The organism is Methanomassiliicoccus luminyensis B10, assembly GCF_000308215.1.
GTDB classification, from domain to species: Archaea; Thermoplasmatota; Thermoplasmata; order Methanomassiliicoccales; family Methanomassiliicoccaceae; genus Methanomassiliicoccus; species Methanomassiliicoccus luminyensis.
In genome coordinates this window covers 1-115,343 of the sequence record NZ_CAJE01000004.1, presented here as the reverse complement: position 1 = coordinate 115,343, position 115,343 = coordinate 1, and the positions used below count along the sequence as shown (strand labels likewise).

Here is a 115,343-nt window from a genome sequence, read left to right as displayed (position 1 = left end):
GATTCCCCCATGGCCGCGGAGTGCCTGGTGGCCAGGACGCTGGAGCTCCCGACCCACTACCTCTTCGTCGGCGAGGTCAAGAACGCCTACGCCGACGAAAAGTACGTGGAGAACGGGAAAGCGGACCTCCTGGGGATGAGACCGCTGGTGCTGACGATGCCGGACAACCACTACCGCATGCTGGGGGAGACGGTCGCCCAGGCCTGGGACGTGGGGCGGCGGCTGAAGATAGCGGAAAAGCGCTGAGGCTACTTTTTCCGGTAGTTCCTCCCGACCTTGAACGCGTCGGCCTTCTTCTCCCCCAGGGAATGGTAGGCGCTGCCGGAGGCATATAGCAGCGGGTCGAGCATGGCATAGTCGATCTTTCCGCCCGGGACCACTGAGGCGTCGACGTGCACCTGCACGACCTCGCCCACCATCAGGTCGGTGGTCTCGAACTCCACCACATTGCTGAGCCGGCATTCCATCGACACGGGGCTCTCCTCTATCAAGGGGGCGCTGCCGAGCTCGCCGTAGAACACCTTGAAGACATCGGACTTGTCGACATCGCGGCCTGACACCAGTCCGCAGTGGTCGGTGGCCGCGGCCATGGCCGTGCTCGGCAGGTTCACCGAGAAGGTCCGGTTCTCCATGATCCCATCCTTGGTCCTCCGCTCCTTGGCCATCACCAGCCCGATCATGGGCGGCTCGTCGTCGATCATGGTGAACCAGGCGATGGTGCAGAAGTTGGGCTTTCCTCCCACGTTCGCACCGACCAAGCAGATGGGCATCGCCAGCGGCGGCATCTTCTTGCCGAGGGTGATCTTGCGCATGTTATCGCTCACATGGATGCCTGCCCGGAGTATTCATTCTTGCCGCGGCGGACGGAGGGGGCGCATCGCTCCATTTTTGCGTAAATATAAGTAGGTTCCAGCTTTTCGGAACCGGGACCATGAGCGCCGCCAAGGAAACGCTGCTTCCCCGACCCGTCATAATCGAGGACGAATGCAAGGGCTGCGGCAGATGCATCGCCGCCTGCCCCAAGAAGGTGCTGAGGCCCGCTCCCCGGCCCAACCGGAGGGGCTTCGTGCCCGCCGAGTACGTGGGGGAGGGCTGCACCGGCTGCGCCATCTGCTTTTACAATTGCCCGGAGATCTACGCCATCGAGGTCCACACCGCGGACAGGGAGGGAAGGCGATGAGGAAGTTCGTCAAGGGGAACGAGGCCGCGGTCATCGGCGCTCTGTACGCCGGGTGCGACGTGTATTTCGGATATCCCATCACCCCGGCCAGCGAGATCGCCCACGGGGCCGCGGAGTACTTCCCCCAGCTGGGGAAGGTGTTCCTGCAGGCCGAGTGCGAGACGGGGTCGGTCAACATGATTTACGGTGCGGCCAGCGCCGGCATGCTCGCCATGACCGCCTCGTCCGGGCCGGGCATCAGCCTGATGCAGGAAGGCATCTCCTACCTGGCGGGAGCGCAGCTCCCGGCGGTGATCATCAACGTCCAGAGGACCGGCCCCGGTCTGGGCAACATCGGCCCGGAGCAGGGAGACTACAACCAGGCGGTGAAGGGCGGGGGCCACGGCAACTACCGCAGCATCGTGCTCGCTCCGGGCTCCGTCCAGGAGATGTGCGACCTTACCATAAAGGCGTTCGAGCTGGCGATCAAGTACCGCAACCCCGCCATAGTGCTCGCCGACGCCGTCCTGGGGCAGATGATGGAGCCGCTCAGGCTGCCAGAGAAAGAAGCGCCCCGGCCCGACATGTCGTCCTGGGCGGTGAAAGGGGATGCGGCCACCCGCCGGAACCTCATCACCTCTATCTACCTCGACCCGGACCGCCATGAGCAGCACAACCTTGCGCTGCAAGATAAGTACGAATCGATGAAGAAGGACAGCATGGCCGAGAGCTATCTGACGGACGACGCGGAGATAGTGCTCACCGGGTATGGTTCGGCGGCACGGATCGCCCGCTCCGCGGTGGACCGGCTGCGCTCGCAGGGGGTCAAGGCCGGGCTGTTCCGCCCCATCACCCTGTCCCCGTTCCCGGAGAAGGAGCTGAACGCCGCCTGCGGCGGGAAGAGGGTGCTGGTGGTGGAGATGAGCAACGGGCAGTACCGCGAGGACGTGAGGCTGTACCTCGACCGCCGGCCGTCCGGGATCGGTCTGGTCAACCGCATGGGCGGGAACCTGGTGAAGGTGGAGGCCGTGATCGACGGCGCCGCCAGGATGATGGAGGGGCGCGCATGATCAAGAAGGCCGCCGGGTTCTACGATACCTTCGACCGAAAGGACGGAAGCAAGACCACCACGTTCTGCGCTGGGTGCGGCCACGGGATCGCGCACAAGCTGATCGGCGAGGCCCTCGCGGACCTCGGCCTTCAGGACCGCGCGGTGTTCGTGTCCCCGGTGGGATGCGCCGCCTTCTGCTACTACTACTTCGACTGCGGGAACGTGGCGGCGCCTCATGGGAGGGCTTCCGCCGTCGCCACCGGGCTGTCCCGGGTCCTTCCCGACAAGGTCATCGTGGCCTACCAGGGGGACGGCGACCTCGGGGCGATAGGCTTCAACAACGCCTTCCAGGCGGCCAACCGCGGCGAGAAGTTCGCCTGCTTCTTCGTCAACAATTCCATCTACGCCATGACCGGGGGGCAGATGGCCCCCACCACGCTCCCGGGCCAGAAAACCACCACCACGCCGTTCGGCCGCGATGTGGTCAGGAACGGGTACCCCCTGAAGGTATGCGAGGTGTTCTCCCAGCTGGAGGCGCCGGTGTACGTGGAGCGCGTGTCGGTAGCCGACACCAAGCGCATCATGCAGGCCAAGAAGGCGATCCGCAGGGCCCTGGAGATCCAGCGCGACGGCAAGGGCTTCGCGTTCGTGGAGATCTTATCGCCGTGCCCGACCAACTGGAGGATGGACCCCCTCAAGTCGGCGGCCTTCGTCACCGACCATATGGAGAAGGTGTTCCCCCTGGGCTGCTACCGCGACCGCTCCGGGGAGCCTACCCCCCAGGCCGGGGAGATCCCCCGGAAGGGCATCTCCGAGCTGCTGGGGGCCTCCGAGGGGGGCCTTGAGCCCCGGAGGGACGATTCCTTCCGGGAGAGGCGCATGAAGTTCTCCGGGTTCGGGGGACAGGGCGTCCTGAGCCTCGGCCTGGTGATCGCGGAGGCCGCCGGCAAGGCCGGCCGCTACGTCTCCTGGTTCCCCAGCTACGGGCCGGAGCAGCGGGGCGGGGCCGCCTCCTGCGCGGTGGTCGTGGGCGGCCGCGAGATCGGCTCTCCCACCGTGGACGAGCCAGACCTCCTGGTGGCGATGAACCAGCCCTCCCTGGAGAAGTTCCTGCCCGCCGTGGTCGGGGGCGGGACGGTGCTCTACGACGCGTCCATCCCGGTAGAGGTGGCGGCGCCGGAGGGAGTGAGAATGCTGGCGTTCCCCGCCGGGAAGATCGCCGCGGAGAACGGCACCCCCAAGGCCGCCAACACTGCGCTGCTGGGGGCCCTGAGCGCCCTGGGGCTGCTGGACGTTCCCGAAGAGGAACTGCTGGCCGCGCTGGACCAGAGCTTCTCTGCCAAGCCCGCCCTGATCGAGCGGAACCGCAAGGTCTACCAGGCCGCCAAGGCCTGGGCCGGGGAGAGCCTGAAATGATCGAGCGTGGCAGCCTCTCTGCATCCGCGGACAAGCTATATTATCGATCTTGCGGATTCGTCCGGGAAGAGAGGCCGCGGAAGGGCTGGATGGCCTTTTTTGATAGACGGAAGTCACGGTGAGAATCATGTCGTCGTCTCAGCTGCTAGGAACCAGGATACGCACGTACCGCGAGAGGCTCGGCCTGTCGGTCGAGGACCTCGCCAAGAACGCCGGCCTTGACGCCGCCCTCGTGAGCAACGTGGAGGACGGCGCGGTCTATCCGTCCATCAGCGTCCTGGTGAAGCTCTCCAGGGCGCTGGGCCAGAGAGTGGGGACGTTCATGGACGACCAGTTCGTGGACGGCCCGGTCATCGTCCGCGCCGGCGAGAGGAAGGATGACGGCACCCCGCATCGCGGCGCGGGGCCAGCGAACTATCGCTACTACCCTCTGGGGCAGGGGAAGACCGATCGCCACATGGAGCCGTTCTATATTGACATAGAGCCGAACGGGGAGGAGTCCCTGTCGTCCCATGAGGGCGAGGAGTTCATCATCGTGGTATCCGGTGAAGTGGAGGTGCAGGTCGGGAAGGAGGCCAGCCGCCTCAAGGCCGGGGACTCCATCTACTACAATTCCATAGTGCCGCACCTGGTGAAGGCCGCGGGCGCCGAGAGGGCGGCCATCTACGCCGTGGTGTACACGCCGTTCTGAGGTCATCCCATGTTCCGCCAAGAGATCACCAGGGAAGCGACCCTCGGACAGCTTCTCGACGAAACGGTGGCCAAGTGCCCCGACACCGACGCGGTGGTGTACGCCGACCGCAACTACCGGCAGACCTGGAGGGAGTTCTCCGCCACCATCGACCGGGTGGCCAAGGGCCTCATGGCCCTGGGGGTGAAGAAGGGTGAGAAGGTAGCGGTGTGGGCGACCAATGTTCCGCACTGGGTCACCCTGCAGTTCGCCACTGCCCGCATCGGGGCGATCCTGCTCACCATCAACATCAACTACAAGCGCGCCGAGATCGACTACGTCCTCAAGCAGTCGGAGACGGAGAACATCTTCATTATCGACGGGTACCGCGACACCGACTACCTGGCCATGATGTACGACCTGGTGCCCGAGCTGAAGGAGCGGCCCCGGGGCCAGCTCCGTTCGGCGAACTATCCGCACCTGAAGAGGGTGCTGTTCCTGGGGCCGGAGAAGCATCGCGGGCTGTACGCCATGGACGAGGTCATGGACGTTGCCTCGCAGACCTCCGACGCCGAGTACAGGGAGCGGCAGTCGCAGCTCTCTTGCTACGACGTCGTGAACATGCAGTACACCTCCGGGACCACCGGGTTCCCGAAGGGAGTGATGCTCACCCACCACAACATAGGCAACAACGGCTACTGGATCGGCTCGTACATGAACTTCGGCCCCCAGGACCGCATCTGCATCCCGGTGCCGCTGTTCCACTGTTTCGGGTGCGTGCTGGGGGTCATGTCCAGCCTGAACACCGGGGCGACGATGGTCATACTGGAGAAGTACGACCCCGTCAACGTCATGATGTCAGTGGAGAAAGAGAGATGCACCGCGCTGTACGGCGTGCCGACCATGTTCATAACCGTGCTCGATCATCCCCTGTTCAGCAAGTTCGACTTCTCCACCCTGCGGACCGGGATCATGGCGGGGTCCCCCTGCCCGGTGAAGAGCATGCACGAGGTGGTGGAGAAGATGAACATGAGCGAGTGCACCATCGTGTTCGGCCTCACCGAGTCGTCGCCCGGCATGACGCAGACCCGCTGGGACGAGCCGGACATCAACAAGAAGTGCTCCACGGTGGGGCAGCCGCTCCCGGGGGTGGAGGTGAAGCTGTTCGATCCCGACACCGGGAAGGAGTGCGGCGCGGGCGAGCACGGCGAGGTGTGCTGCCGGGGCTACAATGTCATGAAAGGCTACTACAAAATGCCCGTGGAGACCGAGAAGGCCATCGACAAGAACGGCTGGCTCCACTCCGGCGACATCGGGATGATGGACAAGGACGGTTACCTTTCGATCACCGGCCGGCTCAAGGACATGATCATCCGGGGAGGGGAGAACATCTACCCAAAAGAGGTGGAGGACTTCATCCACCACATGCCCGGCGTGCAGGACGTGCAGGTCGTGGGCGTGCCCTCGAAGAAATACGGGGAGCAGCCGGGTGCCTATGTCATCTTGTACCCCCACGTTCAGATGACCCCGGAGGACGTGCAGGACTTCTGCCGCGGCCAGATCGCCTTCTACAAGATCCCGAAATATGTGGCCTTCGTGGATTCCTTCCCCCTGACCGCCTCGGGCAAGATCATGAAGTACAAGCTGAGGGAGGACGCGGCGAAGCGCTGGCCGGACGCGTAACGAGTTCGGCAACCCGTAAATAGTTCCTCGGAGTTCGTGGCCCCGATGCCCAAGGTCAAGGTAAGAAGCGCCGACATACATTATCACGTCCACGGCGAGGGGGAGCCGCTGCTGCTCATCACCGGCTTCAGCGGCGACCTGTACAACTGGAAGAAGGCCATTCCGTTGCTGGAGAAGCGGTACCAGGTCATCGCTTTCGACAACCGCGGGAGCGGCCTGACCGAGGACGACGGCACACCGTTCACCATGGATGACCTGGCCGACGACGCCGCCGGCCTGCTGGATACATTGGGCATCGAGAAGTCGCATGTCGTAGGCTGGTCCATGGGGGGCAATGTGGCCCAGCTGGTGGCAATGCGGCATCCCCGCCGGGTCGGCGGACTGGTTCTCATGTCCACCTACACCAAGGAGCCCGATCGCTCCCGCTTCGCCATCGATGCGATGGTGCATTCCGTTCGGGAGGGGGCGAGCATGGAGACCTTCCTGCAAATGATGAACGCCTGGTGCTCCACCGAAGGATATTACCGGGGCAAGGAGTCGATGTGCCTGAACGGCAACGGGTGCGACCCCCGCATACTGGACGGGTACGCGAGGCAGAAGAAGGCGTTGGATGCCTTCACCAGCAAGGAGCGGCTCCGTGATATACGCGCACCGACCCTGGTCATCCATGGCATCGAGGATATCATGGTCCCGCTGTACTTCGGGGAGGAGGTTGCCGCGAGCATACCCGGCGCGAAGTTCGTCACCATCCCGGCGGCGGGCCACTTCCTCCCGCCCTCGGGGTACGCCCCGGCCATCCTGAGGTTCCTGGCCAATCACCCGCTGAAGGACTGATCTCCAGGATCGCTCACGCGGGCGGTCCGCATCGGGAGTTCATGCCTGCCCCCCGGACGGCCCCTCGGCGGGGGGCGAGAGCGTCGCGAGTTCTGCGGCCTTCTCCTCTTTTGCCAGGCCGCGGTGCATGTAGAACGCGCCGAACGAGGCCACCGCAGTGGTGATCAGGATCACGATGGTAACGGCCCCCATGATCGCCTCTCCCATCTCCACGCTCACCGCCCCCATGGACAGGGGGAGGGACGCCAGGACCGCCGCGCACAGGCCCCGGGGCATCATGAACATCATGGCCTCCCGGTCGATCTTGGTGGACACCAGGCGCCGGGAGAAGTGGCGGGTGCAGAGATACCGGCCCAGGATGATGGCCACGGACATTGTCACCCCCGCCGCGATGTGGAACATGGTGACGGACATGGTCGTCACCACAATGCCCAGGTAGATGAAGAAGAAGGTCCGGACAAAGAAGGTGATCTCGTCGTGAAGGGTGCTGATGTGCTCGTCACAGACGTAGTTGCGGGCATCCCTCCGGAGGATGCTGGCCAGCTCCTCGCCATTGGACAGGGTCAGACCGAATACCAGCGCCGCCAGCGTTCCCCCGCCGGTCCCCCCGACCAGCACCTCGGTCATCGCGTACACGCCCAGCATGACCCCCAAGGTGACCATGTAGGAGAACGGCTTCCCCGAGAGTCTGGACAGGACCTTTAGCCAGATAAGTCCGGCCACGAAGCCTGCCAGAATGGAGATCAGGAAGGTCGACACCATCATCACCGCGATCCCGCCCAGGTCGGCCTTCCCCGAGAGTATGACCCCGATAAGCACCATCGCCACGATCACGGAGAGGACGTCCACGATGGCCGACTCGAGAGTGAGAATGATCTTGGCGTTCCCGGAGACCTTGAGGCCGTTGATCAGCGGGATGACGATTGCCGCGCTGGTGCCGCCGAGGATGGCGCCCATGAGCAGCGAGGTCATGAGGTCCCACCGCAGGGCGAAGAAACATATCCCCGCCACCAGGGCCAGGGATATCATGAAGGCGACCACGGTCTGGACCAGCGCCCGGTTGAGGGAGGTCAGCACCTCCCTGATATGGAGGCCCATCCCCGCATGGAACATTATCACGACCAGGGCCAGGGTCGCCACGTAGGGTGTCAGTACGGTCATGCTCTGGGCCATGGATTCGTTGATAAGGCCGGTGAAGGCCGGCCCGAGGGCCGCCCCGAACGCGATGAGGATCAGCACGTCCGGGGCCTTGTATCGCCTGAACAGATAGTCCGCCGTGAACCCTACGAGCAGGGCCACGGACCCTATCAAGAACACCATGGTCGCATCCATACTGGTCACTCTCTGGGACTGCAACGTATTTGGTATATAAAACCGGCCGCAGACCGGGATCAACAGGGCATAGCAAGAGCCTCGCGGTCCCCTCTGGGCGTCTCCGACCATGATCGGCCATCCCGCCGGCCTCATGAGCGAGCGGGGCGTAACATATGAGTGTGAGCTTTGATAGAACGGCGCGGAGAGGAGACCGCCCCATCTGGGGATTTTTAATAGGCATGACCCTATTCGCTGACCGGGGCGCGCGATGGAGCTTTCGATCGAGACCATATTGATGCAGCTGTTCGTCCTGATCCTCCTGGCCAAGGTGGCCGGGCTGCTGTGCGAGAGGATCAAGATATCCCCCGTCATCGGCGAGATCCTGGCGGGAATAATTGTAGCGAACACGTTCCTGTTCACGTCGCTGGGCCTTGACACCGACCTGAGCTTCTTCGAGATACTGGCCGAGCTCGGGGTCATCTTCCTGCTGTTCGCGGTGGGACTGGAGACGCCGTTCAGCGAGCTCAGGAAGGTGGGCAGGACCGCCACCCTGGTGGCCGTTCTGGGCGTGGTCTTTCCCCTGGTGGCCGGCATCGCCCTGATGCTTGGGCTGGGCCACGGGATGACCGAGGCGCTGTTCATCGGCGCGGCCCTGGTGGCCACGAGCGTGGGCATCACCGCCCGGGTCATCAAGGATATGGACCTAACCAACGCCATCGAGTCACGCGTGATCATAGGCGCGGCGGTCATCGATGACGTGCTGGGCATGATCGTCCTGGCCATAGTGGTCGGCGTCGCCTCCGGCAGCGGCACCAGCATCCTGGACATCGCCCTAGTGTCCCTTGAGGGAGTGCTGTTCGTGGTGATGGTCATATTCGTCGGCTCGATCCTCATCCCCCGGGCCAGGAAGCGCCTCGCCGCCCGGAAGGGAGAGAGCGCTGAAGCGAGGGACGGCTGCGCCGTGGAGCGGAAGCGCCGCGGCATCACCCCCCTGCCTCTCGCCATCATCGTCTGCCTCGGGCTCTCCTTCTTCGCCTCCTATGTGGGCCTGGCAGCCATCATAGGGGCGTTCCTGGCAGGCATGGCCTTCGCCGAGTTCAAGGACAAATGGCCCTGCGAGGAGGACTTCCATCCCATCAACGAGTTCTTGGTGCCGTTCTTCTTCCTTCATGTGGGGATGTCGGTGGACCTCGCCTCGTTCGGCGATGTCATCGTCCTCGCCGTGATCGTTACTCTGCTCGCCATCGTCACCAAGTTCCTGGGCTGCGGCCTGGGCGCGAGGAGCTTGGGCGGAAGGTCCGCCACGGTCATCGGCGTCGGCATGGTCCCCCGGGGCGAGGTGGGCATCATCATCGCCTCCATCGGGCTGAGCATGGCGGTGATCTCGGACAGCATGTTCTCCGTGATCGTGTTCATGTCCATGGCCACCACCATAGTGGCGCCTCCCCTGCTCACGTGGGCGTTCAAGAGGAAGAACAACCTTGCATGCGCGGTGCCCGAGGCCGGAGAGTGAAGCGCCTGAGCGTTCCCACTAAGGCGCCGCGCCCCGACATCCTGCGCCGGGGGCTCTTGCCTGCCCGGCGACGGATGATGTGACCAGGTCATGTCCAGCAATATTATCAATGTTGATATAATTGGGATAATTTTATATGCGATAGCGCAGTTCCTTTAGCTGTCCCGCAAGCGATACTTAAATCGACCTATCACAAAGGCATGGCTTTCTGAGTGGTGCCTCGTGCTGGCCCAATAGCTTGCGGCGAACTGAGGTGAAAAGTATATGCCCTTAACAACAAGAGCGCAAGCTCTGCTCAGGAACGCCGAAACGAGACTATCCCTCTGGCTCGACGAGATCATCGATCCGATCAATAATCACGTCTTCGAGTGGCTGATCGGGCTGATGGACCGCTTCCGGAAGCGTCCGTCCCCATCTGCCACGAACGAAGGCACCGCCGGGAGCATGGCCATGGTCCCTGCCCTCTCCCGCGCGGTACCCGAGAGGGACCATCCTTCTATCATCAAGATAAAGATCAGGGACCTCACCAAGATCTATGGGGCCGATCCCAAGCCGGCCCTGGCACTTCTCGCGGCCGGCCGGTCAAAAAAGGACATCATGGAGGCCACTGGCAGCAACGTAGGCATCCAGAACATAGATCTGGACATAAGGGAGGGAGAGGTCTTCGTCATCATGGGGCTGTCCGGCTGCGGCAAGTCGACCCTATTGAGATGCATCAACCGGCTTATCGAGCCGTCGAGCGGATCGATCGTCATCGATTCCCAGGACGTGCTGGAATTGGACGCCCACGCGCTCCGGGATCTCCGCCGGCACAAGATAAGCATGGTCTTCCAGAACTTCGCCTTGCTGCCCCATCGGACCGCCGTTGAGAACGTCGCCTATGGACTGGAGCTTCAGGGGGTCCCCCTGGAAGCCCGGCACGAGAGCGCCCGCTCCATGCTGGGGATGGTCGGGTTGGAGGGCTACGAAGAGGCCCTCCCGTCCCAGATGAGCGGGGGGCAGAAGCAAAGGGTGGGGCTGGCCAGGGCACTGGTGAACGGCCCGGACATCCTGCTCATGGACGAGGCCTTCAGCGCTCTCGACCCCATCATCCGCAGGGACATGCAGCGCGAGCTGGTGCAGCTCCAGGGAAAGGTCAGGAAGACCATTGTCTTCGTGACCCATGACCTTGAGGAGGCGCTCTCGATAGGGGATCGGATAGCGATAATGAAAGAGGGCCGCATCGTGCAGATCGGTACTCCCGAGGACATCCTGGCTAAACCGGCCGACGACTTCGTCCGGTCCTTCATGAGCAGCGTGGACAAGGCCAAGGTGCTGACCGTCGAAAGGGTCATGGAACAGCCCGGGCCCTGCCTGCCCCGGAGGACCGACCCCGTCAAAGCGCTGGCCATCATGGAGGACGAGGGGGTCACCAGGATGTTCGTGGTCGACCAGGACATGAGACTGGCCGGGCTGGTGCGCATCGAGGACCTCCGCTCCGCGCATGGCCCTGAAGAAAGCCTTGATGACATCATGATGACCGAGGTCACCGCGGTAGCACCCTCATCGCCGATAAGGGAGATCATACCCATTCTCGTCAGGACCGATCACCCGGCCCCGGTGGTGGGCCCGGACCGCCGCCTCATCGGCAAGGTCCTGCCCACCAGGGTACTGAACACCATCGAGCCCGAGGAGGCGCTGGCATGACCGGGCCCATAGGCGAGGCGGCCGTCGAACTGGTGGACCTGATCGATGAGAACCTGGGATGGTTCCTGGACGGGCTCTCCGACACCCTGGGATGGTTCCTGGGCTACGTGAGCAAGGCCCTGATGGCGATCCCCGCCCCCCTGCTCATCGCGCTCATCACGGTCCTGGCCTTCGTGGCCACCCGCAGGCTGCTGCTGACCGGCGGTGTCGCCGCGGCCCTGGCATTGATCCACTCCATGGGGCTGTGGCAGCTGGCCATGGACACCGTGTCCCTGGTGCTGACCGCCACCCTGGTGGCCGTGATCATCGGGATGCCCATCGGGATCGCCTGCTCCCGGAGCGACCGCCTCTTCGCCGCGGTCAAGGTACTCCTGGACTTCATGCAGACCATGCCATCGTTCGTGTACCTGATACCGGTGGCCATCTTCTTCGGGCTGGGGAACGTGCCAGGCATGATCGCGACGGTGGTATTCGCTCTGCCCCCCATCGTTCGGCTGACCAACCTGGGGATCCGCCAGGTACCCCGCGATATGAAGGAAGTGGCCGACTCGTTCGGCTCCACCCCGTTCCAGAAGCTGCTGCATATCGAGCTGCCGCTGGCCATGCCAACCATACGTGCGGGCATCAACCAGTGCATCATGCTCTCTCTGTCCATGGTGGTCATCGCCTCCATGATCGGGGCGAGGGGGTTGGGAGGGAACGTCCTGAGGGCCATAAATACTGTGGATATCGGGCTGGGGTTCGAAGCTGGCCTGGCCGTCGTGCTGATCGCCATCATACTCGACCGGATCACCCAGGGCACCGCTCGTCCGTCGAAATGATCCCCCGGAACGAGAAGGACCAATGCGCCGAGCTAGCGCAAGCTATCACGCTCCACCCCTCCGCGGGTGATGAATGGAAAGAACGACGAAAAAGAACGAATATGAGAGGTGAAAGAATGGACAAGAAGACGCAGAAGACAATAACGATCGGTGTGGTCTTGGCGGTCGCCCTGGCGGCCGTCTCCTACGCCGTGTGGTCATCCGGAAGCGGAGAGGATAAGCTCCAATTCGGGTACGTAGCGTGGGATGGAGAGATCGCCAGCACCAACGTGCTAACGCTGGTGCTCGAGGAGGCGGGGTTCGGGATAGAGATGGTCAACGTGGACCCGGGATTGCTGTATCAGGGCCTGGCCAATGGGGACCTTGACTTCACCACCTCAGCGTGGTTGCCGGTGACGCATAGCGGCTACTGGAATTCCTACGGGGATGATATAGATCGAGTGTCGACCAATCTGGAAGGCTGCACCATCGGGCTTGCCGTCCCCTACTACGTCTACGAGAGCGGGGTGGTCAGCATAGAGGACCTCAACGAAAGGAAAGCGCAGTTCGACAGCAAGATATATGGCATCGACGCCGGAGCGGGGGTCACGATCGCCACCGAAGAGGCCATCGAAAGCTACGGCCTGGATTATGACCTGGTGACCAGCAACAGTGCCATGATGCTTACGCAGCTCCGTTCGGCATATTCCGACGAGGAATGGATCGTGGTGACCCTGTGGACCCCTCACTGGGCGTTCGAGAGGTGGGACCTCGTGATGCTTGAGGACCCTGAGGGAGTATATGGCGGCGTGGAGCACGTGGAGACGCTGGCCCGGCAGGGGTTCCAGGAAGAGAACCCGGAGGCCTACGCCATAATCGAGCGGTTCAACTGGACCCAGGTGGACATCCAATCGGTAATGTCGGACATAGCCGACGGCATGTCCGAGAAAGAGGCCGCCCAGAAATGGATCGACGCGAACCGGGGGACCGTGGACTACTGGATCACTGGCGTGGCGAACTGAACGGCCCAAGGGGCGCTCGCCCCCTATCTTTTTTTTACTTGGGCACATCCAATGTACATATAGATACAATATCCAATTAGATAATGATGAGATAATTATTTAAGCCGCGCAGTCGTTCTTTTACTATCCTGCAAGCGACACTTTAATCGACCGATCGCGAGGGCGTGGCTTCATTCTAGGAGTGGCCTGACGCCCCCGTGCTGGTCCAATAGCTTGCGGCGGAACCCGTAACTGCATGCGCCCTGACGGTAAGAGCTTAAGCTCGCTCCCGGGAGGGCTATCGACAGCCGATATAAACAGAGGTTGCCACCATGGACGAGGAAAGCGGATCTGCAAGAAATGACTGTGAGGAGCGCCGGACCGGAAGCGACGTGGATATGAGAGCGGGGAGCAGAGGCGTTACCACCGTCGAGGTTACCAGGTCCGATCACCTGAGGAAGGAGGATCCCGAGCTCAATGAGATCCTGAGCCGCCCTCAGGATGTCGAGGAGGTGCGGGCCAAGCTCTTCGACCTCCTGTTCCGCAGGGAACAGGAGCTTCTGTCGGAGCGCTGCGCCATGGACGACCTGGAAAGGGCTAATGCTCTCCAGTGCATCAGGGTTTTGAAGAACATCTTTTCCGGACGCAGCGAGCGCATGACCGGGCACAGCGCGGTAGCGACCCTTTTAAGCATCGTCCGCGGGGGCGGGGCGGTGGAGGTGGAGAGAAGGGCCTTTTTCACGGACATCTCCAACATCGCCAAGGGCTCCCTGGGCCGATCGGACATCTGCCCCGACGAGGCCCCCTCGTTCCTGGCCTATGGCGGCAGGGAGGGTGCCCGCATCCGGTCGGACTACCTCGACCGGCTGGGCCAGAGGTGCGAGGAAAAGATCGGGTCGTACCGCACCGGCCTGGAGCCGGAGATCGTGGAGGTGCGGAAGCGGAACCGCGACATGATACTGGATGTGCTCGGCGGCACCGAGGATGACTGGAACGACCATCGATGGCACCAGCGCAACGCGCTCCTGGACCTGGACCAGGTCTCCGCGCTGGTGGATCTCACCGAGGAGGAGGCCGCGGCCATTGACCTGGCGGTCAACCACCACCTCCCTTTCGGCATCACCCCCTACTACCTTTCGCTGTTCGACCCCGAGCCGTCGGGGCGGTGGGACCACGCCGTGAGGGCCCAGGTCATCCCTCCCCTGAGCTACGTGCGGGGGGTGCTGGAATCCAGAAGGAACGGGGGCGCCTCGCTGGACTTCATGAAGGAGGGGGACACCTCCCCGGTGGACCTGGTGACCCGGCGATACCCCATGATCGCCATCCTCAAGCCCTACAACACCTGCGCCCAGATCTGTGTGTACTGCCAGAGGAACTGGGAGATCGGAGGGGTCTCCTGCCCCGACGCCACGGCCTCCGACGATAGCATCGACGGGGCCTTGGACTGGTTCGAGGACCACCCCGTGGTGTCGGAGGTCCTGGTCACCGGGGGCGATCCCGCCCTGCTGGATGATGATAAGCTCTCCAGCCTGCTGCGGAGGCTCTCCGACATCGAGCACATCGCCAGGATCAGGATCGGGACCCGCCTACCGGTGGTCCTGCCGATGCGATTTACCGACGAGTTCGTCGACAGCATCGGACGGTTCCACGTGCCCCCGGAGAAGGACCTCTGCATGGTGACGCATTTCGAGCACACCTATGAAGTGACGCCGGAAGCGGTGGCCGCGGTGCAGAAGTTCCGCATGCAGGGCATCGCCGTGTACAACCAGCAGGTGTTCACCTTCGAGAACAGCCGGAAATTCGAGACCGCCGCGCTGCGGCTCCTCCTAAAGCAGGTGGGGGTGGACCCCTACTATACGTTCAACACCAAGGGGAAGACGGAAACGAACTGGTACCGGGTGCCCATCGCCCGCATCCTCCAGGAGCGGAAGGAGGAAGCGAGGCTCCTGCCCGGGCTGTCGCGCACGGACGAGCCGGTGTTCAACATACCCGCCCTGGGGAAGAACCACCTGAGGTCGTGGCAGAACCACGATCTTATCACGATCTCTCCCCAGGGGGAGAGGGTCTATGAGTTCCATCCCTGGGAGAAGAACATCACTACCGCGTCGACCTACATGTACACCGACGTGCCCATTCTGGACTACCTGCTGAGACTGAGGGAGCGGGGCGAGGACCCCGAGGAGTACCGCAGCATCTGGTATTACTTCTGAAGCTCCGGGAGCCTGGAGAAAGCCTCGTCCTTGCTCTTGTACCTCAGCAGCTCCCGCCAGAACGCCGGGGTCAGGATCGCGAACGCCGTCAGGAACTCCATACGGCCCGCCCACATGGCGAACATGAGCACCATCTTGGCCGGGTCGGGGAGCAGGCCGAACGTACCCATCGGCCCGAGGCTGCCCAGGGCGGGGCCGGCATTGGACACCGCGGTCATGGCCGCGCTTAGTGATACCATGGGCTCGATGCCCATGAGGGCCAGCGCGACGGTGCAGGCCCCGATGGTCCCGAGATAGCACATCACCACCGCCATGAGCGAGGATACCGTGTTCTCTCCCAGTATCCGCCCGTCCAGCTTGATGGAGAATATCGCCTTGGGGTGGACCGTCTTGTACAGCGACGCGGCAATGAACTTCCGGGAGATGACGAACCTGATCACCTTGAGGCCGCCGGCGGTGGAGCCGGAGCTGCCCCCGATGACCATCAGCGCGAAGAGCATGAACAGGAGGCTGGTGCTCCATATCGAAAAGTCAGTAGTGGCGAACCCCGTGGAGGTCATCACCGACAGCATCTGGAAGGTGGAGGCCCTTATGTTCGCCTCCACGCCCCCGCCGTAGTCCCCCCACAGCAGCGCCGCCCCCACCGCGCTGAACAAGACCACCAGCAGCGCGTAGGTCCGGAACTCCGAGTTGCGCCAGTACGTCCGGGCGCTGCGGGACGCGATGGCCTGGAAGTGCAGATAGAAGTTGGTACCGGCCAGGAACATGAACACGATGATTATCCACTCCACCACCGGGTCGTTGAAGTACTCGATGCTCCGAGTGTGCGGCGAGAACCCGCCGGTGGACATGGTGGAGAACACCACGGTGGACGCATCGTATATGCCGATGCCGGTCAGCAGCAGGAGGCCCAGCTGGGCCAGGGAGAGGCCCAGATAGATGAGGTGGAACTTCTTCGCCTCCGCCTGGACCCGGAGGGTGACGTTCTGGGTGTCCATGCCGGTGGTCTCGTTCCGGACCAAGTTGCGGCCGGCCACCCCCAGCATGGGGAAGATGGTGACGAATATCATGACTATGCCCGCGCCGCCGAGCCACTGGACGAAGGACCGCCACAGCAGCAGGCTCTTGGGCCACGATTCTATGTCCAGCATTATGGTGGCCCCGGTGGTGGTGAAGCCGCTCAGGGTCTCGAACATGGCGTCCAGGGGGCCCATGCCGTACATGACGAACGGTATCGCGCCGAATATGGTGGCCACGAACCAGCCGGTCGTCAGCACCAGTATTGCCTCGGTGGGCCGGGTCGTCACGGACGACTTGTACCTCAGCACCAGCGGTATGCCCACCATGGTCGTGAGCAGCCACGGGTAGATCCATGGCCGGGGGTCCTCGCCGTAGAACAAAGCCACGGACATGGGCACCAGGAACGAGATGGAGATGTAGGATATCAGGAGGCCGAACAAGTAGGGCACGGTGCCCTCCTTGCGGGCGATCCGCTCCTGGAGGCCGTACCGGTCCAGGCCGAGCTTGTGGATCGAGGTCTTCAGGCGCTTCTTGACCGGCTTCTTGAGCTTTACCTTGATCTCTTTCTTAACCACGTTCCGTCTCAACTTCAAGGGCTCACCGGGATATTGACATGGAACATCCTTTCCAGCACGGAGATGTCCGACCGGTCCGCGTAGATCAGCAGGGTATCACCATCCATGATGTGGGTGTCAGGGTCCGGGATTATGACCGTCCCGTCGCTGATCACCGCGGCGATGGAGGTGCGGTCGGGCAGCTTGGCATCGCCGAGGCGGACGTCCCTGAGGCGGTTCCGGGAGCCCACCTTGAGGGATATCAGCTCCTCCTTGGCGCCGTTCATCAGCAGCACCACCTCGAAGTCCGGGACGGTCTTCTTCACGATCTCGTTGGCCACCACTCCGTAGTAGCCGACGGCGGCGTCGATGCCGGCCATCTGGAATATGTCCCGGTACTCTTGCTTCGAGTACATGGTGACGGTCTTGGATACGCCCAGATGCTTGCCCACCAGGCACGCCAGGAGGTTGCCCTCCTCATTGTTGGTGGTGCATACCAGCACATCAGTGTTGCCAACGTTCTCGTTGCGCAGCACCAGCGGGTCGGTGCCGTTGTCGTTGATGATGACCACGCCATCGAACTTGCGGGCCAGCTCCCTGCACCGGGCCTCGTTCTTCTCGATAAGCCGGACCGATACCTTCTCGTTCTCCAGCATGCACAGGAGATAGTCGGCTATGATGCTGCCCCCCACGATGAGAATGTCCTGGGCCCTCTTCCCGACCCCCAGGACCCGGTCGAACTGCACGATGCCGGCCTCGTCCCCGATGACCACTACCTCGTCGCCGCAGACCAGGTTCTCGTACTCCTCGGGCAGGAGGATCTCCCCGCCCCGGCGTATCGACAGGATCCTGCAGTCCCGGGGCAGGCTGAGGCCGGTGATGGGGATGGCGGTGCGGCCGTTGCCGGGCACCCGGAACCTGGCGATCTCCAGCCCCAAGGAGGGCATGGACTCGTGGTCCACCGCGTTCCTCAGCATGGCGAGCTTCTTCATCTTGGCCGCGATGAGGTACTCCGGGGAGATGATGTCGTCCACCCCCAGGAACTCGGAGACCTTGCTCCCCTGAGTGTAGTCATGGTCCCGCATCCTGGCCACGGTGATCGCTTCCGGCCGTATCTGCTTGGCCACCAGGCAGGCGAACACATTGGTCTCGTCCCTCTCCGTGACGGCGAGGAACAGGTCGATCTTTTCCTTCATGACCCTCTGCAGGACCTTGGGGCTGGCCCCGTTGGCGTTCATGGCCCCCACGTTAAGGGTATTGATCACGTGCTCGTACCGTTTCTCGTCCTCCTCCACCACCAGGACGGAGTGCTGGCTCGACAGTATCCTCGCTACCGCGTAACCTACGGTGCCGGCACCTATGATCGCAATCTGCATCTGAATTCCACCATTTATCGGATCTCGCCGCTGCTCGGCGGGGCCATAGGGCTCAGTAGGCTTAAAATGTGCATCTATTTAAAAAGTGGATGGCTAGCACAGCGGAAACGTTCATGAGCGGCCCGCTCATTTGGTCCATCCATTATGACGACACCTCAAGAGAGCTACGATCAGCTGATGGCACGGTGCAAGGACCTCGCCGTCCTCCGGGCCGCCAACGGGATCGTGTACTGGGACATGGAGACCATGATGCCCCCGGCGGGCCTGGAGCTCCGCAGCGAGCAGCTGGCCCTGATGGACCGGGTCGCCCACCAGATGCAGGTCGATCCGGAGTTCCCCCGGCTCCTGAAGAGAACGGAGGGCCGCGGGTCCAAGGGGCTCACCCCCGAGCAGCAGAGGAACGTACGCCTGGCGCGCAAGGCCTACGATGAGGAGTCAAAGCTGCCCGAGGAGCTGGTGGCCGCCATGTCCAAGCACCAGGCCATCTCGGTGGGCGCGTGGAAGAGGGCCAAGGCCGCCCGCGACTACTCCGCGTTCATGCCCGAACTGCAAAAGATGATCGAACTCAAGGAGCGCGCGGCGACCATACTGATGAGGGTCAAGGGGACCAGGACGCCCTACGACGCCCTCCTGGACCTCTACGAGCCGGGAATGACCGCGGAGGCCATCGACAAGGTGTTCGCCCAGATGCGCCGCGGGCTCCTCAAGATCATGAAGAGCATAGAGGACGCCCCCAGGCCCAACACCGCCTTCCTGTCGCGCAAGGTCGGCATCCCCGCCCAGAGGAGGGTGAGCGCGGAGGCCATGAGGTTCGTGGGGTACCAGACCGCCGGGCCGGAGGCGTGGGGGCGCATCGACGAGACGGAGCACCCCTTCACCGGCGGCTACTACGACGACGTCAGGATCACCACCCACTACTACCCGGACCGCTTCGTGTCCAACCTGTTCAGCGTCCTGCATGAGTCCGGCCACGCGCTGTACGAGAGGGGCCTGCCCCGGGAGTGGATGTATCAGCCTATCGGGACCGCCTGCAGCTACGGCATCCACGAGTCGCAGAGCCGCTTCGTGGAGAACATGATCGGACGGAGCCCCGAGTTCATCGAGCACATCACGCCGTTCCTGAAGAGGCAGGCCCCCAAGGCCCTCGCCGGGGTCGGCGCGGAGACGCTGTTCAAGGCCGTGAACGCGGTGGGGCCGTCCAAGGTGCGTGTCGAGGCCGACGAGGTGACCTACGGGCTGCACATCATAATAAGGTTCGAGCTGGAGAGGGACATCTTCGAGCATAAGGTCACCGTGGAGGAGCTGCCGGAGGCCTGGAACGAGAAGTACGCCAGGTACCTCGGCGTGAGGGTGAGGAACGATTCCGAGGGAGTGATGCAGGACACCCACTGGGCCGGCGGCTCCTTCGGGTACTTCCCCAGCTACGCTCTGGGCAACATCTACGGCGGGATGTTCCTGAAGAAGATGACCAAGGACGTTCCCGGCTGGAGACGGTCCGTCGGCGACGGCGACCTCGGCCCGGTCAGGCAGTGGCTGGCTGAGAACATCCATTCCAAGGGGAACCTGTACGACCCCGCGGAGCTGGTCAGGACGGTCACCGGGGAGAGGGTGAGGGTGCAGCCCTTCCTTGACTACCTGAGCGCGAAGGTCGAGAGGGTGTACGGGACCTGATAAGCAAGGGCCCACTGCCATATACGGCTCCGTCGATGCGGTGCTCATGGTCAAGATAGAGGTCATGGTGGCCGGCTGCGCCAAGTGCAGGCGGCTGGAGGGCAACGTGGCCAAGGCCCTGCAGGAGCTGGGCCTCGACCTGCCCATCGAGAGGATCGAGGGTCTGGAGGCGATCAGGGCGCGCGGTCAGATGCGCGCCCCCGCTCTCTACATCGACGGGGAGCTGAAGGCCGTCGGCCAGGTCCCCGGCGTGGAGGATATAAAACAGATGATCGTTCAGGCCACGGCGCGGAGGGACTGAGCCTTTCCGGTCGCGGCCGGTCCGATCGGGGCCTGGAATAAGAATGGTTCGACCGGCCGGCGCGCGCCGGCCGGTCCGTTCATGCTCTGTTCCTGTCCCCGGGCCTTGGCGCTCACCTCAGGTGGACCTTGCCGTGCTCCTGGAGGTTCGCCTGGGTCTCCTCGCGGGTGGACCCGGTTATCTCCTCCCCGCATTCGGGGCATTTGACGGAGTATTGCCCGCTCCTGCCCCTGATGGCGTCGCTGGCCCTCTCCAGCAGCCCCCTGGCGCCTCCGGCCACGGCCCCCGCGCCGGCCCCTACGGCACCGGCAGCGCCGCCTACGGCCGCTCCGGTCCTTCCGGACTCATAGCTCTTGGAACCGTAGTCCCGGGTGTCCCGGGCACCCTCGCGGATCCTCTCCGCCCCTTCGTGGAGCGTTCCTCTGATGGTGCCCCGGTGAGAGGTCCTCTCGTGCTCCTCAAGGTTCTGGCGAGACTCCTCCATGGTGGAACCGCTGAACCGCTCCCCGCAGGTGCTGCAGGAGGATACGTTCTTCTCCACCCTGGTGGGCTCGGCCTTCGGCTTGGCGGCCGCCTCCTTGTGGATCCTCTCATGCTCCACCAGCTTCCTCTTGGTCTCCTCGGCGGTGCTGCCGACGACCTCCTGGCCGCAGGTAGTGCACTGGGCGATGGGGCGGTCCGAGGACATCACCTGCTTGGTGACGGTCTTCTCCCGGGGCCGCTCTACCACCCTCTCCTTGACCACGGTCTCCTTGGTGGTGCACTTCTGGGCAGCGGCGGGCTTCACGGCCGGGGCTGCCGCCGCAGGCTTCTTCACTACCTTCTCCTTGACCACCTCCTTAGCCGCCCCGCACTTGGGCGCGTGCGCGGCCAGTTTCCGCTCCGCTTCTGCCTGGGTCGGCGCGGTGAACTCTTGGCCGCAGCCACAGGTGGCCGTGTGGGCATGCCCCGCGGCGGGAGCCACCGTCTTGGCGACGGGCTTCTCCACTACCTTTTCCCTCACTGCCGATTCCTTCGCGATCGGCTTGGCCGCGCCGCACTTCGGGGTGTGCTCGGCCAGCTTCCTTTCCGCCTCGGCGGCGGTGGGAGCGGTGAACTGCTCTCCGCACCCGCAGGTGGCGGTATGAGCGTGCTCCTTCTCCACGACCTTCTCCCTTACGGGAGCGGGCGCCACTGCTGCCCTGGTGGTCTCCCGGGGCGCGCATTTCTCGGGCGCCGCCGCAGCCGCCGCCCTTGCCGGCGGCTCTACTGGTATCAGGACCGTGTCCACGCCATGGAGCACCCCGTTGCGGCACTCGATGTCGGGCATGACGACCTTGGCCCCGTTCACCTTGAACTCATCGCAGGTGTCGAAGTTGATGTCACGTCCCTCCAGGGTCTTCACGTTCTTGGTGGAGAAGGAGTCCTTCGCCATGATCGTCCCGGGGACCACGTGGCTCTTCAGGAACGAGGTGAGCCTTCCCCTGTCGTTCATGAGCCCCTCCATCGATCCGGCAGGGAGCTTCCTGAACGCAGCATCGGTCGGCGCGAACATCGTGAACGGCCCGGCGCCATCAAGGGCGCTCTCCAGGCCCGCCGTCCTTATCGCGCTCACCAGAGTACTGAAGTTGCCGGCATGCTCCGCCGTTCCAACCAACTTTCTCTCTCTGTGCAGTATGCCATGTCTATGCGGTGTTGCCATAGGCCATCCCGCATCTCACGTGAGAAGGCTTCTTATTAATATCTATCCCGATAACATTTCATCATAGGGACATCTGGCCTGATCGGACTTGAAAGCATTCCCGCGTCATTTCGCATGCGTCCCGGAGGGTAGGATAGGGGCCTCGCGGACCGGCATCTGGGCAGAAACCCATATAATCGGCCTCGCCGGTCCCCCTTCGTTCATTATGCCCTCAGCGAAGAAGCCCGCCGCCAAGAAGAAGGCCGTTGATGTCGTTCCCGCCGCCCTCCAGCTCATCGCCCAGAAGGGCTATTCAAAGATAACGCTGGCCGAGATCGCCAAGTCCGCAGGCGCGGACCTGGCGTCGGTGAAGGAACGCTACGAGGACAAGGACGAGGTTCTGCACGAGGCATTCAAACGCGGGCAGAGGGGCATGGAACGGAAACTGCGCCAGCAGGTCACCGGGGACCTCGGCGACCATCTGGGCACGCTGTTCGACGGGTTCATGGAGGCGGTGGCCCCGTGGGGTCCGGAGCTGTACATGGGCATGCTGTATCAGGCCACCGAGGACCGCGCCCTGTACGAGGCCGTGAGGAAGGCCTCAGAGGGGATGAACTTCGCGGTGAAGGCATACCTGGCCCAGATGGTGGCGATGGCCATCGTCGAGGAGATCCAGGGGGTCGAGAGGGTGAACCGCGAGATGGTGTCCACGTTCATGGAGTATCTTGCCGGCGTACTGGAGGGCAAGAAGCTCGCCGACATCAGAAAGGCCTGGGTGTCCAACGCCGGCCACATGATGAGGCCATCCTCCAAGACCACTGTGCCTTAGACAGAGCCGTCCTGGGATGATCTATGTCAGCCGCTCACGAACTCGTTCGTGAGCATGCAGCTGAGCTCGACCATCATCCACCGCGTTCGGCTCGCTGACGCGGAGCCTGCCATCGGCTCGCGTGGAGAAGGCGGCGATGTTCCTGCTGGCGTCCAAGTCTGCATCGAACATGAACCCGCACTAAACGCGGCTGAATGCTGTCCCGTTCTATCGATCCAAGACACGCTGATGCGCCTCGCTGGCGCGCTGACCGTCTCAACGAGCTCAGCGGCGCGTTCCATAATGTGTCGTGATGGTGCGGAACATCCTATTGTGCAACGCTATTCTGCTGCTTGCGCTCATCGTTGTTCGTCCCGCCGTCGAAAAGATGAGATTTATGGCGATGTTTTTTATAATCTTCTTTAAATGAGTATCTCATGCTCGAAGGGGGGCTCGTATTCTCCCTCAACTCTCTGGTGGCAGGGGTGCTCTGCGTCGCCCTTGGCATCTACGTGTTCCGCAAGAACCCTCACCTCAAGGGCTCTCAGGTGTTCATAGTGCTGATGTCGTTCGCCTCTCTCAACGGCATCGCGGAGTTCCTCATGATCAACGCGCAGGACCAGGGGACGGCACATATCTTCTCGCGCATGGTGCTGTTCCTCTCGATCTGTGCCGGCGCCAGCCTGCTATACCTGGCCTGCCGCCTCCCGTACGACCGGGCCGACCCCTGGCCGGTGAGGCATAAGAGGCCCTACGCCGCCATCAGCCTGGCGTGCGCTTCCGCCCTCGCGGTCATGCCCAGCAGTGTCAGCCTCGACCGGTACGGGTGGTGGACCGCTGTCGACGCCGCGTTCTACACCTGGCTGGCGATGGCGCTGGCATTTTGCATCGGAGCGGTGGCGGTCGTCCTCACCGGCTACCGGAGGGAGAGGGACGGGAGGCTGAGAGGGCAATACCGGATCCTGCTGGTGGGGGTGGCCATCCTGCCGACGTATGGCGCCATCGAGGTCATCCTCAACATCATGGAGATCGGCCGGCCCCCCATATTCTCCATCGCGGTCCTGACCACCGGCGCGGTCTTCGCGATCGCTCTGTTCAGGCACGATCTGTTCGCCATCGAACCGGTCAGGGAAGATGGCTTCAAGGGCTCCGGCGCACCCTCCCTGGCGGCGGGCCGGTGCGTCCTGGTCATAGGAAAGAAGGGATGCGCGGCCTATCGGATGGTGGTCGATGATCTGGCCTCGGGAGGACGGGGCATGCTCATCTCCCGCTTCCGCTCGGAAAGGGTGAAGGAGATGTTTGGCCTGACCAAGACGCCGGTCATATGGCTCTCCACCCGGCCCGGTCCGGACCGCATCGACCCCGCGGCGCTGTCGGTCCTCCAGCATACTATCGTTGACTTCCTCAGGAAAGGGGACGGGTCCGTCGTCCTCCTGGATGGGCTGGAGTACCTCCTTACCTACAACCGGGCGGAGAGCGTGCTCCGCCTCATCTACGACGTCAAGGACGCCGCCGTCGTGTCAGGGTCCAAGTTCATCGTTCCGGTGGACCCCCTGGCGCTGGAGGCCAGGAACCTGGCGTTCCTGGAGCGCGAGCTCGAGGTGGTGAGGCCCGAGAGCACTTTGGCCTCGACCGGGGAGGACGCCTGATCAGGGCGGACCGCTGGACCGAAGCAAGCATTCTATAGGCGTAGCTCCAACAAGCAGTTCGTACGACCGAGCGAAAGAGGTCATGGAGGTCCCACTATGGCAGACAGGAGATGCGATGACAGGTCCCGGCCCAGCTACTGGGGGCCGGCCAACATGATGCAGGATATGGAGCGCGCCTTCGACAGCGTCCGGATGAAGATCGGCGACCTAGCCTACTCGGCGGGCTCGGCGCTATCTCCCCGCATCCCGGCCGTGGACGTCAAGGAGGAAGGGGAGTGGTACGTCGTGGAGGCGGACCTGCCCGGCCTGAAGAGAGAGGATGTGTCCGTCGAGGTGGGGGAAGGCACCCTGTACATCAAGGCGGAGAAGGCGGAGAGCGCCGAGCAGAGCGGGGAGGGCTACCTGCGGAAGGAGCGGGGGTCCATGTCATTCTACCGCCGCCTCTCGCTGCCCGCGGACGCCGACCGAGAGCACGTCAACGCAAAATTGGAGGACGGGGTCCTCAGGATCACCATCCCCCGATCGAACGTGCCGCCGGAGCCGCACCGCCGGGTGGATGTGGACTAGGCGGCCGCGCGGCCCTGACCGGCCTGCGGAATGAAAAAATGAAGGGTTTTGATGGCCCTCAGGCCATCTTCTTGCCCGCGTCGTAGTTGGCGCTCTGGTTCCACACATCGGTGGGCTCGACGGTCCAGACGCCCACGGCCTTGAGGCCGATGGCCTTCAGGTTCTCGTTCATCTGGTCGAACAGGGGTCCGGAGGTAATGTAGTCCTTTACCTTTCCGCGGACCTGGTAGGACTTCGTCTCCTGGGTCACCAGTACGGAGACGGACTGGCCCTTCTCCTTCATGGATTTGAGGTTATTTCCGGTCTCCTTCATGAGGATGGCGCCGAAGGCGATCATCTCGGGGCTGGGGGCGACGATGCTCCCCACGGAGATGGTGTGGGCACTGCCGTCCGGACGGACGGTGGCCAAAACCTTGGAGGCGCTCGGTGTGTTCAATGCAGATACAACTTCTTGAGGCATAGCGACCATTTGTTACACCACGTAGACAAACGATTCGAAAATATTTAATTCTATATATGGTATACTTTTCTATACTAGCAATGACCGACAGCGACATCCTCCGGGAGATCCAGGACATCAAGAGGGGCATGGGTTCCTTCGGGGACCGCCTGGTCAGGCTCCGCTACCTCGACCTCAAGAACGTGTTCGTGGAAGAGATGCGGCAGGCCATGGTGGAAGAGGGCCGGCGGTCCTTCGACCAGGGCATGGACGTAATCGGGGGTACCTCCGACTGCCCCCTCAAGCAACAATGCACGGAGCAGCTGTCGGGAGCGGTGGAATCTTCCATAAGCACATTCGAAAAGGGCGACCTCCCCGGAGCCATGGACATGCTGGAACGGGCCAGAGGGCTGCTGTGCGGGGAGGGTTCGCCATGCCAGAACGATGCCTGCTCTCGGCAGGCCGCGGACACCATCCGCAGGGTGCAGACCATTCTCTCCATCTACTCCCGGCTCTCCGAGGACCTGAGCGTCCGGGAAGCGGAGGCGCTCCCTTCCCTGTCCGCTCCGAAGGCGCCGGAGGGAGAGGCCGAGGATGCCGAAAAAGTCCTGGCCCCGCTGTCCAATGCCTGGCGCATCAGGACGCTGCGCCTCCTCCGCGAGGGCGCCAGGGGCCTGTCCGATCTCGGAAAGGAGATGGGCATGAAAACGGGGCACCTGAACTTCCATATCAAGACCTTGGTGGAAGCGGGCTACGTCACAACGGACCGGCGGAGCCGCCTGTACTCCCTGACGACGAAGGGGAGGGTCGCCCTGGACTGCGTGGACGATATGCTGGCAAAGCTGAATTCACCCTAGGGGTCCGTCATCCCCCCACTCGGCGAAGGCGCAGGAGTTCGATGGGTCCGCCTGCCTCATCAACCAATGACATCGAGGAGATGGACGAGGTCACCGAAAAGCTCAGGCGGACGTTCGCGGGGGGCCCGCGCAGGACGATGCGGTCGAGGGATCGAGCGATGGACGGCAGGACTACGGCATGTCCAGCCCATAATCCCTTAAGCTGTCGCAGGCCGAATCATAGACCTTGATGTATTCTTTGGTCGGGGTGATCTTTCGAACGTTGTAGCACTCCTGGAAGGTCCTGCCCTGAGGAGCGGTCAGATAATGCCGCTCATAGCTTCGGACGATCTTGTTGACAACGGCATTGACGTCGTCGATGCTCATGCCGGCCGTCGCTATGGCCGCTTCTCCCATCATCCTTGCTTCCATACCGGTGGTGGAGTCCTCCACCACGCCCTTGGCCGACGCGCAGCCGGACAGCAGCTCCCTTCCACTGGCGGTGTCCACCATAGCCTGAGCGGCGGTCTCCAGCAGGCACATCTCCGTGCACGGCCCAGCTATCGGATAGTACTGGTTGGCCAGCAGCAGGTCGGTGTTCGCGTCGATGGCCGCGGCGGCATGACCGGCGATCTGGAGCGTCTCACGAGCGGTGGTGGTCCCCCACCGGATATGGATCGGCCCGTCCAAGTGGTAGCTCGCGTTCAGCAGGGTGAATGAGGTCAGGGTAGTGGCGATATCGCATATCGCGGTCTCCTCGATCCCGCCGGTGTACCCTCCGAACAGGGGCATCTGCTCCACCATTATCACATCGCCGTTGTTCAGCCAGCCGGCGATCATGTTCAGTCCTGCATTGTCTATCTTCAGTTCGTTGAGCTGAGAGACCTCGTGGCTGTCGGTCGGCCTCAGACCGTCCTTGCCATCACTGGCGAGACGTCCCGCCGCGGACAGCGGGGTCTCCGGGCCCTATATGCTCATGTATGGCCGCCCGGCCCGGCTGCAGGCCTCCCGGGCGCTCCTTATCTCGGCCAAGGTGGCCTTGACCTCAAAGGGCGAATCAGCAGTGGACGGTATCCCATCGATGGTGGCCATCACCCCGTTCACTATGGTGTCCACCACCTGCTCCTGGGCATAGCTCTGGATCATGGGTATGAACATGTCCTCGGAGACCGTTGCCCCGGTCGGCCCTCCCTGAACGATGGGCTTGATCGGCGAGTTGCCCTTCCGAGGCTTCATTATCGCCATGTCGCGATATTCACCGAGCTGGACCCGTCTGGGCGCCGTCCTCAGGCGGGCCCTGACCTCCTCTTCCGTCACCTTGACGACGCGGCCGGTATCGACGTTGTATATCCCCGTCGACACCAGCATATCCATCCCCGCGAGGAACAAACGCTTTTTCAGGTCGGGGTCCGTCGGGATGAACTCATCGCCAAAATTGATGTCGTATTTCTCCCTCAGCATCGCCGCTGCGTTCGGGACGATCTTATTGTCCCATACATTCTCTGTGACCCGGGGCCCTTTTTCGGAGCGGAGAAACGTCTCGTACACGTTCAAGCCCTTCTCGATGGTCGACACTCTGGACCTCCTGTCATTCCTCCGACATCAGTTGATCTACCCTTTCGACGACTTCCGCCCCGCATTCACAATAGGCGTCACCGCCGATGTCCCTTACCCATTTCTGAGTGCAACAGGCTCCTCCGAATATTGTCTTTATGTTGTTAAGCTTTTCTTCCCGGAGCCTCTCGATTATTCGCCGCTGATACACCAGAGTGGTCGTCATCAGCGCCGAGGCCCCTACGATGTCCGCTCCCTTCTCGATCGCTTCCTCTAGGAACTCGTCCGGAGAGACGTCCTTGCCCAGATCATATACCTTATAGCCTGCGCCGCGCAGGAAAGCTACGACGATGTGCTTCCCGATCTCGTGGATGTCGCCCTGCACGGTCCCGATGACCACCACTCCCTTGGAGGTCAGCGCCTTTGCGGATATGTGCGGCTCGATGACCTCCATGGCCTCTTCCATGGCATGGGATGCCGCCATAACCTGGGGCAAAAAGATCTTTCCCTCCCTGAACCGGGAACTGATGCTTGCCATGCCTTGGCTCAATCCGCTCTCGATCGCTTCGCAAGGGTTTATGCCCACGTCCATCGCATATTCCGCCGTCTCCCTGGACATGTCGACGTTCCAAGTCTCCACGGCCTCTTTCAACAACGCCAGCACTTCTTCTTTTTCTGTCATGTCCTCCTCTCCCCCTCCATTGCTGCTCCTCCACAGCAATTCCGGGCCTCCTTTGATATGGCGGCCTCCCAGTGAGGGGGGGACAGACATTCTGTCGAACGCTGGCAAACCGATTGCCCTCGTTACCTTCCCCATGGGGGGCCGATCGATGATGTGCAAACAAATATGTTTCCATCGAATGTAGCGGCGAAGCTGGCCGCCATCATCCCATCGAGATCTCGTGAACGGCCGCGCCTCATACCAGTGGCACCTCCCCGCGCCGTCCGTTCTCCTTTAATTCCAGGTCTTTTATTAGGATGGCATGTTCGGGACAGGACAGCTCGCACCGCTTGCACGCCGTTCCCGCACATAGGTCGGAACGGATCGTTGCTGTTGGAAAGGGGTCGCCTTCCCTGATCGTCAGTGCGTCCTCTGGACAGGAGTCCGAGCATTTGCCGCACATTATGCACCCTTCTAGCTCCCCGACCAGAACGGTCCCGGGGTCCTGGAGTATGGCGAGCCCTTCGCTCCCCACGTCAGAGATGTCCCGGCTCATCTTTCGCTCTACGATCGCGTCGATGGGCTCAAGGCGCAGGTGAGGGAGCCCATAAATGTCCAGCATATCGTTGTAAGCATGCCTCGGCATGCCGTACAGCCACAGCGAGAGCTCGATCGAGTAGATGTTCTTGAACACCTCTGAAGTAGCGAACATGCAATGAGTGGCCCGGAGGTTGCGCGCCAGTTCCCTCAGGTCGTCCAGCTCCATCTTTCCAATGGCAAGCTCTTTGGCCAGCACAAGGGATGTGTTGCCGTATTGGACTATCTTGCGGGACCCCGGGGAGACCATGCCCACTCTCTGGGCCTTGATCGCGTCCACGTACAGTCCCGACGCCCCTGACATGAGGGACAGGGGCACGTCATCCACCCATAGCCCGGCCGCCCTCATCAGGGTGAGGTAGCCTGCGCGTATGGCGCCGATGGCCTTCCCCGCCTCCATGATGTCATCCCCCGTGACATAGATCCCGTCCTGGAGATGCAGCCGCTCATCGGGAGTGCGCACCTTCAGCATTTCCACCAGGCCGCTCCTGATCCCACAATCCAGTGCGGCCACCACCCCGGTCCCGGTGATGCCTTTGGCCCGGGCGTGCATCTTTCCCATCCTCTTGACCTCGCCCGTTCTGGGGTCGACCGCGTCCCCCTCCAGGGGGTCGAAGCGCTCGTCCAGCACCCAGCAGTCCCAGCACTGGCCGCGCATGTTGACCTCAGATATCGCGTAGGGGGCCGCCAGCATGCCCATCTCTATCTGCTGGCCCTCCAGCGCGGGCCCTGCCGCGGCCGAACCGGAATATACCTTTCCGTCCTTGATCAGGGCCATTTCCGCATTGGTCCCGTAGTCTACGACCAGGCAAGGCTCGCTCTGCTCCATCGCGCCTGTGACCAGCAGCATGGCCAGCGCATCGGCCCCTATCTCGTGGCCTACCGCGGGGGGAACTATCACGGACGCCCGCGGCATCCCCCGGAGGCCCAGGCCGTTCGCGGGAACGATATCGCCGTCCCGCTTTGGCGGTACCACGTTGAGCGATTCCAACATCTTTTTTCCAGCGTAAGCGAGATCGCGTATCTCGATGTTCTGAAAGAGCGAAAGTTGAAAGGGGTTCCCGCACACCGCGATCCTGGTGACCTTTTCCAGATCGACGCGGAGCATGGGGAGAAGGCGGTTCAGCGTATCCATGATGAGCCTGTTGCTTCGCTCCATCCCCACATCGATGGCGAAGTTGACGTGATCGATGACGTTAGAACCGGGGATGGGATGGCGGGTGGTCACCGCGGTAGAGAGGGTCTTGCGGCCATCGAGATCGACGGCCTGGGCCCTAAAGCCGCTGGTGCCGAGGTCCAGCGCGATAACTATGTCGCCCATCAGTAGACCTCCAGGCCGACCGCGTTGCTCAACGATATCGGTGCCCTGAGCATGGTGAGACTGGCACTCCAGACGGCCATGACCGACACGCCGAGCTGCAGGGGATCATGAATGATCGTCCTAGCCTTATCGATCCCCGCCTCGTCAAAGGAAAAGGGCATGCCCGGTGAGGATATCACCGCTCCTTCGCGGACCCATTCCCCGGGGATCGTGGCGGGGGAGGCATTGAATATCATCATGCTCCCGAGCATCGCTTCCCTGAGGTCCGAGCATGCCCTCAATCCATCGAACTTATTCTGGAGGGCCTTAGCTCGCTCCCTATCGATGTCGAACACGGTCACCCGCGCGTTCTCCCGGACGAGCAGCTCCGCCGCGCAGGACCCCACTCGTCCCGCGCCGATCAGCAGGACGTCCTTCCCGTTCAGCCCTCCCACCGCCTTCTTGAGGGCCGTGACGTAGCCCAGGGCGGTGGACCTCGTATTGTTCACGGCCTTGCCGGCGTGCCGGTTCAAGGCCACGAACTCCTCGTCGTCGGCCATGAATATTATGTCCGCCTTGGCCGCCACGGCGTCGCTGAGCCCGGCGACATCGGGCCGGCGGGTGGTGAACGCGGACATGCCGAGATGCTCCAGGATCGAGCAGACCGATTCCGAGAAACCTCCGGTTATGCCCTTCCCGGAGGAGACCGGGACAGAAGCGGCCACGAACCCCTCCATGACGAGGTCATGGGGGCCGATGCCGACCGAGCGATATGCCAGGTCCTTGAGCGTCATGTCGAGGTCGCTCACGAGATCGGCGTCTCGTTTAACGAGGGAGCGGGGGACGTTGCTGATCATGTCCGGGGTCAGTCGGGTCAAAATGCCACCCCCGCGTGAAGCTCATCGCATCCGGCCAGGTCGTTCTGCCGCATGATGCTCCCGATGCAATCCACCCGCTTGGACCACGCGCTCTGCGCGGTCGGGCCGGCGCATATGATCGTTGCCCTCCAGCTCTTCTTGTCGGGGGAGAAGTCCGTTATCATTTCGTCCGAGCCGAACAGGCCCGCTTGGATCCGGGGCTGCCGGACCTCCGAGAATATCCCCTCTCCGCACGATCTCACGGAACCATCATCAACGGCGATATGCTCGTAGATCGAGGCGCCATTGCGGACAGGAGGGTTCTCATCCAGCTCTCCGCAGGCCACCGCTTTGACCAGCAGCTCGACCATGTTCAGCCCGGTCGCGTGATATACCGCGATGGGGGTTTGACTGGGGATGCGGGCATCGATCTCCAGGACCTTGGGGATGTCATTATGAACGATGGCCTCGACGTCCATTATCCCGCGCAGGCGCAGCCCCTCGGCGATCTTTCTCGCGCAGCGGCTGAAGCTCTCGGCGACACCCCTGTCCAGCCCGTCGACCGGGCAGCGCACCATCCTGCAATCGTAGGTATCGTCGGTCACCACTTCGGTCAGGGTCAGCGGGACGGCCTTTTCGCCGTCCCCGATCACCTCGATGGAGATGCTCGTGCCCTCCACGAACTCCTGTATGATCGCTTCGTCGCCGAGCTCGCGGACCCTCCGCTCCCCCCGTTCGACCTCCGCCTCGTTGGTGGCCATCGCAACCCCCACGCTTCCGCTTTGGCCGGAGGGTTTTACGATCACCGGGAGCCCGCAATAAGGCCAGCGGGCCGGAGTTGGCACGTTCAGCCCTTCGAGGTATCGGTTCGAGAGCGCCTTCGATGAGGACAGCTTGTACGCGCTCAGGTCGAATATGAAAGGAATACTAATCTCGCGGAACATTTTGTCGAGCGCTACCAAGGTGGACAGGTTCTCATTTGCCGGAATGACCGCATCGCACTGGGAAAGGACCTTCTTTGCCATGGGCTCATGTTTTTCCACATCAAGCACCACCGCTTCGTCAGCCAGAGACAGCGCGGGAGCGGTCTTCCGACGGTCGATGACAATAGTATCGTAGCCCGCTTTCTTCGCCAGATAGGCCGCTTCTATTCCCTGGAGGGCACCTCCAACGATCCCAAGCCTCAACTTCCTACCCCCCTCCGACCGCGATCGATCTCTTCCAGTCCTCGATGAGGTCCTTGTATGCGCAGGAAGGGGCCATTCGAACGCCCAGATCATCCAGCACCTCACTGGCCTGATCGACAGTGCGACCTCCGCACTCAATGTCCAGCTCGTGCTGCGCCACTCCCGCCAGGCCTTTGTTCGGAGGTATTATCGAGGTAATGACGTTGGCCCCCGCCTCAAGCCTCGGCCTCAGCCCGTTCAGGCCTTCGATGTCCAAACTGGCAGGTATCAGCCTATCCGGGTGCACCAGGCGCATCACCGCCAGGGTGACCAGCTCATCCAGCATCGTCGAGGTCGAGCCATATGTCCGGCCGCACTGCTGGGGGATGTAGGTCATTGCCCTCACCTGGTGTACACCCAGGTCCCTCATGGTCTGGATGGACCATGCCCTGTCCTCGATGCTCTCGCCCACGCCGATCATGATGCCTTCTTCGGCCAGCATGCCTGAGCCCATCGCCCATTTTTTCTGAGAGAACCTTTCATCATAGTCCTGGTGGGGCCTCAGCCTTCTGAACAGCCCGCGATTATGGGTCTCCTGATAGCAGGCGAACCAGTCCGCACCCGCTTGTTCCAGGTCCCGGAAGGAACCTTGCGGCATTACCCCGGGGGATACCATCAAGGGCACATCTACGGAATCGTTGACCTTCTGAACGACCTCGACAAGCCGATGATAGCCGTTCTCCCTGTGGATTACAGGGTCTTCGCCCATGGTAAGGTCGACCAGATGGACCCCGGAATCCTCCAGGTCCGAGGAAAGAGCGACGATTTCCTCATCCGTCTTCCTGTATCTTGCGATGTCCGTGTTGGATCGCTTGTAATAGCAGAAAGAGCAGTCATTGCGGCAGTGGGTGGAGAAGTAAACGAAACCATAGCAGAACACCGAGCTGCCGAAGTTCTTCTCCTTGACCTCCCTGGCGGCACAGAATAGATCCTCCAATGTCGAGGGATCCCTTACGGAGAGCAGCGATATCGTTTCCTCCAGGTCCAATCGCTTCCCTTCCACGGCCTCCTGCAGTACCCCTTCCACCTCTGACGATCCGGTCATGGCCTCGCTGTCATACATCGATCCTTGCCCCCTGTAAGTAAATGAGGCTGCGCCCGACCTTCCTGATGTTGCTCTCGGCGCTCTTTGACATCAACAGGCGCTCCAGGCCAAAGCCCACTCCGACCCAGGGGTCCTCGATCCCATGGGCGCGGTCCAACGCATGAGGGCCCAGAGCGGCCGAGGCGACCTCGGACCCGTCCACCTCGACATCTATCGTTCGGGAATAGACCTCGGAGTCGCACTCGCAAAGCTGGTAGTCGAGACCGACCGCCCCCATCACCGTCGCTATGTGATGGTGCAGCTGGGCCAATGGATCGCCCTGGGGGGCCAGCTCTACCAAGTTGAGCATCGTGAACTCCTCGAGGTGGTCCGAACCGTGAGTCTCTATCCGGTAGCAAGGACCTATCTCGAACAGACGAAGCGGCAACTGAGCGTTGCGCTTCAGGTGCCTCATGAGGAAGTACAGGTTCGGGGCCAGCATCGGCCGTAGACATCTTGTCCCGTCGACCCAGAATATCTGCTTGTTCAGGGGGTGGGCGCAGGAGATGCCCATCTTTCGAATGGAATCCCCAGATATTATCGTGGGGGTCTTGACATCCAAGAAGCCCTCGTCGACGAGGGCTTGGGCCAGGACCTCTTCCATATGAGAAAGGGGATGGCGCTTCGGCGCATCCAGTGCGTCCCTGACCACGTTACGGTTATATGATTGATAATAGGCGACCTCCTTGATGAAAGCCGCATCCCTGTCCTCTGCCGTACTGAACGCGGCCCCTTCATCGGGGACCCTCCCCAGCTCTCTAAGCCTCTGCTTCTGGGACGGGGTCATGTCGAAGATCAATTGCCATCCCCCATCCTCGGATTCATAATGTTGTGAGCGAAGGGCCCGGGAGTCGAACCCGGCTGCCGTGGCTGTAGAGGCCTGGCGGTCCCTGACCAACCCTCCATCGTTAAACGTAAGCCTTTGCGGGCCTCGAATGATGTTGTCGGAGGAGAACGATCTTTACGGATTTGGCAGCGCGCGATCCCCTGATGACGAGTGCTCGAGATCGAGCGCATAGGCAGGGTTGCCAACGAAGAACTAGCAATGAACGGACCGCGTTTCATCAGCGCCCTCATCGTCATTCCCTACGAACAATGAGAAAAACATAGTCCATATATAATAATTACTATCAAAATCAGGCCAGTAATCTGATGCATATATAAATTTTACTTTTTTTAGTTATAAAGTCCTTAAGTTCAGTATTTAACATTTACTGTTCAATACTACTGTTTAATATACATGTTATACAATAAACACTCAAACTTTTTATACCATGCATAAAAACGCAAGGGAGGAAGATAAAATGAGCAAAAATGATGAAATATTAGGACGTCTAAAAAAGTCCATTGAGACTTGGGACGTAAAGCTTGCCGAGACGGCCGCAAAGGAGGCCTTGGACGCAGGAATAAAGCCCGGCGATGCTGTTGAGAATGGTCTCGGGAAGGGAATGGAGACCATCAGCGCACTGTTCGACGAGGCCAAGATCTACCTGCCCCAGGTGCTGGCGGCGTCCACCGCTATGGAAGCTGCGTTGAAGGTGCTGGGGCCGGCCATGTCCGGCGGCGTAGCCTCGGCCAAGGGGACCGTGGTACTGGGCACTGTGCACGGTGACATCCACGAGATCGGCAAGAACGTGGTCGCGGCGATGCTCCGCGGCGCGGGCTACAAGGTCGTCGATCTGGGGAGGGACGTGCCGGCGGAGAAGTTCATAGAGGCGGCGGATGAGAACAAGGCCAAGGTCGTGGGGGCCTCGGCCTTGATGACCACCACCATGGTCGTCCAGAAGGAGATCGTCGACCTCGTGAAGGAGGGGAGCGTGAATATCAAGACCATTTTCGGTGGCGCACCTGCATCGGAAGAGTGGGTGGCGAGCATCGGCGGGGACAAGTATTGCCCGTCTGGTGCCCAGGCCGTTGAGATGGTGAACGGGCTCATGAAGGGGTGAAAAAATGGCACCAGTCAGACCCATAGACATCTTCGAGACCTACGAGCGCTCAAAGAAGGGGCAGAAGGTCACCGAGGCTGAGTGGGACTACCAGATCATCCCCCAGAACCTCGCGAAGCTCAAGGAGAAATACAAAATCAAGTTCGGCAAGGAGATCATCCCTGAGGACAAGGACCTCAAGGACCGCCTGTTCCAGGCCGGCCTGGAGATGCTGGTCACCTCCGGAGTTTATAACCAGGACCTCGGCAGGGTCATCAAGGTGACCGAGGAAGAGGTCTGGGAAGGGATCAAGAAGACCCCCAAGTTCTTACATATCGGCGAGGGCAGGGACATGGCCCGCTTCTACCCGAGGAAGGGCAACTCCCCGGTAAAGCCTATCATTCAGGGCGGCCCCACCGGAGCGCCGGTCTCGGAGGACATCTTCATCCAAGTGATGCAGTCCTACGCCCAGGAAGCGACGGTGGATACCTTGGTCAACGGCGTCATGGCCACCATCGAGGGCCACCCCGCCACCACCAACACCCCCTGGGAGATCAGGGCGATGATGGCCGAGCTCAGGGCGGTGAAGGAGGCGCGCATTCGCGCCGGAAGACCGAACCTCGGCATATAGGGCCCGGAGACCCCGCTGTCCGCAGCGGGACGTCTCGCTAGCGATGGCCCAGCCGGTCTGAGGATCTGCGATAGCCACGAGTGCTCTCAGCTCAATGAGCTCAAGATAGATATGGCCGCTCTCAACATGCTCGCAGGATGGACGGCCGACGGCGACACCATCATGATAGAGCAGATGCCCATCTTCGGCGGATATACTGGTGGAGTTGAGGAGACCACGATCTCTGATATCGCCACCACCCTGTCCTCGTTCGCCCTGTTCAGCGGGAACTTCCACCTGGACGGACCGATCCACATCAGGTGGGGCATAACGACGGCTAGGGAAACGCTCCAGATCGCCGCCCACGCTGCCGCCGCGGTCGACGCGAACAGCGATCTCCTGCTGGCGAACCAGTACTATCCGGTAGCTGGGCCGTGCACGGAGATGTGCCTGCTGGAGACCGCCGCTCAGGCGATCACGGATACCGCCAGCGGAAGGGAGCTCCTATCGGGCTCCGCCGCCGCCAAGGGTGTCGCGCAGGACTACACCACCGGCATGGAAGCGAGGATCATGGGCGAGGCTGCCATAGCGACGGCCGGCATGAAGGTCTCCAAGGTCAACGAGATCCTGGAGGCCCTTATAAGCTCCTATGAGAAGGACTATGCCAAGGCGCCCAAGGGCAAGAGCTTCCGCGAATGCTACGACGTTCTGACCGTCAAGCCGACCAACGAGTACCTGAAGGTCTACGATAACGCGGTCAAGACCCTCGGGGAGTTCGGCTTGACGATAAGGTAGTCAGGCAGAAGATCTGGCACGACTCCACAAACCCCTTTTTTCACTTTTTTAAGATCAACGACAAAGGAGGAGAGATAGGGAGGAATAGTGAACATGAGATTGAAAAAAAGAACGGAGATGATGATCGCATTGGTCGTAGCATGCCTTGCCATAATGATAGTGGCGACATGGAATGTATCGGCCGCGGGAGAGGAGCTGACGACCCCGTCGGGGGAGCCGGGGAGCACTTCGGACAGCAGCCTGATCCAGGATGAGAATACCAAGTACTCCAAGAACATGGACATCTGGTTCATGCTCATGCTGGTCGCCTTCCTGATGATATTCATACGCAAGTATGAATGGGGGGTGGCCCTGGCCACCCTTCTGGTCACCGCGGGCAGCTTCTTGGCATATATGGCGACCCAACAGTTCTATTTCGATCAGGCATGGGACCAGACCCTCATGATAAGGGGGGTCATCTGTTCGATCACGGTGGTGATCGCGATAGGTGTGTTCCTGGGAACGATCAAGATGTGGCAGTACCTGATGGTGGGGGCGCTCTTCGGGCCGATCTACGCCTTCGTCGAATGGTTCCTTTTCCAGTATCTTTCAGGAGTGGTCGATCCCGGAGGGTCCATACTCGTGCACATGTGCGCGGCATATTTCGGCCTGGGCGTCGCGTTGGCCATTAGAGATAAAAGAGCGTTCAATGAGCCGCAGTACACGACCACGCACAGCGTGAGCTTCGTGTGGTTGGCCAGCATGCTGCTGTTCATCCTTTGGCCATCGTTCGTGACCTCGCTCCTGCCCGCGGACCAGGTGACGTGGGGCATGATTACCTGCTATATGGCCGGCATCGGGTCGATCATAACGACCTACATCGTCTGCCAGGCAGTGCAGAAGAAGGTGAACCCGCTCATCTTCACTTATGCCATGCTCGCGGGCCCGGTAGCCATCGGTTCCCCCTTGCTGTCGGTGAACCAATGGGGCGCTCTCGTCATCGGCCTGGTCGCCGGTGTCGTGTCCGCCCTGTCGTTCATCTACCTGCAGCCTTGGCTGACCAAGAAGATCGGGGCGATGGATGTCATGGGCGTGCACAACCTGCACGGTATGGGCGGCTGGACCGGAGCGCTGGCCGCGGCCTTGATCGTCGGCAGCGCGACCAACGCCATCGCGGCAGTATCGGTCGCGCTGATAACCCTGGTCACAGGCGCCATCGTGGGCGCTGTGGTCAGAGTTACGCGCGGCAAGATCTCCGACGAGCTGCTCTTCAACGACGACCTCGACTTCATAAAGAACGAGATGCCGTCGAGCGCCTCGGCACTGAACGAGATGGGAGCAGAGGCCGACAGGGAGGTGAGTGGCGCAACCCATTGAAGATGACCACGTCTACCACCTAAATCCTGTTCCAAACCCCTTCCAAACCTTTTATTTCGCATTGACCAGGCATGGGCTGCAGGCCCCTGCATGATGCCCACTTTGTGTTCTCTCTTATGATAACAAACCATATCTTTGAATTCCTCCAATAGTTCCGGGCATGTTCGGACCGAGCTCGGTCAAATGCGGCCGGTGTGGGGGCGAGGTGAAGGGGGGGTCGCGATATTGCACCTCCTGCGGAGCGGTCCTGTCGGCGCCGGAGGGGGCGTCCTGCCCCCGGTGCGGCACCGGCATCGCGGGAGGGGCGAGCTTTTGCCCCAGGTGCGGCTACGACCTGACCTCGAAGGCCGGCCGCCCCCGGTCGAGAGCGGGGCCGCTGGTGTCGGTCATGACGATCGCCGCGACGGCCATCGTGCTGGTGCTGGTCCTTAACAACGCGGGCCCGGTGCTGGATCCCCTGAACCCCCTGGGGCCGCCGGACTACTCGATGGGCACCGGTACGGTGGAGTACACCTGGGAGCATGACAGGAGGACGTACAGCCTGCAGGTGAACATCACCTCCGACGAGTACCAGCGGTACCGCGAGGACAACATAGCGAGGCAGGCCCGCAGCTTCACCCAGATGGTCCAGCTGGCTGATCAGTACGTTACGTCGGACGACAGCGTGATACGGGAAGTGGCCGCCTCGTTCGAGAGGACCCGGGACGACCTTGGCCTGGACAAGACGAAGACCATCGAGCTGGTGCTATCCTTCATACAGACCATCGCGTACGTCGAGGATAGCGAGAGCACCCTGCGCGATGAATACTGGCGCTACCCGGTGGAGACGCTCCAGGACAAGGTGGGGGACTGCGAGGACAAGGTCTTCCTGTTCGCGTCCATCATGGAGGCCATGGGGTACGACGCGGTCGCTCTCTTCTTCGACGGCCATGCCGCAGCGGGCATCGACCTGGAGGGGGCGAAGGGGAGCCACTATTCGTACGAGGGGACGGAATATTACTATTGCGAGACCACCTCGTACGGCTGGGATATCGGAGAGACCCCCCAGGGCCTCAGCGGTGCTTTCGTAGCGCAGGTCGAGTAAGGGGCCAGCGGAGAACCTTATATCCCCGCGCCTCCCCAAGCATATATCCATCGAGAGGTCCGAAGATGAAGATAGGGGTTATCGGGAACGGGCGCGTGGGCTCGGCCCTGGCGGCCGGACTGGAGAGGATCGGGCACCAGGTAAGGTTCGGCCATCGGGACCCCGAGGAGCCGGTGAAGGATGCCGCGGAGTGGGGAGAGCTGATCATTATGGCCGTTCCGTTCGTGGAGCTGCGGAACGCCGCCCGTTCCGTCGGCGCGGCCGCGGACGGGAAGATCGTGGTGGACGTCACCAACCCCCTGAACCGGGACGGGGAGTGGGGCATCGGGTATACTACCTCGGCGGCGGAGGAGCTGCAGAGAGCGCTGCCGAACGCCAAGGTGGTAAAGTGCTTCAACACCGTGTTCGCGCAGAACCAGAGCATCGGGATGGTGGGCGACGTTTCCCTAACGGCGTTCGTGGCCGGCAATGATAAGGGGTCCAGGGAGGCGGTAATGGACCTGGCCAGGGAGATGGGGTACGAGCCGGTGGATGCGGGGCCGCTCCATTCCGCGCGTTACCTAGAGCCCATGGGCATGCAGCTGATCAGCCTCGCCTTCATCCAGGGCATGGGTCCGTACATAGGGTACCGGCTGGTGATCGGGAATAGACCCTGAGATCCCTGGCCATCCGGCCCCGGGGACCTAGGGGAGCCGTCCCGTTCATTCGAGGGTCGGGCCGAGATTGAAAATAGTTTTATATAGAAGTGCTGTATTATGCGGCAGTAAACAACTGCTAGTTGTCTACCTGTCGCTAGATGGGTAGGCCTCGGCAGGCGAACGAGAGTTCGGAGGCATTCGATTCATGAACAAGGTTGACAAGGTGCTAAGGGTCGCTGAGGCCAGGTCCAAGGACGCCGGGCGCGGCATCGCCCGCATCGACTCCGCGGTTATGGAGGTCCTGGGGATAACCCCCGGCGATGTGGTGGAGATAGACGGCAAGAAGAGGACGGCGGCACTGGCGTGGCCCGGCCTGCCGGAAGATACCAACAAGGGACTGGTGCGCATCGACGGCACCGTCCGCAGGAACGCCCAAGTGGGCATCGACGACCGCATCGCGGTGCGGAAGATCAACGCCAAGGACGCCGCCCAGGTCACCGTGGCGCCGACCAAGCCGCTGCGCATCGTGGGCGGCGAGGAGTACCTCCGGCAGATGCTGGAGGGAAGGGTCATCGTCAAGGGCGATATCGTCGAGGTGAACACCATGGAGGGCCGCATCGATCTCATGGTCACGAAGTGCTCGCCCGCGGCCGACGCGCTGCTGGTGAACAAGGCCACCCAGTTCACGGTGAGCGACAAGCCCGCCAGCGAGGCGCCCGCCGTCCCCCGCATCTCCTATGAGGACATCGGGGGCCTCGGAGACGAGGTCAAGAAGGTGCGCGAGATGATCGAGCTGCCGCTCCGCCACCCCGAACTGTTCGAGAGGCTGGGGGTGGAGGCGCCGAAAGGCGTGCTGCTGCACGGCCCTCCCGGAACCGGGAAGACGCTGCTGGCGAAGGCTGTGGCATCGGAAACGAACGCCAACTTCATGACCATCGGCGGACCGGAGATCATGTCCAAGTACCATGGGGAAAGCGAGGAGCACCTGCGCGACATCTTCAAGCAGGCCCAGGAGAACGCTCCCACCATCATCTTCATAGATGAGATAGACTCCATCGCCCCGAAGCGCGAGGAGGTGTCCGGCGAGACGGAGCGCCGCGTGGTGGCCCAGATGCTGTCCTTAATGGACGGCCTGGAGTCCCGCGGGAAAGTGGTGGTCATAGGCGCGACCAACAGGCCGAACGCGCTGGACCCCGCCCTCCGCCGGCCCGGCCGGTTCGACCGCGAGATCGAGATCGGAGTGCCTGACCGCAACGGTCGGCTGGAGATCCTGCAGATCCACACCCGCGGCATGCCGCTGGAGAAGGATGTGGACCTGGAGAAGCTGTCCGACCTGACCCACGGGTACGTGGGGGCGGACCTTTCTGCGCTGGTCAAGGAGGCGGCCATGCGGTCGCTGCGCCGCATACTCCCGGAGCTGGACCTGGACATGGAGTCCATCCCCATGGACGTGCTGAGCAAGATCACCGTCACCTCTGACGACTTCAGGGCCGCTCTGAGGGAGATGCAGCCCTCCTCCATGAGGGAGGTCCTGGTGGAGACACCGAACGTCCGCTGGAACGACATCGGCGGAGCGTCCGAGGCGAAGCGCGAGCTGCGCGAGGCGGTGGAGTGGCCGCTCAAATACGGCAAGCTCTTCGACCGCATGAACGCCGTCCCGCCCAGGGGCATCCTCCTGTACGGCCCGCCCGGGACGGGGAAGACCCTCCTGGCCAAGGCCGTGGCCACCGAGTCGGAGGCGAACTTCATCTCCGTCAAGGGTCCGGAGTTCCTCAACAAGTGGGTCGGCGAGTCGGAGAAGGGCGTGAGGGAGACTTTCCGCAAGGCCCGCCAGGCCGCCCCCTGCGTCATCTTCATGGACGAGATCGACTCCATCGCTCCCGCCAGGGGCGGCGGCGAGGGCGACAATCACGTGACGGAGCGCGTGATCTCCCAGATGCTGACGGAGATGGATGGGCTGGAAGGGCTGAACGATGTCATCGTCATCGCCGCCACCAACAGGCCGGACATAATGGACCCGGCACTGCTCCGCCCCGGCCGGTTCGACCGGCTGGTGAGCATCCCCGCGCCGGACCTGGAAGGCAGGAAGCAGATCCTCAGGATCCACACCGCCAAGAAGCCCCTGGCCGACGATGTCGACCTCGACGAGCTGGCCCGGAAGACCGAGGGCTACACCGGGGCGGACCTCGCGGCGGTCGCCAACGAGGCCGTGATGAGCACCATACGCTCCATGGTCGAGGAGGGCAAGGACGTGAGCGATGAGGCCATCGACAACGCCAAGATCCCCATGAACGCCTTCCTGGAGGCGGTGATCAGGCTCCGCCCCACCTCCCGGTCCGCGGCCAACGTCAGGGTCGCTCCCCGATGGGCGGGCGCCTGCAACGCCGAATGAAGGCGCTGGGGACGATAAACCATAAATACCGGGAACGTATCCTCGATTTCGGTGTGACGGCCACAGCGGCGGGGATACACCCGGTCCCATTCGAACCCGGAAGTTAAGCCCGCCCGCGTTTCGTGCTGTACTGCGGTGCGCGAGCCCGCGGGAACCACGAGACGCTGTCAGCCACTTTTCATATCTTCTCGGCCCTCTAGTTACTGTGCTGATCTTATTGTTGCACCAGAAACTACTTTTAAGTATGACCGACCCAGCGGGACGATGCGCTCGCGTCGTCCGGCCTGATCTGGATGCAGTTATCTGCTAAATGGCCTGAAGAAGGTCATGAAAACGATGTGCTTCGGGTGCAGCGGGGCCGCAGACCTCTAGGAACGGTTCACCGCTCCAGCCGCCCCACCAGCTCGGCCACCCCGTCGAGCGCGATCGAGCCTCTCTCGGTGAGGGAATAAAGATGCGTCCTCCGGTCGTAGCGGATGTAGTCCGCGTTGGACAGGGACCTCAGGTGGAACTGCAAATGCCCCTTCTGCACTCCCAGCTCCTTGCTGAGCTCGGCGAGGGACCGGCTGTCCATCGAGAGCAGCATGAGGATGTTCATCCTCCAAGAGCTGGCCAGGGGGGCGAGCGCCTTCTCCGCCGCCACCGGCGACAGCACCTCCTTGGTGGCGGTGGGCGCCCGGGGGTCGCCGAGGACGCTCTGGGTCGGCTTGTTGACGATCTTCTCCAGCTCTAGGTACGACCGTATCTGCCGGATAAGGTCCTGGGCGAGCTTGGAGTACCGCCGGTCATTGAACGGTGCTGTGCCGTTGACTATCTCCTCCTGGAACTCGTCCAGCACGCTCAGGGCCTGCTCCTTGCTCCCCACCTGGTAGGAGGCGACGGAACGGTCCACCATCTCGACCAGCCGGCTCCTGGCCTCCTCCCTGCCCCCGGCGTCGACCATCTCGGCCAGGGCTCGGTCGATCCTCTCCAGCAATATCGAGCGTATCTGCTCGGCGTACGCGCGAGCGAAGTCCTCGCGCTTGATGCCCGCCACGGAGCTGCCGAGGGCCCGGACCTCGCTCCGCAGTACGTCCAATTGCTCCTGGAGGCTGCCGTTGCTCATCTCATCGTCATAGGAAAATATTACGTAATAATACATTAATATTTTCATCGGCCTAAGAGGGCGCGACAAGGGTGTTTGAGATGAGGATCGGCATAATCGCCTGCGAGACCTTCGAGAGGGGCCTGGACCACATTACCAAGGGCGACCCCGACATCGTTCACAAGGAATATCTGGAGTTCGGGCTGCACGCGTACCCTGAAGAGCTAAAGAAGGAAGTGATCGACAAGGTCAACTCCCTGGAGGGCAAGGTCGACGCCGTGCTGCTGGGCTATGGCGTCTGCAACTCCCTCAAGGACGTCACCTCGCAGATGAAGGTGCCCACGGTGCGCCTCCAGGCGGACGATTGCATAGGCGTGCTCATCACCCCGGAAGAGTACGACAGGGAGAGGAGGTGCTGCGCCGGCACCTGGTATTGCACCCCTTATTTCGCCAACATGAACCGGGACTGGTTCCTAAGGGACCTGAGGGAGAAGCTGCCGAACTACGAGGAGCTGGGCATCGATATCGACTGGTACATGGATAAGCTGTTCGACGGCTACGCCCGCGTGCTGTTCGTCGACGACGGCCTGGGGGACGTGGACGCGGCCGTGGCCAAGGCCAAGGAGTTCGCCGAGCAGCTGAACCTCCTGTACGAAAGCAGGAATGGGAGACCCTGTCCCTGCTCCAGAGCGGGCTGGATAAGACCAAGGAACTCGCCGCGGAGAAGGGCTGACCTCGTATTTTATTATAAAACTTGAACATTAACTGGATGAAATCGCATGAGCGAGTTCACAACAACAGAATTGGAAGCAGCACAAAAAGCAATATTGTCACAAATACGCAAAAACGAGAAAATAAGTGGAACACTATCTCAAAAGCGACCTCCACGCGCTTCGCAGATGGCCATGGTTTCGCAAAATCTCAAAGTATTCTATATAGCTTCCTCAATGATTGCAAAAGCATTAAATGAGGATCATTCAAACAATCATTCAAAAGAAGAATTGGAGAAAGCTCTACAGGCCTTACCATTGTTCATTCAAAAGATCGAGAAAGTGAGACCCAAGTTTAGAGAGGGCACTTCTCAGCATACTCTTGCTATCCGCAGGATTGAAGCATTTCAAATCGCTTCGGCATTAATAGAGAAGGAATTGTGCTCATACTAAAAAAATAAGTTTTAGGCGGGGCCCGGCCCCGCCTGCCTGAGGCGCTTATTCGACCGAGGGCTCCCCGCCGTTCTCTCGGAACTTCATCTGCCTCGGCTTGGCCTTGACCAGCGCCATGGCCACCGCCAGAACGGAGGTCGCCATGAACAGCAGGAACGCCATGTGCAGCCCGCTCTCGAATATGGCCAGGGCACCAGGGCTTATGCCGCCGCCGTACAGGAACAGGTTCATCAGGTCGTCCATGGGAAGGTCGGTCATCACCAGCGGGAACGCCAGGGCCAGGCTGAACATCGATCCGATGTTCATCAGCATGGACCTGGTGCCGGCGGCGATGCCCCTCTTCTCCGGCCTAACCGTGTTCATGACCGAGCTGCTGTTGGGCGAGGCGAACAGGCCGCCCCCGATGCCCATCATGGCCATGTACGTGGCCAGGAGCCAGAACGGGGTGTTGTGGTCGATGGTGGCGAACCCCAGGAGGGCGAGGGCCGACAGCGCAAGGCCGGCGATGATGAACGGGCGCGGCCCGTAGCGGTCGGAAAGCCTTCCGGATATCGGCCCCATCACCACGAAGGTTATGCCGAACGGGATCAGGCTGATGCCCGCGGTCAGGGGGTCCTGTTCGTACGGCCCCTGCAGGAAGAAGATCAGGAGGAACAGCACCGCCCCCCTGGCCAGGCTGTTAAGGAACATGGTGGCGTTGCCCATGGCGAACTCCCGGTTCTTGAACAGATTGAGGTCCATCATGGGGTACTTGGCCTTCCTCTCCACGGCGATGAACGCCACCATTCCCAGCGCCCCGAAGACGAACAGGGCGATGATCATCGCCTGGTCCACCGCAGGGAAGGCCACGAACGACAGCCCCAGCAGGATCGCCACCAGGCCGGCGAGGAACACCCCGCTGCCGAGCCAGTCGAAGCTCTGCCCCTTGGGCAGGAGCACCGGTTCCCGGAGGCGGTGCAGGGCCCACAGCGTGCCGACTATTCCGATGGGGACGTTGATCAGGAAGATCCATTCCCAGCCGAACGGGGCCAGGGCGCCGCCCACCAGGGGGCCGAGCACCAGGCCGGCGCCTCCGGCGACCATATTGACCCCGAGGCCGAAGCCGAGGTGACGGGCATCAAAGGCATCGGCGATCATCGCGGGACCGTTGGCGGTGAGCAGGGCGCCGCCCATGGCCTGTACGATCCTGTAGATTATGAGGTCCACACCTCTGAACTGCGGCTGGGAGAGGCCGCACAGCAGCGAGCCGATGGTGAACACCGCGAACCCCAGGACATATAATCTCTTTCGACCGAACATATCAGCCAGGCGGCCGAACACCGGCACCATCGCGGTGAGGATGAGGAGGTATACCATCAGGACCCACATGATGGTCAGCAGGTCCATGTTCAGCGCTTGCATCATTTCCGGAAGGATAATCAGAAGGGCGGAGCCCTGGATGGACGATATCAGCACCCCGATGGTGGTGACCGAGAGCACTACTCCCCCGTAGCCCATCCCTTTTAACTTATTGACCATATTGTTCACCAGACTGTGATCGTATCGACCGTGCGTGGACAGCTCATCCGTCCAGTTTCGAAAGTATGCGTTTTACCGTTTCGAACGACCGATAGAGGTCGTCGATGTCCCCCTCGTCGAGGCGGGAGATGTCCTCCTTGAAGGCGCTCATGGCCCTCTTCTTGCTCTCCCTGAGGAACTGTACCCCCGCTTCGGTGATGGCCGCGTTGACCACGCGCCTGTCCGCATCGTTGGGCCTCCTCTCCACCAGCCCCGCCTTTTGCAGGCGGTCGGCGATGGTGGTGAGGTTCTGCTTGGAATATCCCAGCTCCTGGGCGACGGCGGTCAGCGGTAGCGGTCCCCTCCTCTTGAGCGTCAGGAGGACCCAGATCGTGGACACGTAGGTCGAGGAGCCGCTCGGACAGACCCAAAGCTTGGCCATCCTCTTCTTGAACAGCGGCGTGGCCATTATCATCGCCTCCGCGATGCTGTCAATGCGCCCGTCCCTCGTTGTCTCGTCCATCATGTCACGGCCATTGCATGTCGTACTACGAGCAGATAGTACGACCGTGGTACTTTCTCAGGGTACATGCATATGCTATTTGAACGTTGTCGCAGTCATCGCTCAAAGATAGAACGACCTCAGCCGCCGCTCCCCGGAGCGGGGTTCGGCCCCGTACCAGGCTGATGTTCCATCCTCCGCTGGATGTAGATGAACAGCGAGACCGATACCAACTGAAGGGCCACGGAGGCGGAGATCATCAGGGGGATGCTGATGACATACAGCAGGCCGATGGCGAAGTTGCCGGCGAACCAGAGCACCCCGTAGCCGGTCGAGTATATGCCGTAGCCGGCGCCCCGGCGCTCCATGGGCACCAGCTCGCACACCGCGCCGCGCAGGATCGATTCTATGGCGCCCATTCCCACTCCCCACAGCACCACTCCGGCGACCATCAGAACGCGGTCGGTCCCGAAGACCAAGGGGACGAACAGGGCGGAGAGGGCGAACACCATCGCCAGCGCCTTCATGCCCACCAGATCGTAGAGGTGGCCGAAGATCAGGGCGCTGAGGGCGTCGACGCCCATGGCCGTGGCGAACAGGACCGGTATCCAGAACTCCGGGAGGTGGTCCACCGCGCTCATGTGGTACGATATCAGGGGGAAGTCGATGAACGAGGCCGCCAGCAGGCCCGATGCCAGCAGGTAGATCCAGAACAGGCGGGGAAGCTTCGTCCTCGCCCCCTTCTCGCAGGGGCAGGGCGCCTCCATGCTCATGGGGTGGGGGTACCAGCGCATCGTGAGCAGGAGTATCGCTATCGCCATTAACGCTGGAACTATCAATATCCCGATGGCAGCGGAAAAGCCCATCTCCGACTGCAGCATGAGGGCGATGACGATGGGGCCGGCCATGGAACCGATGTCGCTCATAGCCTCATGCAGGCCGAACGCCCTGCCGGCGCCGCCCACCCCCTTGGCGGCGTGAGAAATGATAGCATCCCTGGCCGGGGCCCTCAGGGCCTTGCCCACTCTCTCAAAGAGGATGAGGCCGAACGCCAGCCCCCAGTGGCCCGCCAGGGCGAGCAGCGGAATGGCCAGGAGATTGATGACCAGGCCGGCCAGATATATGCTCCAATATCTTCCGGTGGCATCGCAGTACCATCCCGAGGCCAGGCGGGGGGCGTAAGCCACCAGCCCGCCCAGGCCCACTACGATGGCGATGGCCGAGGCGGTCGCTCCTATGGAACCCAGGTATGGGCCGACGATGCTGTAGTAGCCGTCCCCGGCCATGTCGGTGAACAGCGACACTATGCCCAGCAGAACGACCAGATGAAAGGCGTTAAGCTCACGGGCATTGTAGCTACGTACCGTCGCCCACCTGTGCGCATGCTCGAAGAATTTCCCATCCCCCGCTGACGGGGGAGGGCACTCTCATTAGCTATAGATAAAGCTTGGTCCACCCTGAATTAGGGCGACGGAGGGCCGGGGGCGGGGCCCTTCGGGCGGTCAGGAAGCCACCAGCTGACGGCATCTCGATAGTGGTCAGCGAACATTGCCCCCGCATCCCTGGCCCCAGCATGGTCTCGACCGCGCAATATTATCTAGAAACCTATATTGACACCTAATCGGTTGCCCGCCCGGTTCCATGTCCGATATCATCAAGGCCGATTCCCTGGTGCGGAGCTTCGGGGACATCACCGCTGTGAACGACGTTTCCTTCACCATCGGGAAGGGTGAGCTGTTCGGGCTCCTCGGGGCGAACGGCGCGGGGAAAAGCACCTTGCTCAAGATCCTCACCGGGCAGCTGGAGCCCAGCTCCGGGAAGTGCACGGTCCTCGGCGTCGATCCCGCCGCGGACCCCATGGAGGTCAAGCGGCGCATCGGCATACTGCCCGAGGTCGAATCGCCCCCCTCCTTCCTGACCGGCCGGGAGTACCTTCACTTCATCGGCCTGGTCCGAGGCATCGACGACATCGAGGAGCGGACCGAGAGGTGGATCGGCATGCTGGATATGGAGAGCTACGAGAAGGTCCCGTGCAAGGACCTGTCGAAGGGGACCAGGCAAAAGCTCATGTTCGCCGCCGCGCTCATCCACGAGCCGCCGCTGGTGTTCCTGGACGAGCCGTTCTCCGGCCTCGACCCCAAGTACCAGAAGCTGTTCAGGGAGCACATCCATGCCTACATCGAGAGAGGCGGCACGGCGTTCATGTGCACCCACCTCCTGGAGATCGCGGAGAAGATGTGCACCCGGGTCGGCATCATGTCGCGGGGCCGCCTGATCGCCGCGGGAAAGATGGGCGAGATAGTCCGGCCCGGGGAGGCCCTGGACTCCGCGTTCCTGCGCCTCACCGACGAGGAGGCCGGCAAGGCGTGAACGCTCTGGGTCGGCATCTGCGCCTGGTCCGGCTGATGATGTCAGAGGAGCTCAGGCTCAACGCGGGAATGATCGGGAAGGTGCAGTTCCTGATGTTCCCTCTCATGATCTTGGTCTTCTCTCTGCTCATTTCCCTGGCGTCGCCGCAGCTGCTGCGGTCGACCTCGATGGACGAGATATATGTCATCCTGCACCTCCTGATGTTCGCCTATGGTCTCTCGGTCGGCAGCTTCGCCCTGTTCGGCGACCGCATCGCCAACCGGAGGTTCGGGGAGGTGTCCCTTCTGCTCGGGACCCCGACGCTGCTGCCGGTCAGCTTCCGCACCATCTTCGCGGCGTTCTACGTGAAGGACATCATCTACTACCTGCTGTACAGCGTGGCGCCGCTCGTCGGCGGGATCGCCCTCAGCATTCCGGTCACCGGGTTCAGAGCCGTGAGCGTGCTGTTCCTCCTGCTGACCGCCACGCTCTCCTTCCTGCTGGGCATATCCCTCTCCTTCGCGCTGTCGTCGGTGTACGTACGCTGGAAGAACGCCTTCCTGGCGCTGCTCGGCGGCGCGGGGGTGCTGCTGCTCACCGCCTACATATGGGACCTGTTCCCGCTCCGCTACCTCTTGCCGTCGCTCATGCTGCAGAGGACCGCCGACCCGTGGTACCTGCTGCTCTCGACCGCGGCCGTCGTGGCGCTCTCCGCGATCGCCATAATGACCCTGGAGGTCCGCTTCGGCAAGGCCTCCAAGCAGTTCGAGCCAGAGGTCCTGGAGGCGGACCGGAAGTTCGCGTTCGCCGGGAGCGCGAGGTCCCTGGCGGCGAAGGACTGGATCGACCTGAAGCGCAGCCGCACCCTGGGGCCGGTGATGGGGGCGTACGTCGGCCCGCTGCTGCTTTTGGCGGTGATATTCTGGTTCGTGGAGGAGATGATGCAGGTCCCCATCCCCATCAACCTGATCTTCTATTCTGCCATGATAGGCTTCTTCAGCGTGTCCATCTACGGGTGGCTGAACATGCTAGACGCGCCGGCGTTCCTGGAGGTGCTGCCGGTGAAGGTCTCGGAGATGGTCCGCACCAAGATGATCATGCTATCCTTGTTCGCCCTGGCCCTGTCGACCGCGTTCCTGATCGGCCTGGGAGTGGCCAGGGACGAGCTGGCCCTGCTGCCGATGGCATTATTGGTGGGCTACTCCACCACCGCGTTCACGGTGTGCGGGACCGCCTACCTCACCGGGCTGAGGACCAACAGCTACCTGTTCGATCCCCGCGTCCTGTCCAGGTTCGCGCTGATGTGCATCCCTCCCCTGTGCGCGCTGGTGATCCTGTCCTTCGAGTACCCAGGGAACCCCCTGGCCATGGGCTTGCTGATAGTGGCCATCTGCATAGCATTGCTCGCCGGGAGCGTCCTGTTCTACCGCCGCATCGACGCGCGGTGGGGCAGGGAGTCGTTCCACTTCTGAGCACATGCCGCAGGCTGGATGTCAGTGGCGTTCCGGCGGCATCTAGGTATAACTATACCGAGAACGATTGGGAGACCAGGTGAGAGCGATAAACGGTGAAGATGTCTATCCGATCATTTTCAAGCGAAAATCGGTAAGGAAGTTCGAGGCCGCTCCCCTGGATGAGGCGGCCCTGCAAAAGATAAGGACGTTCCTTACTACTCTAAGGCCTCTGTTCCCAGAGATACGCACCGAGCTCAAGTTCATGGGCGCCGATGAGGTCAAGGGCATCTTCAAGGTGAACGCGCCCCACTATCTGGCAATATACTCCGAGGAGAAGGATGGCTACCTCGCCAACGCGGGGTTCCTGTTGCAGCAGGTGGACCTGTTCCTCCCCACGCTCAACATAGGGAGCTGCTGGCAGGGCGGTCCGAGGCCCACTAAGGAGTTCAAGGGAGCGGACGGCCTGGAGTTCGTCATCCTGCTGGCGTTCGGGAGGCCGGCCGAGGAGCTTTTCCGCAACAGCGTCTCCGAGTTCAAGCGGAACCCGCTGACCAGCATTACCAACATCAGCGGGGAGGACGAGCTGCTGGAGGCGGTGCGCCTGGCGCCCTCGGCGGTGAACAAGCAGACCTGGTACTTCACCCGCACCGGGGATGCCATCCATGTCTATGCCGGCAGAGGAGGCCTCATCCCTCCCCAGCGCCTGAAGGCCATCGACGCCGGGATCGCCATGTGCCACCTCTGGCTCGCCGCGGAGAACTCCGGCAGGAAGGCCGAGGCGGTGGTGAAGGACCCGGGGAGCACCGGCGCACCCCGGGACTACGACTACATCGCCTCCATGATCGTGAAGTGACGACGCATCGTCCCGGTCCGGCCCCGTCCCCCATGGAACGGCAAGGCCTTATCTACGCAAAGAGCAGAGATGGGTGTAGAAGGCCATGAGAAAGGTGTACATGTTCATGACGCTGAGCCTGGACGGCTACTTCGAGGGGCCGGGGCATGATATTTCCTGGCACCGCGTTGACGACGAGTTCAACAGGTTCGCCATCGAGCAGTTCGGGGAAGCGGACATCATCATGTTCGGGCGGAGGACCTATCAGCTCATGGAGTCTTCCTGGCCCAAGGTCGCCGAGGACCCTGCTGCGTCGAAAGACGACCGGGAGATCGCCCGCCTGATGAACAACGCCAACAAGGTGGTGTTCTCCCGGACCCTCAAGGAAGTGGAGGAGAAGGAGAACTGGAAGAACGTCACGCTCGTCCATGATCTCGACCCAGAGGAGATAAGGCTACTGAAGGAGCAGCCAGGAAAGGGCATATGGGTGGGCGGGTCCGATCTTGCCTTGTCGTTCATAAAGGAAGGGTTGATCGACGAGTTCAGGTTCATGGTGGACCCTGTCGTACTGGGGGCCGGCACCCCCATATTCAAAGGTCTGGGGAGCGAGCTCGACCTGGAGCTGGTGGATGTGCGCAGGTTCGCGTCGGGCAACGTCCTATTGAGCTACAGGCCTGCCAGATGACCATGGTTGCAAAATAAAGAATATGGGAAAGAGGGGGATTGAAAAGGGTTTACTGGCTCTCTTCGTGCTCCGCGCTCTTGGCCTCCATCTTCTCCTTGCGGCCCACGCGCTGCAGGCGCCCGGGGGCCCACCATGCCCACTTGCCCATGAGCATGAGGGCCGCCGGCACGATGTAGGTACGGACCACCATGGCATCGAGGAGCACCGCCAGGGCCAGGGCGAACCCGAACTCCTGGAGCATGGCGTTGCTGGAGATCATGATAGAGCCGAAGGTACCCGCCATGATCAGCGCCAGAGCGGTGATGATGCCGCCGGTCCAGTCGACCGCGTCCACCACTGCCGTCTTGGTGTCCTTGCCCTTGTGCACCTCTTCCCTTATGCGGGTGAGGATGAACACGTTGTAGTCCATGCCTATGCCCATCAGCATCACGAAGAGCACCAGCGGGACGATCCACAGGATAGGCAGGCTGAGCCAGGTACCGAACACCAGCGAGGTGATGGCGAATGCCCAGGAGATGCTCATGGCGATGGAGATTATCGCGAACAGGGGCAGGAGCACCGAGCCGAGCACGATCAGCAGCACGACGAATATGCCGACGAGCACGATTATCTGGATGTTGGTGAACTGCTGCGAGGTATCCAGGCTGGTATCGTACAGGGCCGCGGTGGAGCCTCCCACCAGAACGGTCGAGTCGGCCAGGGCGGGCTCGGCGGCCTTGGCGTCAGCAAGCTCCTGCCGGAGCACCGGCATGAAGTCCACCGAGCTGGCCTTCTGAGGCTGCTCCTTCAGGACGACGGTCAGCAGGACGCTCTTGCCATCGCTCCCGAGGCTCTGGTTCATGCCGGCCATGTACTGGACCCGTTCCTCCGTGGACATCGTCGGGAGCGCGCGGTAATCGATCAGGTCGCCGAACGGGCGGGTGATCCCGGTGACCTCCTGGACATTATCGTTCGCCGCGATGGCCGTGGTTATATTATCTATAGCGTCCAGGTACACGGCGTTATACGTGCCGGTATCGGGGTCGTACACCAGGGTGTCGCCGGTGATCACGATCTGCGTGGGCATGAGCATGCCCGCGCCGAAGTCGTCGGTCATCGCGTTCATGCCCTGGATGCTCTCCGGATCGCCCATCGTCCCGATGAAGTCGAAGCTGGTCTCCTGGGTCAGATAGATGTAGGTCGCCGGTACGGACACCAGGACGGCGGCCAGGAGCACCGCCACGGCGTGGTCGGTGGCGAAGGTGGCGGCCCGATGGAAATAGCCGTGGTTGCCGGCCTTCTTCTTCTCCATCATGTTGGCCGCGAAGCGCTTGAACCTCTCCCCGGTATTGGGCCAGAACAAGCGGTTGCCTACGACCATGAGCACCGCCGGCACCAGGGTCAGGGCCACCAGCAGAGCGATGACGATGGATATGCCCAGCACCAGCCCCATCGTCTGCACGAAGGAGAACGTGGAGGCGGTCATGGCGAAGAAAGCGATGATGACCGTCGCCCCGCTGGTCACGATGGACTCTCCCGCCCAGGCGACCGAGGTGTGGACCGCCTGCTCCCGGGTGGCGCCCCTGATCCTCTCCTCACGGTAACGCGTGAGGACGAAGATGGAATAGTCCGTGCCGACGCCCATGAGGATGGCGAACAGCAGCGTAAGGATCATGGAGTCGACCTGTACAAAGGTCGAACCGATGACGAACACCACGGCCTGGCTGAGGCCGACCGCCACGCCCACCGCGCCCAGCGGCAGGAACTCTGCCAGGACGGAGCGGAACAGTACGCCCATCAGGACCACGATGATGATTATGGTGATGGGCTCGATCATGGACATGTCGTCCGCCGAGCTCTCCATCATGTCCTGGGAGATGGCCGCGTCACCAGTAACGTAGGCGGTGACCCCGTCGGGCCGGCTGGAGCTGATGAGGTCCCTCACCAGGACGACGTTGTCCATCATGGGCTTGGTCCCGTCCTCCTCGGTGTAGGTGGTGGATTGGGTGAACGTGACCATCATCAGCATGGTCTGCTTGTTCGGCGAGATGAAGCCGGAGGTCAGCTGCTCGGGGAGCACGACCGGAAGATCACTGGGCGGCGTGGCCGCCACAATGGCGTTGGCCATTGCCGACACCGCGGCGGGGTCGTAGTTCGGCCCCATGTCATAGACCTGCCCAAGGAAAGTGGTGTTCGTTACCCCCGCAGTGGTGGCGATGGTGTTGATGGCGAACGCCTTGGTCGCTTCCGGGTTGATACCGGTGGTGAAGTCGAGGTTCGTGACTATGGCGACCATCAGCTGCCTCTGCTCGCCTTCCGGGACAGCTGTGTTGATGAAGGAGAGGCCGCCGGTCCGCACGCTGTTCTCGGCCCTGGCCACAGGGTCGCTGATAGAGCTGCTGGCGTTCCACGCCCCTGCGAACGCGTTGTAATAGCCGACGGCCATCTGCCTGGTCTCCTCGGGCAGGGTGGACAGGTAGCCCATGGTGGCCTGATAGGCGGCAGTGTCAGCGGCGGCGGGATCTGGGGTGGAGCCCATCGCGGTGCTCCAGGCCTGCACGTGCATCGCCGGTATTCCCCACAGCAGAGCGGCCGTGGAGTTGATCTGGTGCATGCCCGGGCCGAGCTGCGTTATGGCCTGGTCCATGACCACGTATGAATAGGTGTATATCGAACTGACATCCTGTTTGTATTTGATGTCCGCATCGTTTCGGATGCTTTGTTCCAGCGCTATCACGAACGCCCTTACCTCGGCGTCGGTGACATTATCGGCCTGGATCACGATAAGCATGGTCCCGTTGGCCACAGAACCCTGGAAATTCGCATCGATGACCTCCTGGGCCTTGGTGGACTCGTAGTCCCCGGTCGCGCCAAAATTGGAGGAATATTGAACGGCCTCGTTCACTTTCAGTATCGCCGGAACCGCAATCAGCAATGCGGCGATCCATATTACTATGACCAGCTTGTAGCGCTTGGTCACGAAATTTGCGATCTTATCGAACAGCATTCCTTGCCTTCTCCTGTGAGCCGTTGCTTCGACGGCAGGGCGTCCCAAGATAAAAAGCTACTTAGGTTTGTTGTCACTTCGGGAGTGACATGGCTGACGCGGTAAAGCACCTCATGCGGCTGGGTCTCAATGAGTACGAGGCCAAGGCATATGTCGCCACCGTCGCCCTCGGCGAGGGCACCATCAAGGAGATCAGCGCCGAGAGCGGGGTACCCCGGTCAAGAACATATGACGTCATGGAGAAGCTGGCGGAGAAGGGGCTGGTGGAAGTGGGCAGCTCCACCCCCATCTGCTACCGCGCCAACGAACCACTGGTCGCGTCCCAGCAGCTCATGGACGAGATACGGCACGCCAACGATGAAATCGTAAAAGAGCTCAATGAGATCGGCCGGAAGGCCGAAAAACGTGACAATCCGATTTGGACGGTCAAGGGCGATTGGGCCATAGACCACAAGGTCGATGAACTGTTGGAGAGCACCAAAAAGAGCGTCGTGCTCGTTTTCTTCAACAATAGAAGTCTCATCAAGCACGTGAACGTTCTTTCCAAAAATTCAGAACATAAGAACATCACCGTGCTCATGACAAGGCAGGCCGAGGCCTTCGTCGGCCTTCTCGGGAAATGCAGGGTGATGAAGATGAACAGGCCTTCCAGCTCACACCCCGTGGACATCGACGGCACCATGACCGACAAGGGGTTCATCACCGGCGACGGCAACTACTGCATCGAGTTCATCGCGAAGTGCGGGGACGAGATGCTCGTGAAGACCAGGGAGGGGGAGGACCACCGGGCCATCCTCTTCAACGGGACCATCCTGAGCTTCTTCGTCCACGAGTCCATAGAGATGCTGATCCGGTCCGCCGAGGAAGTGTCCACGGAGGACATCATCACCATACAGAAATGAACGTGCCCGCCCGCGAGCCCCCATCGATCTCGGCCCGCCATGGGAAAGATTGATGTTGGTCAGCTCCAAGATGATATGGGGGCAGATCGGGACGAAGCGGCCGGGGACGTTGGAGATCAGGACAGGGGAGAGAGACCATGTCGATCTGGATGGCTTCGACGCCTTCATCCTGGACCTGGACGGCGTGGTCACCGACACCGCGCGCATCCACGCCGCCGCCTGGAAGCTGACCTTCGACGAGTACCTCCAGGACCGGGCGCGCCGGCAGGGGGAGACGTTCGTGCCCTTCGATGAGGACATCGACTACCTGAGGTTCGTCAACGGGAAGCCCCGCTACGACGGGGTCAGGGACTTCCTGGCGTCGAGGGGGATCGCTCTCGACCCCGGGGACCCCTCCGATCCGCCGGAGAGGGAAACGGTGCGCGGGATCGGCAACCGCAAGAACCTCAATTTCATCCGGTGGCTGGACGAGCACGGGGCCGAGCCATACCCTTCGACGGTGGAATTCGTCAGGGCCCTCCGCTCCAGGGGCATCAGGGTAGCGCTGTTCTCGTCGAGCCGCAACGCCAGGAGGGTGCTGCAGGCCGCCGGCGTGAGCGGGCTCTTCGACGCCGTGGTGGACGGGTGCGACGCCGCCGACCTGGGCCTCCCGGGAAAGCCGGCCCCCGACGTGCTCATCGAGGCGGCCAGGAGGGTCGGCGCCGAGCCGGGCCGCGCGGCGGTGGTGGAGGACGCCCTGGCCGGGGTGGAGGCGGGCCGGGACGGAGGGTTCGCCCTGGTGGTGGGGGTGGACCGAGCGGGGCAGGCGAGCGAGCTGAGGAAGTACGGTGCCGACGTGGTGGTGAAGGACCTTTCCGAGATCAAGGTGGAGGCCTCGGGGCATGAGTGGCTGCCGTCGGCGCTGGAGCACCGGGGCGACATCTTCAGGCGCCTGCGCGATGGGGTGCCGGCCATCTTTCTCGACTACGACGGGACCCTGACCCCGATCGTCAACGATCCAGCCCGGGCGATCATCTCGGAGGACATGCGCGGCATCGTGCGCGAGCTGTCGGAGGAGTGCCTGGTATCCATCGTCAGCGGGCGGGACCTCCAGGAGGTGAGGGCGATGATGGGCCTGGACGGGCTCATCTATGTGGGCAGCCACGGGTACGACATGGCCGGGCCCAAGGACATCTTCAGCGACCATGCCAGGGGGACGGCGTTCCTCCCCGCCCTGGACGGGGCGGAGGCCGAGCTGAAGGAGGCGGTGAGAGGCATCGAGGGGGCCCGGGTGGAGAGGAAGCGGTTCGCCATCGCCGTCCACTACCGCAACGCCGACCCCGGGGACGTCCCGGAGCTGGAGAGGAGGTTCGACTCGGTGGCCTGCCAGTACGCCGACCTCAGCAAGATCGGCGGCAAGAAGGTGTTCGAGCTGCGACCCCACATGGAATGGGACAAGGGGAAGGTAGTGCTCTATCTCCTGGGCAAGTTCCACGTCGACGGGACCCACGTGGTCCCGCTGTACATCGGGGACGACGTCACCGATGAGGACGCCTTCCGGGCCATCGACGGGCGCGGCATCACCGTGCTGGTGAGCGACAGCGAGCAGGAGACCGCCGCGGACTTCGTGCTCAGGGACGTGAGCGAGGTGAGGGAGTTCCTCGGCGCATTGCTCGACATGTTCGAGAGGGAGAACGCCGCGGGCACCTGGGCCCTGGAGTATGAAGGCTACCGGCCAGAGGAGGAGGGTCTCAGGGAGGCGCTGTGCACTCTCGGCAACGGCTACCTGGCCACCCGAGGGGCGGCCCCGGAGTCGTCCGCCGACGGGGTGCACTATCCCGGCACCTACCTGGCCGGGACGTACAACCGCCTGCGCAGCGAGGTGGACGGCCGCGAGATGGAGAACGAGAGCATGGTGAACGTCCCCAACTGGCTTCCGTTCGTCTTCAGCGTCGGCGGGGGGGAGTGGTTCGACCCCTGCAGGGTGGACGTCCGGGAGTACCGGCAGGAACTGGACATGCGGAGGGGCGTCCTGAGCAGGACGGTGCGGTTCACCGACCGGCGGGGACGGCGGACCTCCCTGCACCAGAGGAGGTTCGTCAGCATGGACGCGCAGCACCTGGCAGGACTGGAGACGACCATCGTCCCGGAGAACTGGTCCGGCCCGATCCGCATGCTGTCCGCTCTGGATGGCAGAGTGGAGAACTCCAATGTGAGGCGGTACCGAAAGCTCCGCTCCCGCCACCTCGAGCCCGTCCTGACGGGGTCCCGGGGCGACACGATGTGGCTGCAGGCGGAGACGAACCAGTCGCACGTCCGCATATCGGAGGCGGCCCGCACCAGGGTGTTCGTCGGCGAGGAGGAGGTGGCGGCGGACCGGACGGTGGCGGAGTCACCCGGGTACGTGTCCCAGGAGCTGGTCGTCGACGCCCGGGAGGGCCGGCCGATCAGGGTGGAGAAGATCGCGGCGGTGTACTCCTCCCGGGACCGCGCCGTGTCCGAGGGCCTGATGGAAGCCCTGAACGACCTGGATGATGCGGGGGACTTCTCCGAACTCGCGGGGGAGCACATGAGGGCGTGGGACCGCATCTGGAAGCGCGCCCATGTCGACGTGGAAGCGGAGCACACGGTGATCCAGCAGATACTGGACCTGCACATATTCCACCTCATCCAGACCGCGTCGGTGCACTCCTCTGATCTGGACGTGGGGGTCCCTCCCCGGGGGCTGCACGGGGAAGCGTACCGCGGGCTCATCATGTGGGACGAGGTGTTCGTCCTCCCGTTCCTGGCGTTCCGCATCCCCTACCTGGTCCGCTCCCTGCTGCTGTACCGGTACCGCCGCCTTCCGCGGGCGAGGGTGGCCGCGAGACTGGCCGGGTACGACGGCGCGATGTTCCCGTGGCAGAGCGGGAGCGACGGGAGGGAGGAGTCCCAGACCATGCACCTCAACCCCATATCGGGACGGTGGATCCCGGACCACACCTACTTAGAAAGGCACATCGGCCTGGCGGTGGCGTACAGCGTGTGGCAGTACTATCAGATCACCGCGGACCTCGACTTCATGCGGTTCTACGGCACCGAGATGCTGGTGGAGATAGCACGGTTCTGGGCCAGCAAGGCGCGGTACAACGAGGCCAGGGGGCGCTACGAGATACTGGAGGTGATGGGGCCGGACGAGTTCCATGAGCGGTACCCCGGCGCCGACCGGCCTGGGATAGACAACAATGCCTACACCAACGTGATGGCGGTGTGGACGCTGTGCCGGGCCTCGGACGCGCTGGAGCTGCTCCCGGCGGAGTGCCGGGGGGACCTGCGGGACCGCCTGTCCATCAGCGATCACGAGCTGGAGAGGTGGGACGACATCAGCCGCCGCATGGTGGTCCCCTTCCACGGGGACGGCATCATCAGCCAGTTCGAGGGGTACGATGACCTGGAGGAGCTAGACTGGGACGCGCTGCGGGCTAGCGCGGGGGACATCCACCGCCTCGACCGGGTGCTGGAGGCGAGGGGCGACACCCCCGACCGCTACAAGGTGTCCAAGCAGGCGGACGTGCTGATGCTCTTCTACCTCCTCTCGGCCGACGAGCTGGGAGAGCTGTTCGACCGCCTGGGTTACCGCATGGAGCACAACACGATACCGAAGACCATCGACTACTACATGCAGCGCACCTCCCACGGCTCCACGCTGAGCAGGGTGGTGCACGCCTGGGTGCTGTCCCGGTCCAACCGCGACATGTCGTGGAGCCTGTTCCTGGAGGCGCTGCGGAGCGACGTATCGGACATCCAGGGAGGGACCACCCACGAGGGCATACACCTGGGGGCCATGGCGGGTACGGTGGACATGGTCCAGAGATGCTATTCCGGCCTGGAGGTCAGGAAAGGGGTGCTGTGGTTCGAGCCCCGGCTGCCGGTAGGGCTCAGGAAGCTGAGGTTCGGGATCGAGTACCGCCGCAACCGCGTGGAGGTGGACATCGGGAAGGACGTTCTCAGGGTGTACAGCCGCCCCCAGGACGTGGCCCCGGTGCTGGTGGGGTTCAGGGGCGCCGTCCACGAGCTGGCGCCGGGCGGCACCCTGGAGTTCAAGCTGGACAGAAAGGGCCAGCGATGACGCCGCATCATGTGCCGGTATGCCGACGACCGTCGGCAGCATGGCATGCCCGAGGCAATGGTTAAATAACGCCGGGGCCCAAGGAACCGGCCGGGATGGGCATGAGGATCGTGTTCACAGAGGTCCAAGGGTACCGGGAGAAGCTCAGGGAAGCGTTCCCGAGCGATGATCTGGTCCTGTTCGACGGTCCGTTGGACGGGGAGGAGCTGGTCAGCGAAGCGAAGGGCGCCGAGGTCATCTCGGTGTTCAAGAGGACGCCGATCAGGGCGGGAGAGATCGATCTTCTTCCCGGCCTGCGGATGATCAACACCCGGACCGCGGGGTTCGACCACATCGACGCGGGCCACGCCCTGGACAGGGGGATCGCGGTGACGAACATACCGGACTATGGGCCGCACGCCATCGCCGAGCACGCCTTCTGCCTGCTGCTGGCATGTGCCAGGCACGTCATTCCCGCCGATCGCTCCGTCAAGGCCGATAGGAAGTTCGACTTCGAGCCGTTCCGGGGCCTGGACCTGAAGGGCAAGACCCTGGGGGTGGTGGGCACCGGCCGGATCGGGGCGGAGGCCGTCAGGATCGCCAAGGGGTTCGATATGAAGGTCATCGCCTTCGATATCTACCAGAACGAGAAGCTGGCCAGGGACTACGGGTTCGAGTACCTGCCCCTGGAAGAGGTGCTGGAACGAAGCGACTTCGTTACCGTCCACGTGCCCCTGACGCCCGATACGGAAGGGCTCATCGACCGCTCCGCCCTGCGGCACATGAAGGAAGGGAGCATACTGATCAACACCGCCCGGGGGAAGGTGGTGGACGAGAGAGCGCTGAGAGAAGCGCTGGACTCCGGCCGCCTGTACGCCGCCGGGGTGGACGTGATAGCGGACGAGGATGACCCGGAAAGAAGCCCCCTGATCGGCTCGAACAAGGTCATCGTCACCCCGCACATCGCGTTCTACACCGAGGAGACCATGGACCGGATGATCGACGAGGCCGTCCAAACCATCCAGGGGTTCAAAGAGGGAAGGCTGGCCAACGAGGTGCCCAGGGAGTACATCAAAAGGACGGTGCGAACAGCACCCCAGGACTGAGATTGGAAATTAATATAATTATATGTCAATAAATAATCCAGTCCGCCGGCGACGGAACGTTTTTCTAAGACGCCTTGGCAACTAGTCCCCAGCAAGTTCATGAGGTGATGGAATGGTCAAGATAGGCATCAACGGCATGGGACGCATCGGAAGGATAATCACCAGGCGCTTCGCCACCGACCCGCCTGAGAACATCGAGCTGGTGGCGGCGAACGACCTGTTCCCGCCGGAGGATCTTGCCTACCTCATGCGCTACGATTCCGTCCACGGCCGGGCCCCCTTCGAGGTGGCGGCCGGAGAGGGCTCCATCAAGGTCGGGGACCGCGAGATCGAGCTGTTCAGGGAGCAGGACCCCGCCGACATACCCTGGAAGGAGCAGGGCGTGGACATCGTCCTGGAGTGCACCGGCCTGTTCCGCGACCGGGACAAGGCGGCCAAGCACCTCAAGGCAGGAGCGTCCAAGGTCATCCTCAGCGCCCCCTCGGATAACGCCGACCTCAGCATCGTGATGGGCGTCAACGAGGAGATGTATGAACCCAAGAAGCACGACATCGTATCGGCGACATCGTGCACCACCAACTCCCTGGCCCCGGTGGCCAAGGTGCTCAACGATCAGTTCGGCATCGAGAACCTGATGGCCACGACGGTGCACGCGTACACCAGCAGCCAGAAGCTGGTGGACTCCCCGGCCCGAAAAAGGAGAAGGGGGCGGGCCGCGTCGGTGTCATTGGTGCCGACCAGCACCGGTGCGGCCAGGGCCACCGCGAAGGCCATCCCCGAGCTGGAGGGCAAGATGCACGCCGTGGCCATCCGCGCCCCGGTGCCGGATGGCGCGATCACCGACATCACCGCGCTGGTGAAGAAGGACGTGACCGCGGAGGCCGTCAATGACGCCCTGAAGGCCGCTTCCTTCGGCCGCATGAAGGGAGTGATGGAGTACAGCGAGGACGAGCTGGTGTCGGCGGACATCATCACCGATCCCGCGTCCTCCATCATCGACTCCTTGTCCACCAAGGTGGTCGGCAGGACCGTTAAAGTGCTGGCATGGTACGATAACGAGTATGGGTTCTCCTGCCGCATGCTCGACCTGGCGGCATACATCGCCGGGAAGGGCGGGATGAAGGGAGAGGCCCGGCTGGAGGCGCCGGTGCGGACGTGAGGGCCGCGGCCCCGGGAAAGGGGCGCACGATCTGCACACTGGCCCTGAACCCGGCCATCGACCGCACCTTCTGGGTCGACAGGATAGAGTTCGGGGAGACCAACCGGGTGGGCAAGGAGTGCCGCTACGCCGGGGGCAAGGGCATCGACGTCTCCCGGGTGCTCACCAACATGGGGGTGCCCAACAAGGCCCTCGGCTTCACCGGCGGCTTCGCCGGGGACGAGCTGGAGTGCCGCCTCATCAACGAGGGGGTGAGATGCGAGTTCATCCGCATCTCCGGGGAGACGCGAACGAACATCATCGTCAATGACCGCGGCGGAGGGAGGCAGATGCTGCTGTCCACCAGCGGGCCGGAGGTATCGCCGTACGAACTGGGGGCTTTATTGAAGAAGGTCGACGGCATCGAGGACGCTTCCTTCATGTCCATGGGGGGCAGCCTTCCCCAGGGAGTGCATCCGGAGACGTACCGCCGCATCATAGCGACGATGAAGCGGAAGGGGGTGCCCACCCTCCTGGACGCGGACGGGGAGGCGCTGAAGGTGGGGATCGAGGCGGGGCCCGACTACATCAAGCCGAACCGGCGCGAGCTGGCCGGCCTGGTGGGCCGGGAGCTGGGGAGCGTGGAGGATGTCCTGGAGGCGGCCGAGGAAGCGAGGGATATGGGGGCCTCGACCGCGCTGGTGTCCATGGGCCCCGACGGGATCGTGCTGGTCGGCGAGGGGAAGAGATATTGGGCCATCCCTCCCAAGGTGGACGCGGTGAACAGCGTGGGCGTGGGGGATTCGTCCGTGGCCGGGTTCATCTACGGCCTGGCGAACGGCATGGGGGAGAGGGAGTGCCTCGTTCACGCCGCGGCCGCGGGCACCGCCACTGCGCTGAAGCCCGGAACGGCCAGAGCGGGCAAGAGGGACGTGATGGATATGGTGCCGCGGGTCGAGCTAAGGGACATCTCGAAGGAGGTGGTACTGTCGGCGCCAGGACGATAGTGCCGCTGGACGTCCCCCCGGCGGAGAGGCGGGAGTTCATGGACAACTACTCCTCGCTCACCGGGGGCAAGGGCCGCCTGATGCTGTTCGCCGGCGACCAAAAGGTGGAGCACCTCAACGACGACTTCCACGGCGAGGGGATCTCTGAGGAGGACGGGGGCCCCGAGCACCTGTTCCGCATCGCCGACCGCGCCCGCATCGGAGCGTTCGCCACCCAGTTCGGGCTGGTGGCCAGGTACGCCATGGACCATCCGGACGTCCCCTACATCGTCAAGCTGAACTCCAAGACGCACCTGGTAAGGACGGAGCAGGCCGAGCCTCTGAGCCTGCAATGGATGGAGGTCGACCAGGTAGCGGAGCTGAAGGCCGAGAACGGCCTCAGGATCATGGGGGTCGGATACACCGTGTACCTGGGCAGCGAGCACGAGGCGGTGATGCTGAGGGAGGCGGCGCAGCTGGTGCGCCGAGCTCACCGGCACGGGCTCGTCACGATACTATGGATGTACCCGCGCGGGAAGGGGGTGGCGGACGAGAAGGACCCCCACCTGATCGCCGGCGCCGCCGGGGTGGGAGCGGCCCTGGGGGCGGATTTCGTCAAGGTGAACTATCCCCGGGGGGAGGACGCCGCGGAACGCCTGCGCGAGGCGGTGCGGGCGGCCGGAAGGACCGGTCTGATCTGCTCAGGCGGGGAGCGCATGGGAGTGGAGGCGTTCCTGCAGAGGCTGCACGATCAGGTCCACATCTCCGGGGCGGTGGGGAACGCCACCGGGCGGAACGTCCACCAGAAGTCCCTGGACGAGGCGGTGCGGTTCTGCAACGCTGTTTATGCGGTCACCGTCGACGACGCCACGGCGGAAGAGGCGATGCGCATCTACCGGGACGGATGATCACGCGATGGTCCGGGTGGTTATCATTCCCTTGTCGGTGTCCAGAGCTTCCACCGCCGGGAGCTCCCGTCCGGTCAGCGCCTCCAGGAAGGCCCCTCCTCCCGTGGATACGTAGGACGTCCGGTCCCTCAGGCCGTACTGGTCCAGCGCGGAGCCGGTGTCCCCGCCGCCCACCAGGGAGAACGCCGGGGACGCCGCGATGGCCTCCGCCACCGTCCTGGTCCCATGGCTGAACGGCTCCATCTCGAACACGCCCATGGGCCCGTTCCAGATGACCGTCCCCGCCCTGGCTATCTCCTCCCTGAAGATCTGGGCGGTCCTCGGGCCGATGTCCAGCCCCAGCCTGTTACCCAGCTCGTCGATGGGCACCACTTCGGCAAAGGCGTCCTCGCTCTTCCTGTCCGCCGCGACCATGTCCACCGGGAACACCAGCTTGTGGTCCCGGTCCCTTTCCAGCATCCCCCTGGCCCGCTCGACCGTCGCCTCGTCCGGGGAGGCGCCGTCCACCGGCCTCCCCTGCGCCGCCAGGAACGGGTAGGCCATGCCCCCGCCCAGGAGCATCTTGTCGACCCTGCCGTGCAGGTTCTCCAACGCCGCTATCTTCCCGGCTACCTTGGCCCCCCCGATCACCGCGACCAGCGGCCTCCGGGGAAGGTCCAGGGCCCTCTGCAGCGAGCTTAGCTCGGTCTTCATCTGCAGCCCGCCCCCGCTCTCGGGCAGGTACCTCACCACCCCCACGTTGGAGGCGTGGGCCCGGTGGGCGTTGGAGAAGGCGTCGTCGATGTATACTTGGCCATACGACGCCAGCTCCCTGGAGAACTCCTTGTCGTTCTCCTCTTCCCGCGGGTCGAACCTCAGGTTCTCCAGCATGAGCATCTCTCCTGGCCACAGCTCCTCCGCGGCCTGCCGGGCCTTCGGTCCCACTATGTCGCCGACGAAGCGCACGCTCCGGCCGAGCAGCCGGGAGAGATGCTCGCTCACCGGCGCCAGCGACAGCTCCGGCACCGCCTTCCCCTTGGGCCTGCCCATGTGGGAGATGATGACCAGCGAACAGCCCCGGTCCAGAGCGTATCGGATGGTCGGCAATGATGCCTTAATGCGCGCGTCGTCCTCTACCCTGCCGTTCTCCATGGGCACGTTATAGTCCACTCTGAGCAGAACGCGTTTCCCATCGATGTCCATCTCGTCGATGTACCTCATGACCACCGTCGTACAGCTTTGGAGCAGGAGGGTAATATCTTGTGCGGCGGTCGGCGCGCCCGCGCGCCGCGAGAATGAAAGGGAAGAGCTAAAAACGCATACCCGGATGAGCGGGCATGCGCAGGAGGCCGCGCCGGTCGCGCAAGAGGAAGAGACCTTTCGGCGTGACCGTCGTCGGTGCCATGTACCTGGTGCTGGCGGCAGTGGCGCTTATGACCGCGACCGGCTTCATGCAGTGGGCCGGGATGAGCGCGGGCAGGCTGCCCGCTCTGCTGCCGACCGGCCCGATCTGGCTGGTGGTGATCGTGGCCATCGCCCTCTCGGTGCTGGGGCTGTTCACCTTCCTGGTCGCGGTGACCTATGCCGCCATCGCGGTGGGGTGCTTCCGCGGCTGGGGCTGGGTGTGGACCTGGGTGTTCCTGTTCGCCGTGCTGAACATCATTCTCTCGGCGTACAACGCCTACATCGAGGGGTTCTCCTCGGAAGCGGCGAGGGCGGCGCTGATCAGCTCCATCCCGCCCGTCATGGTGCTGGCGTACCTGAGCACCGGGAAGGTCAGGCGGTTCTTCCGGAAGAAATGAGCGTGGCCCATGCCGAAATGGTAGGCGAGAATAAGGTGGGGATAGCATCGGAAAGCTCCCGTCTGCTGTTCGGGCTAGTCCCCCAGCGGGGACAACGGTGCTTTCAGATGTACGACCACTAACTGATGCCCTAGGATAAATACTTTCTGTTCTTATAATGCAGAAAGACAATATAATATATTCTGCGTAGGGCGCGTTCACCGCTCCCCGGCGATGTGCAGCCGGAGCTGGGGCGCGCACCGGGGGAAGCGGGAGCGCATGTAGCTGAGGAGGGGGTTGGCCCCCTTGGCGTCCAGGTCCACCTCCACCGGCTCGGCGTAACCGTACCCCCTGGTGATCTGGTCAACGGTATCGGGGTCGCCGATCTCCGCAGTGATGTAGGCCTGACCGTCCTGCTCCTCCACCTTCCTGACGAACCCTATCAGTCCGTCCGGGCCGCCCAGGGGGCAGTAGTGGTCGCTGCGGAGCTTCGATGCCAGCTCCTTCGCCTCCGGCGCGTCCTTGGACATGCGGAACCTTACGATCATCCCAAACCCTTCCGTGATGAGGCCGGGCCGACCCCCGGCCAGGATTTCCTTTCATGACCTCCCCGCCTATGAACGTTTCGCCCGGCGTCCCGGGACGCCTCCCCTGGCAAATTATTAACTACCGTTGTTCACAAGGTCGTCAGGCTGAGGCAGGATGGTAAGATCACAGGAAGGGCGGGTGGAGGAGCTGAGGGCCATGGACGAAAGGCTCCTGGCCATCATGAGGACCACCAGCGACCCCATGTTCATGAAGGACCGGGAAGGCCGCTACATGGTGGCCAATCCAGCTCTGCTGCGCATCCTCGGCAGGGACCTGGAGGACGTGGTGGGGCGGTCCGACGTCGAGTTGCAGTTCGACCCCGCCACGGGCAGGGAGATCATGGCCATGGACCGCCAGGTCATGGACGCCAACAGCGACCTCACCGTAGAAGAGGTTGTTAGGACGCGGGAGGGCTGCCGTACCTTCCAGACCACCAGGGCGCCGCTGCACGACGAGCGCGGCAGGGTCATCGGCCTGACCGGCACGGCCAGGGACATCACCGACCGGAAGAGGGCCGAGGAGGCGCTGAAGGAGAGCGAGGCCAAGTACCGCGGCCTGTTCGAGAACACCCAGGACATCGCGGCGGTGCTCAGGTACGAGCTGGACGACCGGGGCAAGGTAGCGGACTGGACCTTGGAGGACGCCAACCCTCCCGCGCTGAAGGCCCTGGGAGCGGGGTCGCTGAGCGAGGTCGCGGGGAAGAGGATGTCCGAGGTGGCGAGGACCTGGGACCTGCCCCCGCTAATGGACATCACCGATCTCGTGAGGATGAAAAGCGCCCCTTTCATCCACGGCCGCCACATCGAGGGGATCTCCAAAGATTACATCCTGACGTTCATCCCCCTGGAGAGGGGGCGGTTCATCCTCACCGCGACGGACATCACCGAGATCAAGACCGCGCAAAGGAGATTGGAGGAGAAGCGGGCCCGGCTGAGAGCGATCGTCGACAACCTGCCGGTGGGGGTCGCCATCGCCGACACTGAGGGGCGCATCGTGGAGGTGAACCGGATGACCGAGCAGATCTGGGGAGTCGGGCCGGGGGACATGGATGGGGGAGGACAGGGGCCGCGGAAAGCGGGGGCGGAACGCCCCCAGACAGAGCGGGACCGCCAGCTGGCCAGGGCGCTCAAGGGGGAGACGGTCATCAACGAGGAGTACGACATCGAACGGGGCGACGGGAGCGTGGGGACCATCATCTCCTCGGCGGCGCCCATCATGGACCCGCGGGGGAAGATCATCGGTGCGCTGTCCACGGTGGTGGACATCACCGAGCGGAGGGCGCTGGAGAAGGACCTGGCGGAAGCGAAGTCGAGGGCGGAGACGTACGTGGACGTCCTGACGCATGATGTGAACAACTACAACACCGCCGCCATGGGGTACCTGCAGCTGGCGGAGATGCGGCTCCATCTGGAAGAGGACGATATGAAGTACATCACCAAGCCGCTGGAGGTGCTGGAGGACAGCACCGAGCTGATCGCCAACGTGCGGGACCTGCAAAGGCTGGAAGCGGGTAGGAACGGCGCCGGGACCGTGGACGTGTGCCGGATGCTCAAGGAGGTCAAGGAAGCGTTCGAGGACCCGCCTGGCAGGGAGGTGGTGATAACCCTCGATGCTCCGGACCACTGCCCGGCGATGACCTCGGGCCTGCTGCGTAACGCCTTCTCCAACATCGTCAGCAATGCCATAAAGCACTCCGCCGGGCCTCTGGACGTGAACATCCGCATGGATTTCGAGCCGGTGCGCGGCGAGGACGGGATCAGGATCAGCATCGAGGATAACGGGCCGGGCATCCCGGACGAAAGGAAGAAGGTCATCTTCGACCGGAGCCTGATGGGGCTGACGAGGACGGTGAGCAGGGGGCTCGGCCTGTACTTCGTGAAGAGGCTGGTGGAGGACCTGGGAGGCGAGGTGTGGGCGGAGGACCGCATGCCCGGGGACCACACCAAAGGAGCGAGGTTCGTGATGCGGCTCCCCCTGCGGCAGGATACGAAAGGCGATGCCTGAAAGGGATCGAACCAGGGCGAGGAAAGGACTGACCATGATGGCCCCAGTTCTCACTGAAGTTGTCCGGGGAACGTGAGAGCAATAGTTTTGCTGATGAATATATAAATATTCGGGCGGGCGATAGGGACCGCATGACCGATGATCAAAAGTATCCGGAGCAGCCGCTCCCGGAACAATATCCTCCGCAGTACCCGGCCGACCAGCCGGCGTACCAGCAGTATCCCCAATACCCGCAGCAGTACCCGCAGCCCCCGGTCCGCCAGAGGCCTCTCGGGGTCACCATCCTGGCCATCCTGGAGATACTGGGGGGCCTGGGCTCGCTGGCGCTGGCGGGGATATTCTTCATCGTCTCCGCGGTCCTCGGCTCGGCCTCGACCATAGCGGAGATCGAGCAGCAGACGGGCGTGACCATTCCCGAGGAGCTGCTGGACATCGGCGCCGCATTGTTCGGGGCGCTCGGCATCATGTTCCTGGTCGTCATGGTCCTGTTCTTCGTGCTGGCCTGGGCGTTCTTCAAGGGCAAGAGCTGGGCCCGCATAGTGGCCATCATCCTCCTGGCGTTCTCCGTGATCACCGCGGCGGCCGGCGCGATCGCGTCGTTCGACATCGTCACTCTGGGCCTAGGGATCGTCATCCCTGTGATAGTGGTGGTGTACCTGTACATGCCAGAGGCCAAGACGTGGTTCACGCAATAAGCCGCGCCGCAAACCCCTTTCCGTCCATTTTTATTTTGCCGACCAGGACCCGTTCGGCGTCGCGGGCCCGTCCAGAAGCGCAGAGGTCTCCTCGGGCGGCGCGGCAGGGCCATCGACCTCGTGACGGTCCTCGAGCTGCATGAAGAGGCGTTCAAGGGACTGAAGGCGGACGCCGGGCAGTGGAGGCGAGCGAACGTTGTGATAGGGGGAGCACCGTTCGCACCGCCGAGGCCAGAGAAAGTGGTCCCCCCGATGGACGAGCTCATCGGAGAGTACGACCGGCGCGACCTCGCCGGCGAGGACGCTTTAACCCTGGGAGCGTGGCGGCATCATGGTCTCGATCGCATCCATCCCTTCAGCGACGGCAACGGGAGGATAGGGAGGCTGCTGCTGAACCTGCATTTCCTGAAGCGCAATTGGCCGCTGGCGAACATACTGCCGGCGGACAGGGATCGTTATCTCGATGCCCTCAGCAGAGCGAACGCCGGGAACCTGGGCCCGCTGACCGACCTTCTCGGGATGGCCATGGCCGCGTCGCTTCTGAACTTCTCGTCCTGCATGGGCACGGAGCGTGACGAGCTCAAGCCCCTTGCGGAGCTGGAGGGGAACGGCTCATACTCAGCAAAGTACCTGGCCCTCCGGGCCAAGCAAGGGAGCCGCCCGCCACCAGGGCGAAGAGCGAATGGCGCTCCAGCAGGAGAGCGCTGGACCTCTATACCGAGGAGGTGGGGAGGAAATGAGATCATAGGTCCAGAGATCGTGTCGGTCCCTTTTCGTAATAGAATTATGTTACGTCATAATACCTAAATATTATGCAAGTAGTGGTTAGAACGACAAGGGATGAGAGCATGAAGATCGGGATCATTGCATGCGAGTCGTTCAAGAAAGAGCTGGACGTGCTGACCGAGAACGATCCGGACATCGGTTACAAGGAATACCTGGAGTTCGGGCTGCACATCTATCCGGATGACCTCAAGAGGACGGTCCGGGAGAAGGTCGATGCGCTGGAAGGCAGGGTCGACGCCGTTCTGCTGGGCTATGGCATCTGCAGCTCGCTTCGGGACATCACGGACGATCTCAGGGTCCCCGCGGTCAGATTGGATGCCGACGACTGCATCGGGGTCCTCCTCACCACCGAGGAGTACGCAAAGGAGAGGAGGAAGTGCGCGGGGACGCTGTACAACACCCCCTACTTCGCCCAGAGGGGCCTGGACCGGATAAAGCTGGAGCTCAAGGAGAAGGTCCCCAACTACGAGGAGCTGGGCTTCGACATGGAGTGGTACCTGGACAAGCTGTTCGACGGCTACTCCAGAGTGCTGTTCATCGACGACGGGCTGTGCGACACGGAAGCGCTCATAAAGATGTCCGAAAAGACCGCCCAGGAGCTGAAGCTGAGGCACGAGTGCAGGGCCGGAACGCTGGAAGTGCTGAGGGACGCGCTGGCGAGGACCAAGGAGCTGGCCCGGGAGAAGTACGAAACGCGCACGGGAAGCCCCGCTCCGGCCGAGGCCCCGAAAAGCTGCACCCCGGCACAGTGAGCCTCAGGCCGGGCGGCCTTCCTCATGCTCTTCCATATTCCTCCGCCGCAGGACGGAGGCCAGGAAGGACACGGCCAGCACCACGACGACGATGGCCAGCGTGACCGTTGTGGCGGTGCCCTGCTCGGTGTACTGCAGGAACAGCTCCCCCAGCGCCAGGATGAGGCCGTACTTGGCCAGCCCGCCTACGGCCTGGTAGATGAGCGAGCGCTTGAGGTCCCATTTGGCGAGCGCGACGAACGCTCCGATGAAGAACAGCAGCGGGGCTATCCGCCCGAGCAGTATCATGCGTTCGTCGCGCAGCAGCAGGAAGTTGTGATATTTATCGAAGGCCCGTTCGATGACGCGGGGGACCCGGACCCGCTTCACCAGAAGGTACAGGGTCAGCAGCCCGGCGGCCTCGCTTATCGTGGCCACTGTCAGCATCAGGACGGCCAGGGTGACGGGGTCGATGCCGTACCCGGTGGTGTAGGCGATCACCAGGAACACCTCGGGCAGCGTGGGCACTCCCAGCGCGTTGACGTATAACACCACGAACAGGGCCAGGAGCATGCCTCCCACCCCCAATGGCTGGAACAGCTCGATCAGTATGGTCCCCAGGTCGGCCATTGAGGCAGGATGACCTTTATGAGGCTTATATACTTTGGGAAAATAGGCCCAGACCGTCAGGGCTCAGGCAGGGGTCCCACTTGCTGGCCATCTTTTTATACGGCGCGAGGCCCTAGGCAGAGATAGGGGTACTCTCGCTCAGGAGCATGGATCCGGAGCGGACACCATGTCCTTGGGCTGGGCCGTGAGATCGGCCTTCATTTTTTTCGGCGTTGAAGACGAGTCCGGTCACGCGGCCCTCACAGAAGTACTGCACACCTCTCCGGGCGGTGCGATGGACGAAGCCCCTCTTAGCGTGGATGCGTCGATCGACAACGCTTGGAGCTTCTTTGCCCCGGACCTCCGCTCCCTCCTGGGCCCGATGGAAGATATGCAACAGATGGTCATCTAATCTACCCTGGTCCTGCCGCCCGAACGCCTGACTCCCAATCGTTCATCAATATCCCAAATAGCCCTCGACGCATACTACTATCAGCACAAGACGAGATCATCTATCACACCGCTGTTCGCGCGATGAGCAACGAGCATGAGAGGGGACCGTTGATATGATCGAGGACACCCAGAAGAACCCCATCGACGCCATTGAGAAGAACTACGAGGACCTGTTCCTCGTGTCCGTCGGCCTGGGGGTCCCGTCGGCTGGGGCGATAGATGCCGCGAGAAAGGCCCACCAAGCGGTCCGGTTCCTTATGGATAAAGTGCTGAGCATGCCGCCTCAGGACATCGAAACGTTCATGGACTCGATCACGGACCTTGTTAAAAAAGGGCCTTACCCCGGAAAGGCAAGCGAGTACAAGGGGCGGATAGACACTATGGGCACGGTCGGCGGCGTCCTGGGCAGCATCGAGAGGAGCATGAGGTCACTGAGTGATCACCAGCGAAGGGTGTTCGTCCGCGAATCCATCGCCAGCGCCGCCGCCAAGGTCGATGAGATGGTCGACCTCATCGGGGACGATGTACTGTCGACCCGGGACATGGATAAGTTCAGGTATTTGGTCGAAGCACAGGCCGTGTTCCTCAAGTCGAAGAAGATCCTGGACGAGGTCGTGGCGGACCTGCGCAAAGGCAAGGACCTCGACAAGGACCTGCTGGACTTATACATCTTGGCCATATTCGCTCTACTGAGGGTGGAGGCGTTCCGGAGAGGCAAGATCACCCTTGATGACCTCGGGTACACCTACATGATCATGTTGACCATCAGGCCCTCGGACCTGAGCACGCACGGGTTCAAGATGGATCCCATCCCGAGCGACGATTGAAGTGGTGTTCGGAATGGCCGCGTTTCTACCCGACACAGGAGTAGTGATAGCTAGATTGTTCGAGGAGGACGACCACTTCAGTGCGGTCGACGCATATCTGGTGGAGATACCTCCCAAACAGGTCAAGTTGTCCTACGAGGTGTACCTTGAATCCGTAAAGAAGTTCAAGGACAACGCAGAGCAGATGCTCCCCCTCTTAAAAGAGGCGATGAGCGGGGTGGCGACACATCGGCGGCTGAGCATCGAGGACCTCGGTCCAGACCATATCGATCCGGTTGTCGATCTGGCTTTCTCAAAGGCCCGTAGGAATGAGGGGTTCTATGCCTGGTAAAATATCAGCTCAGGATCTCATGCCTACTGAGCAAGGACCCGTTCCGGCGCACCTTCGCCGAGGCCATGGAAGTCTGGGCCAACTACAACAATCAGCGGATGAGGTCGGTCTTCAGGGTATATGATCCACTGAGGGATTGTCTGCAATGCGCTACCGATGACGAGACTGGACTCAAGAACGATCTGGAAAAGTACCTGCCGTCACATTGCGCGTTCTTCGACAGGCCGAAGAGCGAGCACGATCTCAGGATCGTGGCGGAGATACTGGCGATTTCCTCCCGAAAGGGTCTCGCGGACCTAACGTTCGTTACTGTCGACAGGAGGTTGGAAAAGGCAGTGAGCACGGTCATGCCGGCCATGATCAGCGATCACCCGGGAAAGGTGGCTTGGATCAAATGTCAACTGCTGAGGAGGGGGAGCTAAGGTGAATGCTCGCTGGCCTCCATCCGACGGTGCGCCAACAAGGACCGAACTCGGCTCTCGCCCCCTCTCTTTATCTCTCTGCAGCATCACAGTTCTCAATAACGCGGGAAGGATCATCCGCCGCTCATCTGGTTGGTCTTCTTCAGGAATTTGGCCGGCGTCGGCTGGTGCAGCTTCCAGATTATATTCATCGGCCGGTCGCCTTCGTGCCGGACATAGTCGGCGGTTCCGAGGAAGGTGTATCCTGCGGTCTTTCCGAAAGAGTCTTTCTTGCTCTCACGGACGAACAGCAGGATGTGATCGCCCGTCTCCTGATGATGAATGTATCTCCGGCCTGTCGCCGATCTTGAGGGCGTGGTGCTTTGGCTCTGCCAGTGGAATAGCCGCTCGTTGATGGAGTAATCGTTGTACATCGTGGTGGGCGAATAGTCCTTGTCCGATTTGTTGAGAGTGATAAAGAACAGATCAGACTTCTTGTCCGGCAGGTGCTTGACGCCTTCCCTCACCGAGCTCGGATTCGTGGACCCCATGGCTGCCATGATCTGATCTCGGGAGTAGGTGCAGTACAGGTCCAGGGGGCACTCGAAGTCCAGGTCGTTCGGCTTATCGACTATATCAATGTGGTCCAACTGATACCTCAGGATCTCCTGCATCTCAGTGTACAGGGTCTTGTTTTGTTTCAGGCGGCGTAAGCCGTCCACGGTGCTGGAGAACCCGCAATCCTCCGCGGACTTCTGCCAAATGGTGAATTGCAACATCTGCAGCATCAGGCGTTCCGATTCATTCATCTGAGCCTCATCTAGATCATCGATGCTGGGAAGTACGCGAAGCAGGAAGTCGATCCACCGCCGGGAATCGATCGAGCAGATGCGGTAGAACGCCTTGGTCAAGACCTCTTCGTCCGGTTCCGAGAAGTCTGCTTTTATTCCGGCAAGGGCGCAGAGCCTGGAGAAGCTGCCATTGATGTACACGCTCCGAATATCCATGTGGTAATATGACAGGAAATTGTCGAGCGTGAGGGGCAGCTGGCTGTTCTCCTCGAACGACGCGATCCGGGATATAATGCCCGCCCTGCAGCCGAGCGCGTTCCTGATGTTGTTGTAAATTATCTCCTTGGCCTTGCGTTCGAGCTGGATGTAGCAGCCTTTAGGCAGGGAGCTGAAGCCGTTCTTGATCTCGTTCTGCACGCTCTTGGCGCTTTCGCCCAGAAGGGCGGCGAACTTCTCCTCGAAGCGGTACTGCCGGTTGGCCTGCCCGATGAAATCAAGCACGGTGAGGCATTCTTTGCCTTCCGAAAGTCTCAGCCCGCGCCCCAGCTGCTGGAGGAAGATGGTCAGGCTCTCGGTGGGCCTCAATAAGAGAACGGTGTTTACCTCGGGGATGTCCACGCCCTCATTGAAGATGTCCACGGTGAAGATGATCTTGATATCGCCGTTGACCAGCTTCTGCTTGGCGCTTACGCGCACGTCATCGGGCGTGTCGGCGGTTACGCTGATCGAGGGAATTCCTCGTTCATTAAAATGGTCGGCCATGAACTGGGCGTGGGCGACCGAGACGCAAAATCCCAGGCCCTTGACCTCGTCGATATCGGTGATGTAGCGGATGACCGACTGAAGGATCAGGTCCGCTCTCCGGTCCGCTCCCAACCATTCATAGGTATAGAGGTTGGACAGCTCCGTCCGGTCGTAGCCGCCCCGAGTCCACCTTAGTCCGGTCAGGTCCGCCGTGTCGGTGACCCCGAAGTAGTGAAAGGGACATAGGAGTTTTCTCTCGATGGCCTCCGGCAGACGTGATTCGGCCGCTATGCGATCGTCGAAGTACGTCAGCACACTTTTTCCGTCCATGCGCTCCGGGGTGGCGGTCAGGCCCAGCAGCACCTTCGGTTTGTAGTGTTCGAGGAGCCTCTGGTAGGTCGGCGCGGCGGCATGGTGGAACTCGTCCACGATGATGAAGTCATAAAAGTCCGGCGTGGTCCTCTCATCAAAGCTTTGAGATTGGAATGTTTGGATCGATATGAACAAATGATCCAGGCTCCCGGGGATGGAGCCATCGTAAAATGTATCGCCAAAATTCTGGTTCCTGAGCACGTTCCGGAAGCAGGATAAGCTCTGCTCGAGGATCTCCTTTCTGTGGGCAACGAACAAAAGCCGATTGGGCCTGCCGGGGTTCTCTTTGCAGAACCGTTTGTAGTCGAACGCGGAGATCACGGTCTTGCCTGTGCCTGTCGCCGCCACCACCAGGTTCTTGTACGAATGCCGGATCTCCCGCTCCGCGGCCAGTTTATCCAAGATCTCTTGCTGGAACGGGTATGGGGCGATGTCAAAGAGCATGACGGGGCCGGTATCGCCCTTCACGCGCTCGGCCCGCAAGGCTCGGCTCAGGCGGTCCGTTTCCTTTTCGGTGAAGACCTCGAACTCCGGGGAGTTCCAGTAGCTCTCGAAGGTAGCGTCGATCTTCCTCATGGTGTCAGGGAGGTCCTGCATCGTCACCTTGACGTTCCATTCCAGCCCGTTGGATATGGCGGCGTTGGAAAGGTTCGATGAACCGACATACGCTGTGCTGAAGCCGGTGTCGCGGTAGAAGACATAGGTTTTGGCATGCAGCCGGGTGCGCTTGGTATCGTAAGATATCTTCACTTCGGTGTTGGGGAGGCGAGATAGCCAAGTTACCGCCTTGACATCGGTCGCTCCCATGTACGAGGTCGTTATGACTCGCAATTTTCCGCCTTTGCTGGTGAAGTCAGAGAGCTCCTCCATCAGGAGCCTCAGCCCGCTCCACTTGATGAACGATACCAGCATGTCGACGCGGTCGGACGAGGCGATCTCCCTCTTCAGTTCAGCCACCATGCTGGGCTCGTGGGCGGCCCCGGTGAACAGCGAACTCTGAGATATCGAGGTCTCGGGCCTGGTGATCTCCGCCCTTTCGTTGATGGAATGAATCGAGTTCTTCTTGTCGACCAGAGCCAGTAACTGCTCGGCCTTTTCGGCGCTCATGTCCACGGTCAGACCGGAAAGGGCTTCTTCCCCCGTCGCCTGGACGATGGCCTGAACGATGCCGTTGACGATCCTGACCTGCTTATCCAGATCGCCTTCGAGGCGAGAGGACGACAGGCCTTTTTGCAGGACCGACGCCAGGTAGTCGGAGAGTATCTTGGGGGCTTCGGCATCGTCGATCGGTTCTTTGAAGGGCAGCAGGCTTGGCTCATTGTCCAGGGCGGCGGAGAGGTCCTTGTTGACAACCTGCTCATATATGCCCGCCTTGACCATCTGAATCCTCCCGTGCAGCGCGTTGTTGAGCCTTAATCTTGCCGGCGTTCCAGGCAGGATCTCAGCCTTTCCCGCCGCTCTTCTCCTTCAGCAGCGGCATGGCCTGCATGATCCCGGCGGCCTCGTCCGAAGTGTCCAGCTCCAGGTACGCCGCTTCCTTGCGGGCCGATTCGAGGGCCCTCTCCAGCTCCTTGTCCGATATCAGCTTGGTCCGCTGCTCCACGGGAGGGTTCACCTTGCTCGACCGCTCGTATTCAAGAGCCTTCTGCGCCAGGTCGTCGGGCAGGCACCGGCACGATTTGAGGGCGTCAGAGAACTCCTCGCAGAAGAAGGTGTCGATCTGTATCCTCCTCTTGGTGAGATGGCTGAGTCGGCCGATGACGCGGCAGATATCGTCCCTCTGCTCCGGGCTGAGCTGCTCCACGAACTCGTAGTCCTCGATCTTCTTCAGGCTGAGGATGATCGGTTCCAGCGAATCGAGGGTGATGATGTACGCTTTGTAATCGCCGAGGTTTATGCAGTGCTCCCGGAACACGTGCACGGTGTTCGACGGGACCACCAGGAACACCTCCTTGCGGACGTCCTTCTCCCGAACGTACTTGGACGCCTTCTCGGCCTGGCTCTTCACGTAGTCGGGGAAGTTGGAGAGGTCCTCGCCCTCGGGGCTCTTGGCGTCGAAGACCACATACTCCTGGCAGACGAGGATGGTGTTGTCCGGCTTGCCCTTGAAGGGGACCTTTTCCTTGTCGAGATACCCGACCTGGTGCTTCTTGCACAGGTTCTTGATGGTCTCCTCCACCTTGGCCTCGTGGACCGACCAGGTCCTCTTCATCTCCTCGATGTGCGACCTGATGGCCTGCTCCTTTTCCTCCTGGAGCTGCCGCTCGTCCTCATTCACCTTCTCGACCAGCGTGTTCAGGGAGGTGACCTTGGACAGGTAGTCCTCCTGGCGCGACCGCTCGGTGGTCCTGAACTCGGTGATGGTCTTCTCGCACTCGGTGACCTTATCGTTCAGGACGTTCAATGAGGCCCGCGCATCGATGAGCTCGGCCTTGAGGCGGTCGATCTCTTTGATGTTGAAGCGGTCCTTGCTCCATTCCTCCTCCAGTTGCCGCAGGAGGTCCTGGACCCTCGCATTGTGCGACTGCTGATCTCGGAGCAGCAGGCCGTACTCCTTGTAGGCCTCGTAGCCGAGCGCCTGGATATGGCGCCAGGAGAACAGCCTCCTGAAGAACCCCGCCGATCTCACTTCCTCGAAGAACGTTTCCAAGTATCCGGTCCCATCCGATACGGTGTGCATCCCCCAACGCTCCGGGGTGGGGATGGGGCCGGGCGCTTTTAACGGTTTTGAATTATTCCATCCTGGAAATTCAATCACACTTAAGAGCCCAAGATATTGATTCCAGCTTTGACAGCCTGGTTTTGATCATTAGCTTACCATTCAGCAAGGCTTACAGATACATCATTCATCTTGAAAAGTGAGAGATATATACTCCTGCCTCAAAGATCGCGACGTGGAATTAATAGTATCGCATACAAAAATTATCTGCGTAGATGAGCATCTGACGATTATGAAGCTCTTCTTAGACAGGGTGCTCACTGGCCCTATGAATTTTACGAGGCACTAAGGTGGGAAGCCGCATCATTCATGTTGAGAGGTTAACGGAAAGAAGGGCAGAGACGCCGTCAGTCTCGCCGAGGCAATGGTCGCCGAGAAGGCCGATTCCAAGATACGGGGAGGATGTGACGGGGCATGAAACCCCATTCATCCAGATGTAGACATTGGTGTGATCTCCATTATGCGGCCCTGATATTCTCTCCCCAGCCGCTGGCCTCCCTTTCATCGAACTTCAGGTTGATCTTGTTCACAACTTCGCTCACAACGTCTTCGGACGAGGTGGCGATCCCCGCCTCCCAACTCCCGCCGCCGGCCGAGTAGGCTATGAGGTTCATTGAAGACACTATCGCCACACCTCGATCGAACACCATAATCTTGGCATGGATGTTCTTGTTGGTGAATACCTCGATTCCATACCTGCGAAGAACGTCCATGAATTCCTGCTTGTCACCAGTCTCAGGCGGCCTAGTGAGTATCTTAATCTTTAGGCTCTTGTTCTGCGCGAGGATCTTTAACTGATCCATGATGTTCCCCTTGTCGACGTAGGGGTTGACGATGAGGAGCTCAGTTCGGACGTTCTCTACTAGATGGTTGGTCAGGTCGTTCAGCCTGCTACCGTCGACAAACAAGTGGTGGTCAACGAGCGATATGTTCTTTAGAGTGAGCCAGCCCTGGAACGCTCTGATAATATTGGTCTGATCCTCTTTCTTCAGCTTCAGGACGGATGGGTTATCCCCCTTGCGGTCGTCGACGAAGTAGTTCCTGTATTCGACATACAGGTCCTTGGCGACCCTGTACTCTCCGCTGTTGGTCTTGTATATGGCATCAATGCCGAAGAGCTCGCTCAGCACCGTGTTAATCGTTTTCGGGGGGAAACCGGTCAGTTCCTGCAGGTCATCCCAGGTCCTCGCTCCATCTACGGCTATCGCCTTAATCATCGTGCCCTTGTAGCTTCCCCAGAAATTCGGTTCGGTCCCTGCCATGACAGTCGGGCATGTACTATTGTTGTTTATTATAAGATTAGTGCCATCCATCCAGATCTAGACTTTGTTAGGCACACGCCAAACAACATACTCCGGCGACATCACCTGTTCTGTTCGAGGAGATGCTTCCAGACCTCGTTCGAGCGGACGCATCATTCCATGAGCACACCTCCTGTGGTTGGCGAACCACATGAACGGCAGGAAGTGAATCTTTGTTTCTTCATCCAGTCCCCCGCATGCGTACTCCAGCTAGCCTTCGTGGGGGCAGTCGTAATTGTGATGATGGACGAACTCTTGCACCGCGTCAGCTATCCTCTCCCTCGTCGCCTCGCTCGTATCTCCGAGAAGCTCGTCTAGGTGGTGTTCCATCATAAGCCGTTTCAAGTATATTGCTCACGCTAGTTTAGGATTCTTCTGACCACTAGCTCATCTTTCATCGGAATCTAATCGATCTCATTCATCATTTCGCTCATTATGGCAGTAGGAATTTTATAGCCTATAGAGAGCATCTGGGTGGTCATTCAGGGTCAGAGGTACCTCGCCCTGTCGGCCTTGTGAAGCAATGTTGTGGAAGACCCATATCCGGATCAGCAGGCAAGTGATAGACCAGCTTGGGATCTTTCTTACTGACAAGGAATTTTCCAATCTGAAGGATGGCGCCATAGCTCCAGATCAATGGAAGGATTACCCGCACCACTTTGGCAAGGAAGATAAGATCCGTAACTATCTGAACCTGGCAAGGTCTGACTTCCTTCGAGACGACAAGCCCAACACGTACTACAACCTCGGGGTGGCCTTCCACTACATTCAGGATTCGTACACCACGTATCCGTCCTACCTTCCTAAGCATCAGCAGTGGGAGGAATGGATAGAGAACTGCTATTTCGTGCCTAACATACAAGGAGCTATTCAAACCTCAATCAGGAATCAGGTTGTCGCGGATTCGTATGCTCAGCAGGCCGTGGCACTCTCCAGTGGGGCGAGCGGCCGAAAGGAGACTTTGAGGCTCACCACGATGAACGGGCAAAAGAAGGACGAGCATTCCATCGCCAGCCCCAAGGCGGATTTCAACATGGGGTTCCTGGCGAGCTACGTGGCCGCCAAGTCCGTGCTCGGCCCCAAGAAGAATCCTACCTTGGACGCGGCGCTGGCCTCCAATCTTAACTGGCACATCGGCCAGATGAGACTAGCTGAAATGGAATCGCTGAGCAAGATAAAGGATTTGGCAGACAAGAGGAAGGAAAAGGCCCAGAAGATAGCCCCGCCTAACGGCATGATGGCCAAGTTCAAGAACTGGCTGACTAACTTGAAAATAAATCGCCTGGAGAAGCAGCTGTTGCGGAGCAAGCAAGCCCACTTCCAGAGAGAACACTTGAAGGCAGTCGCGCAGAGATACAGCATGGCCGCGAACGGCATTGCCGCGGACCATGTCGGCTGGTACGAGTTCACTATCCCTCCCATCGACATCGGCTCGGTGATCAACGAGCTGGTGGAGGTACAGGACGCCTCCCGGGCCCTGGGATTGGACCAGCAGAGGCTGAGAGCCCTGCTGATCGAGCACGGGGCGCCCATATATTGCATAGGGGGCGCGTTCATAGCTGAGCGCTCCACCGTGGACAAGATCATCGGGCAGAACGCAGTGAACGGTTTCAACAAGCTCCCATCGTGAAGACAGGACGGAAAGGAAAAAAGATCAGCGAACGGGACGCCGTGCTCGCCCCTCATATCACATTCGTAGCGACACCCCCGATAGCAAGCGGTCAGCCATGAGGATGCGACCGGGAGTGCGATTCGTTGTCGTTGATCACTCACGTCAATCAAGATAGAATATGTCGGTCACGTTGATGCCGGACTCGGTGATCCTGAGCTCCCGGCCTCTGCCGCTCCTCCCGTCGACCCACCCGTTCTTGATCCATCCATCGATGTAGTGCCGCGAGTAGTACATCTTCTCAGCCTGCACGACTCGATCCCCTACACGGGCATCGCTGTCCTTCACGCTGCCCGTCTGTCCCGGCTCATAGGTCCACGCGCCGGCGTCCTTTATCGCCTTGATCAGAGCCGTGTACCTCGTGGGCTGCTTGTTCTCCTTCCTTTTCCTGAACTCCCTTAGGGCCAGGACCAGGTCCCTCGGCGGCAGATCGATCTGGAAGGTCGGCAGCTCCACGGGCTCGGCCACCGCTTTGGTCTGACCGACCAGCTTACCGTCGACGCTGAACACCTCCCTTATCCTCTCCTCGCCGGATATCGTGTAGGCGCGGGCGTGGACGGTGAACGGCTTTACCCCCTCGACCATCATGGATGCCAATGTGGCAGCGGCAGCGAACTCGGTGGTCCCCGCCGATACGTTGATGTAGACATCGTTCCCGTTCCGGCGCTCCTCGGACATGATCGAGATGAGGGATCTCAGGACGTCCTTGAACCGGTACACCTTGACCCTCTTTTCCACGATGCTCGCGTCCTCAAGTCCGAGAGCGTGCAGCTGGTCGACGACCTCCTGGTAGAAGTCCGCATACACTGTGGCCTTCTTGGCCTGGTCCCCTCCGTCCCAGTGCAGGATGTGGACCTTTTCTGCCCGCAGGTCCTTGATGGGGTTGACCACCTTCACTGTCTCGAAGGTCACGCAGCATATCACCACCCTCAGGCGGGGGATCATACGGTCGTATGCGCTGCTGCTCTTCGAGGGGGCCGGTCCACGGTCCCTGCTGTCTCCTGAGGTCGCTCCCACATCTCTCACCATAATAACCGTCGTCACTTGTATAACAAATATAACGTTATAATGATTTTGTATCGACGTGCGGCTCTCGGTCCGATGACACCGCAGATAGACCGCATGACCCAGTACCTGATCTCGAACGGGGATGTACCGGCAGTGACGAACCAGACCATCTATGAGTATGCGTGGGGCCAGGGCATCAGGCCTGTCATGGAGGAGCGCCTGAAGCCTGAACGCTTCACCAGGAAGAGGCGCCAGCCCCGGCACGGGGCGGCGAGGACCGCAGGGGCCGCTCCCGAGGAGCACTGCCCCGCTGAGCTGCTCAGTTGGTACATCGGAACAGCATCATCCGACCGGGAGGCGCGTTGAGATGCCCGGACAGCAGAACGGAGCGCCTCGCCACGATATCTCGCCGAGGAAGGCTGATAATGCCAGCGGGACTGGCATGATCAGAGCCGTTCTCGACCATGTGAGCGCGAGCGGTGACGATGCGCCCTCCGGGCCGCTCCGTCGCAGAACTTTCTTCAGGCCGTATCAGCTCCGTCCGCTGCTCAAGTTCACCAGATCGGACGGCCGTCTGCTCATCGCCGACGAGACCGGCCTGGGGAAGACCGTGGAGGCAGGCTGCATCATCCTGGACGAGGTCCTGAGGAACAGCGCCGCCAGGCTGCTGGTGGCGTGCCCCTCGCATCTGATGCACAAATGGAGGAGCGAGATGGAGAGCAGGTTCGGCCTCTCCTTCAACGTGGTGAGCGGGGCCGAGGCGATGAGAGATATCGCTGACAAGGAGCGGCAGTTCAGGCACATCGTGTCCCTCGATTCCATGGAGGCCAACCTCGATTGCCTAGCCCCCGCCGCCGGGCCGGACCTCGACCTCCTGGTGATCGACGAGGTGCACAATGTCGCCTGGGGCGAGGAAGGGGCTCGGAGGAGAAAAGCCTGCATGGAGCTGTCCGGCCGCTCCAGGAAAGTGGTGGGCATATCCGTGTCCCCGGACCGCCTGGAGGACGATGACCTCTTCCAGATCATCGAGGCCATCGATCCCGGCAGGCTGCCCTATGCGGCGTTCAAGAGGGAGATGCGCAGTACTGCCCGGCTGAGCAGGCTGGCCGAGAGGCTCAGGGGAGATGACATCCCGGCTTTGGAGGCGAGGGGCATTATCGGTGAGGCATCGGAGATCGCGAAGGAAGCCGCCGCGGCCGGGCCCGGTGGCGAGGATGCCATCTCGCGCGAGCTCGGAACGATGGCCGAACGATGGCCCTCCGATCCTGATGTAGCCCGTCTGCGGGTGGTCCTCGGCCGGCTGAGCTTTCTCTATCCCCTCATGACCATGACGAGGCGGGAGGAGGTCGGAGAAATGAGGCGGAGGGAGTTCCTGGACCTCGAGGTCAAGATGAGCGACGGCGATCTGAGCTCGGCCGCATCGACGCCTGACGCGACCGAGCGGGGCATCTTTCGGGAGCTTGACCGGCTGTTCGCCGAGGAGTTCACCCATCTTCACAGGAGGCAGCTGAGCTCGTCGATGCCTGCCATGGCGGGCCTGCTCGATGACGGCATGGCGCGCTTCGGGTTCTGCAGCGGGGAGGGGATCACTTCGGTCGAGTCGTCGGTGAGCGGCGCGACCGCGGATCGGTGCAGGAACATCACCGATCGCCTGAGGGGGCTCGGGGCCGACAGCAAATGGGATGTGCTCCACAAGGCCATCGAGGACCTCAGGGCATCCGGGGCGGCGAAGAAGATCATCATATTCACGCAGTGGCTTCCCACGTACCGGTACCTCTGCGGCCGATCGGACGGAGAGGGCTACAAGCTGTTCGCCGCTTCGGGGGAGGAGGATGAGGAGGTGCAGATCTCAGAGATGAGGCGATTCCAGGAGCACGAGGGGTTCTGCGTGCTCCTGGCCACCGACATCCTGTCCGAGGGAGCGGACCTCCGGACGGCCAACTGCATCGTCAACTACGATCTGCCCTACGACCCCCGGAAGATCGAGCGGCGCATAGGCAGGGTAGACCGGGTCGGCCAGGCCGATGACGTCGTCCATGTGGTCGATCTCGTAACGTCGGGATCGGTCGACGAGGGCATCCATCGGATGCTCCAGGCAGTGTCCCGTACCGCTGACCGTTCCGTGGGTGAACTTCCCGCTCTCCTGACCGAGGGCATCGACGAGCTAGACGCCGAGGACAGCATAGAGGCGGTCCGGAGGATCGGAGAGTTCCTCGGCCGCAGGGGGATCGGCGGCCTGGAGGTCCTCCGGAGCGCTGACGAGGCCTTTGATGAGGAGATCGAGCGGACGTTAGAAGACAGCGGCAACAAGGGGCCAGTCAGGCGACCCATGAACCACAAAACGAGATGAGTCACAAGAATGAACACTGAAGATATCAATATCAACAAGGAGGGCAATTCGACGGCAGTGGGTGGATAATGGTCGTGGTGGTGAGAGGAAGCCCCCGCGGATGCATGGGACACTTCTTGAATGAGCTGTCGACAGCATATGCTGTCGACAAGTTCGGAACCAGGGCCATCGTGCCCACCTCGGCCCTGGCAGATCACACCCGCTCGAAGATAATGGGCGACGCCGCGGCGATCCGAAGCTCTGTTGCGCTCACCCTGCGCCAGCTGGCTGACGAGAGAATGAGTTCGTCCCCGAGGGCTAAGCCCGTCATCTCTGATCTGGAATCGCAACTGTTGATCCGGAAGATCGTTGTAAATCATCCCGAGGAACTGCCCCTATTCTACAGGGACGGCCGGCCCCGCCTGGGTCTGGTCCATTCCATACACGCGTTCATCTCCACCCTTGGCGACTATCGAGTCGATTACCCGGCCGTCCTGGGCGAGCTTCAATCGGCAAAATCGAACCAGCTGGCGTTCATTCTATCCGAGTATCGCCGCGAGCTTGGCGAACTTGATGTGCTGGATCAGCGGGGCGTCCTGGACTGGGCTATCGGAGATATTCGCGAGCATGGAGTCAAGGAAACCCGCAAGCTGTTCTTCTTCGGCCTGTTCGCTCCGACGCCGTCAGAGAGGGAGATGATCACCGCGCTGTGCCAGGCGTGTCCCGACGCTACTTACTACCAGATTCATATCCCCGGCCATCCCGTGTTCGCTGAGGACATATCCTGGCTCACGCCATCTTCAGAGATTGCGATCGATCTCGATGAACGGGACAAGGCCATGGTCGGCGTCTTCTGCGGAAAGAAGGAGTCCCAGGACGCAGTGACCGTATACGCCTCCAGTTACGCCAACCCCCTCACCGAGCTGCGCCAGATGGCCGCCAACATCAGGCGACTGCTGGATGAGGGCGAGGACCCCTCCTCGATATCGGTGCTGCTTCCCATGAGGGAGAAGTTCGCGCCGATGGTCCGGGAGGTCATGGCCGACCACGGCATCCCTGCCAGCTTCAGCATAGGGGTTGGCTTCTCTGAATCCCCGTCGATCCAAGCAATCTTCGACCTGTTGTCGGTAGTGCAAAACGGTTACCGGACCAAGGACATCATCGACCTTCTGTCCCTCCCCCTGATCAAGCACTACTTCGACTTCGAGGGGCGGAGGAAGCTCCTGCATTCCTGGGACGTCCGGGAGCTGGCACAAGTACTGTCGGCCAGTGTGGGAAAGGATGAGCTTCTCTCCGACCTGCCTCGAACGGTGCCGGACCCCGACCGGGATGACACGCTGCCGACCATTGACGTTTCTGCCAGCCTGCAGGTCCGCAGTGCTCACGAGGGGGTGCGGACGCTCGTCAAAACCCTTGAGGTTTTGGAGGGCAAAAAGACCCTTTTCCAGCACGTGAGTTCGCTGAGAAACGTGCTCAAGCAAATGAAGATCGGGGCGGAGTTGGACCGGCTCGACGACAAGAGAATCGCCGAGCGTGAGCGCCGCGCGCTCGCTCTGTACTCGGGCCTGCTCAATGAACTCGGGCGGGGCAGCATGGTGCTGAGCGATCAGTTGCTCTCCCTCGACGAATTCGTGGAGATCCACCGAACCCAGGTTGTCTCCGAGACGTACATTCCGGAGAGAGCGGGCGCCGGTGCGATCGAGGTCACCGGCCTTCGTGCCGGCCAGCTGGTAGAGAGGAAGCACGTCTTCATCCCGGCCATGGTGGACGGCGACCTTCCGAGGATCCATGTGAGCTATCCGTTCGCCACTCCCGAGGAGGTCGAGCGGATGGGCGTGCTGGTGGACCGCGAGCTGCTGAGGCAGGAGAAATACTACTTCCTGAGCGCGCTCCTGTCTAGCACCGGGCATATTTATCTCTCTCACCACAACTCCGATCGGGACAAGACCGCCCTGGCCTCCCCATTCCTCAAGGCGGTTCAGGATGCGCTTCGAACGACTGAACTGGAAGTCTCTCCTGACCTCCACTCGCTGTTGGAGACGCAGCGCCAGGTCGGCAGGGCGATCACTTTGCAGGACCACAATCTCACCGAGCATATCGGCCTTGAAGCCATCGAGGCCGCCTGCCGTTGCATCAACATGGAGGAAATTTACAGGAGGGGAACGTATCGCAGCGCGTACGACGGCATCATGGAAGCCCAGGACGTGGTCGAAGCGCTCAAGCTCATTCATGAGGGCAAAACGTATTCTCCCAGCCAGATCTGCACATACTCCTACTGCCCGTTCCAGTACTACCTGAAGTACGTCATGATGCTGCAGGGGAAATCGGTCAGCAGGGACGTCATGATCATCGGATCCAAGGTTCACTCGATACTGGAGAAGTTCTACTCTGAGCGGATTGCGTCCGGGAAGGGCAGGGTCACCGCGCCGGAGGAGGCAGAAGCACTGGAAAAGATTAGGGCAATCGCCCTGGAGCAGACCGCCGAGTGGGAAAGCCAGCGGTTGAGGGCTTCGCTGAACCGTCTGGTGGGCTTCGGCCCGGTGAGAGGCGCCCTGGCCATCTTCATTGAGAGGGAAGTAAAGAAGGGGCTCAATGGGATGAACCCACTCTTTCTGGAGCACTGGATAGCTCCGACTGATGATGATCAACAGCATCATGTCAGAGTGCCCCTCAGAGGCGATGGGGCGTCATTCATCAATCTTGCCGGGCGGATCGATCGGGTGGACGCGGCCGCGGACGGCCGCTTCTTCGTCATCGACTACAAGACTGGCTCAGTAAGTAGGCCCGACGCGGCTGAAGACCTGCAGATCCCGCTTTACATTATGGCCATGGAGGCGTCGAACCCCGGCATGAAATCAATCGGGGGCGGATACTACGTGCTCACCACTTCAGGGACGGCGCGCATGGTCCCCTCGATACTGGACTTCAACGCTCCCGAAGTGGCGCACCTGAAGGGCCGCATCGAGGGGCTGCCGCCCTTCGTCGAACAGATGGACGCGGCGAGGAAGAGAGTGGCGACCCTGGTCGAGGATATCGAGAGCGGGAAGTTCAGCCTCAGCCATAATGGGCGGGCAGGCATGGGCCGGGAGTGTGGCCCGTCATGCGACTACTACTGCCTATGCCGCTTCGACAGCTCCCGCCTGCTGGATATGGCAGGTGGCGAACGGGACGAATCCCCTGTCGCAATCGATGCCGAAGAATATGAGGAGGGTGGCGAATGAATCTCGCGGGGCGCCAGAAAGATACGCTGGACTGTGAGGCCTCCCAATGCGTTTCAGCGGGAGCGGGGACCGGCAAGACCACCACGCTGGCCGCCAAATACCTGAAACTGCTGGATAAGACGAAGACTTCATCCAGCATCCTTGCGCTGACTTTTACAGACAAGGCCGCCGCATCCATGAAGGAGAAGATCAGGAAGGAGCTGTCCAAGCTGAGCCATGGGTCCGAAGAGGCCCTGGAGGACTTCAACTGGTCGACCATCATGACCTTTCACTCCTTCTGCGCTCAGGTGCTGAGGGACAATCCCCTGGAGACAGGAGTCAATCCAGATTTCGTCCTGCTGGAGGAGGGGGGGTCCAGGGCCCTGATGGAGAGTGCCTTCGAAGACCTGATGCGAACAGAGGACCAGTCGGTGAGGAAGGCTCTGCTTGACGTGATGACGGAGGTTGAAGGCTGGCGTTTGGAAGAGAACCTCCCGTCCATCTACAAATCGAGGCACATCACGGGTCCCTTGTTCAAGCAGGCCTGCCAGGGAGGTTTGGACGAGCTGACGAAAAAGGTGTGTACCGAGCTTCTTACCAGCGCTATCGGCGCTTTGGCTAGGAACGATGACTTTGCCAACTCACTGCACACTCTCAAAGACCTCGCTGCCAAGCCAAACCTGGGCACGGACAAAGGGAGCGAAGTGCTCATCGAACTCAGGAAGCCTCTGAGTTCGCTATCCTCAGAGCTGAAGCCCGAGGAGGCACTGGCCGAGGTGCATCGCATCGTGCGGGGCAGCAGAAGCGGCATAGGCTCTAAAGATGTGTTCACCACTGAAGAGAAGGAGATGCTTAACCATTCGATAGCTTCGCTGAAGGAGGGGTTCGAGTCCTCGGGCTACGATCTCGCCAGGACCCGCGACAATCCCGCCCTGGGGAGCCGAGTCGGCGAGTTTCTCATCTCCCTTGATGTGGTGAGCGATGCTTTTGCCCGAATGGTCCAGAGGAGAAAGGACGAGCGCAATGCCCTGGACTTCGAGGACATGCTAATCATGATGCGGGACCAGGTCACCGGGGACAAGGAGTTCGCCCGCCGCCTGGGCTCCAGGTACCGCTACGTCCTGGTGGACGAGATGCAGGACACTGACGTCCTGCAGCTGGAGATCATCAAGGCCATCATAGGCGATGAACGGCCATGCCACCGGCTTTTCGTGGTCGGCGACCCGAAACAATCCATCTACCTGTTTCGCGAGGCCGACGTCGCCCTGTTCAAAGACGCCCGCAGGTATGTCGAGGAGATGGGCGGGACCCATCGGGCCCTGAATATAAATTATCGCAGCACTCCAGACATCATATGCTTCGTTAATTCTCTGTTCAGCCGCCTCTTTTCCAGCGAGGCCAACGCTTGGGATTTCAAATATGAGCCGGTCTCCGTGAGCGACCACAGGAGGAATGACCGAGGCGCTGTGGAGCTACACCTTCTGACCGACACCGAGAACGGCGATGACCGCAAAGTGGCCGAGGGCGAGATGGTGGCGAAGCTCATCAGGAACATCGTGGACCAGGGAGATGTCGTATATCATGATGAGCAGGGGGAGCGCCTGGAAGAGGGCAGGGCGGCGCGGTTCTCGGACATCACCATCCTGATGCGGGCCAGGACCAACTTGCCCCACTTCGAGCAGGCTCTGAAGAAGGCTGGCATCCCATACCGCGTCCACCGGGGGCAGGGCTACTATTCCCAAAGGGAGGTGATCGATGCCTATCAGCTGCTGCGGTTCCTGCTGGACCGCAGCGATGACGCCGCCCTCTACGGCCTACTTAGATCTCCTTACTTCGGGTTCAACGAGGAGGAGCTGTTTCGCATCGGCAACGGGCGGCGGGGGCCGTGGTTCTCTAGGCTGAAGAGGGAGGGGGCAACGGACGCGAGGGCTAATGCCGCCTGCGTCCGCCTGGAGAGGTGGCTCCACTATGCTCGATGGGAGCCGGTGGCGGACCTGCTGATGAGGGTCATTTCCGAGAGCGGCATCTACGCCGTTTACGGCGGCCTCACTCAGGGAGACGAGATGATCGCCAACTTGGAGAAACTCCAGCAACGCGTTAGATCGAGGCAGTCGACCGGATTCATCACGCTCCATGATGTTGTTTCGGATCTCGAAGAGAACATCTGGGGGGAGGCGCGGGAGGGCGAGGCCCAGATCGAGAATGACGATGCCAACGCTGTCCACATCATGACCGTGCACGCGGCCAAGGGGCTGGAGTTCCCCATCGTCATCGTGCCGGAAATCGATAGGGAGCGGTCCGCGAACTATGAGCGCATAGAGGTGGATCGGCATATGGGCATCGGAGTGCAGCTCACGGACCCCAGGACCATGGACAAGCAACCTAACGCGGCTATGGAGCGGATGAAGAAGGTGGGTGACGCCAAGCATGAGGCGGAAAACCGCCGGCTGTTCTATGTCGCCGCCACCAGGGCGATGGATCGCTTGGTCATGACGGCATATTGCAAAGATCCGGAGAAGGTGGAAGAGAGATGCGGCGGCAACTGCTGGCTCCACTACCTGCTGCGCAGCCTGGATGTGAAGGCGGATGCTGTGGCCGCGGGTGGGATGGAACTTGCCGATTCCTGTGGTAACAAGACTTGGTTCGGGATCCAGGTGCACGAGCCGGAGAGAGGCTTGAAGAAGAGAGCGCCGGAGGAGCGCCGCGTCCCGGGCGCGCTGAGATCAATGCCCGAGAGGCCTGCCTCTAAGGCTGTGGAGATCGAGGAGGATCTGTCCCCATCCAGGTCGCATTCCCGGGAGGGCGGGATAATGCGCCTAAACGGCCGGCCGGAGCTTGATTGGCACGGGTGGGATGATCTCTCCGACAGCCGCACCCGGGGCCTCGTCGTCCACGCGGTGTTCCAGGGCCGCCCGGCCCGCGTGGTGCTGAAGGAACACGGCGTGGTTGATGAGGAGATGGCCCGCAAGATCGAGGCGCAGAGGGACCGCTTCTTCGCCTCAGACCTGATGAAGAACGCTGCTAGGACTCATCCCGAGATATCGTTCCAGATGATGAAAAAGGACCAGAGGGTGAACGGACGGATGGACCTGCTGGTCGAGAACACGGATGGCAGCTACAGCCTGATCGACTTCAAGACTGGGACACCGACTAAGGCCAATATCGGCGAGTACGTGGGGCGCTACGCAAAGCAGCTCCAGGACTACGGCCGCGCGGTTGAGGGTATTGTGGGCATGAAACCTAGGCTGTTCCTCTACTTCACCGGGAACGAGATGGTGCGGGAGGTACCTTTCGAATCGAGCTCGGAGAAGATGGACGAGGAAACTGAAGTGGGACCGAATACGACGATCGATTCGGTGGCATAAACGTAGCTTTCCACTCAGAATCAGGGGACCATCATAAGGGAATCACTGATTGAAGAGGAAATAAGTGGAAATTGCCACTGGCATCGCCTAAATAATCTGATAAAAGTTAAGTCTTAGAACACAATGCGGATAAATGTGATGGATGGTTGATGGATGGGAGCAAACAACCTTACATTGTACGAACAATTGAGGAACTGCCAGTTGGGAGAAGCGGGCCTCATAGTTGGTGGTTCCGAGGAATCAGATCCGATGCGAGAGGGCCTCTATGTGGAGACCAACCTCGATAAGATAGTTAGAACATTTTTCGTGGACGATTACAAACCAGACGGTAAATTATTGATAATATTAGGAAGCGCAGGGGATGGGAAAAGTGCCCTACTCATGAATTGGACCAAGAGGGCAAAGGCATCGGGAGTGACTCCCCTGCCCAAAGTGCATCTCGATGCCACCGCCTCGTTCAATCCCCATGAACAATACGACATCACGCTAAACAATTTCTTAGAGGTTGCTTTGGAGAACTTCGTCAACAGGCAGGGACCGCGTAACGCTTTCGCAATAAACCTGGGGCTGGCCATCAACTTCTTCGAGACGAGAGGCTATAAGAATAGGTTTCCAGCCATATGGGATGCCATAAACGAAGTCAGGACCAAGGAGTCCGCCGAACTGGACAATATGGTCATTATCAACCTGAGCAGGAGAGATATGTTCGACGTTCGCCCGGACCATATGGGTGAAGGATTCCTGCTTGACATCATAAATAAATTCGATTTTTCTAATCCAAACTCCCCATTCCATGATGCATATCAGAAGGAGAAGGAAAGCTGCAAGGATGAGTCTGGGTGCATACTTTATTACAACGCCTCCAAGTTTACAGACCCGACTGTCCGGAAACGAGTGGCCCGAGTGCTGGCTGCGCGTAGCCTAATCACAAATACTCACCTCAATCCAAGGCTGATAATCCATCAGGTCTCATCCATACTGCTCCACCCATGGCTAAGGCACATGGAAGTCGTCGACGGACGATGCCCGCTTTGCCAGAGCGGCGAGGGTGCCAAGCAAAAGGTCGGGCCTGAACATATTTTATGGAATGCTCTGTTCGACAACGAAACGACAGCTAACGCATCCCTAGCAGGGCTCATAGATCCCACTGCCCAAGTGAACTTTTCACTCGACTTTTGGATCTTAGACCTGGCTTCTTCACCGAAGGAGCTGAGAAAGAAAATGCAGGACATTAATGGCCTAATTAAAACTAGTAAAAAAGAGAGGCAGGAAGTGTTCATTTCAACCCTCCTCCGCCAGAAGTACCTAACTGGCAACGATCCGAACGATACTGCTATCGAGTCCAAAGAGTTCAGGGAGTTCATCAGCCTCTATTGCCTGCTCAGATACGATATGGATCAATACAAGGGAGCAGCAAGCAATGTCAATGATACCCTTAAAACTGCCCTGAGATGCTGGGCTGGTTCAGTGGATGAGAGCCACCTGGTGAAATTTTCAGACGGATATAAAACGCCAGAATATGAGTTTATGTCGAGATGGGAAGCTCCCACATTCTCGCTTAGAAAATCTGCCCAAAAAACAAAGGAATCGCATACTATCGGCATGGTCTGGGTGGTACTGGAACTCCGGAGCCAGGGAGGCAGAGAGATAGCCATACCGCTCACATTTGACATCTATCTATTGATGCAAAAGGTCATCAAGGGTTACAATCCCAGCAGCATTGACCTGAATAGATCCGAGGGCATCCAGCTGATTGCATCGAGATTATCAGACTTCACGGCTAAGAATGATTTCGTCAGGGTCGTTAAGAAAGATGGCGACCACGGTGTTGTCATCAAGGTGGACGAGTTTGACACCATAAGGATAGAATAAGGTGAGAATATGGACGAAACTCTCATGCCCGCGAAAAGATCCGACCCACCTCTGGACAGAGTCATAGCGGATGCTTTCTTCCCCTCCTCGCCTGCTGCAACCACCAGGGAAGCCATCTTTTCTGACTTCCTGGCGGAGATACTGGGGGCTCGGCCGCGGGGAAAGGACATCAGCCAACTAAAGGACGCATTCATGAGCCTAAGTTATATGACTGATAGTCCGGAAGCAGCGGAGCTACTATGGGCCGCGTTTGTGGCCTCATACACAATTACTGGAGAGCGGGGAGCCCGAGGAAAGGATCCCAAGCGTTACGTCGTGCCGTTCCACCCCGAGATCGCAAAGGCAATGAAACCCAAAGAGAGCCGTCCTTTCGGAAAATGGTACATCATGCTAATGTCGAGCGGAGATCCGCCAACATTCAATGGCCATCTCCATGACAAATTTGTCGCTAGGCTCAGAGATCTAGCCCCTTCAAACTTGTTGGAAAAGATTGCGGTCGAGGCTGCTGGCGTGGTCGGTTATGAAAAGGTCGCCAGTATAGACACAACCCCGATAAGGCCATATGTTGAGCAATTGTCTCTGTGTTTCCAGGAGGATCTGGAATGCTGGATTAATTACAACATCGAATCATCGTCGAGGTGGCTGCAAGGCGTCAGCGACCTGCTTAGTTACTACATGATGATGTCGATAGTACAATTCTCCAGAAATGTACATCAGGAGTTCGAGGCAGTGCGCAATGGCAAGAAATATCGGGCCGAGTTGATCCCGATGCATTTCGGCGAGTGGGATGAAGCCGCCTCTCAGAATAGAGAATTTGCACGTAGCTGGGAGGGAAGAAATGGTCTGGAGAGGGAGCTATTTGACAGCTGGGGAAGGTTGGTTGCTCTAAGGGTTGTTTCCGATTCCGCAAGGTCGGCTAGATGGGCCAAATATTCTAACACTCTGAGTGAGGCAACCGATCTACCGGATGTGACTATCCATACTGCTGTAAAAAATGGACTTATTGATGCCCTCAATCGCTTCGATGTCCGATCGTCCTCTGAAGACATAGGAGAGTTATCTTGGCAGTTAGCGACTGAGGTAACAAAACACTATGAGAGCAAGCAGCCGAGCCTCCAGAGCCCTGCAACCATGGGCATCAACGTTGTCTTTCAACTCGGAAATGGCAGCAGCAAGCAGTTTATACGGAGACAAAACAAAGTCGGAGTGACGTTGCGCCTGGACACGCCGGCCATCATCTTCTTTGCCAAGATATTCAATATGCATAAGGGCCTGTCTGGCAGTTATGCTGAGTTTGTTCAGTTTCTCCAATACAGAGGCATGAAGTTGGACGAGGAGTCACAGTCCGTAGTCCTGAGTAAGCTTGAGGCATTAGGTATGATAGAAAAGCAAAGTGACAGCGGGGAGTCGATCTATGTCCGGGCTCTACAGTGATCATCTAGCCAGCCGCATCAGAGGCATGGCAAGCGGGAGCCCTCCACGAGCCGGCCAGCTATTCCTAGCACGCTTCCCCCGCACCTCCTTAGCTGATGAGGTTGCCGAAAGCCTCCTCCAGGGCCAGGTAAGCCAAGTTAGGGTCCATATTGAGAATCGCGAATACATGCTGCCCTGCATCGATCTTTCGAATGGGATAAAATTTATTTTCGTCCGAGCTACATCACGACCAGTAGGAACGGATGCACCCCTGCACGTGGTTACTTCTAACTTTGCCGGAGCTCTTCGAGATTATGTCGCTGACTCCATTTATAGGGATCAAGGACTGGCAATTGTGATAATCACCGACTCGGACCTAGATACGTTAAAGGCAACCGAAGATCTCTTCAAACCGGGTGGCGTCCTAAATACGAATAACATAGTCAACGATCTTCTGGACGTATCTGCCTACACGAAACCCCAGTGCAGGATACTCATAGATGCCCTGAAGCCTTACTTGACCAGAAACACTTTGACCGAGGATAGTACTGAAGCGTTGATCTCATTGAGATCGGCACTCATCGATGAGAAGCCCGACGAAATACCTCATTTGATTGGGAGATTGCCGGGCCTACTGCGTGAAGACCTCATAACCGAAGATTTCTTCAGAGACAGCAGGGGCGAGGACGAACTCAACAAAGCAATCGCAGATATGATGGCGGATAACGCTCGCCATGCTGACCGTATCGAGAAGGCCTTGCGAAAGAACGCGCGTTCCACATTGCCGTCTTATTATTCGGAAGAATTCGTAGAGCAAGTCGCGAATGATCCGGACCAGTGGCACCAGCTTGGTCATGCCCAGGCTAGAAGGAGCATTACCCGAACGCCTCCTGTGGGCATCGAACTGATCGATGTATCTTCGAAGCATCGTTTCTATGCTCCTCCCGACAGCGATACCGATGGTGGAATGATATCGGTGATCGTTTGTTCCGAGGGAGCAAGCACCATCAACATTCAGTTCCTGGGAGAGATTAAGAACTCTTCACATCGTGTAACCGGCAGCAAAGGCTACAAACCTAGGATGGAGAAGTCGGAGACGTCGTTGAAGTTAAACTTCGAGAGTATTCCCCCGAACGAGCCAAAGTTCTATAGGGTCCAGATTTGGACCACCACTTTGACCCCGAAAGGAAAACCAGACAAGGAAGTCAAGGTCGCATTTGTCCCCCCATGGTTCTTCAGCGCTTCTGATGCTTGTGCCCTGGAGGTCGACGCTTTAACCGAGAGCTTGGTGTGTATAGGCAGCGGACCAATCTCCCTAGATGACCTTCAGCAATCCTGCGGTTCGGTCGTCTTCGAGAAGATTACTATGGTTGACGAGGAAATCCTAGACCTAACCGGACCCGTGGAAATCCAGCCTGAGGTTAAGGGCGGCAAGGACAATGTCAAAGTGTATATCGGCCATCAAAACATGCCCAAGGTGCCCATCTTGTTCACCATGGATGGGGGGGAGGAGGAAAGGGACGAAGTGATTTTTCCACTCCTGTTGCAGGCCATATCTGCTCCCGGAGTCTGGTCCGATGGGAAGCTTAGACTGATAAAAGGGCTGACCGTCGAGTACAGCAGAGGAGAGATCTATATCCCAAACGGCCGGAAGCTCAGGCTCACAGACGAAATTACCGAACTGTTGAACCTAGAATACCTCATAGCCAAGGAGGATAGCATACTTCCCAGAAGTGTGGAAGGATCGGAGCTGAAAGAGGCTAGGCTCGAACGGCAACATGAGCAGAGCCTTGATGATGGTTTGAAACAGGCATATTCGGCATTATTCAATCATTTCAGATGCTCCGGAACCACCCCGTCCACCGATCCATGGGGAGAGGATATACAGGAGCTAGCCAGAAATGTTGTCGATGCGTACCTAACGGCAGTGGACAAAACCTCGTCTCTAAAAATACTGTCAGTTATAGGAACAATTAACTCCAGAACTCTAGATCGATCCTGGGTCACTGCATATCACCCCCTTATGCTAGCTTACGCCCTGCGGCTGGTGGAGTGGAGAGATAATGAACTGCTTCCACATGGGCGCACAGAGGGGTTCAGAGAGGACCACTTCCTCGCCCGGTTCAATACCGCAGGCTTGCTACCCTTCCGTCACTTCAGCAGGACAGATTCTGTGCTGACCGGCGGAACGCAGGAATTTTCCCGCCTCTGGGTAGTCTACAGCGCGGTGAATCGGCCTGGCTCAACCACGCCCGATTTCATGTCGCGAGTAATATCCGACAAACTGGAGTCCTTCTGCAATTCATACCAGATCCTCTTCGACATCCATCCCGAGCGTACTTTGGTCATTAACTTGGTGAACCTGGGGAACCTAGGGCCCATCATCAAGGGCATATCGACATTTTTCAAGAAAATTCTAAAGGAAAACAAGCATGCTATCCCAAGGATTCTTCTGAGGATCTATGGTCCCTACTCTGATGGCATAGAGCTTGACAGCTTCTTTTCCGACAACGCTTACTCCCGCCTCAGGACACAGATGAGGAAGTACGACGATGAGATCGTGGACCTCCTGTTATTGCGTTTATCTTATGTAAGGGCTGGAGAGTATGAAGGAGATCTCGAGCCGGCCCATATCACATTCTTTCGAGGCATCCTGAAAGAAAAACCGGGATGGGGACAGCCTGAAAATTCCGGTCTGAAATCGGGAATGTATTGCCAGGGCTTGTACCCCTCTAAATCCATTGATGTGGGAACGGATACTGATGGATCAGTATATACCGTTGGGTTCGGTTCGGATGATAATGACCATGGCCTTGTCATTGAGGTTGCCAGAGCTTCCAACGCCCTAGAAGCCAGCAGCATATTCCGTACCTTCCAAAGAGGAGCATTCATAAAACAGACTGTGGAATCTCAGCACCTCTCCGGCGACCTCAGTCACATCTGGGAAGGCTCCCTTTGGGTTATCCACGTCCAGCCGAACGTGAGCCTGGAGTTCTACCTGAATGTTCCGGGGGCCGGAAAACGCAATGATCCTAGAATAATTATCCACTACAGCGACCAATATGACCCATCCTCGCCCAGCTACGATGTGATAACCTCCACCATCCATCGCAATCACTACCTGGCAGCTTTAAATCACGCCATTCAAACCTCGCACTTGAGTGATGTTCTTGATGCCGAAATTGTGCTGAAGAATCTCGTATCGATCGATGGAGAGCTAGCTCTCAAATTGCAGAAGGCCGACAAGAAGTACGCCGTCGAGTACATGGGGTTCATCGGCGCCCTCGCCCTTAGCAGGAACCTGTTAAACAGAGGAATGCCCGACCACATATGGGTTCCGCTGAGCCTCTCTGAGCTAGTGAGGCAGACTCATTCAGACGGCAGTGAGGGCTCAGGCATACTTCAGTATCAGTCACCAGGAGAAGCGTGCGACGACTTCTGCTTCGTCGGTTGCCCCCGGGATTCATCAGGCAACTACAAGGTCCGTCTGTGGATAGTGGAAGCAAAGGGTGGTACCAGCAAGACAAGTAAGGGCAAGGACCAAGTTATCGGTGCCCATAGGCAGATACTCGATCTGCTGGATCCCCCGAAGGGCAACTCCGACATTGAGATTGCCCGAGGATTGTTCGGAAGGGTTGTCGTCGACGTGGCTAGACGCATGGCGCATTATGAAGTCATCTCAAAGGAAGATTGGGGCAACATTTCCGCCCACGGCCGCCGCCTCATCGAAGGCGAATACGAGCTCGACAGTCTCAAGACGTCGAGCGGACAATATGGAGAGGTTGTTCAGATCAGCTCAATGACCAACAGTGCCAGTGTTGAACATGACGAGCAGGTACGCGTCATACATGCTCCAATAAGGGTCATCGAAGTGTTGAAAAATAAAAAACTAGACGAATTGGTGCCGGACCTAGACATCAGGAGCCTTATTCGCTACGAGATGACTACGGAGAATGAAAGGCGCCCAGAAGAGGTGAAGTTGCCTACCGAGCTAGAACTTCCTCCTGCCAATGTGGCTGATGTGGCGGTGAAGACAGAATCTCCCGCTGTGAAGGCACAAGAAATCATCTCAGATGTACCCAAAGAGATTGCACAGGTTCTCGCTGTACCGCTGGTAGCTCCTCCCTCGAGCCCTCCAACAGCGCCCGGGACAGAATCGTCAGTTATCAAGTTAAATGGCCCTCCAGCTACGAAATGGGAATTCCTGGAGATGTCGCCACCTGCGGAAACGCAGATGGATATCGGACCACTATTGGCTGATCTCAAGAGGGGTTTCGACTCGCTGGGTGTGGAGATATACAGCCCATCGCCCTCCACGGTAACGATCGGCCCAAGGAGAGTGTCCGTGGACATCGTCCCGAAAGAGGGGCAGAGGGTAGAGAAAGTAATGAAATCGCTCGATACCCTGAGCGTGTCGATAAAAGCGAAGGGGAAGATACAGGCGGACCTCGAGCCCGCGTCCGGTGCCATAAGGCTCTCCATTCCGACTGGTGAGCCGAGAGACATCCGGATAAGAGAAGCCTTTGAAAATCTAGGGGAGAAGCTAATATCTTCACTCCTTACGATTCCGCTCGGTATCGATACCAGGAACCGGCATCGCCTGCTTAGCCTTCCGGAGGAGAGACATGTTCTAATCGGGGGGACTACTGGTTCTGGTAAATCCAACTTCCTTACCACGACGATTATCAGTCTGGCCTTATCCATGACTCCGAACGATTTGAAGATCAGTATCCTGGATCCCAAAGGTGTCGATTTCCGAAAACTCGCAAGTCTACCCCACGTAGTCGCTGGAGGCTATATTGATAATGCGTCTGATTGTATCGAGTTCCTTCGCAAGATAATTGAGGAAGACCTACCGAAACGGCAGAACATGTTGAAGTCCTCTGGATACTCGTCGATCTATGAGATGAGACAAGAAGGGACCGGTGAGATGAATGCCCAAATGCCGTTCCATGTCATCATGATCGACGAGTACGCCGATCTGATCATGTCCCTTACGAAGGGGAAGGATGAATTCGAGGACTCTGTGACCCGTCTTGCCCAGATCGGCCGCGCCCTCGGCTACATCATAATCTTATCGACTCAGAGGCCGTCCGCGGACATCGTGTCGGGCAAGATCAAGGCTAACTTCCCATGCCGGATCGCATTCCGCTTGCCCTCCTCACGTGACTCGGTAGTAATACTGGACGAAGCGGGAGCGGAAGACCTAGCTGGTGCTGGGGACATGATTGTGAAAACGCAGACGAGCACGATGAGGATACAGGCGTACCGCACGACATCGAAAGATGTGGCTACGGCGATACAACATCTAAATGATGTATCTAAAACATAGATTGGTAGACGAACTGTCATGGTCCACTGATTTTTCTCCAATTTCGACCATCGAAAATTCCCACCTCCTGTTGATATCACCGCGAGGGGGGGGGAGGTTAAGAACGTCATGGACTGGTCAGAAATGAAGGAAATGCATCGGAGCGGGATGTCGATAAACCAGATATCTCGAGGCATGGGATGCGATAGGAAGACGGTAAGGGAGTATGTCCGGGAGGACGCTTCCCCGAACATAGTTCAGAAGAGGGGGGTAACGTCCTGGACCCGTGCAAGGACCACCCGAGATTTCGCCCGACCTCCCACCTCAGGTTCACCGCCAAGCCATACCGCGAGATCGACATAGATCTTCGGGTTTTGTGGAATACATCGAAGTATGATTCCGACGATATATAAAGGATTTAAATAGGTTGCATCCTGATTAATTAGGCAAACATCAAAAGGTATATTCTTACGCAAGAATACGCGTAGGATGCAAGCTAACGGTTGAATAACTCGCTTGTAGGGCACGATACAGCGAGAACCGGTAAGAGGGATATACTGAGCCCGTAATAGAATGTATTTCCAGAAGATCTGAAGATTTCGGTTGCACCACTTTCAGCCACCATATTGCATGTTTTATAAAGGCAGACAATCTGCATCCATGAGAATAAACTAAGGAGGCCAAGCAAACGAGCGATTTGCTAGAATCTGCTGTTGGGTCCATTGTGATCGGTAGCGTCCTTTTAGCCATCGCTACAATCGAACCCCAACCCATGATATACGGTATTGAAATCTCAGACATATTTGCCGTCTGTTTCTTTGTAGCGGGAGCACTATCCCTGCTGGCAATCATAAATAGTGGCGAAAAGAATGGCATAGTAGTAACAGTCATTCTGTTCTTTTTCGGTACAATCATTGCGTTTGGTTCGCTGGAAACGCTTGCTAGCTTACTGCCTGCTTTCTTTATCGGAGACCTTCTCATTGGTGCAATAGCCGCAATAAGAAGGAGGCACTGAATTTGTTGGATTTTGAGTGCGGGGGGAGGGATTCGAACCCACGAACCACTAAGGACGGGATCTTAAGTCCCGCGCCGTTGGCCAGGCTTGACTACCCCCGCATATGCCCGGACCATGTTCGGGCAGATATATCACCTTTTTGAGCTTGTCGATCCGGCCCTCAGGCGTAAGACGATCTCAAACGAGAGGCTTGGGTCCTATTTCTTGAAGCCCCTGAGCCCCCACATCCCGCTGCCGAGCTCGCCGATCTTATAGAACAGGTCCTCCTTGCCGAGGAAAGCTTCCGAATCGGACGAATGGTTCTCTATCGTCCTCCTCACCGTCCCCTTCCAGGTCCTTGACAGGTCAGTCCTGTGCCTCTCAATGTGATCATAGACAGAAGAGAGGTGGGCGGTGCCCCCTAGCTCAACAAAAGCGGACACGACATCATCAACCCAGGGTTTCTGTGGCACAAGGGATGATCGATCTTAGATTATAAATAGGATATTTTTCGAAAAGTGGCCCCTGAGGATCTGGGAGCGTAAGTGACCATCCAATATACCAAGGACCGGGACAGTGTCTATCGATTGGCCCCCTCGTCCCATCCCCGAGCTATACTGGATGACCCCTCCAATATCGGAGAATTACAAATAATATTAGAGGGCTACCAGGGTCCAGGTGAATAATATGGTCTGCCTACCGCAAACCGCCCAGCTCTCGGTTGGGAACTTGAACAAGGTGAAGGAACTGGAGAAGAACCTCGGCATAGTGCTCATCGCCTACCAGCCGATGGAGTTCGCCGATCTCAACGACAAGCAGCTCAAGGACCTCCAGAAGGTCGAAAAAACCCTCAACTCCACGGTCATCGCCTACAAGTGACCGTGCCTTCCAATTTTTCTTACTTCATTTTTTAAACATCGATAAAACCGATCGAAACCCGCCGCGACGGCATGCTTTTCAGACATCTGGACACGCCAGTTCGACCGCTCTTCCCGGGCCAGCGTCGTTCCCGCCAACATTATATGGGGGGTGCTCCAAAAGCGGTCCTACGAATCCGAAGTCAAGAGCCTCGATTCTCTCGTTCATAGTCCTCGCGCTGCTGCTAGCGTCAGCGCTGTTCATCGCCCCCGGGGCCGCCGACAGCGGCGCGGACCGGACCGCCGCGCCCGTCCTGGGGGGGGAGGCCGCCAGCACAACAGGCTCGAGCGACAACTACACCATCTACTATTTCCACGGGATCGGCTGCCCCCACTGCGCGCTGATAGAGCCGTACATACACAGCGTCGCCGAGAAGTGCCCCCAGTTCACCCTGGTGGAGCTGGAGATATACCACAACAGCACCAACCAGCAGCTGTTCTACGAGTTCAGCCAGCGCTACGGCGTCAAGGATCCCAAGATCCCCGCGGTGTTCCTGGCGGACGTGGCCATGATAGCCGAGGACGAGATAGAGGAGCTGCTGGAACCGACCATCCAGCGCATCATCGACTCCGACTACACCATCGCCCCGCCCGAGCCGGTCCCGGGCGGCGACAACACCACCGGGAGCGTGGGCCCCGGCCCGTCCAAGGACCTCACCATCGCCATGGTCATCGGGGCCTCTCTGGCCGACAGCATCAACCCCTGTGCCATCAGCGTGATGGTCTTCCTGCTGATGTTCATGAGCAATCTCGGGGACCGCAAGAAGGTCCTCTACGTCGGCGTCGCCTATATCGTGGCGGTGTTCCTGGTGTACTTCATCGCCGGCCTGGGGCTCCTGACGTTCCTGCACTCCACCTCCATGACCCGGGCGGTCTACTACATCGCCGCCTCGCTGTCCATAGCTCTGGGCCTCATCAACATCAAGGACTTCTTCCTCATGGGCAGGAAGAGCGATGAGAAGGCCACCCTGGCCATCCCCGAATCGAGGAAGCCGCTGATCAAGAAATACATAGAGAAGGCCAGCATCCCCGCGGCCATAGTGCTCGGCATCGTGGTCAGCCTGTTCGAGCTGCCCTGCACCGGGGGGGTGTACCTCGCCATCCTGAGCCTGCTGAGCAACAGCATGACCATGTGGGAGGGCATACCGTACCTGGCGCTGTACAACGCCATATTCGTGCTGCCGCTGGGCATCATACTGGGAGTGTTCTACAGAGGGACCACGGCGGACAAGCTCAACACCTGGCGCCTGGAGAAGAGGCGGTGGCTGAGGCTCCTGCTCGGCGTGGTGATGATGGCCATCGGCGGGATCATGCTCTACGAGGTGCTGTGAGCCGACCTAGCGTCAAAGGGTCGACAGCAAGAGTATGCCGCTACCGACTCAGTCCCGGTCCGGGCCGTCGCGAACGGAACGGATTTAGGCTCTCTTCCTCCTGAACAGGAACACGCCAACACCGGCTGCCACCACTGCCCCGACCATGGCCAGCACGATCAGGGGCACGAGGTCCGGGGGCAGGATGCCGAAGATTCTGTTCGACGGTATCTCCACGACCACTTGGTGCGCGCTGTGAGAGTAGTTGAACGTCAGGATCCAGTAATCGCCCTCTTCAGAGACAGAATGATCAACCGGCTCGCCGTCCAGGGTCATCCTTATGCCGTCGACCCCGTTCACCGCACTCTTGGGGATTATTATGGAGGTAGAGCCGGAAGTCCCGCTATCCCCATCAACAGTGAACCTGAGCATGGTCGACGAATAGGTGAACTCGGACAGCATGGATGTCGATTGGGTCAGGAATATCCCGTCCCTGTCCTGAAGTGTCATCGCGACGTACGTCACGTTCTCGAAGAAGGTGTGGTACGCCCAGTTCTGGTCGAACGTCTCGGTGACGAGCGTCACCCCCATGATGGCCCCCTTCTCGAGGCCGAAGTCGGACTGGAAGCTGCCGTCGGGCCCTGTGGTCACTGTTCTGAAGGTCCAGCTCTGACCTCCGTCGACGGTATAGCTCAGTACTATGGGGAGGCCAGCCATAGGATCTCCTGCGACGGTGTCCCAGGCCGTTCCCCGCACCCGCAGGCGCTCCTTCCCATCATCGAGGAACGGGGAGCAGAAGAGGGACATCTCGATGTATTGGTACACGGAGAAGGTCTTGGAGTCCTCGATCTGGTTCCCGTCGTCGTCGATCGCTCTGACCGTGATTATGTGGCCCCCTTCGGCAAGGCCACTGAACGTTCGGTTTGTGGCATGCCCCATTTCCATCCAGGGCCCATTATCCACCTTCAGGAAGTAGTTCATCTCGTCAGAGTTGGAATCGAACCCGGCCCACGCGACGAGCACGGAGCGAGGGTCCAGCGAGCGGTTGGACCAGATGGTGATCCCACCGAGCGTGGTCTTGCCGACACCCATGTCGGATACTATCTCTACGGCGGGACGGTCCGGGTTGCGGCCGATGGCTTCGTTGCTCGGCCCGCTGCTCAGGAACTTGCCCACCCATCTGACGGTGTACGTTATGGCGGTCCAGCTGTCGGGGTCCTCGACCTGGTCCACGAACGATGTTCCGGATACGGCATGCTGAGATACTCTCCCCCCGTTGTCAATGGAGACGACGTAATGCCCGATCGGGCAGGTGGTGTACAGGGGCTCGCTCCAAGTCAGCGTGACCATGTCCCCCGACACGGCGGCCCTAAGGTCCCTGGGGGGAAAGGCCGGGCTCATCAGAGGATTATGGTCGGCATCGTTCGGCGCATCGGATGAGATCACGTATGCCCCATCAGCTATGCCGTTGGAGTCCGCATCTGTGAGTGATGCCACGGGCCTCCCTGTTAGGTTGCCGAACAGTCCGGTCTTGCTGTCGTAATTGATCCCATAGTAGTTGCCGACGCCTTCAGGAGAGCTCCAGGTGTTGGTGACGTAGACCCCGACCCTGACCGGCGCTGAGTTCTTGCCCCCGGCGCCAATGAATACGTTGCCATAGATCACGTTGCCGTTCCCGGCGAGGTACATGCCATGGCCGTAGCTGTAGCCTCCGTTGGTCGATGCCAGGTTCCACCTTATAACGTTGTTCGAGTTGACGAAGTCAAGGTCGAGGCCAATACCTTTGTTGAAGGATACGTTGTTGAGCTGGATGAGCGAGAGATCGGTAGATTGAAGGCTCAGGCCGTTGCCGTGCATGCCGCATATGGTGTTGTTCTCGATGGTCAGATGGGTGGACGAACTGACCAGAAACCCTTGCATGTGCGCTTCCGACATCGTGCTGTTGTCGATCGTCACATCACGGCATGAGTCGAGAACGATGCTATGATCGAACCCCGTCGCCGTCAGGCCACTGATCCTCGTATTGGTGACATTGAAGAATCTGATCCCAGGGTAGTAGAAGTACCCATCGCCTGTTGCGCTGGGGTCGTTCGGCGCTATCAAGCAATCGGCGATGATTAAATGAGCGGTAGTGTTGTTGACTATTATGGCTGGCTGGGGCGAGTCGGTCTTGATGCTGAGGCCGGAGATGACATAGGGCTTGTTCTTGCTCCCGTCCCCTTCCCAGCCGTTCAGGGCCGCCTGGGCCGCGAGGTCCACATTCCCGTCGATGGATATTGGAGGGTCCGATGGCCCATCCGCGGCCAGGACGCTCATGGACGCCGACATCGGCCCAACGGATATTATTATCGATGCGATGGCGATGACAAAAGCTCTGGATGCATGACTCATGGTCCTTTTCCCCACGTTCGATTATGCCACCCAGGAGGAGATTGAGAAGTTATATAAATTTTGTATAAAAAAAATACAAAAAAAATTGGATCGTGCCTCCTGGCGTTCCACCCCGTGGGCCGCACGTCCTCGCCGGGCCTCGGAGGAGATCCCCCAGAACGGCACTTGCCGTTACTGTGGCCTGTCCCTTCTCAGCCCCGCGTACCACTGCGTGATGATGTCCTGGAGGTTCGGGCGACCCACCTCCGCCACCTCGTAGCGGGCCCTGACGACCGGCTTGTTGACCTCCACCACTCTGCGGATGTCAATGGGGGTGCCGGTGACCACTGCGTCGCAGTCGGCGCGGTCGATGGTCTCCTTCAGCTCCCTGACCTGCTCGGGGGAGTAGCCCATGGCCGGCAGCACCCTGCCGATGTGGGGGTATCTCTCGTACGTCTCGGCGATCGACCCGACCGCGTACTTCCTCGGGTCCACGATCTCCGCGGCCCGCAGGTCCTCCGCCGCGATCAGGCCGGCCCCGAAGGCCATCCCGCCGTGCGTCACCGTGGGGCCGTCCTCCACCACCAGCACCCTCTTGCCCGTGACCAGCTCCGGACGGTCCGCGGTTATCGGCGAGGCCGCGTCGATGATCAGCGCTTCAGGGTTCAATAGCTTGATGTTCTCCCGGACCGTCAGGATGTCCTTCCGGTCGGCGGTCTGCACCTTGTTGATGATGACCACGTCGGCGGTGCGGGCGTTGGTCTCGCCGGGATAGTAGGTCAGCTCGTGCCCCGGCCGGTGGGGGTCGGCGATGACGATCTGCAGGTCGCTCCGGTAGAACGGGAAGTCGTTGTTGCCGCCGTCCCACACGATGACGTCGGCCTCCTTCTCCGCCGCCTTCAGGATCTTGCCGTAGTCCACCCCGGCGTATACCACGATGCCGTTGTCGATGAGCGGCTCGTACTCCTCCCGCTCCTCGATGGTCGTTTCGTATTTGTCCAGATCCTTGTGCTCGGCGAAGCGCTGGCACTCCTGCTTCACCAGGTCCCCGTAGGGCATGGGGTGCCGGATGGCCACCACCTTCAGCCCCATGCCCTTGAGTATGGCGCACACCTTCCTGGTGGCGGGGCTCTTTCCGGACCCGGTCCTCACGGCGCACACGCTGACCACCGGGACCGACGATCTGCAGCGGATGTACTGGTTCCCCATGAGCCGGAAGTCCGCGCCCCACCCCAGCACCTTGGAGGCGGTGTGCATCAGCTCCAGGTGCGGCACGTCCGAATAGGCGAACACCACCTGCTGCACCCCGTTCTCGCGTATCAGTGCCTCCAGCTCCGCTTCCGGGCGGATGGGTATCCCCTCCGGGTACAGCCGCCCGGCCAGCTCCGGGGGGTACCTGCGGTCGTCGATGTTCGGTATCTGCGCCGCGGTGAACGCCACCACCTCGTAGTCCTCGTTGTCCCTGAAGAAGGTGTTGAAGTCGTGGAAGTCCCGTCCCGCCGCGCCCATGATGATGACCTTGGTCCTCACTTCTCTCACCGTGGTGATGATGGCCTCCGAGGATACTTATTCACTGTGCTGCAATGAAAAACATCTTTAGCAGGTCCACGCATTTCCCTGGCATGAGCTATCGCGTCCCCTCGGCCGAGGTCCTGGCGGTAGCCATCGCCGACGTCCTGCGGGAGCACGAGTCGGTGGGCTCGCAGGCGCTGTTCACCGCCCTGGTCCGGGAGAAGCTCCGGGACCTCGACCCGGAGTACACTGTCGCGGAGGAGAGGGTGCGCAGGACCGCCGTCCAGCTCGACATGGTGAGGATGGAGGTGCAGTCCCGCGACAGCGGGAAGAGGGGCAGGATGAAAGTGTGCCCCGTCTGCGGCGGCCGCATGCTCAAGAAGAGGAACCGGACGCTGTCCGGCGGGACCACCACGCTGGGATATCGGTGCGAGAAGTGCCCCTACTCCACCGGGTCGACGAGACGGATACCGACCAGGTACGTGTTCCACAGTGCCCTGCCGCGGGCCAGGAAATACAAGAGGGACGAGGGGCAGAGCACGCTTTGAACCGCCCTCGGCGAGTTCGAGGCAGCATTCTGATGCTAAAAAAGATAGGCCTGCGAGAAGGCAGAGGTCAGTTTCCGGCGGACGGCACTTCCTCGGAGAGAGTGCTGTCCTGTCGGTCGGACGGAGCATCCTCATCCAAGAACGTCAGGCCGTGATCGCCCTTGTACGGCTCGGTGTGGTAAACTTTGCTCCAGATTATTTCGTTCGGGATGCCGTCAGGGTACGCCTCACATCTCATATCCTTATCCCAATGAAACCTCTTACAGGAGAAGCACAATGGAACCTTGAACATCTGTTCGCTCATCGGGTCAACCCTCCAGAGTAATGGAGATAGAGATTCATAACCTCATCGGAGAAGTGCCTGCCGTCGAGGAGGGCGGCCCTGACCTCTGCCACGAGCTCAGGGGGAGCCTCGCTGGCGTATCTGCTCACCTGCGATATTGCCAGTTCTCGGTGGGATGGGTCTTCGAAATCATTTATCGCATAGCTCTTTCGATCATGATGCCAATGGGTGCAATGGCTCAGCTCGTGCCTGATCGCATGCATGACGCTGCCCGTCGAAGTATACTCTATTTCCCTGTACCGTTTCATAAAAAAATGAGCGTCAGCCATACCTACTCGGAATATCTTGGACCTCTGATTGAGGGATATGATGTTCTTCTCCGCGCTGTACCTCGCAAAGTGCGTCAGATCATCCCTCCCTTCGAAGTACCTTGAGTCCACCACGATGGCGACCGGCAAGGGGGCGCCGCACTTGATGGATTCTTCAAGCCCGGCATCCACGTTCTCCAACACGGCAAAGTGGGCAGGCTCTTTCTCCTCGACCCTGACCCCGCGGGAAGCAATACTCCTGATAGCCGCCTTCCGGCGTTCCTCTGGCCCTCCTTCGTACGTGTCCTGCGGCGGCTCAGCCATTGTCTCGAGGCTGGGAGACAGTGCCGATTTAAGTCGGTGCGGACTACAACGATATTAACGCGATCGCCAAGGCCCGATGGGGGCGGATGCGTCAGATGACTTTCCTCGATCACGCCGATGGAAGCCGTGCCGTTGTCCCCATGTTGCTTCGGCAATGTCCCGGCGCGTGCCTCGCTCCTCATTCGCCTGCGCCCCCATCGAAGAACCGTTAATATATCGCCCCGGCCCATGCCATATGCATGTGCGAGTCCACGGTGTTCATCGAGGAGGGCGGGGAGGTCCGCGAGGCCATGAGGGACGTGGCCAGGATAACCATGCACGACAGGGACGCCGTGTGCATCGACATCGTGGGCCGGCAGCTCATTTTGGAAGGGGTCGATCTCAAGGAAGCAAACCTGCTCGGCCACGGCCTGGTGTTCAGGAAGGCGTGAACGCGAGCTCGCGATGACGAGCGCATGCTCCGTCCCGCACGATGAATGAGAAGGAGCGAAGGGGGCGGCCTCCCCCCCCCGTTCGAGCTCACTTCTTACTGCGCAGGAACAGCGCGGCCTGCAGGCTTACCGGGCAGATGGACTCTTGCACTCACCGGCCGCTGGCGTCCTGCTCTTCTCGATCGGCATATTGCCATCCATGGATACGTTCAGCGTGTACGTTCCGGCGTCAGCGCTGCCGATCCCGAAGTAGCCGCGGGCCTAGGTCGCCGTGGGCACGGTGCTGTTGGGCCTGACAACGGCGCAGACGATGTGGTCGCCGTTATCGTCCTTGACGACGCCGGAGATAGAGCCAGCCTGAGGCCCCACTGCATTAAACCTGCATGGCGAGTGTTTCGATGTTCATGGACGCTCCGATCGTGATCGCGGCACCGCTCAGTACACGGCAATGGTAGCCGCCCTTGGCCACGGTCGTGGCGTATTCGCCGAGCGGGACGTCTCTCGATGCGGCAGGCGCCGTTGGGGTCCGTCTTGCCAGTAGGCCGTCGCCGGGAGAGATCGCCGCTCCTCCGATGACCTGTTCGGTATCGGCGTCCCGGACCGTGCTCTGGAGTGGAGTTCACGTGGCTGAATGGCTAGCGATTCACGTTTATTCGTTCGAAATGCCCTAACATCGGGAGGTCGCTGAGGCTCCTGGATCGCAGCGCCTGCTGTCGTCTCTCGAGCTAAGGTCCAAAGAAAAATGTGCCCGAGCCTAGGCGTCGTGCTGCATCATCCTGTTGATTGTTTCAATGACCCGATACACCTGAGATGATGGGTTGCTCCCTGTGCCGATAAGCGCAACTGCAGCCCCCTCATGCATCTTGTTCAATTTCTTCGCGTTCTTGATCGCCATTGGCAACATGTCCTTGGTGCATTCGAACACGTTCATGGTTTTATTGTAGTCTTTTATATAATTGTCCAATTTGACCAATAGGTCCTGCCTCGAAAGCTTTGATGAACAGAATGTGAAATGGATGTAGTACCATATCTCAAAACACGGGTTGGAAAGAGCAATGGATATTCCGCGATCCGTGGCCATTCCCAAGGCGGCCTGTAGCTTCTCGTCACTGTTCTGATCCACGTCGAAAACGCACCAGACCTGGTCGCCATACTCGGAATCGAACACCTCGTCGTCTATGACCTTAATGGCCCGGGAGACCAGCCCGATGGGGTCATTGTTGTGGTCGGACAGGATGATTATTCTGAAATCGCATTCGGGGGTCCTGAAATTATTGAAATAGATCGGTTCCGTTCTCTCCCCCTCGCACACCAGATACAGCAGCTTTCTTCTTTCTCTTCCGCTCTGTTTCCTTCGCCTAAGCCCGTTCATTGGAGGACCTTTTTCCCTTTGATGAACGGCAAGGCGCCATACCTTCCGGCGAGATAGCCCTTTTCAAGGTTGGAGTCCTTTCGAGGGCCGAATTCGACCAGGGAGAACAGCTCAGTGTCCCCGAGCTTGTGATCGCGCTGAGTGAACCATATCTGGTCGCGTCTGAAGAGTCCCAGATTGAGGAGGCCAGTGTCATGGGTGGTAAAGATCAATTGGGCCCCTTTCCGGTTCTGACCTGGATCATTGAACATCCCTAGAAGGAACCTTATCAACGATGGGTGCAATTTGACATCCAATTCGTCGACGAATATCATCCGGCCTGTCTTCAGCGCATCGACCCATGGGCCTATGAGCGAGAACATTCTCTTCGTTCCCTCTGATTCCCCCTGTTGGAAATCAAATGTCACGATCTTCGGCTTCCCTTTTTTATCGATCCCTTTATGTCCTGTCCTTATGGAGATGAGTTCCGGTTCCGCTTCCTTGTTAAGCTCCAGCAACTGCTTTAATTGAGCTGGTATCGATCCAGGCTGCTCTTTCTCAAGATCTTTGTACTTCTTGATTACCGCATTGACATCGACTATCCCCAGATCAGCTTCGGCCAGACCCGATAATATCGTTTTTTTCGTCTCCTCATCTTTCGAAAGCATTCGGGCGGTCCAATCCTCAAGATCAGGCTGGGTAGAGGGCAAGATCAATCCGGCATTGTCCCTGAACCACATGAAGGCCTCACCGGTCTTCGAGTAATTCAGTTGCGTCGATCTCGACAGGTACAATGTATTCTCGAGCGTTTGCTTGGAAGCGAGCTCCTGCTCCTTTTTATCGACAGTAAATGACCATTTATTATCGTTCATATTTCTCTCGAATATGGTCGACTTCTTGTTGTTAGGATAATAATAAAGGAACTCGGAAACGACCTCTTCATTATTATATTCCAGGCCGTATTTGTACCTGATATTGTTCCTTATGAACGATACTTCATATTTTGTCGGCTTACCCGCCCAGTTCTCATCCAATGCGAATGGAGCATGTCCCATTTTTGTTCCTTTCTGAAATGAATGGGACGTCAATACCAGCCTTCTGAGATTATCAAAAGCATAAATGATGTTGGTTTTTCCAGAGGCGTTGGGGCCATAGATTGCCGCCATCCTCAGAAGCCGGTGCTTCGGGAGCGCGGGGACTTCAAAAGTATTTTCCATCAGCGACTCGTCCGAGGATGCCAACATGCTGAAGTGTATCTCATTTTTTATCGAACGAAAGTTCTTGACGGAGAATTCGATGAGCATTCCACCACATCCATACGAATATTTTTCATGATTTTGTGGTAAAACCACAAATATCGTATTGAAATATGTGATATTTAAGAACATTCAACCGCATTTCAGGGAGTGGGTGAATTCCGATCGATGATGTGAAGGACCAGGGCATACCTGGCCAGCACACGCGTGTCCCCTTTGGCCCATTCCCCAGAGAGTCCCAGAAAGACCGTCACGGGACCGCCCGTTCGTTCGCCGCCTCTGCGGGATGCAGCTGAGCTCACGTCCCTATCCGCGGGTACAGCCTCCCGCTGATGAGCAGCAGGACCACTGCCATGGTGCCGAGGATAGCCAGGTTCGTCAGGACCCCATACTCGCTCACGCCGCCGACGATCATGGCCCCCCTAAGCGCGTCGACGACATAGGTCAGCGGGTTGGCCCAGGCGATGACCTTCAGCCAGTCGGGCATCAGGGAGATGGGATAGATGGCGTTGCTGGCGAAGAACAGGGGCATGGTGATCATCTGCCCGATGCCCATGAAGCGGTCCCTGGACCTCACTATGGACGCGATGGTCATGGACATCAGGGCGAATATCGCCGCGCCCAGCAGCGTCACGATCACCACCACCGCGATGGAGACGGGGTCGAGGACCAGGTGCACGCCGATGACCAGCGCCAGGATGTAGATGATGACCGCCTGGCTCAGGCTCCTGGTGCCGGCGGAGAGCGCCTTCCCGGCCACTATCGCCGTCCTGGAGATGGGGCTGACCAGGAACTTGTGCACCATTCCCAGGTCCCGCTCGAAGATGATCGATATGCCGTAGAATATCGAGATGAACAGCACGCTCTGGGCCAGGACCCCCGGGGTCATGAAGTCCAGGTACGGTATGCTGCCGGTGGGGATGATCCGCACCTGGTTCATGACCGAGCCGAAGATCAGGAGCCACAGTGCCGGCTGCACCGCGCGGGTCAGCAGTTCCACGGGGTCGTGGCGCAGCTTCCGGGCGTCCAGCTCGGCAATGACGAGCATCTTCCGAAGGAAGTCCCATGCGCACGCCAGCGGTCCCCCGCGGGCCGTGGGATCAGCCGAGGCGCTGGGCAGTCCTGCGTTCCCGCTGTATCTCACGATAGTTGCCTCCGTTGCTCGATTCCAGGGTCGTTCCGGCGTGGGCCACGAACACGTCGTCCAGCGTGCTCGCGCCGACCTCCTCCTTCAGCTCCCGGGGGGTGCCCAGGGCCACCAGCTTTCCCTTGTGCATTATGCCGATGCGATCACACAGCAGGTCGGCCTCGTCCATCAGGTGGGTGGTGAGGAATATGGTGGTCCCGTAGTCGTCCCGAAGGAGCTTTACCATCTCCCACACCGTCCTCCGGGCGATGGGGTCCAGCCCCACCGTCGGCTCGTCCAGGAACAGCACCCTGGGCCGGTGCAGGGTGGACTGCGCTATCTCCAGGCGCCGGATCATGCCGCCGGAGTAGGTGCGCACCTGCTTGTCGCCGAAGTCGACCAGGCCCATCTTCTCGATGGCGTCCTGCACCCGGTCCGCGCGCTGGGACCTCGGCACGTCGTACAGCTTGGCGAAGATGGTGAGGTTCTCCCTCCCGGTGAGGGCGGGATCGGCCGACAGCATCTGCGGCACGTACCCTATGACCCCGCGCACCTCCTTGGCCCGCTCCACGATGTCGTAGCCGCCGATGCTCGCCTTTCCCGAGCTGGGCGGCAGCAGCGTCGTCAGCATCTTGATCGTCGTGGTCTTCCCCGCGCCGTTCGGCCCGAGCAGGCCGAACACCTCGGTCCCCTGCACCTGAAGGTCCAGGTGATCCACCGCGGTGAACTTGCCGAAGCGGCGCGAAAGTCCTGATATCTCGATCGTGCTCATTTTCCGTTCTTTTCCTTTAGTTAATGTTCGTCCATGGCATCCCGGCCCGCGGGACGCGGGAAGGGTTTTGAGGCCGCCGACATGCTGATCATTTGTTGCTCAGCAGCCGGTCGGACAGCCACACGCTCAGGCCGACCAGCGCGCCGGCGAAGAGCGCCAGGGCCAGGATCTCGGTCCCCAGACCCCAGATGGGATCAGGATTGTTGAAGGCCATCTGCCTCAGCGCGTCGGATGCCCATGTGAGGGGGTTGAAGTTGGCGACCGCGCGGAGCCAATCCGGCATGGCGCTGGTTGGGAAAAGCGCCGCGGAGGCGAACATTATGGGGAGGTTGATCAGGTTGATGACCCCAAACAGGACCTCCTGGTTCTCCACCCCCAGCGCGATGGTGGTGAACAGCGAGGCGAAGCCGACCGACAGCAGGAACAGCACCAGGAACATGCCGACAAGCTCCAGTACGCCGAAGTCAGGCCTCAGGCCCAGCCCGGTCAGCCCGGGGACGTAGAGGAACAGCAGGGCTATGACGAACACTATGCCTGCCTGGATCATCGCCCGGATGACGGTGGAGAGGACCCTGGACAGCGGTATGATGCCCCGGGGGATCGGGGCCACCTTCAGCTTGTTGAGGAAGCCGAAGCGGCGGTCCCATACTATGGACATACCGGAGAACATGCACGCGAAGAGCGTGATCACCGACAGCATGCCCACGGACATGAAGCTGAAGTAGTCCGGCGCGCCGGCGAACAGCGAGGAGAATTGCGCTTCCGCCCCCGGAACGTCCGGGATGAGCGATTGCAGATTGAACGCCTGACCGAACAGCCCGAGCCACACGATGGGCTGGACCATGGTCATGAAGACCTGCATCTTCACCCTGTACCAGTGCTTAAGCTCCCTGCGCGTAAGCGCCCAGGTCTCGCGGAGCATCTTATCGCCTCCTCCTCGAAGCGCGGGATGCGGCCACGATGTCGAACCCGCCGCCCGACTCGGCGTCCCTCATGGAACGCCCAGTGTATTCAAGGAACGCCTGGTCCAGCGAAGGGCGGTGGAGGGACACGTTGGTCACCACGCCGCCGCTGTTCGTGACGGCGAGCAGCACTTTGGGTATCGATGCTTCTCCCTTGTCGGCCTTGATGCGGTAGTGGCCGTTCTCCCTCTTCACGTCCGTTACGGACTCGACGCACCCCAGGACCTCGGTGAAGTCCCTGTCGCCCTCGACCGTCAGATCGATGACGTCCCCGCCCACCGCCCTCTTCAACATCGTGGGGGTGTCGAGGGCGACGATCTTGCCGTGATCGATGATGCCGATGCGGTCGCACAGGCTGTCCGCCTCCTCCAGGTAGTGAGTCGTCAGGAACACCGTGATATTGTGCTTGGCCTTGAGGTCCTTAATATAATCCCAGATGGCCGCGCGGGTCTGGATGTCCAGGCCCAGGGTGGGCTCGTCCAGGAACAATATGCGGGGGTGGTGTATGAGGCCCTCGGCGAGCTCGAGCCTCTTCCTCATGCCCCCGGAATATGTCTTCACCAGGCGGTCCGCGGCGTCCTCCAGGTTCACCACCCTCAGCAGGTCCTGGATGTCCTTCTTGGCCTCCTCCCTCGGCACGTTGTAGAGGTCGGCCTGCAGGAACATGTTCTCCCGGCCGGACAGCTCGTCGTCGACCGTCAGGTCCTGGGGCACCAGCCCGATGACCTTGCGCACCGCGTCCTGCTGGGTGGCGATATCCAGCCCGGCGATGAGGGCCTTGCCCCCCGTGGGCTTGAGCAGCGTGGTGAGCATGTTGATGGTGGTCGACTTCCCGGCCCCGTTGGGCCCCAGGAACCCGAATATCTCGCCCTCATGCACTTCGAAGGACACCCCGTCGACGGCGAGCACATCCTCACTGAACCTCTTGGTGAGGTCCTTAACTTCGACAATGGCGGTCATGGCGACCCTTCCTGCGGTCCTTCCGATCCCAGCTCCTCCAGCTCCCGGTCGATGTTCTCGATATGCTTGGCCATTCGATCCCTGGCGTCCTTCAGCCTCTTCACGTGGCGGGCCTTATCGGGGTCGTCCTCCTCGAACATCTCGTGGAACCGGCCGGCCATGCGGGACCCGCTCTCTTCCGGCGCGATCTCCGCCGCCGCGTCATCGAGGATGGCCAGGTAGCGGATTACCATGCGGATGTCCCGGGGAGAGCGCGTCACCTCGTCCTCGACCCACTTCCTCCCCGCCTCGGAAATGAAGTAGTGGTCGGTCCCGTCGAGCCTCTCCGAGCTTACCAGCCCGTGCTCCTCCAGGCGCTTGATGGCCGGATATATCGACCCGGTCTTGGGCACCCACACCGGGTCGAACTGGTCCCGGAGCTCCTTGAGGACCTCGTAGCCGTACATCGGCCGCTTCCTGAGAAGGAGCAGAATGACCATCTGCATGGGGCTGATGCGATTGCCGTTATAGCTGTAGCCTCGTCCGAACATCATCTTCCTTCCCTCGCGGCCCCCATAGGTAGAGGTCTACTAGGTTAACGGCTACCTAAGTAGAGGTCTACTATAAAAAAATGATGAAACGATCTCGTGGTCCTGAAAGAAAAGAGCGATGCGGAACTTAGTTGAATTAATGGGAAGAAAAAGGA

Annotated in this window: 93 protein-coding genes, 1 tRNA gene, 1 rRNA gene and 3 pseudogenes (1 of these 98 running past the window's edge); 60 read left to right on the top strand and 38 right to left on the bottom strand. The window is 60.4% G+C overall.

The window, feature by feature from the left end; all coding sequences use genetic code 11:
* A protein-coding gene (locus WYS_RS01235) for a flavin reductase family protein (RefSeq protein WP_019176340.1) crosses the window boundary here: on the top strand, nucleotides 1–246 show its 3' portion. Its footprint begins 321 nt before the window's first position; the window shows 246 of its 567 coding nt (coding positions 322–567); the start codon falls outside the window, past its left edge; the stop codon is at nucleotides 244–246.
* A gap of 2 nt (nucleotides 247–248) precedes the next feature.
* Here WYS_RS01235 and WYS_RS01230 read toward each other — a convergent pair whose 3' ends face one another.
* Nucleotides 249–824 carry a flavin reductase family protein gene (locus WYS_RS01230; protein WP_201798874.1) on the bottom strand — a complete coding sequence of 192 codons (576 nt, stop codon included), beginning with the start codon at nucleotides 822–824 and terminating at the stop codon, nucleotides 249–251.
* Between the two features lie 107 nt (nucleotides 825–931).
* Here WYS_RS01230 and WYS_RS01225 point away from each other — a divergent pair, with 107 nt between their 5' ends.
* The 6 genes from WYS_RS01225 (at nucleotide 932) to WYS_RS01200 (ending at nucleotide 6,813) form a co-directional block, all read left to right on the top strand.
* Nucleotides 932–1,180, top strand: a complete 249-nt coding sequence (locus WYS_RS01225) for a 4Fe-4S dicluster domain-containing protein (protein ID WP_019176338.1) — start codon at nucleotides 932–934, stop codon at nucleotides 1,178–1,180.
* Nucleotides 1,177–2,229, top strand: a complete 1,053-nt coding sequence (gene vorB, locus WYS_RS01220; protein ID WP_019176337.1) for a 3-methyl-2-oxobutanoate dehydrogenase subunit VorB — start codon at nucleotides 1,177–1,179, stop codon at nucleotides 2,227–2,229. Before WYS_RS01225 ends, vorB begins: the two co-directional genes overlap by 4 nt.
* A complete protein-coding gene (locus tag WYS_RS01215) occupies nucleotides 2,226–3,626 on the top strand; it encodes a 2-oxoacid:acceptor oxidoreductase family protein (protein WP_019176336.1) in 1,401 nt (466 codons plus the stop codon). The genes vorB and WYS_RS01215 overlap by 4 nt, the downstream gene beginning before the upstream one ends.
* Nucleotides 3,627–3,753: 127 nt before the next feature.
* Nucleotides 3,754–4,317, top strand: a complete 564-nt coding sequence (locus WYS_RS01210) for a helix-turn-helix domain-containing protein (RefSeq protein WP_019176335.1) — start codon at nucleotides 3,754–3,756, stop codon at nucleotides 4,315–4,317.
* 9 nt (nucleotides 4,318–4,326) lie between these two features.
* Nucleotides 4,327–5,979, top strand: coding sequence for an AMP-binding protein (locus WYS_RS01205; RefSeq protein ID WP_019176334.1), 1,653 nt, complete (start codon nucleotides 4,327–4,329; stop codon nucleotides 5,977–5,979).
* 45 nt (nucleotides 5,980–6,024) lie between these two features.
* Nucleotides 6,025–6,813 carry an alpha/beta fold hydrolase gene (locus WYS_RS01200; RefSeq protein WP_019176333.1) on the top strand — a complete coding sequence of 263 codons (789 nt, stop codon included), beginning with the start codon at nucleotides 6,025–6,027 and terminating at the stop codon, nucleotides 6,811–6,813.
* A 39-nt stretch (nucleotides 6,814–6,852) separates the two neighbouring features.
* Here WYS_RS01200 and WYS_RS01195 read toward each other — a convergent pair whose 3' ends face one another.
* Nucleotides 6,853–8,145, bottom strand: coding sequence for a cation:proton antiporter domain-containing protein (locus tag WYS_RS01195; protein WP_019176332.1), 1,293 nt, complete (start codon nucleotides 8,143–8,145; stop codon nucleotides 6,853–6,855).
* A gap of 250 nt (nucleotides 8,146–8,395) precedes the next feature.
* On the opposite strand from WYS_RS01195, the gene WYS_RS01190 reads away from it, so the two are divergent.
* From WYS_RS01190 to WYS_RS01170, 5 genes are all read left to right on the top strand, one after another.
* The gene (locus tag WYS_RS01190) at nucleotides 8,396–9,640 is read left to right on the top strand and encodes a cation:proton antiporter (RefSeq protein ID WP_019176331.1); all 1,245 of its coding nucleotides are present in this window, start codon (nucleotides 8,396–8,398) and stop codon (nucleotides 9,638–9,640) included.
* Nucleotides 9,641–9,904: 264 nt separating this feature from the next.
* Nucleotides 9,905–11,326 (top strand): quaternary amine ABC transporter ATP-binding protein, encoded by a 1,422-nt coding sequence (locus WYS_RS01185; protein WP_201798873.1) that lies wholly within the window; start codon nucleotides 9,905–9,907, stop codon nucleotides 11,324–11,326.
* Complete coding sequence (locus WYS_RS01180; RefSeq protein ID WP_019176329.1) at nucleotides 11,323–12,147, top strand: ABC transporter permease; 825 nt, start codon at nucleotides 11,323–11,325, stop codon at nucleotides 12,145–12,147. Before WYS_RS01185 ends, WYS_RS01180 begins: the two co-directional genes overlap by 4 nt.
* 116 nt (nucleotides 12,148–12,263) lie before the next feature.
* Nucleotides 12,264–13,148: a glycine betaine ABC transporter substrate-binding protein gene (locus WYS_RS01175; RefSeq protein ID WP_019176328.1), complete on the top strand. Its 885-nt coding sequence runs from the start codon at nucleotides 12,264–12,266 to the stop codon at nucleotides 13,146–13,148.
* Between the two features lie 311 nt (nucleotides 13,149–13,459).
* Nucleotides 13,460–15,337, top strand: a complete 1,878-nt coding sequence (locus WYS_RS01170) for a KamA family radical SAM protein (protein ID WP_019176327.1) — start codon at nucleotides 13,460–13,462, stop codon at nucleotides 15,335–15,337.
* On the opposite strand, the gene WYS_RS13900 is transcribed toward WYS_RS01170, so the two are convergent.
* Together WYS_RS13900 and trkA are read right to left on the bottom strand one after the other, a co-directional pair.
* Nucleotides 15,328–16,932, bottom strand: coding sequence for a TrkH family potassium uptake protein (locus WYS_RS13900; protein ID WP_147654523.1), 1,605 nt, complete (start codon nucleotides 16,930–16,932; stop codon nucleotides 15,328–15,330). The two genes, WYS_RS01170 and WYS_RS13900, sit on opposite strands and share 10 nt — an antisense overlap.
* Before the next feature lie 14 nt (nucleotides 16,933–16,946).
* Entirely contained in the window at nucleotides 16,947–18,287 is a 1,341-nt protein-coding gene (trkA, locus tag WYS_RS01160) for a Trk system potassium transporter TrkA (protein WP_019176325.1), read from the bottom strand.
* 144 nt (nucleotides 18,288–18,431) lie between these two features.
* On the opposite strand from trkA, the gene WYS_RS01155 reads away from it, so the two are divergent.
* Nucleotides 18,432–19,958, top strand: a complete 1,527-nt coding sequence (locus WYS_RS01155; RefSeq protein ID WP_026068681.1) for a carboxypeptidase M32 — start codon at nucleotides 18,432–18,434, stop codon at nucleotides 19,956–19,958.
* A 46-nt stretch (nucleotides 19,959–20,004) separates the two neighbouring features.
* Nucleotides 20,005–20,259, top strand: a complete 255-nt coding sequence (locus tag WYS_RS01150) for a thioredoxin family protein (protein ID WP_019176323.1) — start codon at nucleotides 20,005–20,007, stop codon at nucleotides 20,257–20,259.
* A gap of 112 nt (nucleotides 20,260–20,371) precedes the next feature.
* On the opposite strand, the gene WYS_RS16275 is transcribed toward WYS_RS01150, so the two are convergent.
* The gene (locus tag WYS_RS16275) at nucleotides 20,372–21,895 is read right to left on the bottom strand and encodes a fasciclin domain-containing protein (protein WP_019176322.1); all 1,524 of its coding nucleotides are present in this window, start codon (nucleotides 21,893–21,895) and stop codon (nucleotides 20,372–20,374) included.
* Between the two features lie 250 nt (nucleotides 21,896–22,145).
* Between WYS_RS16275 and WYS_RS01140 the strand changes: the two genes are divergently transcribed.
* From WYS_RS01140 to WYS_RS13890, 3 genes are all read left to right on the top strand, one after another.
* Nucleotides 22,146–22,748, top strand: coding sequence for a TetR/AcrR family transcriptional regulator (locus tag WYS_RS01140; protein ID WP_019176321.1), 603 nt, complete (start codon nucleotides 22,146–22,148; stop codon nucleotides 22,746–22,748).
* 416 nt (nucleotides 22,749–23,164) lie between these two features.
* On the top strand, nucleotides 23,165–24,376 hold the full coding sequence (locus WYS_RS01125; protein WP_019176319.1) for a DUF835 domain-containing protein: 1,212 nt from the start codon (nucleotides 23,165–23,167) through the stop codon (nucleotides 24,374–24,376).
* A gap of 96 nt (nucleotides 24,377–24,472) precedes the next feature.
* Complete coding sequence (locus WYS_RS13890) at nucleotides 24,473–24,943, top strand: Hsp20/alpha crystallin family protein (protein ID WP_019176318.1); 471 nt, start codon at nucleotides 24,473–24,475, stop codon at nucleotides 24,941–24,943.
* Nucleotides 24,944–25,001: 58 nt separating this feature from the next.
* Here the strand turns inward: WYS_RS13890 and WYS_RS01115 are convergent, their stop codons facing one another.
* Nucleotides 25,002–25,379 (bottom strand): hypothetical protein, encoded by a 378-nt coding sequence (locus WYS_RS01115; protein WP_236993943.1) that lies wholly within the window; start codon nucleotides 25,377–25,379, stop codon nucleotides 25,002–25,004.
* Between the two features lie 104 nt (nucleotides 25,380–25,483).
* Here WYS_RS01115 and WYS_RS01110 point away from each other — a divergent pair, with 104 nt between their 5' ends.
* A complete protein-coding gene (locus tag WYS_RS01110) occupies nucleotides 25,484–26,239 on the top strand; it encodes an ArsR/SmtB family transcription factor (RefSeq protein WP_019176316.1) in 756 nt (251 codons plus the stop codon).
* A 171-nt stretch (nucleotides 26,240–26,410) separates the two neighbouring features.
* Here the strand turns inward: WYS_RS01110 and WYS_RS15825 are convergent.
* The 7 genes and pseudogenes from WYS_RS15825 to pylSc form a co-directional block, all read right to left on the bottom strand.
* Nucleotides 26,411–27,793: pseudogene (locus tag WYS_RS15825) on the bottom strand (monomethylamine:corrinoid methyltransferase).
* 13 nt (nucleotides 27,794–27,806) lie between these two features.
* The gene (locus tag WYS_RS01095) at nucleotides 27,807–28,454 is read right to left on the bottom strand and encodes a cobalamin B12-binding domain-containing protein (RefSeq protein ID WP_026068679.1); all 648 of its coding nucleotides are present in this window, start codon (nucleotides 28,452–28,454) and stop codon (nucleotides 27,807–27,809) included.
* A 235-nt stretch (nucleotides 28,455–28,689) separates the two neighbouring features.
* A complete protein-coding gene (locus WYS_RS01090) occupies nucleotides 28,690–30,351 on the bottom strand; it encodes a methylamine methyltransferase corrinoid protein reductive activase (protein WP_019176312.1) in 1,662 nt (553 codons plus the stop codon).
* Complete coding sequence (gene pylD, locus WYS_RS13885) at nucleotides 30,351–31,208, bottom strand: 3-methylornithyl-N6-L-lysine dehydrogenase PylD (protein WP_081579756.1); 858 nt, start codon at nucleotides 31,206–31,208, stop codon at nucleotides 30,351–30,353. Before pylD ends, WYS_RS01090 begins: the two co-directional genes overlap by 1 nt.
* Nucleotides 31,205–32,374: a 3-methylornithine--L-lysine ligase PylC gene (gene pylC, locus WYS_RS13880; RefSeq protein ID WP_019176310.1), complete on the bottom strand. Its 1,170-nt coding sequence runs from the start codon at nucleotides 32,372–32,374 to the stop codon at nucleotides 31,205–31,207. Before pylC ends, pylD begins: the two co-directional genes overlap by 4 nt.
* Nucleotides 32,375–32,378: 4 nt before the next feature.
* Nucleotides 32,379–33,476: a methylornithine synthase PylB gene (gene pylB, locus WYS_RS01075; protein WP_019176309.1), complete on the bottom strand. Its 1,098-nt coding sequence runs from the start codon at nucleotides 33,474–33,476 to the stop codon at nucleotides 32,379–32,381.
* On the bottom strand, nucleotides 33,469–34,296 hold the full coding sequence (pylSc, locus tag WYS_RS01070) for a pyrrolysine--tRNA(Pyl) ligase large subunit (RefSeq protein ID WP_019176308.1): 828 nt from the start codon (nucleotides 34,294–34,296) through the stop codon (nucleotides 33,469–33,471). Before pylSc ends, pylB begins: the two co-directional genes overlap by 8 nt.
* Nucleotides 34,297–34,801: 505 nt before the next feature.
* Here pylSc and WYS_RS01060 point away from each other — a divergent pair.
* The 7 genes and pseudogenes from WYS_RS01060 to rrf all read left to right on the top strand — a co-directional run bounded on the left by WYS_RS01060 (nucleotide 34,802) and on the right by rrf (nucleotide 42,470).
* Nucleotides 34,802–35,443: a cobalamin B12-binding domain-containing protein gene (locus WYS_RS01060; protein WP_026068678.1), complete on the top strand. Its 642-nt coding sequence runs from the start codon at nucleotides 34,802–34,804 to the stop codon at nucleotides 35,441–35,443.
* Nucleotides 35,444–35,447: 4 nt separating this feature from the next.
* Nucleotides 35,448–36,827, top strand: a pseudogene (locus tag WYS_RS15525) (monomethylamine:corrinoid methyltransferase).
* Nucleotides 36,828–36,920: 93 nt separating this feature from the next.
* Nucleotides 36,921–38,183, top strand: coding sequence for an ammonium transporter (locus WYS_RS01045; protein ID WP_201798872.1), 1,263 nt, complete (start codon nucleotides 36,921–36,923; stop codon nucleotides 38,181–38,183).
* A gap of 160 nt (nucleotides 38,184–38,343) precedes the next feature.
* On the top strand, nucleotides 38,344–39,267 hold the full coding sequence (locus tag WYS_RS01040) for a zinc-ribbon domain-containing protein (RefSeq protein WP_019176303.1): 924 nt from the start codon (nucleotides 38,344–38,346) through the stop codon (nucleotides 39,265–39,267).
* 65 nt (nucleotides 39,268–39,332) lie between these two features.
* On the top strand, nucleotides 39,333–39,923 hold the full coding sequence (locus WYS_RS01035; RefSeq protein ID WP_019176302.1) for an NADPH-dependent F420 reductase: 591 nt from the start codon (nucleotides 39,333–39,335) through the stop codon (nucleotides 39,921–39,923).
* 187 nt (nucleotides 39,924–40,110) lie between these two features.
* Complete coding sequence (locus WYS_RS01030) at nucleotides 40,111–42,297, top strand: CDC48 family AAA ATPase (RefSeq protein ID WP_019176301.1); 2,187 nt, start codon at nucleotides 40,111–40,113, stop codon at nucleotides 42,295–42,297.
* A 52-nt stretch (nucleotides 42,298–42,349) separates the two neighbouring features.
* A 5S ribosomal RNA gene (gene rrf, locus WYS_RS01025) occupies nucleotides 42,350–42,470 on the top strand.
* Nucleotides 42,471–42,676: 206 nt separating this feature from the next.
* Here rrf and WYS_RS01020 read toward each other — a convergent pair.
* Nucleotides 42,677–43,402: a winged helix-turn-helix domain-containing protein gene (locus WYS_RS01020; protein WP_147654522.1), complete on the bottom strand. Its 726-nt coding sequence runs from the start codon at nucleotides 43,400–43,402 to the stop codon at nucleotides 42,677–42,679.
* 80 nt (nucleotides 43,403–43,482) lie between these two features.
* Between WYS_RS01020 and WYS_RS01015 the strand changes: the two genes are divergently transcribed.
* Together WYS_RS01015 and WYS_RS16345 are read left to right on the top strand one after the other, a co-directional pair.
* A complete protein-coding gene (locus tag WYS_RS01015; RefSeq protein WP_019176299.1) occupies nucleotides 43,483–44,139 on the top strand; it encodes a DUF1638 domain-containing protein in 657 nt (218 codons plus the stop codon).
* A 21-nt stretch (nucleotides 44,140–44,160) separates the two neighbouring features.
* A complete protein-coding gene (locus WYS_RS16345; protein ID WP_201798871.1) occupies nucleotides 44,161–44,544 on the top strand; it encodes a hypothetical protein in 384 nt (127 codons plus the stop codon).
* A 45-nt stretch (nucleotides 44,545–44,589) separates the two neighbouring features.
* Here the strand turns inward: WYS_RS16345 and WYS_RS01005 are convergent, their stop codons facing one another.
* The 3 genes from WYS_RS01005 to WYS_RS13870 form a co-directional block, all read right to left on the bottom strand.
* Nucleotides 44,590–46,062, bottom strand: coding sequence for an MFS transporter (locus tag WYS_RS01005; protein ID WP_026068674.1), 1,473 nt, complete (start codon nucleotides 46,060–46,062; stop codon nucleotides 44,590–44,592).
* Between the two features lie 43 nt (nucleotides 46,063–46,105).
* The gene (locus tag WYS_RS13875; RefSeq protein ID WP_187120208.1) at nucleotides 46,106–46,564 is read right to left on the bottom strand and encodes a MarR family winged helix-turn-helix transcriptional regulator; all 459 of its coding nucleotides are present in this window, start codon (nucleotides 46,562–46,564) and stop codon (nucleotides 46,106–46,108) included.
* A gap of 119 nt (nucleotides 46,565–46,683) precedes the next feature.
* Entirely contained in the window at nucleotides 46,684–47,847 is a 1,164-nt protein-coding gene (locus tag WYS_RS13870; protein WP_019176295.1) for an MFS transporter, read from the bottom strand.
* 337 nt (nucleotides 47,848–48,184) lie between these two features.
* On the opposite strand from WYS_RS13870, the gene WYS_RS00990 reads away from it, so the two are divergent.
* The 4 genes from WYS_RS00990 (at nucleotide 48,185) to WYS_RS00975 (ending at nucleotide 51,863) form a co-directional block, all read left to right on the top strand.
* On the top strand, nucleotides 48,185–48,913 hold the full coding sequence (locus WYS_RS00990; RefSeq protein WP_019176294.1) for an ABC transporter ATP-binding protein: 729 nt from the start codon (nucleotides 48,185–48,187) through the stop codon (nucleotides 48,911–48,913).
* Nucleotides 48,910–50,364, top strand: coding sequence for a hypothetical protein (locus WYS_RS00985; protein WP_147654521.1), 1,455 nt, complete (start codon nucleotides 48,910–48,912; stop codon nucleotides 50,362–50,364). The genes WYS_RS00990 and WYS_RS00985 overlap by 4 nt, the downstream gene beginning before the upstream one ends.
* Nucleotides 50,365–50,443: 79 nt before the next feature.
* Nucleotides 50,444–51,199: a nitroreductase family protein gene (locus WYS_RS00980; RefSeq protein ID WP_162137670.1), complete on the top strand. Its 756-nt coding sequence runs from the start codon at nucleotides 50,444–50,446 to the stop codon at nucleotides 51,197–51,199.
* Between the two features lie 85 nt (nucleotides 51,200–51,284).
* Nucleotides 51,285–51,863: a dihydrofolate reductase family protein gene (locus tag WYS_RS00975; RefSeq protein WP_019176291.1), complete on the top strand. Its 579-nt coding sequence runs from the start codon at nucleotides 51,285–51,287 to the stop codon at nucleotides 51,861–51,863.
* Nucleotides 51,864–51,912: 49 nt separating this feature from the next.
* On the opposite strand, the gene WYS_RS00970 is transcribed toward WYS_RS00975, so the two are convergent.
* Nucleotides 51,913–54,849, bottom strand: coding sequence for an MMPL/RND family transporter (locus tag WYS_RS00970; RefSeq protein ID WP_019176290.1), 2,937 nt, complete (start codon nucleotides 54,847–54,849; stop codon nucleotides 51,913–51,915).
* 89 nt (nucleotides 54,850–54,938) lie between these two features.
* Here WYS_RS00970 and WYS_RS00965 point away from each other — a divergent pair, with 89 nt between their 5' ends.
* From WYS_RS00965 to WYS_RS00940, 6 genes are all read left to right on the top strand, one after another.
* Entirely contained in the window at nucleotides 54,939–55,751 is an 813-nt protein-coding gene (locus tag WYS_RS00965) for a TrmB family transcriptional regulator (protein WP_019176289.1), read from the top strand.
* A gap of 52 nt (nucleotides 55,752–55,803) precedes the next feature.
* Nucleotides 55,804–59,838 (top strand): trehalose-phosphatase, encoded by a 4,035-nt coding sequence (gene otsB, locus WYS_RS13865; protein ID WP_019176288.1) that lies wholly within the window; start codon nucleotides 55,804–55,806, stop codon nucleotides 59,836–59,838.
* 101 nt (nucleotides 59,839–59,939) lie between these two features.
* Nucleotides 59,940–60,923 (top strand): 2-hydroxyacid dehydrogenase, encoded by a 984-nt coding sequence (locus WYS_RS13860; RefSeq protein WP_162137669.1) that lies wholly within the window; start codon nucleotides 59,940–59,942, stop codon nucleotides 60,921–60,923.
* A gap of 112 nt (nucleotides 60,924–61,035) precedes the next feature.
* Complete coding sequence (gene gap / locus WYS_RS00950; RefSeq protein ID WP_019176286.1) at nucleotides 61,036–62,082, top strand: type I glyceraldehyde-3-phosphate dehydrogenase; 1,047 nt, start codon at nucleotides 61,036–61,038, stop codon at nucleotides 62,080–62,082.
* Nucleotides 62,079–63,068, top strand: coding sequence for a 1-phosphofructokinase (gene pfkB / locus WYS_RS00945; RefSeq protein ID WP_019176285.1), 990 nt, complete (start codon nucleotides 62,079–62,081; stop codon nucleotides 63,066–63,068). Before gap ends, pfkB begins: the two co-directional genes overlap by 4 nt.
* Nucleotides 63,068–63,955: a hypothetical protein gene (locus WYS_RS00940; protein WP_019176284.1), complete on the top strand. Its 888-nt coding sequence runs from the start codon at nucleotides 63,068–63,070 to the stop codon at nucleotides 63,953–63,955. Before pfkB ends, WYS_RS00940 begins: the two co-directional genes overlap by 1 nt.
* On the opposite strand, the gene WYS_RS13855 is transcribed toward WYS_RS00940, so the two are convergent.
* Complete coding sequence (locus WYS_RS13855; RefSeq protein ID WP_147654520.1) at nucleotides 63,956–65,161, bottom strand: phosphoglycerate kinase; 1,206 nt, start codon at nucleotides 65,159–65,161, stop codon at nucleotides 63,956–63,958.
* Nucleotides 65,162–65,271: 110 nt separating this feature from the next.
* Between WYS_RS13855 and WYS_RS00930 the strand changes: the two genes are divergently transcribed.
* Entirely contained in the window at nucleotides 65,272–65,736 is a 465-nt protein-coding gene (locus tag WYS_RS00930; protein ID WP_019176282.1) for a hypothetical protein, read from the top strand.
* Between the two features lie 197 nt (nucleotides 65,737–65,933).
* Here WYS_RS00930 and WYS_RS00925 read toward each other — a convergent pair whose 3' ends face one another.
* Nucleotides 65,934–66,263, bottom strand: a complete 330-nt coding sequence (locus tag WYS_RS00925; protein WP_019176281.1) for a hypothetical protein — start codon at nucleotides 66,261–66,263, stop codon at nucleotides 65,934–65,936.
* 154 nt (nucleotides 66,264–66,417) lie between these two features.
* Here WYS_RS00925 and WYS_RS13850 point away from each other — a divergent pair, with 154 nt between their 5' ends.
* From WYS_RS13850 to WYS_RS00905, 4 genes are all read left to right on the top strand, one after another.
* Nucleotides 66,418–68,307 carry a PAS domain-containing protein gene (locus WYS_RS13850; RefSeq protein ID WP_049796202.1) on the top strand — a complete coding sequence of 630 codons (1,890 nt, stop codon included), beginning with the start codon at nucleotides 66,418–66,420 and terminating at the stop codon, nucleotides 68,305–68,307.
* A 131-nt stretch (nucleotides 68,308–68,438) separates the two neighbouring features.
* The gene (locus WYS_RS00915) at nucleotides 68,439–69,002 is read left to right on the top strand and encodes a hypothetical protein (protein ID WP_019176279.1); all 564 of its coding nucleotides are present in this window, start codon (nucleotides 68,439–68,441) and stop codon (nucleotides 69,000–69,002) included.
* A gap of 120 nt (nucleotides 69,003–69,122) precedes the next feature.
* A complete protein-coding gene (locus tag WYS_RS13845; RefSeq protein ID WP_049796201.1) occupies nucleotides 69,123–69,809 on the top strand; it encodes a Fic family protein in 687 nt (228 codons plus the stop codon).
* A 5-nt stretch (nucleotides 69,810–69,814) separates the two neighbouring features.
* The gene (locus WYS_RS00905) at nucleotides 69,815–70,540 is read left to right on the top strand and encodes a DUF1638 domain-containing protein (RefSeq protein WP_238540769.1); all 726 of its coding nucleotides are present in this window, start codon (nucleotides 69,815–69,817) and stop codon (nucleotides 70,538–70,540) included.
* Nucleotides 70,541–70,543: 3 nt separating this feature from the next.
* Here the strand turns inward: WYS_RS00905 and WYS_RS00900 are convergent, their stop codons facing one another.
* Nucleotides 70,544–71,149, bottom strand: a complete 606-nt coding sequence (locus tag WYS_RS00900; protein WP_019176277.1) for a hypothetical protein — start codon at nucleotides 71,147–71,149, stop codon at nucleotides 70,544–70,546.
* Nucleotides 71,150–71,315: 166 nt separating this feature from the next.
* Between WYS_RS00900 and WYS_RS00895 the strand changes: the two genes are divergently transcribed.
* The 4 genes from WYS_RS00895 (at nucleotide 71,316) to WYS_RS00880 (ending at nucleotide 73,161) form a co-directional block, all read left to right on the top strand.
* Entirely contained in the window at nucleotides 71,316–71,540 is a 225-nt protein-coding gene (locus WYS_RS00895; protein WP_019176276.1) for a hypothetical protein, read from the top strand.
* A gap of 154 nt (nucleotides 71,541–71,694) precedes the next feature.
* On the top strand, nucleotides 71,695–72,408 hold the full coding sequence (locus WYS_RS00890; protein ID WP_019176275.1) for a hypothetical protein: 714 nt from the start codon (nucleotides 71,695–71,697) through the stop codon (nucleotides 72,406–72,408).
* 13 nt (nucleotides 72,409–72,421) lie between these two features.
* On the top strand, nucleotides 72,422–72,739 hold the full coding sequence (locus WYS_RS00885; protein ID WP_147654519.1) for a hypothetical protein: 318 nt from the start codon (nucleotides 72,422–72,424) through the stop codon (nucleotides 72,737–72,739).
* Nucleotides 72,740–72,804: 65 nt separating this feature from the next.
* Nucleotides 72,805–73,161: a hypothetical protein gene (locus tag WYS_RS00880; RefSeq protein ID WP_019176273.1), complete on the top strand. Its 357-nt coding sequence runs from the start codon at nucleotides 72,805–72,807 to the stop codon at nucleotides 73,159–73,161.
* Between the two features lie 113 nt (nucleotides 73,162–73,274).
* Here the strand turns inward: WYS_RS00880 and WYS_RS00875 are convergent, their stop codons facing one another.
* The 3 genes from WYS_RS00875 to WYS_RS00865 all read right to left on the bottom strand — a co-directional run bounded on the left by WYS_RS00875 (nucleotide 73,275) and on the right by WYS_RS00865 (nucleotide 79,028).
* A complete protein-coding gene (locus WYS_RS00875; RefSeq protein ID WP_019176272.1) occupies nucleotides 73,275–76,427 on the bottom strand; it encodes a DUF3427 domain-containing protein in 3,153 nt (1,050 codons plus the stop codon).
* A 61-nt stretch (nucleotides 76,428–76,488) separates the two neighbouring features.
* A complete protein-coding gene (locus tag WYS_RS00870) occupies nucleotides 76,489–77,727 on the bottom strand; it encodes a hypothetical protein (RefSeq protein ID WP_019176271.1) in 1,239 nt (412 codons plus the stop codon).
* A gap of 497 nt (nucleotides 77,728–78,224) precedes the next feature.
* The gene (locus WYS_RS00865) at nucleotides 78,225–79,028 is read right to left on the bottom strand and encodes a phospholipase D-like domain-containing protein (RefSeq protein ID WP_019176270.1); all 804 of its coding nucleotides are present in this window, start codon (nucleotides 79,026–79,028) and stop codon (nucleotides 78,225–78,227) included.
* Nucleotides 79,029–79,590: 562 nt separating this feature from the next.
* Between WYS_RS00865 and WYS_RS16590 the strand changes: the two are divergent.
* Both WYS_RS16590 and WYS_RS16430 read left to right on the top strand, forming a co-directional pair.
* Nucleotides 79,591–79,893, top strand: a pseudogene (locus WYS_RS16590) (zinc dependent phospholipase C family protein); the annotation flags it as partial.
* A 150-nt stretch (nucleotides 79,894–80,043) separates the two neighbouring features.
* Complete coding sequence (locus WYS_RS16430) at nucleotides 80,044–80,697, top strand: hypothetical protein (protein ID WP_236993942.1); 654 nt, start codon at nucleotides 80,044–80,046, stop codon at nucleotides 80,695–80,697.
* Nucleotides 80,698–80,841: 144 nt separating this feature from the next.
* Here the strand turns inward: WYS_RS16430 and WYS_RS00850 are convergent, their stop codons facing one another.
* Complete coding sequence (locus WYS_RS00850; protein ID WP_238540768.1) at nucleotides 80,842–81,780, bottom strand: HFX_2341 family transcriptional regulator domain-containing protein; 939 nt, start codon at nucleotides 81,778–81,780, stop codon at nucleotides 80,842–80,844.
* A gap of 57 nt (nucleotides 81,781–81,837) precedes the next feature.
* Here WYS_RS00850 and WYS_RS00845 point away from each other — a divergent pair, with 57 nt between their 5' ends.
* The 8 genes from WYS_RS00845 to WYS_RS00805 all read left to right on the top strand — a co-directional run bounded on the left by WYS_RS00845 (nucleotide 81,838) and on the right by WYS_RS00805 (nucleotide 100,249).
* Nucleotides 81,838–82,110: a hypothetical protein gene (locus tag WYS_RS00845; RefSeq protein ID WP_019176266.1), complete on the top strand. Its 273-nt coding sequence runs from the start codon at nucleotides 81,838–81,840 to the stop codon at nucleotides 82,108–82,110.
* 76 nt (nucleotides 82,111–82,186) lie between these two features.
* Complete coding sequence (locus tag WYS_RS00840) at nucleotides 82,187–84,094, top strand: helicase-related protein (protein ID WP_019176265.1); 1,908 nt, start codon at nucleotides 82,187–82,189, stop codon at nucleotides 84,092–84,094.
* 68 nt (nucleotides 84,095–84,162) lie between these two features.
* On the top strand, nucleotides 84,163–87,294 hold the full coding sequence (locus WYS_RS00835) for a PD-(D/E)XK nuclease family protein (RefSeq protein ID WP_026068670.1): 3,132 nt from the start codon (nucleotides 84,163–84,165) through the stop codon (nucleotides 87,292–87,294).
* Complete coding sequence (locus WYS_RS00830; protein WP_019176263.1) at nucleotides 87,291–90,638, top strand: UvrD-helicase domain-containing protein; 3,348 nt, start codon at nucleotides 87,291–87,293, stop codon at nucleotides 90,636–90,638. The genes WYS_RS00835 and WYS_RS00830 overlap by 4 nt, the downstream gene beginning before the upstream one ends.
* Before the next feature lie 153 nt (nucleotides 90,639–90,791).
* Nucleotides 90,792–92,510 carry a DNA phosphorothioation-dependent restriction protein DptF gene (gene dptF / locus WYS_RS00825; protein ID WP_019176262.1) on the top strand — a complete coding sequence of 573 codons (1,719 nt, stop codon included), beginning with the start codon at nucleotides 90,792–90,794 and terminating at the stop codon, nucleotides 92,508–92,510.
* Between the two features lie 9 nt (nucleotides 92,511–92,519).
* The gene (gene dptG, locus WYS_RS00820; RefSeq protein WP_019176261.1) at nucleotides 92,520–93,944 is read left to right on the top strand and encodes a DNA phosphorothioation-dependent restriction protein DptG; all 1,425 of its coding nucleotides are present in this window, start codon (nucleotides 92,520–92,522) and stop codon (nucleotides 93,942–93,944) included.
* Nucleotides 93,925–99,255, top strand: a complete 5,331-nt coding sequence (locus WYS_RS00810; RefSeq protein ID WP_019176260.1) for an FtsK/SpoIIIE domain-containing protein — start codon at nucleotides 93,925–93,927, stop codon at nucleotides 99,253–99,255. Before dptG ends, WYS_RS00810 begins: the two co-directional genes overlap by 20 nt.
* Nucleotides 99,256–99,958: 703 nt before the next feature.
* Complete coding sequence (locus WYS_RS00805; protein WP_236993941.1) at nucleotides 99,959–100,249, top strand: hypothetical protein; 291 nt, start codon at nucleotides 99,959–99,961, stop codon at nucleotides 100,247–100,249.
* A 17-nt stretch (nucleotides 100,250–100,266) separates the two neighbouring features.
* Here the strand turns inward: WYS_RS00805 and WYS_RS00800 are convergent.
* Both WYS_RS00800 and WYS_RS00795 read right to left on the bottom strand, forming a co-directional pair.
* Nucleotides 100,267–100,350, bottom strand: a tRNA-Leu gene (locus WYS_RS00800).
* Nucleotides 100,351–100,446: 96 nt separating this feature from the next.
* Nucleotides 100,447–100,671, bottom strand: coding sequence for a hypothetical protein (locus WYS_RS00795; protein ID WP_147654517.1), 225 nt, complete (start codon nucleotides 100,669–100,671; stop codon nucleotides 100,447–100,449).
* A gap of 286 nt (nucleotides 100,672–100,957) precedes the next feature.
* On the opposite strand from WYS_RS00795, the gene WYS_RS00790 reads away from it, so the two are divergent.
* Both WYS_RS00790 and WYS_RS00780 read left to right on the top strand, forming a co-directional pair.
* Nucleotides 100,958–101,107: a hypothetical protein gene (locus tag WYS_RS00790; protein WP_155897722.1), complete on the top strand. Its 150-nt coding sequence runs from the start codon at nucleotides 100,958–100,960 to the stop codon at nucleotides 101,105–101,107.
* Between the two features lie 433 nt (nucleotides 101,108–101,540).
* Nucleotides 101,541–102,476, top strand: coding sequence for a cytochrome c biogenesis CcdA family protein (locus WYS_RS00780; RefSeq protein ID WP_019176255.1), 936 nt, complete (start codon nucleotides 101,541–101,543; stop codon nucleotides 102,474–102,476).
* 84 nt (nucleotides 102,477–102,560) lie between these two features.
* Here the strand turns inward: WYS_RS00780 and WYS_RS00775 are convergent, their stop codons facing one another.
* Together WYS_RS00775 and WYS_RS00770 are read right to left on the bottom strand one after the other, a co-directional pair.
* Nucleotides 102,561–104,771, bottom strand: coding sequence for a NosD domain-containing protein (locus WYS_RS00775; protein WP_162137667.1), 2,211 nt, complete (start codon nucleotides 104,769–104,771; stop codon nucleotides 102,561–102,563).
* 246 nt (nucleotides 104,772–105,017) lie between these two features.
* Nucleotides 105,018–106,334 (bottom strand): cyclic 2,3-diphosphoglycerate synthase, encoded by a 1,317-nt coding sequence (locus WYS_RS00770; RefSeq protein WP_049796209.1) that lies wholly within the window; start codon nucleotides 106,332–106,334, stop codon nucleotides 105,018–105,020.
* A 113-nt stretch (nucleotides 106,335–106,447) separates the two neighbouring features.
* Here WYS_RS00770 and WYS_RS13840 point away from each other — a divergent pair, with 113 nt between their 5' ends.
* Nucleotides 106,448–106,885, top strand: a complete 438-nt coding sequence (locus WYS_RS13840; protein ID WP_019176252.1) for a hypothetical protein — start codon at nucleotides 106,448–106,450, stop codon at nucleotides 106,883–106,885.
* A 67-nt stretch (nucleotides 106,886–106,952) separates the two neighbouring features.
* Here WYS_RS13840 and WYS_RS13835 read toward each other — a convergent pair whose 3' ends face one another.
* A complete protein-coding gene (locus WYS_RS13835; protein ID WP_019176251.1) occupies nucleotides 106,953–107,189 on the bottom strand; it encodes a hypothetical protein in 237 nt (78 codons plus the stop codon).
* Nucleotides 107,186–107,800: a hypothetical protein gene (locus tag WYS_RS00755; RefSeq protein ID WP_019176250.1), complete on the bottom strand. Its 615-nt coding sequence runs from the start codon at nucleotides 107,798–107,800 to the stop codon at nucleotides 107,186–107,188. Before WYS_RS00755 ends, WYS_RS13835 begins: the two co-directional genes overlap by 4 nt.
* A gap of 239 nt (nucleotides 107,801–108,039) precedes the next feature.
* On the opposite strand from WYS_RS00755, the gene WYS_RS00750 reads away from it, so the two are divergent.
* Nucleotides 108,040–108,231, top strand: coding sequence for a CooT family nickel-binding protein (locus WYS_RS00750; protein ID WP_019176249.1), 192 nt, complete (start codon nucleotides 108,040–108,042; stop codon nucleotides 108,229–108,231).
* Nucleotides 108,232–108,985: 754 nt separating this feature from the next.
* Here WYS_RS00750 and WYS_RS00745 read toward each other — a convergent pair.
* The 7 genes from WYS_RS00745 to WYS_RS13825 all read right to left on the bottom strand — a co-directional run bounded on the left by WYS_RS00745 (nucleotide 108,986) and on the right by WYS_RS13825 (nucleotide 115,191).
* A complete protein-coding gene (locus tag WYS_RS00745) occupies nucleotides 108,986–109,603 on the bottom strand; it encodes an RloB family protein (RefSeq protein ID WP_019176248.1) in 618 nt (205 codons plus the stop codon).
* Nucleotides 109,600–110,886, bottom strand: coding sequence for an AAA family ATPase (locus WYS_RS00740; protein ID WP_019176247.1), 1,287 nt, complete (start codon nucleotides 110,884–110,886; stop codon nucleotides 109,600–109,602). Before WYS_RS00740 ends, WYS_RS00745 begins: the two co-directional genes overlap by 4 nt.
* Nucleotides 110,887–111,136: 250 nt before the next feature.
* Nucleotides 111,137–111,982, bottom strand: coding sequence for an ABC transporter permease (locus WYS_RS00735; RefSeq protein ID WP_019176246.1), 846 nt, complete (start codon nucleotides 111,980–111,982; stop codon nucleotides 111,137–111,139).
* A complete protein-coding gene (locus WYS_RS00730; protein ID WP_019176245.1) occupies nucleotides 111,939–112,736 on the bottom strand; it encodes a daunorubicin resistance protein DrrA family ABC transporter ATP-binding protein in 798 nt (265 codons plus the stop codon). The genes WYS_RS00735 and WYS_RS00730 overlap by 44 nt, the downstream gene beginning before the upstream one ends.
* Nucleotides 112,737–112,824: 88 nt before the next feature.
* Nucleotides 112,825–113,658 carry an ABC transporter permease gene (locus tag WYS_RS13830; RefSeq protein ID WP_019176244.1) on the bottom strand — a complete coding sequence of 278 codons (834 nt, stop codon included), beginning with the start codon at nucleotides 113,656–113,658 and terminating at the stop codon, nucleotides 112,825–112,827.
* 1 nt (nucleotide 113,659) lies between these two features.
* Entirely contained in the window at nucleotides 113,660–114,658 is a 999-nt protein-coding gene (locus tag WYS_RS00720; RefSeq protein WP_019176243.1) for a daunorubicin resistance protein DrrA family ABC transporter ATP-binding protein, read from the bottom strand.
* Nucleotides 114,655–115,191, bottom strand: a complete 537-nt coding sequence (locus WYS_RS13825) for a PadR family transcriptional regulator (protein ID WP_019176242.1) — start codon at nucleotides 115,189–115,191, stop codon at nucleotides 114,655–114,657. The genes WYS_RS00720 and WYS_RS13825 overlap by 4 nt, the downstream gene beginning before the upstream one ends.
* Nucleotides 115,192–115,343 lie beyond the last annotated feature (152 nt).

Bases quoted from the DNA above. Each gene is read 5' to 3' on its own strand.
- WYS_RS01225 (WP_019176338.1), top strand. From the start codon at position 932: ATGAGCGCCGCCAAGGAAACGCTGCTTCCCCGACCCGTCATAATCGAG.
- vorB (WP_019176337.1), top strand. From the start codon at position 1,177: ATGAGGAAGTTCGTCAAGGGGAACGAGGCCGCGGTCATCGGCGCTCTG.
- WYS_RS01215 (WP_019176336.1), top strand. From the start codon at position 2,226: ATGATCAAGAAGGCCGCCGGGTTCTACGATACCTTCGACCGAAAGGAC.
- WYS_RS01210 (WP_019176335.1), top strand. From the start codon at position 3,754: ATGTCGTCGTCTCAGCTGCTAGGAACCAGGATACGCACGTACCGCGAG.
- WYS_RS01205 (WP_019176334.1), top strand. From the start codon at position 4,327: ATGTTCCGCCAAGAGATCACCAGGGAAGCGACCCTCGGACAGCTTCTC.
- WYS_RS01200 (WP_019176333.1), top strand. From the start codon at position 6,025: ATGCCCAAGGTCAAGGTAAGAAGCGCCGACATACATTATCACGTCCAC.
- WYS_RS01195 (WP_019176332.1), bottom strand. From the start codon at position 8,145: ATGGATGCGACCATGGTGTTCTTGATAGGGTCCGTGGCCCTGCTCGTA.
- WYS_RS01190 (WP_019176331.1), top strand. From the start codon at position 8,396: ATGGAGCTTTCGATCGAGACCATATTGATGCAGCTGTTCGTCCTGATC.
- WYS_RS01185 (WP_201798873.1), top strand. From the start codon at position 9,905: ATGCCCTTAACAACAAGAGCGCAAGCTCTGCTCAGGAACGCCGAAACG.
- WYS_RS01180 (WP_019176329.1), top strand. From the start codon at position 11,323: ATGACCGGGCCCATAGGCGAGGCGGCCGTCGAACTGGTGGACCTGATC.
- WYS_RS01175 (WP_019176328.1), top strand. From the start codon at position 12,264: ATGGACAAGAAGACGCAGAAGACAATAACGATCGGTGTGGTCTTGGCG.
- WYS_RS01170 (WP_019176327.1), top strand. From the start codon at position 13,460: ATGGACGAGGAAAGCGGATCTGCAAGAAATGACTGTGAGGAGCGCCGG.
- trkA (WP_019176325.1), bottom strand. From the start codon at position 18,287: ATGCAGATTGCGATCATAGGTGCCGGCACCGTAGGTTACGCGGTAGCG.
- WYS_RS01155 (WP_026068681.1), top strand. From the start codon at position 18,432: ATGACGACACCTCAAGAGAGCTACGATCAGCTGATGGCACGGTGCAAG.
- WYS_RS01150 (WP_019176323.1), top strand. From the start codon at position 20,005: ATGGTCAAGATAGAGGTCATGGTGGCCGGCTGCGCCAAGTGCAGGCGG.
- WYS_RS01140 (WP_019176321.1), top strand. From the start codon at position 22,146: ATGCCCTCAGCGAAGAAGCCCGCCGCCAAGAAGAAGGCCGTTGATGTC.
- WYS_RS01125 (WP_019176319.1), top strand. From the start codon at position 23,165: ATGCTCGAAGGGGGGCTCGTATTCTCCCTCAACTCTCTGGTGGCAGGG.
- WYS_RS13890 (WP_019176318.1), top strand. From the start codon at position 24,473: ATGGCAGACAGGAGATGCGATGACAGGTCCCGGCCCAGCTACTGGGGG.
- WYS_RS01110 (WP_019176316.1), top strand. From the start codon at position 25,484: ATGACCGACAGCGACATCCTCCGGGAGATCCAGGACATCAAGAGGGGC.
- WYS_RS01095 (WP_026068679.1), bottom strand. From the start codon at position 28,454: ATGACAGAAAAAGAAGAAGTGCTGGCGTTGTTGAAAGAGGCCGTGGAG.
- WYS_RS01090 (WP_019176312.1), bottom strand. From the start codon at position 30,351: ATGGGCGACATAGTTATCGCGCTGGACCTCGGCACCAGCGGCTTTAGG.
- pylB (WP_019176309.1), bottom strand. From the start codon at position 33,476: ATGTATGACAGCGAGGCCATGACCGGATCGTCAGAGGTGGAAGGGGTA.
- WYS_RS01060 (WP_026068678.1), top strand. From the start codon at position 34,802: ATGAGCAAAAATGATGAAATATTAGGACGTCTAAAAAAGTCCATTGAG.
- WYS_RS01045 (WP_201798872.1), top strand. From the start codon at position 36,921: ATGAGATTGAAAAAAAGAACGGAGATGATGATCGCATTGGTCGTAGCA.
- WYS_RS01040 (WP_019176303.1), top strand. From the start codon at position 38,344: ATGTTCGGACCGAGCTCGGTCAAATGCGGCCGGTGTGGGGGCGAGGTG.
- WYS_RS01035 (WP_019176302.1), top strand. From the start codon at position 39,333: ATGAAGATAGGGGTTATCGGGAACGGGCGCGTGGGCTCGGCCCTGGCG.
- WYS_RS01030 (WP_019176301.1), top strand. From the start codon at position 40,111: ATGAACAAGGTTGACAAGGTGCTAAGGGTCGCTGAGGCCAGGTCCAAG.
- WYS_RS01020 (WP_147654522.1), bottom strand. From the start codon at position 43,402: ATGAGCAACGGCAGCCTCCAGGAGCAATTGGACGTACTGCGGAGCGAG.
- WYS_RS01015 (WP_019176299.1), top strand. From the start codon at position 43,483: ATGAGGATCGGCATAATCGCCTGCGAGACCTTCGAGAGGGGCCTGGAC.
- WYS_RS16345 (WP_201798871.1), top strand. From the start codon at position 44,161: ATGAGCGAGTTCACAACAACAGAATTGGAAGCAGCACAAAAAGCAATA.
- WYS_RS01005 (WP_026068674.1), bottom strand. From the start codon at position 46,062: ATGGTCAATAAGTTAAAAGGGATGGGCTACGGGGGAGTAGTGCTCTCG.
- WYS_RS13875 (WP_187120208.1), bottom strand. From the start codon at position 46,564: ATGGACGAGACAACGAGGGACGGGCGCATTGACAGCATCGCGGAGGCG.
- WYS_RS00990 (WP_019176294.1), top strand. From the start codon at position 48,185: ATGTCCGATATCATCAAGGCCGATTCCCTGGTGCGGAGCTTCGGGGAC.
- WYS_RS00975 (WP_019176291.1), top strand. From the start codon at position 51,285: ATGAGAAAGGTGTACATGTTCATGACGCTGAGCCTGGACGGCTACTTC.
- WYS_RS00970 (WP_019176290.1), bottom strand. From the start codon at position 54,849: ATGCTGTTCGATAAGATCGCAAATTTCGTGACCAAGCGCTACAAGCTG.
- WYS_RS00965 (WP_019176289.1), top strand. From the start codon at position 54,939: ATGGCTGACGCGGTAAAGCACCTCATGCGGCTGGGTCTCAATGAGTAC.
- otsB (WP_019176288.1), top strand. From the start codon at position 55,804: ATGTTGGTCAGCTCCAAGATGATATGGGGGCAGATCGGGACGAAGCGG.
- WYS_RS13860 (WP_162137669.1), top strand. From the start codon at position 59,940: ATGAGGATCGTGTTCACAGAGGTCCAAGGGTACCGGGAGAAGCTCAGG.
- gap (WP_019176286.1), top strand. From the start codon at position 61,036: ATGGTCAAGATAGGCATCAACGGCATGGGACGCATCGGAAGGATAATC.
- WYS_RS00930 (WP_019176282.1), top strand. From the start codon at position 65,272: ATGCGCAGGAGGCCGCGCCGGTCGCGCAAGAGGAAGAGACCTTTCGGC.
- WYS_RS00925 (WP_019176281.1), bottom strand. From the start codon at position 66,263: ATGATCGTAAGGTTCCGCATGTCCAAGGACGCGCCGGAGGCGAAGGAG.
- WYS_RS13850 (WP_049796202.1), top strand. From the start codon at position 66,418: ATGGTAAGATCACAGGAAGGGCGGGTGGAGGAGCTGAGGGCCATGGAC.
- WYS_RS00915 (WP_019176279.1), top strand. From the start codon at position 68,439: ATGACCGATGATCAAAAGTATCCGGAGCAGCCGCTCCCGGAACAATAT.
- WYS_RS00905 (WP_238540769.1), top strand. From the start codon at position 69,815: ATGCAAGTAGTGGTTAGAACGACAAGGGATGAGAGCATGAAGATCGGG.
- WYS_RS00900 (WP_019176277.1), bottom strand. From the start codon at position 71,149: ATGGCCGACCTGGGGACCATACTGATCGAGCTGTTCCAGCCATTGGGG.
- WYS_RS00895 (WP_019176276.1), top strand. From the start codon at position 71,316: ATGTCCTTGGGCTGGGCCGTGAGATCGGCCTTCATTTTTTTCGGCGTT.
- WYS_RS00890 (WP_019176275.1), top strand. From the start codon at position 71,695: ATGATCGAGGACACCCAGAAGAACCCCATCGACGCCATTGAGAAGAAC.
- WYS_RS00885 (WP_147654519.1), top strand. From the start codon at position 72,422: ATGGCCGCGTTTCTACCCGACACAGGAGTAGTGATAGCTAGATTGTTC.
- WYS_RS00880 (WP_019176273.1), top strand. From the start codon at position 72,805: ATGGAAGTCTGGGCCAACTACAACAATCAGCGGATGAGGTCGGTCTTC.
- WYS_RS00875 (WP_019176272.1), bottom strand. From the start codon at position 76,427: ATGGTCAAGGCGGGCATATATGAGCAGGTTGTCAACAAGGACCTCTCC.
- WYS_RS00870 (WP_019176271.1), bottom strand. From the start codon at position 77,727: ATGCACACCGTATCGGATGGGACCGGATACTTGGAAACGTTCTTCGAG.
- WYS_RS00865 (WP_019176270.1), bottom strand. From the start codon at position 79,028: ATGGCAGGGACCGAACCGAATTTCTGGGGAAGCTACAAGGGCACGATG.
- WYS_RS16430 (WP_236993942.1), top strand. From the start codon at position 80,044: ATGAACGGGCAAAAGAAGGACGAGCATTCCATCGCCAGCCCCAAGGCG.
- WYS_RS00845 (WP_019176266.1), top strand. From the start codon at position 81,838: ATGACACCGCAGATAGACCGCATGACCCAGTACCTGATCTCGAACGGG.
- WYS_RS00840 (WP_019176265.1), top strand. From the start codon at position 82,187: ATGATCAGAGCCGTTCTCGACCATGTGAGCGCGAGCGGTGACGATGCG.
- WYS_RS00835 (WP_026068670.1), top strand. From the start codon at position 84,163: ATGGTCGTGGTGGTGAGAGGAAGCCCCCGCGGATGCATGGGACACTTC.
- WYS_RS00830 (WP_019176263.1), top strand. From the start codon at position 87,291: ATGAATCTCGCGGGGCGCCAGAAAGATACGCTGGACTGTGAGGCCTCC.
- dptF (WP_019176262.1), top strand. From the start codon at position 90,792: ATGGGAGCAAACAACCTTACATTGTACGAACAATTGAGGAACTGCCAG.
- dptG (WP_019176261.1), top strand. From the start codon at position 92,520: ATGGACGAAACTCTCATGCCCGCGAAAAGATCCGACCCACCTCTGGAC.
- WYS_RS00810 (WP_019176260.1), top strand. From the start codon at position 93,925: ATGTCCGGGCTCTACAGTGATCATCTAGCCAGCCGCATCAGAGGCATG.
- WYS_RS00775 (WP_162137667.1), bottom strand. From the start codon at position 104,771: ATGAGCGTCCTGGCCGCGGATGGGCCATCGGACCCTCCAATATCCATC.
- WYS_RS00770 (WP_049796209.1), bottom strand. From the start codon at position 106,334: ATGGGCGCGGCGGGACGGGACTTCCACGACTTCAACACCTTCTTCAGG.
- WYS_RS13840 (WP_019176252.1), top strand. From the start codon at position 106,448: ATGAGCTATCGCGTCCCCTCGGCCGAGGTCCTGGCGGTAGCCATCGCC.
- WYS_RS13835 (WP_019176251.1), bottom strand. From the start codon at position 107,189: ATGAGCGAACAGATGTTCAAGGTTCCATTGTGCTTCTCCTGTAAGAGG.
- WYS_RS00755 (WP_019176250.1), bottom strand. From the start codon at position 107,800: ATGGCTGAGCCGCCGCAGGACACGTACGAAGGAGGGCCAGAGGAACGC.
- WYS_RS00750 (WP_019176249.1), top strand. From the start codon at position 108,040: ATGTGCGAGTCCACGGTGTTCATCGAGGAGGGCGGGGAGGTCCGCGAG.
- WYS_RS00745 (WP_019176248.1), bottom strand. From the start codon at position 109,603: ATGAACGGGCTTAGGCGAAGGAAACAGAGCGGAAGAGAAAGAAGAAAG.
- WYS_RS00740 (WP_019176247.1), bottom strand. From the start codon at position 110,886: ATGCTCATCGAATTCTCCGTCAAGAACTTTCGTTCGATAAAAAATGAG.
- WYS_RS00730 (WP_019176245.1), bottom strand. From the start codon at position 112,736: ATGAGCACGATCGAGATATCAGGACTTTCGCGCCGCTTCGGCAAGTTC.
- WYS_RS13830 (WP_019176244.1), bottom strand. From the start codon at position 113,658: ATGCTCCGCGAGACCTGGGCGCTTACGCGCAGGGAGCTTAAGCACTGG.
- WYS_RS00720 (WP_019176243.1), bottom strand. From the start codon at position 114,658: ATGACCGCCATTGTCGAAGTTAAGGACCTCACCAAGAGGTTCAGTGAG.
- WYS_RS13825 (WP_019176242.1), bottom strand. From the start codon at position 115,191: ATGATGTTCGGACGAGGCTACAGCTATAACGGCAATCGCATCAGCCCC.